At 33.7% G+C, this 115343-nt stretch carries 97 protein-coding genes and 1 tRNA gene; 29 read left to right on the forward strand and 69 right to left on the reverse strand.

Going from position 1 to position 115343, the window contains the following annotated elements:
* The first annotated feature begins 192 nt into the window (after window positions 1–192).
* Window positions 193–2097: a S9 family peptidase gene (locus IEV15_RS04665; protein ID WP_188361352.1), complete on the forward strand. Its 1905-nt coding sequence runs from the start codon at window positions 193–195 to the stop codon at window positions 2095–2097.
* Between the two features lie 82 nt (window positions 2098–2179).
* Window positions 2180–4594 (forward strand): hybrid sensor histidine kinase/response regulator, encoded by a 2415-nt coding sequence (locus IEV15_RS04670; protein ID WP_188361353.1) that lies wholly within the window; start codon window positions 2180–2182, stop codon window positions 4592–4594.
* Here IEV15_RS04670 and IEV15_RS04675 read toward each other — a convergent pair.
* The 8 genes from IEV15_RS04675 to pdxA form a co-directional block, all read right to left on the reverse strand.
* Window positions 4583–5917, reverse strand: a complete 1335-nt coding sequence (locus tag IEV15_RS04675) for a sigma-54-dependent transcriptional regulator (RefSeq protein ID WP_188361354.1) — start codon at window positions 5915–5917, stop codon at window positions 4583–4585. The genes IEV15_RS04670 and IEV15_RS04675 overlap by 12 nt on opposite strands.
* Window positions 5918–6125: 208 nt before the next feature.
* A complete protein-coding gene (locus IEV15_RS04680) occupies window positions 6126–7628 on the reverse strand; it encodes a glycosyltransferase family 2 protein (protein ID WP_188361355.1) in 1503 nt (500 codons plus the stop codon).
* Window positions 7629–7932: 304 nt separating this feature from the next.
* Complete coding sequence (accC, locus tag IEV15_RS04685) at window positions 7933–9279, reverse strand: acetyl-CoA carboxylase biotin carboxylase subunit (RefSeq protein ID WP_188361356.1); 1347 nt, start codon at window positions 9277–9279, stop codon at window positions 7933–7935.
* 98 nt (window positions 9280–9377) lie between these two features.
* Entirely contained in the window at window positions 9378–9869 is a 492-nt protein-coding gene (accB, locus tag IEV15_RS04690; RefSeq protein WP_188361357.1) for an acetyl-CoA carboxylase biotin carboxyl carrier protein, read from the reverse strand.
* 26 nt (window positions 9870–9895) lie between these two features.
* On the reverse strand, window positions 9896–10894 hold the full coding sequence (locus tag IEV15_RS04695; protein WP_188361358.1) for a beta-ketoacyl-ACP synthase III: 999 nt from the start codon (window positions 10892–10894) through the stop codon (window positions 9896–9898).
* A gap of 162 nt (window positions 10895–11056) precedes the next feature.
* On the reverse strand, window positions 11057–11251 hold the full coding sequence (gene rpmF / locus IEV15_RS04700; protein WP_008465217.1) for a 50S ribosomal protein L32: 195 nt from the start codon (window positions 11249–11251) through the stop codon (window positions 11057–11059).
* A gap of 9 nt (window positions 11252–11260) precedes the next feature.
* Window positions 11261–11800, reverse strand: a complete 540-nt coding sequence (locus IEV15_RS04705; RefSeq protein ID WP_188361359.1) for a YceD family protein — start codon at window positions 11798–11800, stop codon at window positions 11261–11263.
* Between the two features lie 84 nt (window positions 11801–11884).
* Entirely contained in the window at window positions 11885–12931 is a 1047-nt protein-coding gene (pdxA, locus tag IEV15_RS04710) for a 4-hydroxythreonine-4-phosphate dehydrogenase PdxA (protein WP_188361360.1), read from the reverse strand.
* 61 nt (window positions 12932–12992) lie between these two features.
* Between pdxA and IEV15_RS04715 the strand changes: the two genes are divergently transcribed.
* Window positions 12993–13580, forward strand: a complete 588-nt coding sequence (locus IEV15_RS04715; RefSeq protein WP_188361361.1) for a riboflavin synthase — start codon at window positions 12993–12995, stop codon at window positions 13578–13580.
* Window positions 13581–13595: 15 nt separating this feature from the next.
* Here the strand turns inward: IEV15_RS04715 and IEV15_RS04720 are convergent, their stop codons facing one another.
* The 3 genes from IEV15_RS04720 to mce form a co-directional block, all read right to left on the reverse strand.
* Complete coding sequence (locus IEV15_RS04720) at window positions 13596–13811, reverse strand: Fjoh_0651 family PID-CTERM protein (RefSeq protein WP_505661208.1); 216 nt, start codon at window positions 13809–13811, stop codon at window positions 13596–13598.
* Window positions 13812–14051: 240 nt separating this feature from the next.
* A tRNA-Ile gene (locus IEV15_RS04725) sits at window positions 14052–14125 on the reverse strand.
* Between the two features lie 49 nt (window positions 14126–14174).
* Window positions 14175–14576, reverse strand: a complete 402-nt coding sequence (gene mce / locus IEV15_RS04730) for a methylmalonyl-CoA epimerase (protein ID WP_188361362.1) — start codon at window positions 14574–14576, stop codon at window positions 14175–14177.
* A 93-nt stretch (window positions 14577–14669) separates the two neighbouring features.
* Here mce and rbfA point away from each other — a divergent pair, with 93 nt between their 5' ends.
* From rbfA to IEV15_RS04745, 3 genes are all read left to right on the forward strand, one after another.
* Window positions 14670–15062 carry a 30S ribosome-binding factor RbfA gene (gene rbfA, locus IEV15_RS04735; protein WP_188361363.1) on the forward strand — a complete coding sequence of 131 codons (393 nt, stop codon included), beginning with the start codon at window positions 14670–14672 and terminating at the stop codon, window positions 15060–15062.
* Between the two features lies 1 nt (window position 15063).
* Complete coding sequence (locus IEV15_RS04740; protein WP_188361364.1) at window positions 15064–16263, forward strand: ABC transporter permease; 1200 nt, start codon at window positions 15064–15066, stop codon at window positions 16261–16263.
* Between the two features lie 157 nt (window positions 16264–16420).
* Window positions 16421–17848, forward strand: a complete 1428-nt coding sequence (locus IEV15_RS04745) for an MATE family efflux transporter (protein WP_188361365.1) — start codon at window positions 16421–16423, stop codon at window positions 17846–17848.
* 59 nt (window positions 17849–17907) lie between these two features.
* Here the strand turns inward: IEV15_RS04745 and IEV15_RS04750 are convergent, their stop codons facing one another.
* Both IEV15_RS04750 and dusB read right to left on the reverse strand, forming a co-directional pair.
* The gene (locus IEV15_RS04750; RefSeq protein ID WP_308418831.1) at window positions 17908–18414 is read right to left on the reverse strand and encodes an STM3941 family protein; all 507 of its coding nucleotides are present in this window, start codon (window positions 18412–18414) and stop codon (window positions 17908–17910) included.
* Between the two features lie 90 nt (window positions 18415–18504).
* Window positions 18505–19497: a tRNA dihydrouridine synthase DusB gene (gene dusB, locus IEV15_RS04755; protein ID WP_188361367.1), complete on the reverse strand. Its 993-nt coding sequence runs from the start codon at window positions 19495–19497 to the stop codon at window positions 18505–18507.
* Between the two features lie 229 nt (window positions 19498–19726).
* Between dusB and lepA the strand changes: the two genes are divergently transcribed.
* Both lepA and IEV15_RS04765 read left to right on the forward strand, forming a co-directional pair.
* Complete coding sequence (gene lepA / locus IEV15_RS04760; protein WP_188361368.1) at window positions 19727–21523, forward strand: translation elongation factor 4; 1797 nt, start codon at window positions 19727–19729, stop codon at window positions 21521–21523.
* Between the two features lie 141 nt (window positions 21524–21664).
* On the forward strand, window positions 21665–22630 hold the full coding sequence (locus tag IEV15_RS04765) for a helix-turn-helix transcriptional regulator (RefSeq protein ID WP_188361369.1): 966 nt from the start codon (window positions 21665–21667) through the stop codon (window positions 22628–22630).
* Between the two features lie 84 nt (window positions 22631–22714).
* On the opposite strand, the gene IEV15_RS04770 is transcribed toward IEV15_RS04765, so the two are convergent.
* Complete coding sequence (locus IEV15_RS04770) at window positions 22715–23191, reverse strand: DinB family protein (protein WP_188361370.1); 477 nt, start codon at window positions 23189–23191, stop codon at window positions 22715–22717.
* 213 nt (window positions 23192–23404) lie between these two features.
* On the opposite strand from IEV15_RS04770, the gene IEV15_RS04775 reads away from it, so the two are divergent.
* Both IEV15_RS04775 and thiL read left to right on the forward strand, forming a co-directional pair.
* Window positions 23405–27472: a T9SS type B sorting domain-containing protein gene (locus IEV15_RS04775; protein WP_188361371.1), complete on the forward strand. Its 4068-nt coding sequence runs from the start codon at window positions 23405–23407 to the stop codon at window positions 27470–27472.
* Between the two features lie 39 nt (window positions 27473–27511).
* Window positions 27512–28558: a thiamine-phosphate kinase gene (gene thiL / locus IEV15_RS04780; protein WP_188361372.1), complete on the forward strand. Its 1047-nt coding sequence runs from the start codon at window positions 27512–27514 to the stop codon at window positions 28556–28558.
* 544 nt (window positions 28559–29102) lie between these two features.
* On the opposite strand, the gene IEV15_RS04785 is transcribed toward thiL, so the two are convergent.
* From IEV15_RS04785 to IEV15_RS04835, 11 genes are all read right to left on the reverse strand, one after another.
* Window positions 29103–29768 (reverse strand): response regulator, encoded by a 666-nt coding sequence (locus tag IEV15_RS04785; protein ID WP_188361373.1) that lies wholly within the window; start codon window positions 29766–29768, stop codon window positions 29103–29105.
* 318 nt (window positions 29769–30086) lie between these two features.
* Window positions 30087–30596, reverse strand: coding sequence for a protease complex subunit PrcB family protein (locus IEV15_RS04790; protein ID WP_188361374.1), 510 nt, complete (start codon window positions 30594–30596; stop codon window positions 30087–30089).
* A 55-nt stretch (window positions 30597–30651) separates the two neighbouring features.
* Window positions 30652–31140 (reverse strand): hypothetical protein, encoded by a 489-nt coding sequence (locus IEV15_RS04795; RefSeq protein ID WP_188361375.1) that lies wholly within the window; start codon window positions 31138–31140, stop codon window positions 30652–30654.
* Window positions 31141–31177: 37 nt separating this feature from the next.
* On the reverse strand, window positions 31178–31681 hold the full coding sequence (locus IEV15_RS04800; protein WP_188361376.1) for a protease complex subunit PrcB family protein: 504 nt from the start codon (window positions 31679–31681) through the stop codon (window positions 31178–31180).
* Between the two features lie 25 nt (window positions 31682–31706).
* A complete protein-coding gene (locus IEV15_RS04805; RefSeq protein ID WP_188361377.1) occupies window positions 31707–33758 on the reverse strand; it encodes a tetratricopeptide repeat-containing sensor histidine kinase in 2052 nt (683 codons plus the stop codon).
* 94 nt (window positions 33759–33852) lie between these two features.
* Entirely contained in the window at window positions 33853–34011 is a 159-nt protein-coding gene (locus IEV15_RS04810) for a hypothetical protein (protein ID WP_188361378.1), read from the reverse strand.
* A gap of 217 nt (window positions 34012–34228) precedes the next feature.
* Window positions 34229–35299 carry a LytR/AlgR family response regulator transcription factor gene (locus IEV15_RS04815; RefSeq protein ID WP_262891221.1) on the reverse strand — a complete coding sequence of 357 codons (1071 nt, stop codon included), beginning with the start codon at window positions 35297–35299 and terminating at the stop codon, window positions 34229–34231.
* 333 nt (window positions 35300–35632) lie between these two features.
* The gene (locus IEV15_RS04820; protein WP_188361380.1) at window positions 35633–37906 is read right to left on the reverse strand and encodes a cation:proton antiporter; all 2274 of its coding nucleotides are present in this window, start codon (window positions 37904–37906) and stop codon (window positions 35633–35635) included.
* A 109-nt stretch (window positions 37907–38015) separates the two neighbouring features.
* Window positions 38016–38732: a LytR/AlgR family response regulator transcription factor gene (locus tag IEV15_RS04825; RefSeq protein WP_188361381.1), complete on the reverse strand. Its 717-nt coding sequence runs from the start codon at window positions 38730–38732 to the stop codon at window positions 38016–38018.
* On the reverse strand, window positions 38695–39462 hold the full coding sequence (locus tag IEV15_RS04830) for a sensor histidine kinase (protein ID WP_188361382.1): 768 nt from the start codon (window positions 39460–39462) through the stop codon (window positions 38695–38697). The genes IEV15_RS04825 and IEV15_RS04830 overlap by 38 nt, the downstream gene beginning before the upstream one ends.
* Window positions 39463–39540: 78 nt before the next feature.
* Window positions 39541–41082, reverse strand: a complete 1542-nt coding sequence (locus tag IEV15_RS04835; protein WP_188361383.1) for a glycine--tRNA ligase — start codon at window positions 41080–41082, stop codon at window positions 39541–39543.
* A 156-nt stretch (window positions 41083–41238) separates the two neighbouring features.
* On the opposite strand from IEV15_RS04835, the gene IEV15_RS04840 reads away from it, so the two are divergent.
* The gene (locus IEV15_RS04840) at window positions 41239–41922 is read left to right on the forward strand and encodes a ComF family protein (RefSeq protein ID WP_188361384.1); all 684 of its coding nucleotides are present in this window, start codon (window positions 41239–41241) and stop codon (window positions 41920–41922) included.
* Window positions 41923–41994: 72 nt separating this feature from the next.
* Complete coding sequence (locus tag IEV15_RS04845) at window positions 41995–43581, forward strand: Ig-like domain-containing domain (protein ID WP_188361385.1); 1587 nt, start codon at window positions 41995–41997, stop codon at window positions 43579–43581.
* A gap of 1 nt (window position 43582) precedes the next feature.
* On the opposite strand, the gene IEV15_RS04850 is transcribed toward IEV15_RS04845, so the two are convergent.
* Complete coding sequence (locus IEV15_RS04850; protein ID WP_188361386.1) at window positions 43583–44347, reverse strand: amidohydrolase; 765 nt, start codon at window positions 44345–44347, stop codon at window positions 43583–43585.
* A gap of 62 nt (window positions 44348–44409) precedes the next feature.
* Between IEV15_RS04850 and IEV15_RS04855 the strand changes: the two genes are divergently transcribed.
* Window positions 44410–44973, forward strand: a complete 564-nt coding sequence (locus IEV15_RS04855) for a hypothetical protein (protein WP_188361387.1) — start codon at window positions 44410–44412, stop codon at window positions 44971–44973.
* Here IEV15_RS04855 and IEV15_RS04860 read toward each other — a convergent pair whose 3' ends face one another.
* The 9 genes from IEV15_RS04860 to IEV15_RS04900 all read right to left on the reverse strand — a co-directional run bounded on the left by IEV15_RS04860 (window position 44974) and on the right by IEV15_RS04900 (window position 59046).
* A complete protein-coding gene (locus IEV15_RS04860; RefSeq protein WP_188361388.1) occupies window positions 44974–46248 on the reverse strand; it encodes a glucose-1-phosphate adenylyltransferase in 1275 nt (424 codons plus the stop codon).
* Between the two features lie 3 nt (window positions 46249–46251).
* The gene (locus IEV15_RS04865; protein WP_188361389.1) at window positions 46252–47667 is read right to left on the reverse strand and encodes a glycogen synthase; all 1416 of its coding nucleotides are present in this window, start codon (window positions 47665–47667) and stop codon (window positions 46252–46254) included.
* 66 nt (window positions 47668–47733) lie between these two features.
* Window positions 47734–50520, reverse strand: coding sequence for a GH92 family glycosyl hydrolase (locus tag IEV15_RS04870; RefSeq protein ID WP_188361390.1), 2787 nt, complete (start codon window positions 50518–50520; stop codon window positions 47734–47736).
* A gap of 77 nt (window positions 50521–50597) precedes the next feature.
* Entirely contained in the window at window positions 50598–51356 is a 759-nt protein-coding gene (locus tag IEV15_RS04875; protein WP_188361391.1) for a succinate dehydrogenase/fumarate reductase iron-sulfur subunit, read from the reverse strand.
* 8 nt (window positions 51357–51364) lie between these two features.
* The gene (locus IEV15_RS04880) at window positions 51365–53374 is read right to left on the reverse strand and encodes a fumarate reductase/succinate dehydrogenase flavoprotein subunit (protein ID WP_188361392.1); all 2010 of its coding nucleotides are present in this window, start codon (window positions 53372–53374) and stop codon (window positions 51365–51367) included.
* A 19-nt stretch (window positions 53375–53393) separates the two neighbouring features.
* Window positions 53394–54251: a succinate dehydrogenase cytochrome b subunit gene (locus IEV15_RS04885; RefSeq protein WP_188361393.1), complete on the reverse strand. Its 858-nt coding sequence runs from the start codon at window positions 54249–54251 to the stop codon at window positions 53394–53396.
* A gap of 169 nt (window positions 54252–54420) precedes the next feature.
* Complete coding sequence (locus IEV15_RS04890; protein ID WP_229734095.1) at window positions 54421–55302, reverse strand: hypothetical protein; 882 nt, start codon at window positions 55300–55302, stop codon at window positions 54421–54423.
* A gap of 2 nt (window positions 55303–55304) precedes the next feature.
* Window positions 55305–56210 carry a ChaN family lipoprotein gene (locus IEV15_RS04895; RefSeq protein WP_373282138.1) on the reverse strand — a complete coding sequence of 302 codons (906 nt, stop codon included), beginning with the start codon at window positions 56208–56210 and terminating at the stop codon, window positions 55305–55307.
* Complete coding sequence (locus IEV15_RS04900; RefSeq protein WP_188361394.1) at window positions 56191–59046, reverse strand: VPS10 domain-containing protein; 2856 nt, start codon at window positions 59044–59046, stop codon at window positions 56191–56193. The genes IEV15_RS04895 and IEV15_RS04900 overlap by 20 nt, the downstream gene beginning before the upstream one ends.
* A gap of 105 nt (window positions 59047–59151) precedes the next feature.
* Here IEV15_RS04900 and IEV15_RS04905 point away from each other — a divergent pair, with 105 nt between their 5' ends.
* The 3 genes from IEV15_RS04905 to IEV15_RS04915 all read left to right on the forward strand — a co-directional run bounded on the left by IEV15_RS04905 (window position 59152) and on the right by IEV15_RS04915 (window position 62723).
* Window positions 59152–60444: an aminopeptidase P family protein gene (locus tag IEV15_RS04905; protein ID WP_188361395.1), complete on the forward strand. Its 1293-nt coding sequence runs from the start codon at window positions 59152–59154 to the stop codon at window positions 60442–60444.
* A gap of 180 nt (window positions 60445–60624) precedes the next feature.
* Window positions 60625–61419 carry an alpha/beta fold hydrolase gene (locus IEV15_RS04910; RefSeq protein WP_188361396.1) on the forward strand — a complete coding sequence of 265 codons (795 nt, stop codon included), beginning with the start codon at window positions 60625–60627 and terminating at the stop codon, window positions 61417–61419.
* Between the two features lie 77 nt (window positions 61420–61496).
* Window positions 61497–62723: a hypothetical protein gene (locus IEV15_RS04915; RefSeq protein WP_188361397.1), complete on the forward strand. Its 1227-nt coding sequence runs from the start codon at window positions 61497–61499 to the stop codon at window positions 62721–62723.
* Here the strand turns inward: IEV15_RS04915 and IEV15_RS04920 are convergent.
* The 4 genes from IEV15_RS04920 to IEV15_RS04935 all read right to left on the reverse strand — a co-directional run bounded on the left by IEV15_RS04920 (window position 62720) and on the right by IEV15_RS04935 (window position 71424).
* On the reverse strand, window positions 62720–65476 hold the full coding sequence (locus IEV15_RS04920) for a PD-(D/E)XK nuclease family protein (RefSeq protein ID WP_188361398.1): 2757 nt from the start codon (window positions 65474–65476) through the stop codon (window positions 62720–62722). The two genes, IEV15_RS04915 and IEV15_RS04920, sit on opposite strands and share 4 nt — an antisense overlap.
* A 62-nt stretch (window positions 65477–65538) precedes the next feature.
* Entirely contained in the window at window positions 65539–66927 is a 1389-nt protein-coding gene (locus IEV15_RS04925) for an OmpA family protein (protein ID WP_188361399.1), read from the reverse strand.
* 112 nt (window positions 66928–67039) lie between these two features.
* The gene (gene kbl / locus IEV15_RS04930; RefSeq protein WP_188361400.1) at window positions 67040–68233 is read right to left on the reverse strand and encodes a glycine C-acetyltransferase; all 1194 of its coding nucleotides are present in this window, start codon (window positions 68231–68233) and stop codon (window positions 67040–67042) included.
* A gap of 20 nt (window positions 68234–68253) precedes the next feature.
* A complete protein-coding gene (locus IEV15_RS04935; protein ID WP_188361401.1) occupies window positions 68254–71424 on the reverse strand; it encodes a UvrD-helicase domain-containing protein in 3171 nt (1056 codons plus the stop codon).
* 109 nt (window positions 71425–71533) lie between these two features.
* Between IEV15_RS04935 and IEV15_RS04940 the strand changes: the two genes are divergently transcribed.
* A complete protein-coding gene (locus IEV15_RS04940; RefSeq protein WP_188361402.1) occupies window positions 71534–72142 on the forward strand; it encodes a superoxide dismutase in 609 nt (202 codons plus the stop codon).
* A 528-nt stretch (window positions 72143–72670) separates the two neighbouring features.
* Here IEV15_RS04940 and IEV15_RS04945 read toward each other — a convergent pair.
* Window positions 72671–74569 carry an amidophosphoribosyltransferase gene (locus IEV15_RS04945; RefSeq protein WP_188361403.1) on the reverse strand — a complete coding sequence of 633 codons (1899 nt, stop codon included), beginning with the start codon at window positions 74567–74569 and terminating at the stop codon, window positions 72671–72673.
* A gap of 266 nt (window positions 74570–74835) precedes the next feature.
* Complete coding sequence (locus IEV15_RS04950; protein ID WP_188361404.1) at window positions 74836–75762, reverse strand: PfkB family carbohydrate kinase; 927 nt, start codon at window positions 75760–75762, stop codon at window positions 74836–74838.
* A 260-nt stretch (window positions 75763–76022) separates the two neighbouring features.
* Between IEV15_RS04950 and IEV15_RS04955 the strand changes: the two genes are divergently transcribed.
* Window positions 76023–76199 carry a hypothetical protein gene (locus IEV15_RS04955; protein WP_188361405.1) on the forward strand — a complete coding sequence of 59 codons (177 nt, stop codon included), beginning with the start codon at window positions 76023–76025 and terminating at the stop codon, window positions 76197–76199.
* A gap of 99 nt (window positions 76200–76298) precedes the next feature.
* Here IEV15_RS04955 and IEV15_RS04960 read toward each other — a convergent pair whose 3' ends face one another.
* The 12 genes from IEV15_RS04960 to IEV15_RS05015 form a co-directional block, all read right to left on the reverse strand.
* A complete protein-coding gene (locus IEV15_RS04960) occupies window positions 76299–76781 on the reverse strand; it encodes a hypothetical protein (protein WP_188361406.1) in 483 nt (160 codons plus the stop codon).
* Between the two features lie 304 nt (window positions 76782–77085).
* Entirely contained in the window at window positions 77086–77487 is a 402-nt protein-coding gene (locus IEV15_RS04965; protein WP_188361407.1) for a carboxypeptidase-like regulatory domain-containing protein, read from the reverse strand.
* A gap of 301 nt (window positions 77488–77788) precedes the next feature.
* Window positions 77789–78706, reverse strand: a complete 918-nt coding sequence (locus tag IEV15_RS04970) for a hypothetical protein (protein WP_188361408.1) — start codon at window positions 78704–78706, stop codon at window positions 77789–77791.
* A 397-nt stretch (window positions 78707–79103) separates the two neighbouring features.
* Window positions 79104–80657 carry a hypothetical protein gene (locus tag IEV15_RS04975; RefSeq protein ID WP_188361409.1) on the reverse strand — a complete coding sequence of 518 codons (1554 nt, stop codon included), beginning with the start codon at window positions 80655–80657 and terminating at the stop codon, window positions 79104–79106.
* Window positions 80658–81009: 352 nt separating this feature from the next.
* A complete protein-coding gene (locus tag IEV15_RS04980; RefSeq protein ID WP_188361410.1) occupies window positions 81010–81447 on the reverse strand; it encodes a hypothetical protein in 438 nt (145 codons plus the stop codon).
* A 133-nt stretch (window positions 81448–81580) separates the two neighbouring features.
* Entirely contained in the window at window positions 81581–82117 is a 537-nt protein-coding gene (locus IEV15_RS04985; RefSeq protein ID WP_188361411.1) for a hypothetical protein, read from the reverse strand.
* Between the two features lie 301 nt (window positions 82118–82418).
* A complete protein-coding gene (locus IEV15_RS04990; RefSeq protein WP_188361412.1) occupies window positions 82419–82901 on the reverse strand; it encodes a hypothetical protein in 483 nt (160 codons plus the stop codon).
* Between the two features lie 130 nt (window positions 82902–83031).
* Entirely contained in the window at window positions 83032–83634 is a 603-nt protein-coding gene (locus IEV15_RS04995) for a hypothetical protein (RefSeq protein ID WP_188361413.1), read from the reverse strand.
* Window positions 83635–83832: 198 nt separating this feature from the next.
* Complete coding sequence (locus IEV15_RS05000; protein WP_188361414.1) at window positions 83833–84195, reverse strand: hypothetical protein; 363 nt, start codon at window positions 84193–84195, stop codon at window positions 83833–83835.
* An 83-nt stretch (window positions 84196–84278) separates the two neighbouring features.
* Window positions 84279–84581, reverse strand: coding sequence for a hypothetical protein (locus tag IEV15_RS05005; protein ID WP_188361415.1), 303 nt, complete (start codon window positions 84579–84581; stop codon window positions 84279–84281).
* Window positions 84582–84895: 314 nt separating this feature from the next.
* A complete protein-coding gene (locus tag IEV15_RS05010) occupies window positions 84896–85318 on the reverse strand; it encodes a hypothetical protein (RefSeq protein WP_188361416.1) in 423 nt (140 codons plus the stop codon).
* Window positions 85319–85329: 11 nt separating this feature from the next.
* Window positions 85330–85725: a hypothetical protein gene (locus IEV15_RS05015; RefSeq protein WP_188361417.1), complete on the reverse strand. Its 396-nt coding sequence runs from the start codon at window positions 85723–85725 to the stop codon at window positions 85330–85332.
* Between the two features lie 974 nt (window positions 85726–86699).
* On the opposite strand from IEV15_RS05015, the gene IEV15_RS05020 reads away from it, so the two are divergent.
* Window positions 86700–87011 (forward strand): hypothetical protein, encoded by a 312-nt coding sequence (locus IEV15_RS05020; protein WP_188361418.1) that lies wholly within the window; start codon window positions 86700–86702, stop codon window positions 87009–87011.
* Between the two features lie 539 nt (window positions 87012–87550).
* Here the strand turns inward: IEV15_RS05020 and rnhA are convergent.
* Together rnhA and purN are read right to left on the reverse strand one after the other, a co-directional pair.
* A complete protein-coding gene (gene rnhA / locus IEV15_RS05025; RefSeq protein WP_188361419.1) occupies window positions 87551–88030 on the reverse strand; it encodes a ribonuclease HI in 480 nt (159 codons plus the stop codon).
* A 23-nt stretch (window positions 88031–88053) separates the two neighbouring features.
* Complete coding sequence (gene purN, locus IEV15_RS05030) at window positions 88054–88623, reverse strand: phosphoribosylglycinamide formyltransferase (RefSeq protein ID WP_188361420.1); 570 nt, start codon at window positions 88621–88623, stop codon at window positions 88054–88056.
* 174 nt (window positions 88624–88797) lie between these two features.
* Here purN and IEV15_RS05035 point away from each other — a divergent pair, with 174 nt between their 5' ends.
* From IEV15_RS05035 to pyk, 5 genes are all read left to right on the forward strand, one after another.
* Window positions 88798–89034 carry an acyl carrier protein gene (locus IEV15_RS05035; protein ID WP_007137004.1) on the forward strand — a complete coding sequence of 79 codons (237 nt, stop codon included), beginning with the start codon at window positions 88798–88800 and terminating at the stop codon, window positions 89032–89034.
* Window positions 89035–89210: 176 nt separating this feature from the next.
* Complete coding sequence (gene fabF, locus IEV15_RS05040; protein ID WP_188361421.1) at window positions 89211–90464, forward strand: beta-ketoacyl-ACP synthase II; 1254 nt, start codon at window positions 89211–89213, stop codon at window positions 90462–90464.
* Between the two features lie 8 nt (window positions 90465–90472).
* Window positions 90473–91216, forward strand: a complete 744-nt coding sequence (gene rnc / locus IEV15_RS05045; RefSeq protein WP_188361422.1) for a ribonuclease III — start codon at window positions 90473–90475, stop codon at window positions 91214–91216.
* Window positions 91217–91315: 99 nt separating this feature from the next.
* Window positions 91316–91801, forward strand: coding sequence for an IPExxxVDY family protein (locus IEV15_RS05050; protein WP_188361423.1), 486 nt, complete (start codon window positions 91316–91318; stop codon window positions 91799–91801).
* Window positions 91802–91807: 6 nt separating this feature from the next.
* Window positions 91808–93238, forward strand: coding sequence for a pyruvate kinase (gene pyk, locus IEV15_RS05055; protein WP_188361424.1), 1431 nt, complete (start codon window positions 91808–91810; stop codon window positions 93236–93238).
* Between the two features lie 54 nt (window positions 93239–93292).
* On the opposite strand, the gene dinB is transcribed toward pyk, so the two are convergent.
* Entirely contained in the window at window positions 93293–94375 is a 1083-nt protein-coding gene (gene dinB, locus IEV15_RS05060) for a DNA polymerase IV (protein ID WP_188361425.1), read from the reverse strand.
* A gap of 42 nt (window positions 94376–94417) precedes the next feature.
* On the opposite strand from dinB, the gene IEV15_RS05065 reads away from it, so the two are divergent.
* The 3 genes from IEV15_RS05065 to IEV15_RS05075 are packed head-to-tail and all read left to right on the forward strand — an operon-like array spanning window position 94418 to window position 95824.
* Entirely contained in the window at window positions 94418–94888 is a 471-nt protein-coding gene (locus IEV15_RS05065) for a CYTH domain-containing protein (protein WP_188361426.1), read from the forward strand.
* A complete protein-coding gene (locus tag IEV15_RS05070; protein ID WP_188361427.1) occupies window positions 94885–95355 on the forward strand; it encodes a gliding motility lipoprotein GldH family protein in 471 nt (156 codons plus the stop codon). The genes IEV15_RS05065 and IEV15_RS05070 overlap by 4 nt, the downstream gene beginning before the upstream one ends.
* Window positions 95356–95368: 13 nt before the next feature.
* A complete protein-coding gene (locus tag IEV15_RS05075; protein ID WP_188361428.1) occupies window positions 95369–95824 on the forward strand; it encodes a YciI family protein in 456 nt (151 codons plus the stop codon).
* Window positions 95825–95826: 2 nt separating this feature from the next.
* Here the strand turns inward: IEV15_RS05075 and IEV15_RS05080 are convergent, their stop codons facing one another.
* From IEV15_RS05080 to uvrC, 10 genes are all read right to left on the reverse strand, one after another.
* Window positions 95827–96339, reverse strand: coding sequence for a septal ring lytic transglycosylase RlpA family protein (locus IEV15_RS05080; protein WP_188361429.1), 513 nt, complete (start codon window positions 96337–96339; stop codon window positions 95827–95829).
* A gap of 80 nt (window positions 96340–96419) precedes the next feature.
* Window positions 96420–96842 carry a hypothetical protein gene (locus tag IEV15_RS05085; protein WP_188361430.1) on the reverse strand — a complete coding sequence of 141 codons (423 nt, stop codon included), beginning with the start codon at window positions 96840–96842 and terminating at the stop codon, window positions 96420–96422.
* Between the two features lie 70 nt (window positions 96843–96912).
* On the reverse strand, window positions 96913–98553 hold the full coding sequence (pgi, locus tag IEV15_RS05090) for a glucose-6-phosphate isomerase (protein WP_188361431.1): 1641 nt from the start codon (window positions 98551–98553) through the stop codon (window positions 96913–96915).
* Between the two features lie 2 nt (window positions 98554–98555).
* The gene (locus IEV15_RS05095) at window positions 98556–99815 is read right to left on the reverse strand and encodes a M23 family metallopeptidase (protein ID WP_188361432.1); all 1260 of its coding nucleotides are present in this window, start codon (window positions 99813–99815) and stop codon (window positions 98556–98558) included.
* Between the two features lie 18 nt (window positions 99816–99833).
* Window positions 99834–100769, reverse strand: a complete 936-nt coding sequence (locus tag IEV15_RS05100; RefSeq protein ID WP_373282139.1) for a tryptophan 2,3-dioxygenase family protein — start codon at window positions 100767–100769, stop codon at window positions 99834–99836.
* Between the two features lie 2 nt (window positions 100770–100771).
* Window positions 100772–101560, reverse strand: coding sequence for a DUF3108 domain-containing protein (locus IEV15_RS05105; protein WP_188361434.1), 789 nt, complete (start codon window positions 101558–101560; stop codon window positions 100772–100774).
* A 373-nt stretch (window positions 101561–101933) separates the two neighbouring features.
* Window positions 101934–103094 (reverse strand): 4-hydroxyphenylpyruvate dioxygenase, encoded by a 1161-nt coding sequence (hppD, locus tag IEV15_RS05110; protein ID WP_188361435.1) that lies wholly within the window; start codon window positions 103092–103094, stop codon window positions 101934–101936.
* A 27-nt stretch (window positions 103095–103121) separates the two neighbouring features.
* Complete coding sequence (locus IEV15_RS05115; protein ID WP_188361436.1) at window positions 103122–104276, reverse strand: homogentisate 1,2-dioxygenase; 1155 nt, start codon at window positions 104274–104276, stop codon at window positions 103122–103124.
* Between the two features lie 295 nt (window positions 104277–104571).
* Entirely contained in the window at window positions 104572–106896 is a 2325-nt protein-coding gene (locus IEV15_RS05120; RefSeq protein ID WP_308418832.1) for a patatin-like phospholipase family protein, read from the reverse strand.
* 6 nt (window positions 106897–106902) lie between these two features.
* The gene (gene uvrC, locus IEV15_RS05125; RefSeq protein ID WP_188361437.1) at window positions 106903–108702 is read right to left on the reverse strand and encodes an excinuclease ABC subunit UvrC; all 1800 of its coding nucleotides are present in this window, start codon (window positions 108700–108702) and stop codon (window positions 106903–106905) included.
* 115 nt (window positions 108703–108817) lie between these two features.
* On the opposite strand from uvrC, the gene IEV15_RS05130 reads away from it, so the two are divergent.
* Entirely contained in the window at window positions 108818–109381 is a 564-nt protein-coding gene (locus IEV15_RS05130; RefSeq protein ID WP_188361438.1) for a 5-formyltetrahydrofolate cyclo-ligase, read from the forward strand.
* On the opposite strand, the gene IEV15_RS05135 is transcribed toward IEV15_RS05130, so the two are convergent.
* Window positions 109378–110010: a lipoprotein signal peptidase gene (locus IEV15_RS05135; protein ID WP_188361439.1), complete on the reverse strand. Its 633-nt coding sequence runs from the start codon at window positions 110008–110010 to the stop codon at window positions 109378–109380. The two genes, IEV15_RS05130 and IEV15_RS05135, sit on opposite strands and share 4 nt — an antisense overlap.
* A gap of 144 nt (window positions 110011–110154) precedes the next feature.
* Between IEV15_RS05135 and IEV15_RS05140 the strand changes: the two genes are divergently transcribed.
* Window positions 110155–111396 (forward strand): LVIVD repeat-containing protein, encoded by a 1242-nt coding sequence (locus IEV15_RS05140; protein WP_188361440.1) that lies wholly within the window; start codon window positions 110155–110157, stop codon window positions 111394–111396.
* A gap of 64 nt (window positions 111397–111460) precedes the next feature.
* Here IEV15_RS05140 and IEV15_RS05145 read toward each other — a convergent pair whose 3' ends face one another.
* Entirely contained in the window at window positions 111461–111841 is a 381-nt protein-coding gene (locus IEV15_RS05145) for a TraR/DksA family transcriptional regulator (protein ID WP_188361441.1), read from the reverse strand.
* A 7-nt stretch (window positions 111842–111848) separates the two neighbouring features.
* Window positions 111849–115250: an isoleucine--tRNA ligase gene (ileS, locus tag IEV15_RS05150; protein WP_188361442.1), complete on the reverse strand. Its 3402-nt coding sequence runs from the start codon at window positions 115248–115250 to the stop codon at window positions 111849–111851.
* Between the last annotated feature and the right edge of the window lie 93 nt (window positions 115251–115343).

The raw sequence follows: 115343 nt of genomic DNA on the forward strand, positions 1-115343 counted from the left end.
GTGGTGAAAATTGTACCGAAGAACAACACGCTGAAAACAGAAGAAGTGAGTTCTTGATTGTAAAGAAATAAATATCAAAACAACTGAATGCTAAAAACAGACTATCATTGATAGTCTGTTTTTTTTTTTTGATTAAAATTCAATTCAAAAAGAGTAGAATTGTATATTTATAGATTCAAAAAAATGAATCAAATGAAAATAGCCATTTTAACTTTAGCAATCTCTATGAGTATTACGTCATTAACTGCTCAAAATGTATTAACCCCTGAAAAATTATGGGAACTAGGGAGAGTCTCTCCTCTAGGAATTTCTAAAGACGGGAAAAGCATACTTTACAAAGTTGCTATACCTTCAGTAACAGAAAACAAATCAAATTCTAAAACATATAGTATTCCTTTAAACGGTGGTGTTCCGACAGAAATTACAGAAACCAAAGCACTTTTAAATGATAAAAATGTTTGCCCTAACGGAAAATATATTCTTTCGCACAAAGAAGTGAAAATTGAAAAAATTCACGGTAAAGATTTTTATCCGGAATTAGACAAATCAGATGTACAAGTATATAACGGATTAAATTATCGTCATTGGGATAGTTGGAATGAAGGAAAACATAACCATGTTGGCTTTTCAGAGGTGAATAAAGACGATTCCTTTTTTGATATCATGAAAGATGAGCCTTATGATTCACCTCAAAGACCTTTTGGTGGCGATGAAGATTATGTGTGGTCAAAAGATGGAAAAAGTATCATTTATGTTAGCAAAAAGAAATCAGGAACTGCTTATGCAATTTCAACAAATACTGATTTATATGAATATAATTTAGAAACAAAAACAACCAAAAATTTAACCGAGAGCAATTTAGGATATGACACACATCCTACCATTTCACCAAACGGTGAACTTTCTTGGTTACAAATGAAACGCGATGGTTTTGAAGCGGATAAAAATGACATTATTGTTCGTTTCAAAGAAATAGATATGAATTTAACGGCCAATTGGGATGGAACCGTAGATAGCTTTACTTGGAGTGCTGATGGAAAGAAAGTCTATTTTTTAGCCCCTGTTGATGGAACCAAACAATTGTTTGAAGTTAATTTTCCCGGATTAACCAGAATTGCAATCACAGTTCGTCAAATTACATCAGGTGATTTTGATGTAACAGACATTGTTGGTATTTCAGGCGATAAAATTATTGTTGGCAGAACAGATATGAATCATGCAAAAGAAATTTTCTCTTATGATTTTAAGAAAAAAACTTGGCTTCAATTGACTAAAGTAAACGATGAAATATATAGCAAATTAGCTTTGCCAACTTTTGAAAAGAGATTTGTAACCACCACAGACGGCAAAAAAATGTTAGTATGGGTAATTCTACCGCCGAACTTTGATAAGACTAAAAAATACCCAACTTTGTTATATTGCCAAGGCGGACCACAAGGAGCTTTATCTCAATTTTATTCCTTTCGATGGAATTTTAGTTTGATGGCCTCACAAGGTTATGTTGTAGTTGCACCAAACCGAAGAGGAATGCCCGGTCACGGAGTAACATGGAACGAACAAATAAGTAAAGATTGGGGCGGGCAAGTTATCGACGATTATCTTTCAGCGATTGATGATGTAGCAAAAGAATCCTATGTTGACAAAACAAGACTAGGTGCCGTTGGAGCAAGTTATGGCGGTTATTCTGTTTTTTACTTGGCGGGAATTCACAACAAACGATTCAAATCGTTCATTTCACATTGTGGTGTCTTCAATTTGGAAAGTATGTATGGAACTACCGAAGAGGTTTTCTTCACCAATTGGGATATTGGTGGAGCTTATTGGGAAAAAGAAAATGCTGCCGCTCAAAAATCGTATAACCAATTTAATCCGATTACAATGGTGAACAAATGGGACACTCCTATTTTAGTTATTCAAGGAGGAAAAGATTACCGCGTGCCAATTGGTCAAGGACAAGAAGCGTTTCAAGCTGCACAATTACAAGGAATCAAAAGCCGATTTATACTTTTCCCAGAAGAAAATCATTGGGTATTGAAACCACAAAATGCCATTGTTTGGCAACGTGAATTTTTTGGTTGGTTGAGAGAAACATTATAACAAAAGTCCCGAAGCAATTCGGGATTTTTCATTTTTAACAAATCCTAAAGAGATAAACATTTCATTATTTTTATCTTTGAGAATGGCTGCAAAATCTAGTTTTATTCCACTTAAAGTTTTAGTAAGTTACTTACTCATTGCTACTTTAGTAATTGCAGTAGGATTTATGTTGTTCAAAGAAAATAAACTTTTTTCAAACTACGAAAATCAATCAGTTGAGGAAAACCAAAAACTCATTCGTTTGGGAACTTTGATATCGAAAATCTATGATGTAGATAATTTAGGCCGTATAGCGATACAAAGCAACCTCGAAAAAGATTTTGAATTATATGGAGAAGAAAATAAACTATTGATTACTGAAATTGATTCGTTTGGACTACAAATGGACAATGAAAAACAGGTTGTTTTATTAGATAGTTTAAAAATAATTCTGCACCAAAAAGTGTCAAACATTGAAGAATTAAAAAAAATTAATAAATCACAAAACACCTATTTCACTATAGATAACGCTTTGAGTGATTTGACCCGAATTGAAGAGTCGATGGGTAAAATTACATTAGAAGGTTTGAATGTTGACCCAACAAAACTCACGACTTATGAACGAAGGGTGTATCAAGAATATGTTGATTATCTGAATGCAAATGTTCCTAAAGAATCAGCAAGCACCTTAACCGATAAAGAAATTGATTCCATTTTAGTTTCCTCCAAAAAAATACTCGAAAATGTTCGTGTGAACAGTCAAGCCAAGACAGCTTCTCAAAAAAATAAAGAAATTGAATTACTCCGCAATGATTTGTTTATTTCTCAAAAGTTGAATGAAATTCTAGTAGAGTTTGAATCGGATGTTATCAAAAAAGCCAATTTGAACAATCTATCCAGAGAAAAAGTACAACAGAAAACTGTTTCAATCTTAACAACCGCAGCAATTATTGGATTGGTGATGACGGGTTTGTTTTTTCTGTTAATTACAAACGACTTTCTTAAAAACCAACGCTATAGAAAACAATTGGAAATTGAAAAAAAGAAAACAGAATCGCTTTTAACCGCAAGAGAACAATTGATTGCAACAGTAAGTCATGATTTAAAAACCCCGTTGAATACGATTCAAGGATTTAGCGAATTAATAAGTATTGGCGGTGTTTCTGAAAAGCAAAATTATTACTTATCAAATATTAAAAGTTCATCGATTTACATCAACCAATTGGTGAATGATTTGTTGGATTTTTCTAAAATTGAAGCCGGCAAAATTGAACTGGAAAACACTTCTTTTGAATTAGATAAATTAATTGTTGAAGTAGCTGAAAGCATACAAACATTACATACATCCAAACCCATTTCGCTACAATTTGAATTGGATTCCATTGCCAATTTATCACTGGAAAGTGATGCTTTGCGAATCAGACAGATTTTAAGTAACCTCATCGGAAACGCCTATAAATTTACCGAAAAAGGATACATTAAAATCAAGGCAATTTACACTGAAAATCAACTAACAATTGTTGTTGAAGATAGCGGAATTGGTATAGAAAGCAGCAAACTCAACTTAATTTTTAACGAGTTTACCCAAGCCGATAAATCGATTGAAAAGAAATATGGCGGCACCGGCTTAGGGTTGACCATTTGCAAAAAATTAGCAGAAATTTTAAGAGGAAATTTAACTGTAGAAAGCGAAGTAAACAAAGGAAGCACCTTCACATTAACTTTACCTGCATTAATGTCCGAAAACAAAAAAGAAATTCAAGTTTTATCAGAAAAAGAAAATAAAAAAATCAACATTGCAGTAGTAGATGATGACAACTCTCTATTACAATTAACCACCGAATTTTTAAAAATTTATAATTTTAGCGTTATCTCTTTTGATGACCCTGAACGACTAATTAATTCTTTAAAAACAAGAGATTACGACGCAATTATCACTGATATTCAAATGCCTAAAATGAGTGGTTTTGAACTGCTTAATCAAATTCCGAAAGAAATTCCGGTTGTTGCGATTACGGGACAAAGAGATATGAACAAAAATATTTACTTAGAAAAAGGGTTTTCGTCTGTTCTACATAAACCGTATCGATCTGAAGAATTATTAGCTGTTTTGAGTACTATTTTAAAAATAAATATCGCTGCTAAACATGATTCTGTTGAAAATTCTGAAATTGTATCAAAAGAATATAATTTGAAAAATTTGAAATCAATGTTAGATAATGATAAAACCGCTATTACAGAAGTTGTAAAAGCTTTCATAGAAAACACTACTTCCAATATTGCTATTATTGAAGAATCGCTCTTAAATTCTGATAAAAAAAATATAGCAGCAATTTCTCATAGAATGCTACCCATGACAAAACAGTTAGAAGCTAAAGAAATCATTCCGTTATTGGAACAATTAGAGGAATGTGAAAAAACAGCTCTGTCAGATGATCAAATGAAAATAATTCTCGATAAGATAAAAGAAAAAGCAATACTATTGGCTGCTCTTCTTCAAAAAGAATTAATCCTCTAACTGGTACAATTTCAATTTATTATAAAGTGTTTTTCTATTGATCTCAAGCATTTTTGCTGCTTCAGACTTATTTCCATTGCACAAATTTAATGCTTTTATAATCATCTCTTTTTCATTTTCAGACTTAGAAAAAACCGACTTAGATTGATTTTCTACTTCAAAAAAATCAGAAGGAATTACTTCTTTTTCAATTAAATTCCCTTGTGTTAAAAGTGTCGAACGACGAATGATGTTTTGTAATTCTCTCAGATTTCCCGGCCAAGAATAGGCTTGAAAAATACGAATTACTTCGGAAGAAAACCCAATTACATTTTTGTTTAACTGCTCATTGGCTTTTTCCAAAAAGAAGTCAGCATACATCAATAAATCTTGCTTTCTATCATTTAGTGTTGGCACATTAATGGAAAACTCATTAAGACGATGGTAAAGATCTTCCCTGAAATTGCCATTTTTTACTGCTTCTTTCAAGTCTTCGTTAGTCGCAGCAATCACACGAATATCTACATTAACCTCGGTACTACTTCCAATTTTTTTAACCTTTCTTTCTTGTAAAGCACGCAACAATTGAATTTGGTTTTCATACGATAAATTTCCAACTTCATCCAAAAACAACGTGCCACCATTGGCTGATTCAAAATGTCCAATTTTATCGGTTACGGCACCGGTAAACGAACCTTTTAAATGTCCGAAAAACTCGCTTGTTGCCAATTCTTTTGGAATAGCACCACAATCTACAGCAATAAAAGGAGCATTTTTTCGCTGGCTTAAATTATGTATTTCTTTTGCTACAACTTCTTTTCCTGTTCCACTATCACCAATTATTAAAACGGATAAATTGGTTGGACTTACCAACTGAATATGATTGTTCATTGCCTTTGAAACAGCACTGATTCCACTAACAAAATTGCTTTTTGGAACTGTTGATTTTGGAGTTGACACCAACTTTGAATTTGTTTTCTCCTCCTTTTTAGAAAGGGCATTCGATAGAACCAACAAAACTTCTTCCGGGACAAAAGGTTTTGAAATATAATCAAAAGCTCCTTTTTTCATAGCCTTTACCGCAGTAGTGACATCAGCATAACCGGTCATTAAAACCACAGGGACATTTGGTTTTTTTGATTTTAATTCAACCATAAGATCAATACCGTCACTGTCGGGCAGACGTAAATCACACATAATTAAATCAAAATCAGAGGCATTGGCAAGGGTTTTGGCTTCGCTTGCAGAAAAGGCGGTTGAAACGACATAGTCATTTTTAGATAGAAAATTACTCACCATTTTACAAAAAGCAACGTCATCTTCTATCAATAAAATCTTCTTCATTAGTTAAACTTTGGTTTTAGCTAAAATAAGTGATTCTATTGAAAATTCTCTTAAAAAATAATTAAATAAAAAAAGAGGTCACCCCGAGACCTCTTTTTTAATGTAGCTAAGTTTTTAGGGAACTTAGTACTACATAAGTAACAAAACCAATTTTATTCAACTAAATTTTTTGTTTTTTTTGATATTTAAAAAACAATTGTGATGTCTATTAATTAGCCGGTAATTCTCTTGTCAACCAACCGCTTTTAGCTGCTGTAGCTATTGCATAAGGCGTTATCCAAAATAAACCAAAAGTGTACAAAATACTATAGGTATAGGCCCAAATAGATTCCGATAAATTATATCTTTTTGCGTAAAATAATACAGGAAAAGAGGATATAATCAATATACTAGCCAATGTAGAACTTAAAAATAACAGCGGATGTGTTACAATAAAAAACAACATGAACAGTAAAAACGGATAGGTCATGATGATGTTTAACGATTGATTAAAGAATAGTAACCGTGATCCTGCTTTTGAACCTTCTCTAAAATTTGTAAAAACATATTTTGCCATCATGATGTTTTCGCGAACATTACTTCTACCCCATCGAATAAACATTTTATACAACCCTTTGTATTGTTCAGGTACATTGGTCAACACGTGTGCATTTCTTTGAAATAAAACATGATGTCCTTGTTTCAAAATCATGTTGGTCATAGCTCGGTCTTCGCCAATATCTGAAGGCTGTCCCATAAATGTTTGGTTTATCCATTCAGGAAGACAATTGAAAACCGCATCTCTTCTGTAGGCCGCTAAAGCTCCAGGAGTACATAGTACCGACCCTAACATGCTTTCTGCAGCACGAACAAACTCGAAACTCATTACAAAACTAACGTTTAGCATTTTTGGCAACATGGCTTTTTCATTGTTTAGCACTCTGACATTACCTGCCACAGCACCACAATTTTCATTGGTAACAAACGGACTCACTAAATTTCTTAACGTATCCGTTTTTACAATTGAATCACTGTCTATTGTCACAAAAACATCACCTGTACCAAGATTAAAACCACGGTAAAGAGCATGCCTTTTACCTTTATTTTCAGGCTGCTGAAAAATAGTTACACGATCACCTAATTGCAACTTAGCTTGTTGCATCCAATACCATGTGTCGTCTTTACTTCCATCATCAATTGCCAAAATTTGTAATTTTTCTTTCGGGTAATCACTGTTAGCAATACTTTTTAAGGTTTCCCAAACTAGTTTCCCTTCATTGTATGCAGGAACAATAATCGTACAAGTAGGTAATTCTTCGTCAGAAACCGATTTAATTGATTTGTATCGGAGATATAAGTATATTTTGAATAGAAAAAAACATGCCTTGTAAGCCAACAAAGTAATTGATAACACCAAAAAAGTCATTCCAAAAGTGGAATTCATTCGATCTAAATTAAATTGTTCAAAACTAGGCTGTAATTGATATACCAAAAAAGCCGCACCTATCATAACTAGAAAAGTGCTGATTAACACCACTCCATTTAGCGAACCAACTTTTGATTGATTTTTGTTAGTGAAATAATCTTGAATTCTATAATATCCAATCGTCAAAACTTGGTGTAATGATTTACTGTAAACAGGTAAAATAAAACTATATAAATTTTGTTCATTTGCTCTATTCTCCTTTTTTAAAGAGTAGGATTTTGTTGAATTTAGATTTTTATTCTCCATCAATAGTAATTTTTTTGTAAGTTGACTTTTCTTTATCTTTTAAATTCTCCTAATTTGAATGTTTATAATTCAGAAAATGAATTTTATAGAGAATTTACATTTATGTCTAAGCAAGTCACATGCCTATATTATAACTATCTGAAAAATAATACTATATAAAAATTTATAACTATTAAAATTGAGTAAAATTTACCCAAATCATTATTTTTTACACACTTAAAATGATATACCATTGAAAAATAGATAAAAAAAAATGAGCCCGATTAGTAAATCGAGCTCATTGTAATAAAATTAATTTTCTTATTTATTCCGGATCATTCATTTTAAAACTCTCCATAAATTTTGTGGTATAATTTCCGGCTACATAATCCGGTTCATCCATTAATTGACGGTGAAACGGAATGGTAGTTTTAATTCCTTCAATATAAAATTCATCCAAGGCACGTTTCATTTTGTTGATAGCTTCTTCTCTTGTTTGAGCTGTTGTAATCAACTTAGCAATCATGGAATCGTAATTTGGCGGAATCGTATAACCCGCATACACGTGAGTATCTAAACGAACTCCATGACCTCCGGGTGCGTGTAATACCGTAATTTTCCCTGGTGATGGTCTAAATTCGTTATAAGGATCTTCCGCATTAATACGACATTCTATAGAATGAAGTTGAGGAAAATAATTTTTACCTGAAATTGGCACACCGGCAGCTACAAGAATTTGCTCTCTAATCAAATCATAATCCACCACTTGTTCCGTAATTGGGTGTTCTACTTGAATACGCGTATTCATTTCCATAAAATAGAAATTTCTATGCTTATCAACTAAAAACTCAACAGTTCCGGCACCTTCATATTTGATAAACTCAGCAGCTTTTACAGCGGCTTCTCCCATTTTATTTCGTAATTCGTCAGTCATAAAAGGAGAAGGCGTTTCTTCTGTTAATTTTTGATGACGACGTTGCACAGAACAATCTCTTTCTGAAAGGTGACAAGCTTTTCCGTAAGCATCGCCTACAACTTGAATTTCAATATGACGTGGTTCTTCGATTAACTTTTCCATGTACATGCCATCGTTCCCAAAAGCAGCCGCGGATTCTTGACGAGCACTCTCCCAAGCTTTTTGAAGTTCATCAGCTTTCCATACAGCACGCATTCCTTTTCCACCACCACCGGCTGTTGCTTTTAACATTACAGGGTAGCCCATGTCCTTGGCAATTTTGGCCGCTTCTTCAAATGATTCTAACAATCCTTCAGAACCTGGAACACATGGAACTCCGGCAGCTTTCATAGTTGCTTTAGCCGAAGCTTTATCTCCCATTCTGTCAATCATTTCGGGAGAAGCACCAATAAATTTTATACCGTGTTCTTGGCAAATTTTTGAGAATTTAGCATTCTCAGATAAAAAACCATATCCGGGATGTATCGCATCTGCATTTGTAATTTCTGCGGCAGCGATAATATTTGACATTTTTAAGTAAGACAAGTTACTAGGAGGCGGACCAATGCAAACGGCTTCGTCTGCAAACTTAACATGGAGACTTTCTGCATCTGCTGTTGAATAAACCGCAACAGTTTTAATTCCCATTTCCTTGCAAGTTCTAATTACACGAAGTGCAATTTCTCCTCTGTTGGCAATTAATATTTTTTTAAACATCTTTTTTAAATTTAGATTATTACATAGTTGGATTGTTGGATTTTCAGACTTTTAGAAATTTATTTAATTCTAATTATCCGAAATCTAAAAATCTAAAATTAAGATGGATCTACTAAAAATAAAGGTTGATCAAATTCCACTGGTGAAGTATCATCAACAAGTACTTTGACAATTTTTCCTGAAACCTCTGATTCAATTTCATTGAATAACTTCATTGCTTCAATTACACAAACGGTATCCCCTTTAGAAATAGTTGCACCTACTTCTACAAAAGGAGCTTTGTCAGGAGAAGGTTTTCTGTATAAAGTACCAATCATTGGTGATTTGATTACAATATATTTTGAATTTTCATCAACTGCCGGTGCTGCCGGTACCGCTGGAGCACTAGCTACAGGAGCTGGAGCAACTTGCTGAGGAGCCATTTGTTGCATAGGTTGAGATGATGGATAATGCTGGAAATAAGAAGCTTCTGCTGCTCCGGCTTCCGTTGTTTTTATGGTGATTTTGAAATCATCCATTTCTAATTTAACTTCAGTAGCTCCTGATTTTGCTACAAACTTGATTAGGTTTTGAATTTCTCTAATATCCATGATATTTTGGTTTAGTTTAGTTTAGTTTAATTTTTATTGTAAGCCCATTTAAGGTAAATTGATCCCCATGTAAATCCGCCACCAAATGCGGCAAATATTAAGTTGTCCCCTTTTTTTAATTTACTTTCAAAATCACTCAAAAGCAAAGGAAGTGTTGCAGAAGTTGTATTGCCATACCGTTCAATATTTACCAACACCTTGTTCTCATCTAATCCCATTCTGTTTGCCGTAGCATCAATGATTCTTTTGTTGGCTTGGTGAGCAATTAACCAGTTAACATCGTCATGAGTTAAATTGTTTCGTTGCATAATCTTTTCGCTAACATCTGCCATTCCTGAAACAGCATATTTAAATACGGTTTTACCATCTTGAAAAACAAAGTGTTGTTTGTTGTCAATGGTGCTTTGTGAAGGAGGAAGAATTGAACCTCCGGCTTCTATTTTTAAAAATTCTCTTCCAATTCCATCGCTTCGTAAAATTTCATCTTGTAAGCCCAAACCTTCTTCGTTAGGTTCAAAAAGAACAGCACCTGCACCATCTCCAAAGATAATGCAGGTTGCTCTGTCTGTGTAATCTATAATGGAAGACATCTTATCTGCTCCAATTAGTAATACTTTTTTATATTTTCCGGATTGAATATAAGCTGATGCTATTGACATGCCGTAAAGAAAACTTGAGCATGCCGCTTGTAAATCAAAAGCAAAAGCATTTGTAGCTCCTATTTCTGTAGCAACGTAAACCCCTGTAGCAGCAACTGGCAAATCAGGAGTTGCAGTCGCCATTATAACTAAATCTATCTCTTTAGCGTCAAGACCTCTTTTTTCTAATAAATTTTGTGCGGCTTTTATTGCCATGAAAGAAGTTCCTTTTCCTTCTTCTTTTAACAAGCGTCTTTCTTTGATGCCGGTTCTTGAAGTAATCCATTCATCGTTTGTGTCGACCATGGTTTCCAATACTTGATTTGACAATACAAAATCAGGCACATAAGAACCAACTGCAGTTATGGCGGCTGTTATTTTACTCATAAATGATGTTTGTTTATCTTTTCTAAAAAACACAAGAAAAGAGGTGGAAATTACAAAAAAAAATCTAATCTATACTGTTAAAGCGTGTATTTTTACTTAAAAAATAGACATAACAAAAAACTCTCACATAGTGAGAGTTTGTCTTATTTTTATAAGAAAGTATTATGCAACAGCTTCTGATTTATCAATCACAACTTGTCCTCTGTAATACATTTTCCCTTCATGCCAATATGCTCTGTGGTATAAATGAGCTTCACCTGTAATTGGGCAAGTTGCAATTTGAGCAACAGTTGCTTTATAGTGAGTTCTTCTTTTGTCTCTTCTTGTTTTCGAGGTTTTTCTCTTTGGATGTGCCATTTTACTATATTATTTATCCGTTAATAGTTTTTTTAATTGATCCCAACGTGGATCTGTCTCTTCTGTAATATTTTCTTCTTGTACGCCTTTGACTGCCAATTCTTCTAATTTCTCAATAGCTTCAGATTGCAATGTTCCATCTTTGACTCCCGGATGAACACGCTTTAATGGAACTGACAATACAATCATTTCATAAATGTATTGCGAAATGTCAATTTGGTGTTCGCCATGAGGCAAAATCAACAACTCTTCATTTTCATCATTAAAAGCATCTCCAAATTGAACAACCAATTTTATTTTACCTTTAATTGGCAAGTCAAATGGTTCTCCGGTAACATCACAAGGAACGTTTACTGTTCCTTTGTGTTTGAATTGCAACTCCAACATGGTTGATTTTTTATCTAAAACAACCGATGTTTGTATGGCACAATTTTCAAACTCATCATATTCGAAGCGATCAAAGAACGTCTTATCTATTTGATAGTCAAATTGGTGTTTTCCTTGCTTTAATCCGATAAACGGAATTAAAAATTCATTAGATACTTTCATCTCAACATCAATTTGTCCCAAAAATTCGGTTTGCAAAGATATAAAATTATCGTAAATCCAATACAGTTATAAACATTTTTTTGTTTAAAACTGTTTTTCTTTTGTTTTTAGCGGTTTTTCAGTGATTTGAGCATATTCAAATCTTGATTTATAGATGTCAATTGCTAAATAAACAGCTTCTTTAAACGAATTGTGATCAGCTTGATTTTTTCCGGCTATTTCAAATGCAGTTCCATGATCGGGCGATGTTCTGACTTTATTTAAACCGGCTGTATAATTTACCCCATTTCCGAAAGACAATGTTTTGAAAGGAATCAGACCTTGATCATGATAACATGCAATAACTGCATCATATTTTTCATGTGAATTAGTTCCAAAAAAACTATCTGCAGCATAAGGTCCAAACACAAAAGTACCTTCATCAAACATTTTACGGATTGTTGGTCTTAAAACAGCATCATCTTCTTTTCCAATTACGCCTTGATCACCACAATGTGGATTAAGCCCTAAAACAGCAATCTTAGGTTTTCTAATTTTAAAATCTTGAATTAAGGATTGTTTTATTGTTGAAATTTTTTGACGAATTAACTTTTCTGTTATGTGTTTTGAAACATCTGTAACCGGAATATGATCTGTTAGCAAACCAATTCTCAAAGAATCACTCACCATTAGCATTAGTGCATCACCATCTAATTCCTGATTTAAATAATCGGTATGACCAGGAAAATTAAAATCTTCTGTTTGAATGTTGTATTTATTAATTGGAGCAGTAACCAAAACATCAACCACACCTTCTTTTAGAGCCTTTGTTGCCGCAACAAAAGACTTTATTGCATAACTTCCCACAACATCATTTGCTACGCCATATTCTAGATTAAAACTGTCTTTCCACAGATTATAAACATTAATTTTTCCGGGAACAATTTGGTCTAGTTTATCTATTCCATGTAAAAACGCAGTAGATTCATGACTTTTTCTTAAAAAAGATAACATTTTAACATTAGCAAAAATAATCGGAGTACAGAACTCTAACATTCTGGGATCTTCGAATGTTTTAAGCACAACTTCACTTCCAATTCCGTTTAAATCTCCAATTGAAATTCCTACCAGTATATTTTCTGCTTTGTTCATAATTGTCTTAAGGATAATAATTGCTACTTTTGAAGTGCAAATTTAAGAAAATAAAACGCAAATGTTTACAGGAATAATAGAAACTCTTGGATTAATTCAAGAGGTCAATTACGAAAAAGAAAATATTCACCTTTCTGTTTCTTCAGATATAACTTCAGAACTCAAAATTGACCAAAGTGTGGCACATAATGGTATTTGCTTGACTGTAGTTTCAATTAGTGAAACTGCTTATACTGTTACTGCCATAAAGGAAACTATTGAAAAAACTAATTTAGGAAGTTGGAAAAAAGGCGATTTAATTAACCTTGAAAGAGCCATGAAGTTAGGCGATCGCCTCGACGGTCACATTGTTCAGGGCCATGTAGATCAAATTGGAATTTGTAAATCAATAAAAGAAACGGAAGGAAGTTGGTTGTTCACGTTTGAATATCAACCAACATTTAACAACATAACTATTGAAAAAGGATCAATAACTGTTAACGGAGTCAGCCTGACTGTTGTAAATTCGAAAGCTAATGAATTCAGTGTTGCTATCATTCCCTATACTTATAAACATACTAACTTTAAAAATTTTGAAGTTGGATGTCAAGTTAACTTAGAGTTTGATGTAATTGGAAAATATGTGGCGAGGCTTCATTCGCTTTCTTAATAAAAAAATCTCCATTTATAGTGGAGATTTTTTGTTTATTTTAGATAAATTCAATTTATAGAATGCAAAGAGAATCGCAATTACAACTAATACAAGTAAGTATGTATCAATTGGCGAACCGGGTGGAGGCGGTGGACTTGGTGGAGGCGGACCTGAACCATCTACTGCAAATACCGACAAACTCACAAATGTGAATAGCAGCACAATTAAACATTTAGGGTCAATTCTCATAAGGTACAAAACTAAACAAATTTCCTCTTCAACAAAATTTTTTCACAAATAAAGTGAAAATCCTGAAAAAAAAGGAACAACCACAACAAAATTGGTTCAATTATACACTTTATCCGTTAAAAAGCTCAAAAGTAAAATTAAATTCCAAATGATTTAATGAATGAACATTATTTTAATGTAAACATTTTCTTCGTCTTTCGACAAAAAAAACCCTTTCTAAATTTGAAAGGGTTTCTTTTGTGGTCCCACCTGGGCTCGAACCAGGGACCACCTGATTATGAGTCAGGTGCTCTAACCAACTGAGCTATAGGACCGGTTTTGAGGTTGCAATATTACCACTATTTTTGATTTACTCCAAAATTATTATTGTATTTCTTGACATAATTCTATTAATACACCATTTGTAGATTTTGGATGTAAAAAAACAACCAATTTATTATCCGCTCCTTTCTTTGGAATTTCATTCAATACTACAAAACCTTCGTTTTTAAGTCGCTCAGTTTCACTAACAATATCTTCAACATCAAAAGCTATATGATGAATTCCTTCTCCTTTTTTTTCAATAAACTTTGCAATCGGACTCTCGGAATGAGTGGCCTCCAACAATTCAATTTTATTTGGTCCGTTAAGAAAAAAAGAAGTTTTTACTCCTTCACTAGCAACTTCTTCTTCTTTATAGGGTGGATTTCCAAAAAGCTTTTCAAATAATTGGTTTGACTTTTCTAAATCTTTTACAGCAATACCAATATGTTCTATTTTTCTCATTATTTAAAATTGTAAATTCAAATTTCAACTGATGTAACACTTGAAAAGACAAAGATATATATTTTGAAAGTTAAAATGTTGTATTTTTGCCCAATGGAAACGAATAGACAAAAAAAAATAGGAAGTGTTTTACAGAAGGACCTTGTGGACATTCTGCAAGGAGAAATCAGAAAAAATGGCATTACAAACTTGGTGATTTCTGTGTCAAAAGTAAGTGTGACTACTGATTTATCTGTTGCAAAAGTTTATTTGAGCATCTTCCCTCCGGAAAAAGGCAAAGAATTATTGGAAAGCATCAAATCCAATACGCCATTAATTAAACACGATTTATCACAACGTGTTAAACTGCAACTTAGAAAAGTTCCCAATTTGACTTTTTTTATCGATGATTCGCTTGAATACATTGAAAAAATTGACCAAGCACTTTCGATGAAAGAAAATCCAGTTATGAACCGAGATTTATTAGAAAAAAGAAAAAAATCATAACTTGAAATTTCCTTTTTACATAGCTAAAAGATATTTATTTAGTGCTAGTAAAAACAATGCTATCAATATTATTACCGCAATTTCTTCTCTTGGAATAATTGCCGGAACTATGGCAATGTTTGTAGTTCTCTCAGTTTTTAGTGGATTGAAAGACTTCAGCTTGTCATTTACAAATGATTTTGATCCGCAACTGAAAGTGGAAAGTAATATGGGGAAAACATTTTTTCTCTCGGAAGAACAGGAGAAAAAACTATCCGAAATAAAAGGTGTCCAAAATTACAGTAAAATTATTGAAGAAAAAGCCTTGTTTACTTTTAATGGCAAGGATCAATTAGCTTTTATTAAAGGTGTAGATTCTAATTTTGTAAAAGTTACAAGTATTGAAAACACCATTTTTCAAGGCGAATGGTTAGACCATGATTCCTATCAAGTAGTTATTGGTTCTGGAATTGCTCAAAAATTATCAGTTGGATTGTTCGATTTTAATAATGTATTTGAAGCTTTTGTAGTAAGACCGGGAAAAGGGGCTTTTGAAAATCCTGATAACGCTTTTAACAAAATTCAATTAAACCCAATTGGTTTTTATTTTTTAAATGAAGATTTGAATCAAAAATATGTTTTTTGTGACCTTGAAGTTGCACAGGAATTATTAGAACTCAAATCCAATCAAATTACAAACATTGAATTTAAACTCTCTGAAAAACACAATGAATCTGAAATTAGAGAAAATTTAAAAACTATTTTAGGTGCTGATATTGTCATAAAAAACAGAGGCCAACTCAATGAATCCTTATATCGCATGCTAAATACAGAAAATTTGATTTTGTATTTGATCCTAACTTTGGTTTTAATTGTCACTTTGTTTACCTTAATTGGTGCTTTAATTATGATGATAATTGACAAAAAAACCAACTTAAAAACACTTTTCAATTTAGGTACTTCAATTCAAAACCTACGCTTTATTTTTCTGACACAAGGTTTTTTAATTTGCATAATTGGTGGGTTACTTGGTATTTTCTTAGGGTCAATTGTTATACTTCTTCAGTTAAAGTATGAGCTTTTCATGATTACGCCAAGTTTAGCATATCCTGTAGTTTTTTCTCTTAAAAACATTTTACTGACTCTGGGAACCATCTCACTTTTAGGACTATTGTCCTCCTGGATAGCCAGCAGTAGGGTAAACAAAAAACTATTGGAATAATTTCCTTCTATCAAAAATAAATTTACATTTGTAGTTCACTTCAAGAAATATGATAGTATTTTTTTGTCCTTATTTCGTATAAAGACGTATTTCTCGCTTTAATTTAATCTGAAAGTTCTATCAGATAAATTTTTATTCACTTAATCTTTATCAAAAAATGACAGAAAATAAACTATCAAAAGGTATGTTTTCACGTATCTTTTCTACTATAAAAATGGCTTTAAAAGGCGAAGCCGATTTTGATTATACTTCCGGAAAAATAAAAACAGCCGTCATTCTACTCGCCATTCCGATGGTGTTAGAAATGATGATGGAATCGGTTTTTGCTTTAGTCGATTTGTACTTTGTTGGTCACTTAGAGAACAGCAGTTTTGCCGTTCAAACCGTTGGATTAACCGAATCGGTTCTCACTATAATTTATTCATTAGCCATCGGAATCAGTATGGCAGCCACAGCGGTTGTTGCCCGAAGAATTGGAGAAAAAGATCCGGTTGCTGCGGCAAAAGCTGGTATGCAGGCGATACTAATTGCTGTTGCTGTAAATACCATTCTCAGCATTTTCGGAATCATTTATGCGACGGATATTTTAATTTGGATGGGTTCTTCGCAAGAATCAGCTGTTTACGGAACTTCGTTTGTTCAAATTATGATGGGAGGAAGCGTTTCCATTATGTTGCTTTTCCTAATCAACGGAATTTTCCGTGGTGCAGGAAATGCCGCCATTGCAATGAAAAGTTTGATGTTGGCAAATGGTTGTAACATTATTTTAGATCCAATTTTGATTAACGGTTGGGGACCAATTCCCGCCTATGGATTAACCGGAGCTGCGATTGCGACAACCATCGGAAGAAGTATTGGTGTAATCTATCAAATGTATCATCTCTTCAACGGAAAAGGCGTGATCAAAATGATGGTGGCTTACATAACTCCCGATTTTGATCAGATAAAAGCCTTAGTTAAAATTGCTGCTCCTGGCGTTTTACAATTTGTGATTGCTTCGTGCAGTTGGATTTTTATGGCAAACCTTGTCGCAACTACCGGAGGAGATATTGGTTCTGCGGGTTATCAAACCGCACTTAGAATTATGATGTTTTTCATTCTTCCAGCTTGGGGACTGAGTAGTGCGGCCGCCACATTGGTGGGTCAGAATTTAGGAGCAAAACAAATTGAACGTGCCGAAAAATCGGTGATGGTTACCGCAAAGTACAATGTGATTTTTATGGCTATCATTATGATTGTTACGTTAACCGCTGCCCGACCAATTATCACTTTATTTACAAATGACAAAGCGGTTTTAGACATTGCCGTGGAAGCGATTCAGATTATGAGCTTAGGCTATGTTTTCTACGGTATTGGAATGGTACTCATCAATGCATTTAACGGAGCAGGAGATACGTGGACACCGACAAAAATTAACTTCTTCGGGTTTTGGTTGTTTCAAATCCCGTTAGCTTATTTTTTAGCGAAGTTTTTAAAAATGGGTCCAACCGGCGTTTTTATGGCGGTTCCGATAGCAGAAACGTGCATTACCATTGCAGGTTATATTTTGTATAAAAAAGGGAAATGGAAGAAAATGGTGGTGTAACTAAATTAATAACCATATAAGTCATTTAAGTTTTTCTTATATGACTTATATGGTAAAATTTATTTTTGCAATCTATCATTTAAAATTTCCAACAATTCATTATGATTTATTTTGATTAAGTCTGCCTGAATACCATATTGTGAATTAGCTAGTCTTAAACTGAATATTCTTGTAATTCTATAATAAACTGAGTTCTTAAATCTTTGAGAAGGCTCTTTGAGTTCAATGAAAATTTTTCTGTTTGTTGGAATCCCTTTATGATGAGAAGTAACCAAATAAAATGACTTTATCTCATCAAATCTTAAAGATATGGGTTTTCTAAAAATAGTATAAATAACCAATTCATTTGTACTAATGGTAAGTAAAGGCTTCTTACGAAATAATAGTTTTATAGAAATAATAATTCCAGATAAAAACAACAATAATGCTAATAGCAAAAATGTACTTCTTAAAGGTTTTGATTCGAAATTAAATATACTTTCATAAAAAACAAATCCAAAAAACACAAAAACTGAAGAAATCAAAAATAAAAAAAACGCGGTAAGTTTACTCGAATAAAAGTGCAAATCTTTATTTAGATTTAGTTGTGGTTGTATCTGACACGCTTTTATTTTGAAGTAAATATTTAAAAAATGATTTTAACTTATATGGTAAATTTAAACCGTCTGATAATTAGCATAAACTTCAGCAATCTCTTCAAAAAGTGCCATTAACGGCATTGCTCCGTCGGTTGTAACTAATTTTTGTTTGTATTCTTTAAATCCGTGAATGCCTTTAAAATAATTGGTGTAATGGCGACGCATTTCAAAAATTCCTACTCGTTCGCCTTTCCATTCCATTGACCAAATTAGGTGATTTCGGGCGGCTTCGATGCGGTCTTTCATCGTAGGTTCGGGTAAATGTTCTCCTGTTCTGAAATAATGTTTGATTTCATTAAAAATCCAAGGATAACCAATGGCAGCACGACCAATCATCATGCCATCCAGACCATATTTATTTTTATACTCCAATGCTTTTTCGGGCGAATCGATGTCACCATTCCCAAAAATAGGCATCGTAATTCTCGGATTGTTTTTTACACGAGCAATGTGCGACCAATCAGAATGACCTTTATACATTTGTGCACGCGTTCGGGCGTGAACGGTTAAGGCTTGCACACCAATGTCTTGCAAACGTTCAGCGACTTCATCAATGTTGATGGAATTTTCATCCCAACCTAAACGGGTTTTTACTGTTACGGGAAGATTGGTTCCTTTTATAACGGCTTTGGTTAATCGAACCATTAAATCAACATCTTTTAAAACTCCTGCACCGGCTCCTTTGCAAACGACTTTTTTAACCGGGCAACCAAAATTAATATCAACTAAATCGGGTTGAACTGTGTCTACAATTTTGGCAGACATTTCCATCGCTTCCTCATCGCCACCAAAAATTTGGATTCCAACCGGACGTTCGTAATCAAAAATATCGAGTTTCATTTTGCTTTTCATTGCATCACGAATTAATCCTTCGGACGAAATAAATTCAGAATACATCAAATCGGCTCCGTGCAATTTGCATAAGCGACGAAACGGCGGATCGCTCACATCTTCCATTGGTGCAAGAAGTAAGGGAAAGTCGGGTAAGATGATGTTTCCGATTGTTGGCATTGGAACTAAATTTTTTGCAAAAATACTAATTTTTGTTGGTTTCAGGTTTAAGGTTTCAAGTTTCAAACCTAAAAATGAAAACTTTGCTTTATATTTGCACACAATTCGCTAAGGAGCAGGGTTTGCGTTAGGGATGGGAGCGGCATCCTTTTGTGGAGCTTGCGGAACAAAAGATATAGCGGACAGCCCGACCCTTGGGGAACGCCCAAAAAATTTGAATTAAACGAAGATGAAGAACATACGAAATTTTTGCATTATTGCTCACATTGACCACGGAAAAAGTACGCTGGCCGACCGATTATTGGGGGCTACGCAAACTGTGACGGCTCGTGAGGAAAAGGCTCAGTTGCTGGATAATATGGATCTAGAGCGTGAACGTGGGATTACGATTAAGAGTCACGCGATTCAAATGGAATATACGTACAAAGGCGAAAAATATATTTTGAATTTGATTGATACGCCGGGACACGTTGATTTTTCGTATGAAGTTTCGCGATCTATAGCCGCTTGTGAAGGGGCTTTGTTGATTGTGGATGCGGCACAAAGTATTCAGGCTCAGACGATTTCCAATTTATATTTGGCTTTAGAAAACGACTTGGAAATTATTCCGGTGTTGAATAAAGTGGATTTGCCAAGTGCCAATCCGGAGGAAGTGAGCGACGATATTATTGATTTATTAGGATGCAAATTAGAAGATATTATTCACGCTTCAGGTAAAACCGGTTTTGGTGTAGAAAATATTTTGGCTGCGATTATTGAAAAAATTCCTGCACCCAAAGGGAATGTTGATGAACCGTTGCAGGCGTTGATTTTTGACTCACATTACAATCCGTTTCGTGGTATTGAAGTAATTTTCCGTGTGAAAAACGGGGAAATTAAAAAAGGTCAGAAGATTAAATTCATGGCAACCGGAAATGAATATTTTGCCGATGAAGTAGGGACATTAAAGTTGAATCAAGTTCCGAAAAACGTGATTTCGACGGGTGATGTAGGCTATTTAATTTCGGGCATCAAAGAAGCAAAAGAAGTAAAAGTAGGTGATACATTGACCGATGCTAAAAACCCTACCACCAATATGATTACAGGCTTTGAGGATGTAAAACCAATGGTTTTTGCCGGAATTTATCCTGTTGACACAGAAGATTATGAGGATTTGAGAGCTTCGATGGAAAAACTACAACTAAACGATGCGTCGTTGGTTTTTGTTCCTGAAAGTTCTGCTGCTTTAGGATTTGGTTTCCGATGTGGATTTTTAGGAATGTTGCATTTAGAAATCATTCAAGAACGTTTGGAACGTGAATATGATATGACTGTGATTACAACAGTTCCGAACGTTTCGTATCATGCTTTTACCAAAAAAGAACCGGATACGATTTTGATTGTAAACAATCCATCCGATTTACCGGAACCATCAAAATTGGATCGTGTAGAAGAACCGTATATTAAAGCAACTATCATTACGAAATCGGAATTTGTGGGGAACGTGATGAGTTTGTGTATTGAAAAACGCGGTGTAATTACCAATCAAACCTATTTAACTACTGAAAGAGTTGAATTGAATTTTGATATGCCGTTGGCAGAAATTGTATTTGATTTTTATGACCGTTTGAAAACGGTTTCCAAAGGATATGCTTCGTTTGATTATTCGCCTATTGGGATGCGTACATCGAAATTAGTAAAATTAGATGTGTTATTAAACGCTCAATCGGTCGATGCTTTGTCTGCGTTGATTCACGAAGACAATGCGTATAATATTGGTAAAAAAATGTGTGAAAAACTGCGTGAATTGATTCCGAGACAACAGTTTGACATTCCAATTCAAGCGGCAATTGGTGCAAAAATCATTGCTCGTGAAACGATAAAAGCGTTACGAAAAGACGTAACCGCCAAATGTTACGGTGGAGATATTTCCCGTAAACGAAAATTGTTGGAAAAACAGAAAAAAGGTAAAAAGAGAATGCGTCAGGTTGGTAATGTAGAAATTCCACAAGAGGCGTTTATGGCGGTGTTGAAGTTGAATGATTAGAAGAGACGCTGAGTGGCTGAGAAAATATAGGAGAACCCAATGACGAGAGTTGTTGGGTTTTTTGTTAGCCCACGTTTTCAACCTTTGGTTAAATTTCAAATCCATTAAAATAAAAATTCTATATTTGACAAACGCCTTTTTATGCACGACGAAACCCCAAAACGCTTTGACCGCATTGTCGCCATTTTAATTCAGTTACAATCCAAAAAGATTGTGAAAGCACACGAATTGGCTACTCGTTTTGAGGTGAGTTTGCGAACCATTTACCGAGATATTCGAACGTTGGAAGCTTCGGGAGTTCCCATTTACAGCGAAGCCGGTTTGGGTTATTCTTTGTTAGAAGGTTATCGATTGCCTCCAGTTATGTTTACTCGAGAAGAAGCCGAAAGTTTCATAGCTGCCGAAAAACTGATGGAGAAATTTTCCGATAAATCAATTGGCGATCAGTATGCATCAGCGATGTTTAAGTTGAAAGCTGTGTTGAAAAGTGCCGACAAAGATTGGGTTTCTACCATCGAATCCAATGTCGTGATGCAACCGTTGGAAAAAACTTTTCCAAAACAAGTTCCGCATGCCTTGGCTTTTATTTTCAGAAGTATTGCAGACAAAACGCAATTGATTTTGGATTACCAAGCTTTTGAAGCCGATGAAAATACTGCACGAACTATCGAACCGGTGGGTGTTTTTCACGACCATAACAATTGGTATGTGTTGGGTTATTGCCATTTGCGGAAAGATTACCGTCAGTTTAGAACGGACCGCATTCACAACATCCTAAAAACAGAAATCGCTTTCACGAAAGAGCACGAAGCATTGGAATATTACTTGAATAAAGACAAAGAAGAATTTCCCACCACAAAAGTCGTTATTTCTATTGAAAAGAAAATGGCAAAATACCTTTCCGGCGAACGGAAATACCACGGATTTGTCTCTGAGAAAGTAGTTGGAAATAACGTAGAAATGACTTTTTTATGCAAAGACATTGAAGATGGTTTCCCCAGATTTTTTCTAATGTTTGGCGACTTTGCTACGATTCTTGAACCGGAACGATTGAAAGTAAGGGTTTTGGAGTTGATGGAAACTATTAAAAGGAAGATTTTGAAATGACTTTTTTTTGAACCATTAAGACATTAAGAAAACAACTTAATGATTCTTAACACCTTAATGATTCAAAATTTTAATGTTAGAAAACTATCTCTCCCAGAAAAAAGGCGGTTCAATTCCTAAAGCTCTCAAATACACATATCCTTGTCCACGATGATGAATTTCGTTATCAATAAAATAAAGGATATTATGGATAATCGGAAATTCATATTGTCCAAAAAGATTAAAAGTCTTATCGAAATCTTCTAGCGGTAACAAACTCCAATAGTGATTAATTTCTTCGGTGGCTTTGTCCCATTTTGCTAAGTATTCTGCTTTGGTTTTCCCGTTATCGGTGTTTTCGTCATACGGTTTTACTTCCCGGTTCACGATGCCTTTCATGGCCGGAGCTCCAATGGCTAACAATTCGGAAGTCAATTCGGCAAACGTTCGCATACCGCCAACAGAAAATTCAAAAAAATCTTTTTCAGGAAAGGCTTCAATCACTCTTCGGGTTAGCGAACGGTGACCTTGCCAGTGTTTTAACAAATCTTCTTTACTAATTACTTGGGCTGTTGTTGTCATAATTTATTATTTAATGATTAATGAAGCAAAGCTAAAAGCACCAAGTGACAACAGTTTGTCAGTAGGATTGTATTTTAACACATAAAAATCAGATCTAATTATACGTTTTATTTTAAAAAATCAATCCTATTTTGTTAGAATACGTTTTTAAACGTTAAAAACACGGTCACCTATTCAAGTTTTTTTTACATTAGCTAAGGTTTTATTAAAAAAATGAAGATATACATTTCGAGTATTTTGCTGTTTTTTACAGTTGCTGTTTTTTCACAGGGAATAGTTGTTGATACAACCACCTATACTATTCCTAATTTGGTGAGAAATGTATTGATGCAAAATTCTTGTTCAAACGAAACAAATTTTCAATTTTCTTCCAGAAGAAGCATAGGAGCTTTTACTAGTTCAAATCCAAATTTTCCTATTCAACAAGGGGTGATTATTAGAAATGGTATTGCTAAATATTCTCAAGGCACTTATTCCGGAGCTAATCTGAGTAGTCAAATTAATACAAACGGAGATGTTGATTTACAAAACATCAGTAATTCTTCCGGCCAAACAACCGGCATCACAGATGTTGCCTTTTTGCAGTTTGATTTTACTCCAATTTCAACCAATTTTAGTTTTGATTTTTTATTTGCATCAAATGAATATGGCGAATACCAATGTGGATTTAGTGATGTTTTTGCCTTTTTATTAACCAATTTAACAACCGGAGAAACCACAAATTTGGGGGTTATTCCAAGCACTACAACACCTGTTTCAGTTAAAAATATACGAAACACTCAGTTTAACACCTCATGTTTATCGCAAAATCCTAATTTTTTCAGTAGATATAATGTAACAAATCCTGCAACCTCAGCCATGAATATGAGAGGAGAAACGGTTTTAATGACTGCCTATTCAGAAGTTATTCCAAATCAAAATTATAGGATTAAGATTGTAATTGGTGATTATAACGATAGTGGTTATGATTCAGCTGTTTTGATTGCTGGCGGAAATTTCAGCACTTCAGCTGCTTTAGGACCTGACATTACTGTATGTGAAGGCCAATCGGTTGTTTTAAACCCAAATTTAGGAGCTGGTTTTAACTATACTTGGATGTTGAACGGTGAAGTCATCCCGAATGCTATCGGCCCTAGTTACACGGCCACGCAACCAGGAACGTATTCATTTAATGCTACATTTCCAAATAGCACTTGTTCCATTTCAGATGAAATTATGTTAAATGAGTTACAATACAATCCTTTGAACTCTTTGTATGTTTGTAATACCGGTCAGGCTACTTATCCTTTTAATTTAGCTTCAAATTCCTTAACAACATTAGGATTAGATCCTACCGTTTATTCCTTATTATATTTTGCTAATTTAGAAAATGCAAATGCAAATGGTCCATCTATCCCGACGAATCAGTTAAACGCCTATATGAGTGCCGGAAATCAGACAATATATTGTAAAATAGTAACTCTTTCTTCAGGTTTTATCTGTAGCAACTTAATTCCTTTTGAATTGGTTGTGTCGCCTGAAATTGTTGCTAATACACCTAACGATGTCTTAATTTGTACGGTTGGTTCAGGTAATGTGATTAGAAATTTAAACAACTATATCCCAACGGTTCTTAACGGGCAAAATCAAGATGATTTTGTAGTTACTTTTTTTAATTCTGAAGCCAATGCAATGGCAAATCAAAACCCTATTCAGAATACATCTGGGTTTCCTATGAGTAACACACAATCACCTTATACAATTTGGGTAAGAATGCAAGATGCTACTAATCCGCTTTGTTTTGATGTCATAAATTTCAAAATTAGAATTGAATTCAGACCTCCAGTTGATACAAGAGACCAAGTTGTGGTTTGTAGCAGTTATATTTTACCTCCTTTAACACACGGCAATTATTATACAGAAACCGGAGGAAATGGCACCTTATTAAGTGCAGGAGACATTATTGAAGACACAAGTGTAATTTATATTTATAGTGGACCAACTGACGAAAACCCTTGTGATAATGAAAGTTTTTTTGCAGTAATCATAATTGAAGATGTTGAAATAGAAGAAATTGGTTGCGGCGTTTTCATAGTTCCGGGATTGCCTGCCGGAGAATTTTATACGCAACCCAATGCAGGTGGTGATTTAATTCCTGCCGGAACGCAACTCAATACTGATCAAACCATTTATTATCATGCGGTTATTGATGATGTCTTTTGTACAGAAAAAGTTGTGAATGTGGTTATATATCCATTACCACCTGTGGATGAATTACCAGATGTTGTCACTTGTGATTTTTATACTTTACCTATTCCTGTTAACGGAACCAATTATCTTGACACTGCAACGGGTGATCTTTATGGTCCGGGACAAACGATTACTGAAAGCATGGTTTTAATTTTAACCAATATTGGTGAATTTTGTGCCAGTCAACATGTGTTTTCTGTAGATATTATTTATACTCCGGACTTTGATGATGAAATAACGGCTTGTGGAAGCTATACTTTGCCGGAATTAAATGTTGGTAATTATTTCACACAACCCTTTGGTGGCGGCTCTCAAATTCCATCAGGGACCGTGATTACAAATTCACAGACCATTTATTTTTATGCTCCAACTACCACTTCTCCCAATTGCACGGATAATTTAAGTATTGATATTATTATCAATTCGTCTCCTCCAATTAACACCCCTTCAAATGTAGTGGCATGTGGTGCATACAGTTTACCTCCTTTAACAATTGGTGGTACTTATTATCAATTAGCTGACGGAGAAGGTTTTTCATTACAACCCGGTCACATAATCACAAACACGCAAACTGTTTATATTTATGCCGCAATAGGAGATTGTATAAGTCAATATAGTTTTTTAGTTCAAGTAAATCCGCCTCCGCCGGTTGACAGTTTTACTGATGTGTTTATTTGTGAAGCCACTTTTGTTTTACCGCCCTTAACTAATGGCAGTTATTACACCGCAAATGGCGGACCGAATGGTGGTGGAATTAATTTGCAACCAGGCACAGTTTTGACCAATTCTCAAACTATTTACATATATAATCCTCTGAGTTATATGCCTTCTTGTTATAGTGAAAGTTTATTTAGTGTTTCTTTAAATAATTTAGAATTAGGTGATTTACCCAACATCAACGCTTGTGACAATTATGTTTTGCCTTCATTAACATTAGGCAATTATTTTACAGCACCTAATGGCTCGGGAACACAACTAACTCCCGGAACCGTTATAAATACAAATCAAACCATCTATGTGTATGCTCAAGTAGGTGATCGTTTAAATTGCTCAGCTGAAAAATCATTTACTGTTACTATTTCTACAACTCCTGTTTTAGATGCATTTACAAATGTTCAAAAATGCGGTAGTTATGTATTACCGGCTTTAACTCAAGGTAATTATTTCACCGGCCCTAATGGAACAGGGAGCTTATTGACAGTAGGAAGTTCAATTACAACCTCTCAAACCGTATATGTTTTTGCTACAGCTTCAGATAACACTGCTTGCTTTGATCAAAAATCATTTGTTGTAACAATTAATCCTTTAAATAACCTACAAATTCCTGAAGGGGTAATTTGTGTTGATTTTGAATCAGGTGACTTAATTACACCTCACCTATTTCAAACCGGCTTGAGTGCTTCAAATTATACTATTGAATGGTTTTTAAACCAAACTTTAATGGGAATTGGCACTAATTATTTGGCTACACAAGAAGGAACTTATGATGTGATAATTACCAACAACTTCCCGGATAATGGCACAAATTGTGGTTATAGTAATACAACAGCCGTTGTCACAAAATCTAGTAAAGCAAAAGCCTATTTAACCGTTATTGACGACTTTTTAGATTCCATTTCAATTTATGTAACAGTAACAAGTGGTTTTGGTAACTATGTATTTCAATTGGACGACAACCCAATTCAACCAAGTCCGGACTTTCACAATGTAGCCTCCGGTCAACATATCATAAAAATAATTGATACCAAAGGAGATTGTGGCTTCATAGAATTAATTGCCAATGTATTAAAATACCCTAAGTTTTTTACACCTAATGATGATGGTTACAATGATTATTGGAATATAACCGACCTGTTTTATCAAAATGAAGCCATTATCTTCATTTATGACAGATATGGTAAATTGCTGAAACAAATTAGTCCTTCAGGTCTTGGATGGGACGGCAGATACAACAACAATCAAATGCCGGCAACCGATTATTGGTTTGAAGTTCGTTATACAAAAGACGAAAAACCAACTGTTTTTAAATCCCATTTTAGTATCAAACGATAACCCTGATATTTTGTACCTTTGCCTTCTAAATGAAATAGCATGTTAGAAGATAAAAATCCTCAAAAAACGAGTATTGACCAATTGGGAGAATTTGGTTTAATTGACCATTTAACTAAAAACTTTCAAATAAAACACGCCTCAACTATAAAAGGAATTGGGGACGATGCGGCGGTTTTAAATTTTGGAACCAACAAAATGGTGGTTTCTACTGATTTTTTAATTGAAGGTGTTCATTTTGATTTGGCTTATATGCCACTCAAACATCTGGGTTACAAAGCAGTAACAGTAAATCTGTCTGACATTTGTGCGATGAATGCAAAACCAACACAAATTACCGTATCTATTGCTGTTTCAAATCGATTCCCGCTGGAGGCTATTGAAGAATTGTATGAAGGAATTGCATTAGCTGCAGAAATTTATAAAATCGACATCATTGGAGGAGACACCACCTCATCACAAAAAGGTTTATTACTATCCATTACAGCAATTGGTGAAGCAAAAGAAGAAGAAATCGTTTATAGAAATGGTGCAAAAGCAACCGATTTACTGGTGGTAAGCGGCGACATTGGTTCAGCCTACATGGGATTACAAGTTTTGGAACGAGAGAAACAAGTATTTCAAGTAAACCCAAACAACCAACCGGATTTAGAAAACTATACTTACCTTATAGAAAGACAACTTAAACCCGAAGCTCGAACAGATATAAAAGAACTTTTAGAAAAACTGGAAGTAAAACCAACGGCTATGATTGATATTTCAGATGGTTTGTCCTCAGAAATTATCCATTTGTGTAAGCAATCTGAGGTTGGCTGCAATCTATATGAAGAAAAACTACCGTTAGACCCACAACTCATAACCGTTTGTGAAGAATTCAAAATAGATAGCACCACCATTGCAATAAATGGAGGCGAAGATTATGAATTATTATTTACCATTCCAATTGATGATTTTTCTAAAATAAAAGGCAATCCTAACCTAACCGTAATTGGTCACATGGTAAACAAAAAAGAAGGCATTCATTTGATTACAAGAGCCAATGAGGCTATCGAATTAAAATCATTAGGGTGGAATTCATTTACAAAATAACATAGTGATTAAACATAAAAAAAAGCAATACTTTGGTGAGTATTGCTTTTTTTAGTAATCGAGTAGTCGTTTTTGGTTAAATCTCCTTAAAGTTGGGGCAAAAAGGGTGGCATTTCGATCGTTTAACTACTCAATCTCGTTCGTAGGTTTTGTTATAATTACATGAAAAAAATTACTTCTTTTAACTGATGTAAAAATAGAAAGCATACAGCTACTAATTGTTACGGTTTCCCGTAAAAAATGATGCGGTTTTCCGCGTATTTTAAATCAAATAAAAAAAGCAACAGTTTGGGGACTATTGCTTTTTTCAATTTTCATACTTAGAAGTGGGTCAATCTTAGTAGGTATCTATTTTTGGAACAGAAAGGATGAAACATTTTTTTTATTGACCATAACTCCTAATTTCTCTTTTCAGAGAAAACCAATAACAACTAAACAAATAAATTACAGGGTAAAAGTACACAGTACCAACTCGTTACTTATTACGGTTTCCCCTAAATTTTTTACGGTTTCCCACAAAATTTTATATAAAAAAAGCTTGATTCTAAATCAAGCCCTTCTTTTTTGCTTCGGAGATCAACTCTACATCACTGCCGCCCTTTAAGTGCAACAACTCCTTTAAGCTAAGTTTTCTTTTTTCAACTGCACTTAATGAAAGTGGCACGTAAGTGGGAATATCTTTGGTTTTTATACCTTTTGAAAGGTGAAAAAGTATTTGTTTATCAAACTCATCAATATGAATACTTTCATGTTGCGATTGACTGACAAACTTGATAACCGTTTGACTGTAATAATTTTCATTATTTAAAATTTTATCAAAGGCTAACAACAATTCGTCAAAAGTTAAATCGTTTTTAATCACCAAACCATTAGGGTTAATATCTTTAATAATGTTGTTTATTTTAATTAACTCCGTATGCATGGTTAACAAGATTACCTTACAATCGGGTAATATTTTTCGAATCATTTTAGCCAAATCTTCTCCCGAATGAAGGTTTTTCTCTTCATAAGCCGGCATACTAATGTCTAAAAAAGCAATATCAAAATGATTTTGATTTCCGGTTAAAATTTCATAAGCCGATTTGCAGTTATTGGCTTGACTTACGGTATATTGAAAACCTTCAGCACTGTAACTCTTTAATGCATTTTTGTAGGCTTCAATAATAAAAGGATGATCGTCAACAATTAAAATTTGGTAGTGGTTTAGCATTTTATAGTTGTTTGTGGTTTTCTGTCATTTAAAATAACAGTCAAATATAAAAAAGAAAAAACACTTTTGAACGATTCGAAGGTGTTTGTTAAAAAAAAGTACTTATTTCTCTATCCTTTTTCACAGGTAAAATTCGCAGTGTAAAAGTGGCTTGAATTGTTATTACAAGATAACAGTGATTAAACGGTTACAGAAATTATAATCAAATTTTTACTACCAAGTAAAATACTTTTTGTTTTGTTTTCTTGAAATTTTGTTTTCATGACTTATATTTATTAATTACAAGCAGTGCAAAAGTTACCGACAGTTCAAATGTAGTTACTCAAATAGTATTGGTTTGTTTGTAATTGGAATTCTCACAATTTGGTAGGGTTGTCGCATTGCACTTTGGATGCTCCCGGGATTTAAATTAATAACATCTATTACAACATTATTCTCATTTTCGATAATACTCGCAATTTCTATTAACCATCCTGGATTTCCACGTAATTCATCAAATACTGCGATAACAATGTGTGTTTGAAAATTAATGTTTGTTGTTGTAAATTCATTCGTAGTATTTGAATCGAAAGAATTCATTTTATTTAAGAGTTCAAGCCAATCAACTTGACTATTAATAACATAATTACCTGGTAATATGTCCTCTGACCCAGCACCCCTGAGCATACCTATACCTATTAATTCATACTCAATATTTACAGGAGTAAATGGCTCATCATCATTGTTGCTACAAGATAAAAATGAAAAAATAGCTGCAAAAATTAGAATCAAATTTTTACTACCAAGTAAAATACTTTTTGTTTTGTTTTCTTGAAATCTTGTTTTCATGACTTATATTTATTAATTACAAGCAATGCAAAAGTTACCGACAGTTCAAATGCAGTTACTCAAATAGTATTGGTTTGTTTGTAATTGGAATTCTCACAATTTGGTAGGGTTGTCGCATTGCACTTTGGATGCTCCCAGGGTTTAAATTAATAACATCTATTACAATATTATTCTCATTTTCGATAATACTCTCGATTTCTATTAACCATCCCGGATTTCCACGTAATTCATCAAATACAGCGATAATGACGTGTGTTTGAAAATTAATGTTTGTTGTTGTAAATGATGAAGTTGTGTCAGAATTAACGGAATTCATTTTATTTAATAATTCTATCCAATCACTTTCGTTGTTCATAACATAATTACCAGGTGATATGTCAACTGATACAGGTGCTACAAGATTACCAGAACCAATTACATCAAATTCAATATTTATAGGAATAAATGGTTTATCATCATTGTTGCTACATGATACAAATGAAAAAACAGCTACAAAAATTAAAACTATTTTTCTTAAAAAAAATATGTTAATTTGAGTTTTCATAACTTTGAGTTGAATTAGTAGTGTTTTTTTAGCTTAACTACTCAAAAACTATTGGTTTGTTAGTAATTGGTATTCTCACAATTTGATAAGGTTGTGTAATTACACTTTGAATACTACCAGGATTTGATTGAATAACATCAACAGTCAAATTATTTTGATTTTCAACAATATTTGCAACAGAAATTAAAAATCCGTTATTCATTCTAATTTCATCAAATACGGCAATGATTAAATGTGTTTGGAAATCAATGGTTGTTGTTGTAAAAGAATTCGTTGTATCTGAATTTATTGAATTCATATTGTTAATTAATATATTCCAGTCATTTTGATTGTTTATTACGATATTACCGGGTGTTATTTCTTCCATACTTGTAAGATTACCAGAACCAATCACTTCAAATTCAATATTTATAGGAGTAAAAGGCTCATCATCATTGTTACTACAAGATAAAAATGAAAAAATAGCTGCAAAAATTAGAATCAAATTTTTACTACCAAGTAAAATACTTTTTGTTTTGTTTTCTTGAAATTTTGTTTTCATGATTTACATTATTAAAGTTAATAACTTATAGTTGGTTATTCTTAACTGGTATTTCATATGGCATCATGATTTCTATAGTGGCTCCAGCTCCTTTTGCTGATTTTATCATAATGGTACCACCACAGGAATTGACTCTTGATTCTAAATTCTGAAGCCCGATTCCTTTGCTTTTCTTTGAAACATCAAAACCTTGGCCGTCATCTTGAATGGTTAAGTTCATCACATCGTTGTCTCGTAACAAATTTACAATAATAGTTTTTGCATTGGCATATTTGTTAATATTTTGTAGCGACTCCTGAACGATGCGATATAAATTAATCTTTACGGTATTATCAACCTTTGTCCAATTTATGGTAGTATCGATTTTTGTTTGTAAAACAGCTTCTGAAATTGTTTTTTGCTCTTCAAATAAGTTATTTAAGATCGAAACGAAGTTATTAACTAACGCGAACTTCTCTCTATTTAATTCATGTGAAATTTCTCGAATATCTTGTTCTATATTTTTTAACTCCGATATATAGTGATCTCTGTTTTGAATGGCTTTCTCGTCATTTTTTTTATTTAAACTATCCAAATTTAATCGCGTGCCAAACAAACGCCCTAAAACACCATCATGCAACTCTTGTGCAATGCGTTGTTTTTCTTTGATAACTACATCATCCAACTTTTTTTGTTGGCTCAACATTAAGTTATAAATTTCTTCATTGGCTCGCTGTTGGGCTTCTCGAAGTCGCAATTGTGCATTTCTATTTCTTTGATCGCGTATAATATAAAGTAATCCAACTATAAAAAGCGAAAGCAAGGAAAAGAAAATAATATTTCTGTTTTGAATGGCCAATTGCTCTTTTTGCCGCATGATTTCATCGGTTTCAAATTCAATGCGGGCAAATTTTTCGCTTACCTTCCGTTCTGCTGCCAACAAACTGTCTGATAATTTTATGTATTCTTTAGAATAAGCATTTTCATTTTCAGGTTCAACATTACTTAATTGATCAATAGCTAGCAATTGTAAATTTAAAATATTGGAATTTTTTGCAATTTTGTAGGCTTCACGAGCATAATACTTGGCACTGTCTGCTTGACCTGTTTTTTCGTAATATTCGGAAAGGTTAATTTTGCTGCTTACAACTTCAGGAATTAATTGGAATCCATTTTTAATATGTAAAGCTTTATGAAAAGCTTTAGGTAAATTACTAAAATCCCCCATTTTAAACTCTGACTTTGCTTTGTTATCAAGAATAATTGCATATAAAGACGGATGTTCTTGAAACAAATCTGGTTCAACAATTGCCTGATTGAAAAAGTAAAGTGCTTCTCTAAAATTATTTGTTTTAAAATTTACAAGTCCTAAGTTATTCAATGAGATTGCTTTGGTTTGATATTGCCCTAAAGTGTTTAATTCCACTTCAGTTGCAATCTTAAGTGACTTTTCAAAATATTCTTTCGCTTTATCAAAGTCTTTAATCTCAATACAAGTAATCCCTAATAAATTATTTGCTTCATATTCTAATAATTTATTGTTTTCTAAACGAATATAAGTTAATGCCGCAACAGCTGATTTTTCACTACCTAAGTAATCTCTTACTTTATATTTTGATAATGACATTTTAACTTGCATCCGTCCAACACCCAAATTGTCTTTTAATTTAAAAAAGATTTTTTCTGCCTGTTGAAAATTCATAACCGCACTATCCATGACCATTCTACCTGAATAGTACTCGCCAATATAAGAATAAGCCCTAGCTAAATTTACAGAATCGTTTTCTTTAGTAGCTTCCTCGACAACTTCAAGCATTATATTTTTAAACTGATCACTTTTGCCTACATTGTCATAAATGAAAGCAACATAAAACTTATTTATAAAGTAAATAGAATCTCGTTCTTGTGATTTGATAAAAGAACTGGCCTTGTCCAAATATGCTACAACTTCATCATCTGACTTTGTAAAATCATTGGCCTTACCAATATAAAGTTGGATACTGTCTTGAAGAGCATCACTGTTGTGGGGTCTATTTGAAAATTCCTTGCAGGAATAAACAAATAACAGAAGAATGGAAATAAAAAAAAATCTTTTCAATATTTCTGATGTTTGAATCAAAAATATTAAAAAGATTTGTTATTTGTATAATAAATTTTTCTTATTTGAAAAATCTACTTATTATATCTTGTAATTATTGAATTACTAATACTCTTTTCCCTCCACCTGCTGCTGCATCACCATTCTCAGTTAAAACTGGTTGGTCATTGTTAGCAGTAGTGTTTACAGATAAATCAGTTGAAGAAACTGAAGCAAACATGAAAAGTCCGAATAATGCAAATAATGTTTTCATAATATTTTCTTTTAATAAGTTGTTGTTGGTTTTTGGTGCAATACTATAATAGATATAAAATCGATTTCAAAGTAAACATCAACAAACGTGGTTGACGATTTGATGATGTAAAAGTATGTGAGATGTTTCCTAGTACCAACAAAATCAGGCTCTGAATGGTAGAATGCATTCAAAGAATGGTGAAATGATTAAAAATAAGGGTGAATTGTTGGATTGTTTAATTTTCCCTGAATTCTGAGCCTGCTAAGTCGGATAAAATGAGGTCTAAATTATCCTTGAATCCCTTTGAATACGGGATTTGATGCTTGGTGTTCTTGATATAGCAAATGCTATTTCCGGTATGAATTCGGGAGATATAATCCTTATTTACGATATAACTGTTGTGAATTCTGTAAAAATTACCGGGTAAGTTTTCTTCAAAATATTTCAGCGTTTTAAACGCCGTTAATTGCTCACCGTTTTTAAGTGTGATGTCGGTGGAATTATTATCCGCTTGTAAAAAAGCGATATCATCCAATTCTAGAAAACGATAATCGCCATAGGATTTGATACATATCAAATTTCGTTTGTTTTTTTCAGTTCCTTCGGGAGAGAAGGCTGATTGACTGAAATTTTGAAGTTGATCTAAAATAGGCGACCAATCCATTTCATTAGCAACCGAAGGTTGGTCCTTTAAGGAAGTAGCTACTTTAGAAATTATTTCATCCAAATCTAATTTTGAAGCTGTGCCGGATTCTTTTATAAATTGTTTTAGCGTTTGCTTTAATTCGGCTAATTCATTTTGAATCGATTCAGAAAATACTTCGTTGGAAACAGCTTCTTCAGTAGTTGAAATTAAATCAGTAGCTTCTACTTCAACTTTATTCTTATTTTCTGAGTTAATTAGTTTAAATTCCCCTAATTCAAAACTTTCTGAATTTTTTTCAAACCTCAAAAAGGTCTTTTTAATTTCTAAAGGAGCAATGGGTTTAATGAGATAATCTAAAACATTGTGTTTTATTGCTTCAAAGGCCTCGCTTTGATCATGAGAAACAATTATAATGTGAGGTAGCTTTTTTAAGTAACGGTGAAGTTCACTAACCAGTTGTAATGATAATTTTGATTCTTTGTCTTGCGGATTTACCTCAAGCAATACAAAATCAGGAGTTTTATCTAAAATTAAATCCAAACCGGCACCATAAGAGGTTGCAGTTCCTAAAAGCTCAAAATTTGAAAACATTTCCATGACAGATTGTGTTTTCAACATGCTTTTAGAGTCATCATCAACTATGACATAACTGTAACTCATTGGCCTACATAAACTAAATTAGAGTAAACTGCTAAAAACGAATATCGTTTTGCAGTAAAAAATCACATTATGTAGGTTAATTATGTAATTCTCAGGGGCTTAAAAATCACATAACAATTTTAACAATAAATAGGCGGATAATCACAAGGTTAAACACATACTTATTAACAAACATAAGTTAAAAAACAGATATATTTATTCGATTTTTGAGCTATTCGATATACTGTAAATTTTTCCGACAAAAAACTGTTCATCTTCGTTTAGAATCAAAAAAAAATCCCAAACTTTAGTTGAGTTTGAGATTTTTTATTTTTTACAAATCAATAGATTTGTTTATTTCTGAATTATTAGTGTTGAAGGTGTGTTGCTCAACCAAATTCCTCTAGTTTCAACCAATTTTTTCCAGCTGTTGAGACTAATCAACATCAAATCCTGCTTGAGCAAAAATTCTTTTTCTATTTTTTGTTCGTTTAGAAGCGTAATGTGATTAGGTGCTTTCTGTTCAATGGAACGAATCATTTCTTTCATTTCCGGATTGTTTTTAATTAATCCTTTGGAATCTAAAATCGTAACTTGAGATTCATTATTGTGGATGAGTTTTTGAGCATACGATATCAAATAAGCATCACTCTTATCAAAAATTGGAACAAAAACAATATCTGCTTTGGTGAATTTTTTGTCCACTAAAATACCAACCGGAACTTCACTTTTCATTAAAATTTGACGGGTTCTATCATCAAAAATAGATTCTTCAAAAATATTATCCTTCCCGGTTATTGTATTTAAAATACGATCTGGTGTGATAATTCTGGTGGTAAAACCTAAAATTTTACCTAAAAAACTTCCTTCAAACATTGATTGTCCCAAACCAATTAGCAGCAAATCAAAATCCCCTTGATTCGCTGTTTTAGAAATATCTGAATCTATATCGTTAGATGCTTTAAAAAAAGTAGAAACCGGTTGATTCATATTTTTTGCTTCGTTCAAAACGGGGTCAAAACTTTCCCTTTCATACTCTTCAATATTAATTTGATTGATTTCGCTGGTAGGTGTCAAGTGCATGGCTGTAATCAACGCATTTTCACCTTGTTTTTTAGTAAAAAAATGTCCCAAACGCAACAATGCTTTACCACTCTGACTATCTCCAAACGAAAACAATAATTTATATTTTCCGGCATCAATAACTTCAGCCGGAATGGTTTCATCAGTTGGTTTTTTGAAAATTAGGTCAATTAAATTTAATGCCGGACCGGTCATAAATGTGGTTACTAACGCCATGATGACCATCATCGCAAAAACTTCGGGCGTGAGCACTCCTAAATCAAACCCAATGTTTAAAACGACCAATTCCATTAAACCTCTGGTGTTCATTAATGCACCAATGGTTAAACTGTCACGCCAATTCTGACCCACAAATTTGGCAGCTAAAGCACTTCCAACAAATTTTCCAACAACTGCCACTAAAATGATTAAACCCGTCACTTTCCACAAATAAGGATCATTTAAAAGTCCGATTTCGGTACGCAAACCCGTAAAAACAAAAAACAAGGGTAAAAGCAACACGATGGAAACATCTTCTACTTTTTCGATAAAAAGAGTTCTGAATCGCATATTATCCGGCATAATTGCACCTGCCATAAACGCACCAAACAAGGCGTGAATACCAATAATTTCAGTAGCATACGAAGAAACAATCAGCGTTACAAAAAAGATAGCTACAACCGGTTTACTCAATTTTTCTTTCGTTGCATACAAATCGCCAACTCTTTTTAGGAACGGTCGAACCAATTTTAGCATCAACAACACATAAATAGCCGCTAAAGCAATGATATAAAGCGAACTCACAAATGAACCTGCTTTAACAATGGCAATAACCGCTGCAAGCAAACACCATGCAGTAATATCATCTGCCGCCGCACAAGTGATGACCATTGTTCCCAAGCGGGTTTTGTGCAAGCCCCTTTCTTGAACAATTCGTGCTAAAACGGGAAAAGCTGTAATGCTCATCGCAATTCCCAAAAACAATCCAAAAGAGGCAAATTGAACTCCTTCGGGAGCAAACGATTCATAAATGTAATAAGCCAATCCCATCCCTAAAGCAAACGGAATAATGATACTGGCATGACTCACTACAACTGCGTCATGAGCTTTATTTTGAAGCACTTTGAGGTCTAACTCCATTCCGATTACAAACATGAATAAAATAAGCCCTATTTGGCTAAGAAATTGTAAGTTTCCTAATGATTCAGCAGGAAAAAGATTGGCTGAAAATTCAGGAAAATACATGCCGAATAACGAAGGTCCTAGAACAATTCCGGCAATAATTTCACCAATAACCGAAGGTTGACCGATTTTTTTGCAAATCCAACCAAACATCCTTGCCACTAAAATGATTGTAACAATTTGAGCTAAAAGTATCGCTAACGGATGATGAATGTTGTGCGTAATTGATTCTAAAAACGAATCCCATTGTGATAAATTGGTAGAAACGACTTCAATATTTCTATTGTATTCCAGTTTTTCGCCTTGAACGGAAATCCAATACATCAAAGCAGAAAATCCACCAATAATTAGAATGTAGAAGAATGAGTTTTTAAAGTTTTTCATCGGAAATTCATTTAATTTCCTCAAAATTCTATCATTTGAAAGTAGCAAAATCTGCTACTGAAATAGAACATTTCATTTTTGTAATGAAAGGGCAAAAAAATGTAACAACTTATAAAGTGAGTTTTGACAAAAAATCCTTTTTGAATGAATTTCCTAACGTAAGCTCAAGGTTTTTCTCTCTTAAAGTACAATTTGTAGTAATCAAATCAACTGAAAAAAACTGAACAATACTAAGTTTGATGATTTCGTGTTTGTTAATTCGGCAAAAATCTGAAGTTGGCAATAATTCCAGTAATTTTTCGAAAGAAATATTTTTTAAAATAACGGTTGAGCCATCATCCAGCAAAACTTCTTTGTCTCTGCTGTCAATGGAAGCAGTTTTGATATAATTGATTTTGTCGAAATATAATAGTATTTTACCCTTATCTGCTTGTAGTTGAGTAAATTTCTTGATTGGAATTTCCTGCTGAATTCTTTTCAACGCCTTTTGAACAGCCATTTGCAATCGCTCTTTTTTGATGGGTTTTTGCAGATAATCCACTGCATCCAATTCAAAAGCATCCAAAGCAAATTCTTTGTAAGCTGTAGCAAAAATGATAAGTTTTCCTTGTAATAGATTTGCCACTTCAATGCCCGAAATCATTGGCATTTCGATGTCTAAAATGCATAAATCGAAATCTAATTCGGGGATTTCACTTAAAAACACATCGGGGTTGTTAAATGCTTTGACCACTTCCAATTCAGGAATTTGTTCGCAAAGCATTTTCAAATATGTTAATCCGGGCAACTCATCGTCGAGCAGCAAGCATTTCAGCTTTGTGTTCAAGTAAATTAATTTTTAAGTGAGCAATATAAACGTCTTTTTCTACAAATCGATCTAGTTTAAAATGGTCTTTGTAGATGATTTTTAATCTTTGTTCTAGAGTTTGTGTTCCAAAACCTCCTTTTTCTTTCTCTAATTTTGATTTTCGGGAAATTTTATTGGAAACGGTTAAACTGAAAACACTTTCTTTAAATTCAAATACGATAGAAATAAAAGCATCAGCACTTTGTAAATCAGCATGTTTAAAAGCATTTTCAATTAAATCGATAGAAATCATCGGAGCTATTAATTTTTGATTGTAAAGTAATTCTTCTTCCTTCACCTTCATTTTTACTTTTAATTCAAAAAGCGGACTGACTTTTATTTTATTGATTTCTATTAAGTTACAAGCAAATTCAATTTCATCTTTTGGTGTGACGAATTTTTTTCGACTTTCGTATAAAATATAATCCAACACATTAGCCAATTTATCTAACGCAAAATAAGTTTGATAAGCGTGCGATTGGATTGAATTCAATATGTTTTTAAACAAATGTGGATTGAGTTTTGCCTCCAACGTTTCCAATTGCAAATTGCTGACTTTATCTTCTAATTGTTGAAATTGAGATTCGATAGCTTCTTTTCTTTTCAAGGATTTAAACAATTTATATCCCAAAAAAAGAGCTATTCCCACCACTAAAACAAGTGCAGCAACTAAAAAATAAAAGTAATTTTGAAAATCATTCGATTCCATACTCTAAAAATATCTTGCAAATTTAAACAAATAAGGCTTCCCGATTGGAAAGCCTTATTACATATTATTGAATGGTTATTACATTTTCATCAACCAATTTCGCATCGAAACATCATTCGCGATGATATCTCTTAATTCAGAAATTTTCACACGATCTTGTTGCATCGAATCGCGGTGACGAATGGTAACCGTTTCATCTTCAATTGTTTGATGATCTACTGTGATACAAAACGGTGTTCCCAATGCATCTTGTCTTCTGTAACGACGTCCTACAGCATCTTTTTCATCATACGCCACATTGAAATCCCATTTTAATTCTTCTACAATTTTTCTTGAAATTTCAGGTAAACCGTCTTTCTTTACCAAAGGTAAGATAGCTGCTTTGGTTGGTGCTAAAACTGAAGGTAAGCGTAAAACTGTTCGAGTTGAACCATCTTCTAATGTTTCTTCTGTTAATGAATTGGCGAAAACAGCCAAAAACATTCGATCTAAACCAACTGAAGTTTCCACTACGTATGGAACATAGTTTTTGTTTTCCTCCGTATCAAAATATTGTAATTTTTTTCCTGAAAATTGTTCGTGAGCTTTTAAATCAAAGTCGGTTCTAGAGTGAATTCCTTCCAATTCTTTGAATCCGAATGGGAAATTAAATTCGATATCCGCTGCAGCATTAGCATAATGAGCTAATTTTTCATGGTCGTGGAAACGGTAATTTTCTCTACCTAAACCAAGCGATAAATGCCATTTTAAACGGGTTTCTTTCCAGTAGTCATACCATTTCATCTCTTCGCCCGGTTTCACGAAAAATTGCATCTCCATTTGTTCAAATTCACGCATACGGAAGATGAATTGACGAGCAACAATCTCGTTTCTAAACGCTTTTCCGGTTTGAGCAATTCCGAACGGAATTTTCATACGACCCGATTTTTGTACGTTTAAGAAATTCACAAAAATTCCCTGAGCGGTTTCCGGACGCAAATATAAATCCATCGCAGAATCGGCAGAAGCTCCTAATTTGGTGCCGAACATCAAGTTAAACTGACGCACTTCGGTCCAATTTCGGGAACCGGATTCCGGACAAGCGATTTCTAATTCTTCAATTAAAGCCTTTACATCAGCCAAATCTTCATTACCCAACGAACGAGCCATTCTTTCCAAAATTTCGCGTTGTTTGGCTTTGTATTCCATCACACGAGGATTAGTGGTCACATATTGGGCCTCATCAAAAGCGTCACCAAAACGTTCTCTGGCTTTGTCAATTTCTTTTTGTGCTTTTTGGTTTAATTTTTCGGCATAATCTTCAATTAACACATCAGCACGGTATCTTTTTTTAGAATCTTTGTTGTCAATCAACGGATCATTAAACGCATCCACGTGACCCGAAGCTTTCCAAGTGGTGGGATGCATAAAAATCGCAGCATCAATCCCTACTATGTTTTCGTGCATTTGCACCATCGATTTCCACCAATATTCTCTAATGTTTTTCTTTAATTCTGCTCCGTTTTGAGCATAATCGTAAACGGCACTCAGACCGTCATAAATTTCACTGGACGGAAAAATAAATCCGTACTCTTTTGCGTGTGAAATTACATTCTTAAAATTATCTTCTTGTTTTGCCATAATGGTGCAAAAATATAAAAAAGATTAGATTGGACGGGATTTATCTCAAAAAAGCTAATTAATTGTATTTTCTTATAGTAAAACGTTTTAAGAATAAAATTAACCTCACTTTCAAACAAAAATTTGATAAATTTGTAAAACAAACCACACAAATTAATGCTAAAAAGTTTATTCAATCTCTTCTATCCAAAAGTTTGCCTATCATGCAAAGAATTGTTGCTTAAAAATGAAGCGATTATTTGTGCGATTTGTAGGCATGAACTTCCTATAACCCGACATATTGAATTGGATAGCAATGAGATTAGTAAAAAATTTTATGGTAGGTTAGACTTGGTTCATGGCTCCGCGTTGTTTTATTTTCATAAAAAAGGAATCACACAAGAGTTAATACATAATCTAAAATATAAAAACCACCAAGAAATAGGCACTTTTTTAGGCGAATGGTATGGAGAAGATTTAAAACCATTACACGAAAAAATAAAATTTGATGCAATTATTCCGGTTCCACTACATAAAAAAAGACTGAAAGAACGAGGTTATAATCAATTGACAACTTTTGGTCATTCACTCTCAAAATCATTGAACATACCCTATAATGAGCACATTTTACATCGAGACGTATATGCCGTTACTCAAACCAAAAAATCATTTTTTGAACGAACTGATGATAAAAAAACAGCTTTTGGTGCCGACTTTACTTCGGTAGATCACGGCAAACATTTTCTGTTGATTGATGATGTAATAACTACCGGTGCTACTTTGGAAGCTTGTGGAAAATTACTGGCAGCCATTCCAAATTCAAAAATTAGTATTGTTACACTGGCTTATTCGCATTCGTAAACAAAAACATAAAAGATTTCATTTCCACTAAATATAATTGTTATTTTGTGGTTTAAAATTATATAGCTACAAATGAGACTATTTCTTTTTGTTTTTCTTGCTGTTTTATTTACCGGCTGTGCCAAACGAGGCTTTATTTCGGGTGGTTTTAAAGATACCATTCCACCGGTTTTAAAAATCAGTGAACCAAAAAACTATTCAACCAATTTTGATTCAAAAGAAATCAAGCTTTATTTTGATGAATACATAAAATTAAAAGATGTCAACAAACAATTGATTGTATCTCCATTGATGAAAAATGCACCAACCATTAGTCCGTCATCAGCAAGTAAAACAATCATTATTAAAATAAATGATACGTTAATACCTAACACCACCTACAGTTTAAATTTTGGTAAAAGTATTCAAGACAATAACGAAGGCAATCCGTATCAGCAATTCAAATATGTATTTTCAACCGGTTCTTATATCGATTCCTTAACCGTTGTGGGTAGTATAAAAGACGCATTCAACCCAAAACCCGACAATTTTGTTTCGGTTCAACTATATGAGTACAATGAAAAATTTTATGATTCTATAATTTATAAAGAAAATCCGAGGTATGTAACCAATACGCTAGATTCAGCATCCAATTTTACATTAGAAAATTTAAAAGCAGGTAAATATATTTTAGTAGCCCTAAAAGACAACAACAGCAATTATAAATTTGATCCTAAAAATGATAAAATTGGGTTTTTTAGCGAACCAATAACGGTCCCGGACAATACTTTTTATGAAATGGAATTGTTTCAAGAAGAAATCCCCTTTAAAGCGGTTCGGGCAACGCAAGCATCAGGCAATAAAATTATTATCGGACACGAAGGAAAACCAAAAAATGTTGCTGTAAAATTATTTAATGGCACTTCAGAAATCCAAACCAAAATAACGCCTGTTCAAGGAAAAGATTCATTAAATGTTTGGTTCCCAATGCAAAAAGTGGATTCTCTTAAATTAGAAGTTACCTCAGCAAATTATGAGAAAGACTTTGTGGTTAAATTAAAAAACATGAAGGTGGATACATTATCCATTGGATTATCTCCAACCGGAAACCTACATTTTAGAGATACCCTTGCCCTAAAAACCAGTACCCCTCTATCAAAATGGGATAGTACTAAAATGCAACTTCGAAAAAAAGACTCGCTTGATGTTCCATTCACTACAAATTATAATGCAGAGAAAAATTTACTCCATATTCTTTTTACCAAAGAAGAGCGAGAAAATTATAGTTTTAATTTAGTTCCGGAAGCACTAACGGATATGTTTGAAAAATCTAATGATTCTCTAGCTTTTAAATTTAGTACCCGAAGTCAATCCGACTATGGAAATTTAACTTTAAAAATAAACGGAGTTAAATCATATCCCATAATTATACAACTCACTGATAACAAAGGAAAAACACTAGCACAATCTTATGCTGTAAATGCTGATGCGGTAACTTTTGAGTCGTTACAACCCAATCAATTTACCGTCAGAATAATTTATGACGACAACAAAAACGGTATTTGGGACACGGGAAGTTATCTTGAAAAAAGACAAACCGAAGAGGTTTTCTATTATTCCACCCCTATTGAAGTTAGATCCAATTGGGATGTAGAACAAACCATAAATGTAGGTGGCTAAATTAACGCAGTTGAAAGACATCTCTGTCGTTTAAAAACCCCAGTTTGTTGCGTGTTTCAATCATTTTTTGATGGGATAATGTTGCCGTAAAAACACTTTCGTTTTCATCAGGTGCAACCAAATAATTCCCCAGTTCATCAATAATTTGCGTATGACCAACATAGGGATGTCCATTGCCGTCTTCTCCAATTCGATTTACGCCAATAACATAACACATGTTTTCTATTGCTCTGGCTTTTAATAACGCATCCCAGGCTGCAATTCGTGGTTTTGGCCAATTGGCAACATAGATAATTGCATCATAATCTTCTGTATTTCTGACAAAAACCGGAAAACGCAAATCATAACATATTTGAAGACAAATGTTCCAATTGAGATATGAAATTATAACTTTTTCATTTCCTGAGGTATACGACTTGTCTTCGCCTGCCAAAGTAAACAAATGTTTTTTGTCATAATACCTAATTTCTCCGTTTGGAAAAACAAAAAGCATCCGATTAAAAAAAAGATTGTTTTCAGAAATAACCATACTACCCGTAATCGCTACATTTTTGCGAATTGCCATATTTTTAAGCCATAGTACTGTTTCTCCACTCATTTCCTCAGCCACAACACTCGGATTCATGGTAAAACCGGAAGTAAACATTTCAGGAAGTACAATTAAGTCAACCTCTTCTTGGATAGAATTGATTTTCTCTTCAAAATAATTTCGGTTGGCTGAAGCATCTTCCCAAAATAATGACCCTTGAATACAACTAACTTTCATGTTTGAATATTTTTATAAAATTACATTAAATATTATTTCTTATCTTGACAAAAATTCATCTCATGAAAAATTATATACTCACAGTATCGCTTTTTGCAACACTAAGCCTTTTTGCACAAGAAAAATCAGGTGCTCAACAATTTTGGGAAACCTTAAAAACACATTGTGGCAAATCCTTTGAAGGTGAAATTACCGAAGGCCCGGCAAACGATGATTTTCGCGGCAAACGATTAGTAATGCATGTTCGCAGTTGTGAAGAAAACCGCATTCGAATTCCGTTTTTTGTGGGTGATGACAAATCAAGAACTTGGGTTTTGACCTTTGAAAACGATAGAATCACACTCAAACATGATCATAGACATGAAGATGGCTCTGAAGATAAAGTAACGCAATATGGCGGAACTACATCCAATTCAGGCTTACCTAAAATTCAATTTTTTCCGGCAGATCAAGAAACAAGTGATTTAATTGGCTATGCTTCTACTAATGTTTGGTGGATAACCGTTGATGAAACTTCTTTTACCTATAATTTAAGACGTATTGGTTCAGACCGTGTTTTTTCAGTAAAATTTGATTTGACAAAATCAGTTGAAAACCCTTCAGCTCCTTGGGGTTGGAAAGACTAATTATCCAACCGAAAAGCCATCAGGTAAAACAACCCCTTTTTTCACTACAATAATGCCATCTCTAACGGTGTACCATTTTGTATTGACGTCTTCAAGATGCTTACCGCCGTTTAGTTTGACATCATTTCCAATTCTACAGTTTTTATCCACTATAGTATTGTTAATTTGGCAACGCTCTCCAATTCCAATATTGATAATATGTTGGCTTTGATTGGTGCTGATTTCTTCCAAATTTTGATAAAAATCATTACCCATTAAATACGAATTAGTAATTACGGAATTCGTTCCTATTCTGCTTCTAATTCCAATCACCGAATGATTGATTTGTGCTGCATTAATGATACAACCTTCTGCCATTATCGTTTTTTCAATAGTAGTTTTACCGGAAATCTTGGTAGGTGGTAATGTTCTGGCTCGTGTATAGATTCTTTTAGAGTTGTCAAACAAATTGAATTTTGGTATATCTTCTGTCAATTCTAAATTGGCTTCAAAAAAGGAGTCAATATTTCCAATATCCGTCCAATAGCCTTCATATTGATAACTCAATACTTTGTGCTTCCCAATGGCTTGCGGAATAATTTCTTTTCCAAAGTCTTTCGTGTCGGGGTTTGACATTAACTCTACCAATAAATCACGGTTGAAAATATAAATACCCATAGACGCCAAATAATGCCTTCCTTCGCTTTTCATCTCGTCACTTACTTCAGAAGTCCATTCAGGTAATAATGCTGCTTTAGGTTTTTCAATGAATGATGTGATAAAACTCTCATCGTTTGTTTTTAAAATTCCGAATTCAGGGGCTTCTTTTGAAGAAACAGGTAATGTTGCTATTGAAATAGCGGCTCCACTTTTTTCATGAGCCGTAATCATTTCGTTAAAATTCATTTGATACAATTGATCTCCGGATAAAATCAAAGCATAATCAAATTCATGATTCATGAAATGTTGCATGCATTGTCTTACGGCATCGGCAGTTCCTTGAAACCAAGTGGGATTATCAGGTGTTTGTTCTGCAGCCAAAATATCCACAAAAGCGGTGCTGAAATGACTGAAATGGTATGTATTTTTTATATGTTGATTTAAAGATGCCGAATTGAATTGTGTCAAAACAAACATGCGTTTAATATCAGAATTGATACAATTTGAAATAGGAATATCCACCAACCTGTATTTTCCGGCAATCGGAACCGCCGGCTTTGAACGACTTTCAGTTAATGGAGCTAATCGAGATCCTTGTCCGCCACCTAAGATAATGGCTAATGCACTTTTGTTCATATTCTATTGTATTAACGATTGGTAAACAGTACTATATTCTTCTGCAACTTTATCCCATGAATGGTCAATTTGCATACAGGTTTTTCTAACCGCATCAAATGATTTGGCATCTTCATATAAAACAATGGCCCGATACATGGAATGCGTAACATCAAAAACACTGGTTTGATTGTGACAAATTCCAAAACCACCATCACCAATATCTATAACGGTGTCTTTTAAACCGCCGGTTCTTCGAACAATGGGAATCGTGCCATAACGCAACGCATACATTTGATTCAATCCACAAGGTTCCACTCGTGAAGGCATTAACAGAAAATCAGCTCCGGCATAAATGATGTGAGCCAATTTTTCATTATATCCGATATAGGCATTATAATTTCCGTGATAGAAATTTTGAAGGCTTTGCAAACCTCGTTCAACATTGGGGTCTCCGGAGCCTAAAATCAAAATATTTAATTTTTGATGAAATTCATTTAAAGCTACACTACAAATTTGAGGTAGCAAATCAGCTCCTTTTTCTCCAACCAAACGACCAATAAAGGTAAATAAAGGTAATTTTGGATCTAAATTAAACTGTTCACATAAAAAGGCTTTGTTGGCTTCTTTGCCTTTTTTAAAACCTTTAATCGTATAATTGGTTTGAAGCATTTCATCCGTTTGGGTATTCCAAACATCAGTGTCAATGCCGTTTAAAATTCCAAGTGATTTATAACGTTCAAAACGCAGTAAATGTTCCAAACCATTGGCGTTTTCACTAATTTCATCCAAATAACTTGGCGAAACAGTGGTGACTTTCCAAGCACATTTAATGCCCGAAGCCAAAGGATTGATAATGCCTCCCCATTCTAAAAATCCCATTTTTCCTCTTTCAAAATCAGGGATATAATGTATTCTGTCAAATCCAAACCAACCTTGATATTGACCATTATGAATCGTTAAAACCGTTGGAGTATGTTTTAAATGTTGGTAATTGAAACAAAACTGAACCATAAACGGAATTAATCCCGTATGATGATCATGACAATGAATAACATCCGGTTTCTGATCTGTTTCGGTGAGCCAATTTAAAAAAGCGATTTGAAAAGCGGTAAACCGTTCCGTATCATCTTCATACGAATAAACATTAGGTCGGTCAAAAAGTTCCGGAATGGCAATAACATACAATTGAAAGCCTAATTTATTGGTTTTTTCCCTCAGAATAGTATACGAAAACTGAAACCACCCTAATTTCAATAAACCTTTATGTACAGTGTCAAATTCGTTTTCATTGGTGAATTTGTTGTCATAGCCCGGCACCACAACTTTGGCAGTATGACCGAGTTTATTGAGATATTTTGGCAAGGCACCCACAACGTCAGCCAAACCGCCAACCTTTGCAACAGGATAACATTCTGCACTTATATGAAAAATTTCCATGGATATAAACTAATTCAGTAGTTCATAAAGATAAGAAATTATTTCAAACGTTGTAGTGGCTGTAATTTATTTTATTGTTATTTCATCAATAAATATAAAAGCATCAGCATCAAACGGAAAACCTTGGTGCCATTCAGGAAGTTTGCCAAAGTTGGCAGCCTTAACTTTTACATAACGGGCTTTTACGGTTGATTTACGGCTTTCAAATCCTTTGATGATGGAATTGTAATCTTTCGGGTCAATGGTGTTGTTTTGTGTGTCGAAAAGCGTAAAATTCACATTATCATCTGAAATATAGTAGTCCACTTTGGTGGGCATCAAAATCCACGAACGGGTATCTTGAAGAAAATTGGCGGTAATTTGATTGATTTCACGGGTGGATTGCATATCAATCACCGCTTCAAAATCTTGCGATTGATAGCCTTGCCAATCGCCTTTTCGCCAGTTTTCGGTGCCAAAAATACCGTCAATCAAACCTTCCGGACCTCCGGCGTGGTATTGCGGATTGTATGTTGATTTGATGTCAATGGTGAAATTGTTTGGTTTTTTGAAGAAGGTGGCTGAGATGGTATTGCTTTTTTGACCATAACCATCTTCTGTATAAAGTTTAACTTCTGTTGTTTTATCAAGAGTTAAAGTTGTAGTATCAGCCATTTTAAAAGGACTTCCGTTCAAACTGTAAAAAAATTCAACTTCTTTATTTTGAGAAATAAATGAAATTACTGTTTTATCTAGGAAAGCCTTACTGTCAGCCTCAATAACCGGAATCACAGATAGATTCCTAACAAAATAATCTTTGTCTGGCATTTCTTTTAAATTCAATCCAAACATATCATCTTTGGTTAATTTATCAATACTTCTAGAAGTCCCATCCTCAAAATTTACTTTCATTTTATCAAAATACGGTTCAGTAGTCGTCCAAAAAGGTTGTCCCGGTGTTACATTATAAATTCCCATCGCACTCAACACATACCACGCACTCATTTGTCCGCAATCTTCATTGCCAATTAAACCGTCGGGGTCGTTTTTATAGAAATTCTCTAAAATGAAATGTACTTTTTCTTTCGTTTTTTCAGGCTTCCCAACATAATTATACAAATACGCCACATGATGACTTGGTTCATTTCCGTGAGCATACTGACCGATTAAACCGGTAATATCCACTTGATGACGACCGGATGTTTCACTGACAGAATTAAACATTTCGTCTAATTTGGCTTCAAATTTTTCATGTCCGCCCATGGCTTCTATCATTCCCGGAATATCTTGCGGCACAAAAAAAGTATATTGCCATCCGTTGGCTTCGGTGTAATTGTTGTTCACTTCTTTGGGGTCAAAAGGTTTATCCCAACCACCATTTTTCTTGGGTTGGATGAATCCGGTTTCCCAATTAAAGAGATTTTTCCAATTTTGAGAACGAAGCATAAAATATTGGTAGTCTTCTTTTTTGTCTAATAATTGAGCCATTTGAGCGATGCACCAATCGTCATACGCATATTCTAACGTTTTGGAAACACTTTCGTGTTCATCATCAATCAAAATAAAACCTTGTTTTTTGTAGGCATCCAATCCTAAATGATCGAGCATAGCGGAATGTTTGGCGGCTTCATAGGCTTTTTCATAATCAAAACCTTGGATGCCTTTCACCATCGCATCAGCAATCACAGAAACAGAATGATAGCCAATCATACAATCGGTTTCGTTGGAAGCGAGTTCCCAAACAGGCAAACGACCGCCTTGTTCATATTGTTTGATAAAGGTGTTGATGTAATCTGAGGTTCGTTTTTTATCAATTAAGGTATACAGCGGATGAGCAGCTCGAAAGGTGTCCCAAAGGGAAAAAACGGTGTAATAATCAAATCCTTCAGCTTGGTGAATTTTATTATCGCGGCCTCGGTATTTTCCGTCTAAATCTTGAGCGATGTTGGGTTGCATCATGGTGTGATACAAAGCGGTGTAGAAAATGGTCAGTTTGTTTTTATCATTAGAAGTGACTTCTATTTTGGAGAGTTCTTTGTTCCACATTTCTTCTGCCGCTTTTTTAACTTTATTGAAGTCCCAATGTGGAATTTCGGTGCTGTTGAGTTGTGCACCACTATGTCCTGTAGGTGAAAGAGCAACTTTTACGAGTAGTTTTTCTCCTTTTTTTACTTTTTTGGAGAAACTAATCGCTAATTCTGTTCCGTGATAATCACCTTTTATCCCTTTAAAAATGGTTTTTTCTTTGTTGATTTTTAAAGGAACATTAAACTCAATTCTGGCATAAACATATTGATTTTGAGCCCATGCTTCACTTCTTCGCAATACTTCGATGGTTTTGTCATCAATAACTCGAACATAGCCTTCCAACAATTTATCCCGATGATTTAAGTCTAAAATGATGTTGGCTTGACCGCTTTCATTGAAGGTATATTCATGAAAACCAACTCGGGTTGATGTAGTTAATCGAACATCGATGTTATGTTTATCTAATTTGACGGAATAAAATCCGGCAGAAGCTTTTTCATTTTTATGTGAAAAAGTGGAGGAATAGATTTTGTTGTCAAACGAAGGTTCACCCATTGTGGGCATTAATAAAATATCGCCATAATCAGAAACGCCTGTTCCGTTGAGATGAGTATGTGAGAAGCCATAAATGCGATTATCGGAATAATGATAACCGGAACAGCCTTCCCAACTACCGTCGATTCGGGTGTCTGGGGAAAGTTGCACCATTCCATAAGGCACAGTGGCTCCAGGGAATGTATGTCCGGTTCCGCCGGTTCCGATAAAGGGGTTAACGTATTGTTGGTAGTTTTGACCAAATGTTATTTGAGAAATAAATAAGACAAAAATTATTTTATAGAATTTCATTAGAATCGTTTTATCAAATATAAAAAAAAGCATTCAACTAGTGCTGAATGCTTTTATTATTTAAAAAAACGTAAATTTTACAAACTCGCTTTTAAATATTCTCTGTTCATACGGGCAATATTTTCTAACGAAATCCCCTTTGGACATTCGATTTCGCAGGCACCTGTATTAGTACAGTTTCCGAAACCTTCTTCGTCCATTTGACGAACCATGTTTAGAACACGCTCGGTTGCTTCTACTTTTCCTTGTGGTAACAACGCATACTGTGATACTTTCGCTCCAACAAACAACATGGCTGAACCGTTTTTACAAGTCGCTACACAAGCTCCGCAACCAATACAAGCCGCCGCCATAAAAGCTTTGTCTGCATCGTCTTTTGGCACAGGAAGTGAGTTGGCATCGATGGTATTTCCGGAAGTATTTACAGACACGAAACCTCCTGCTTGTTGAATACGGTCAAAAGCGGTTCTGTCTACCACTAAATCTTTGATTACCGGAAAAGCTTTACTTCTCCATGGTTCAACATAAATGGTGTCACCGTCGTTGAACATTCGCATGTGCAACTGACAAGTGGTGATGCCGGTATCGGGTCCGTGAGCACGTCCGTTGATGTATAACGAACAGCTTCCGCAGATTCCTTCACGACAGTCGTGATCAAACGCAACAGGTTCTTTTCTGTCATTGACTAATTGCTCGTTCAATTGGTCTAACATTTCCAAAAACGAACTCGCCGTTGAAACGTTGTCTAATTTATATGTTTCGATTCCACCTTTTGTTTTAGTGTTTTTTTGACGCCAAATTTTTAGAGTGATATTTATATTTTTTGCTGTTGACATAATACTAATTATTTATAATTACGGGCTGCAATTTTGATTTCTTCGTACTTCAATTCTTCCTTATGCAATTCAGATTTAGAAATGTCTGAACCTTTGTATTCCCAAGCTCCCACAAATTTAAAGTTTTCGTCGTCACGTAAGGTTTCACCTTCGGCATCTTGGTATTCTTCGCGGAAATGACCGCCACATGATTCGTTTCGTTGCAAGGCATCCATCGCCATTAATTGTCCGAGTTCGATAAAATCGGCCACACGAAGGGCTTTTTCTAACTCAGGATTTAATTCGTCTGAAGTTCCCGGAACATATACATCGCTGTAGAATTCTTCTTTTAGTTGAGCAATTTCGGAAATAGCTTGTTTTAAACCTTGTTCGTTTCTTCCCATTCCTACTTTATTCCACATGATTAAACCTAAACGTTTGTGGAAATGGTCAACAGTTTTAGAACCGTTATTGTTTAAAAATTTATCGATCTGCGATTTTACATTGGATTCGGCTTCAGCAAATTCCGGCAAATCAGTCGAAATTTTTCCGGTTCTGATTTCATCGGCTAAATAATTTGAAACCGTGTAAGGTAAAACGAAATATCCATCGGCCAAACCTTGCATTAAAGCAGAAGCTCCTAATCGGTTTGCTCCGTGATCTGAGAAATTAGCTTCTCCTGCCACAAAACAACCTGGAATGGTCGACATCAAATTGTAATCTACCCAAACACCACCCATGGTGTAGTGAACCGCTGGATAGATTTTCATTGGCGTTTCGTATGGATTCTCATCGGTAATTTTTTGGTACATGGTAAATAAGTTACCATATTTTTCTTCCAACCATTTTTTACCTAATTTAATGATTTCTTCTTCAGAAGGATTGTGATTTCCTTGAGCATAAGCGGCTTGTTTTCCTTTGTTTTTAATTTCTGTAGAGAAATCAAGGTAAACCCCTTCGTTGGTATCGTTTGCTTCAATTCCGTAACCCGCATCACAACGCTCTTTGGCAGCTCTGGAAGCTACGTCACGAGGCACTAAGTTTCCGAACGCAGGATATCTTCTTTCTAAGAAATAATCTCTGTCTTCTTCAGCAATTTGTGTTGGTTTTAAATTTCCTGAACGAATGGCTTCCGCATCTTCTTTCTTTTTTGGCACCCAAATTCGACCGGAATTACGCAATGATTCTGACATCAACGTTAATTTTGATTGATTGGTTCCGTGAACAGGAATACACGTTGGGTGAATTTGCACATAACAAGGATTAGCGAATAACGCTCCTTGTTTGTGGATTTTCCAACCTGCGGTTACGTTACTTCCCATGGCATTGGTTGAAAGGAAATAGACGTTTCCGTAACCTCCTGATGCTATAATAACAGCGTGAGCTGAATGTCTTTCTAATTCTCCTGTGATTAGGTTTCGGGCAATAATTCCGCGAGCTTTTCCGTCTACTTTTACCAATTCTAACATTTCGTGACGGTTGTACATTTTCACACGACCTAATCCAATTTGTCTTGATAAAGCTGAATAAGCACCTAATAATAATTGTTGTCCTGTTTGACCAGCTGCATAAAACGTACGTTGTACTTGAGTTCCTCCAAAGGAACGGTTGTCTAACATTCCGCCGTATTCACGTGCAAAAGGAACACCTTGAGCTACACATTGGTCGATGATGCTTCCTGAAACCTCGGCTAAACGATGCACGTTTGCTTCACGAGCACGGTAATCGCCTCCTTTTATGGTATCATAAAAAAGACGGTAAACACTATCACCATCATTTTGATAATTTTTAGCAGCGTTAATTCCACCTTGAGCGGCAATGGAGTGAGCTCTTCTTGGTGAATCTTGAAAACAAAAAGCACTTACATTGTAACCCATCTCACCAAAAGAGGCAGCAGCAGAAGCTCCTGCTAAACCTGTTCCAACGACAATAATATCAATTTTTGGACGGTTATTTGGTGCAACTAATTTTAAATGGTTTTTATGGTTTGTCCACTTTTGAGCAACTGGACCTTCCGGTATTTTTGAATCTAACTTCATAATATAGTTCTGATGTTGATTATTTAGTAAAATGTATGTATAAAGGAATAATAGCAAATAAAAACGGAACTAAAACCGCAAATGCCTTTCCAATAAAATGAATGGTTGGCGTCCATTTTGGACTATTTAATCCTAACGATTGAAACGCACTTTGGAACCCGTGCCATAAATGAAAGCCTAAAACGGCCATTGATAACACATAGAAAATGGTAAAAAACAAACCTTCGTTTGGAATCACTCCAAAAAGCTTTTCTTTACTTCTGAAAAAATCCATGGTGATTTTGTGTAAGTCTTTATAACCTTCAGCAAATTGAACTTTGATGGGTTTGGTATAATAAAAACCATTACCCTCAATAATCAAATTTTCACCATCCACTTGGTTTACATTAATAAATCGATCTTGTCCCCAACCTGAGGTAATGTAAAAACTTGAAACTTGACCACCATTGTCAATAGTTATGGTTTGAAGCGGCATGGTGGTAAAGTGCATTTTTGCCCAAAAATTGGTCATGTGGGTGGCAATAAAAATTAACACTAAAGTGCCCAAAACAGCCATGTTTCTGGACGAGAAACTACTATTTGCTCCGGGATTTGTTTTTGCATAACCAACCGGTCGTGCTTTTCTGTTTTGAATGGTGAGAAGAAATCCATCAACTACGTGAAAAAGGATGGAAATGTAGGTAACATAAGATAAAATTTTTACTGCAGGATTAGTAGTCATGAACAATGCATATTCATTGAATTGCAAAGGTGTTCCGAAAATAAGTTGAAGATTTCCGGCCAAATGACCTACTAAAAACAAGCATAAAAATAAACCCGTAAGAGCCATCCAATACTTTTTTGCAATGGAAGACTTCAAAAGTGCCGATTTTGCCATAATGTTTGTGTAAAATAAATTTTTAAAAATTTCACACAAATTTACAGCTATTTGGAAACAACTACAACCTTTTCGTTCTAATTTAAAGTGATTTTAAAGAAGGATTAACAAGTGTTTAGTTGAAAGATAAGGTGTTGCCCAAAAAATAGTAAAAAAAATAAACAAATATTTAGTTCACAAAACTTGGAATTAAACCCCTCAACCCCATGTCAACAACATTTTCTCCTATAGCTGGTTCAAATTTACCGTCATTATTTACTTCAGTCCATTCAAAACTGTTATTAATTGATAACGATAACGTCATAACAATATCTCGGGTTTCATTTCCTGTGATTATAAAATTATTTGCAAATTTTCCGGTGACAACACAAGATCCTTGTGGAATTGGAGAGGTTTGAAATAATGGATTGGGAACCGTTGTTGCCCCTTCCGGAGCTTGACCCGATGTTGCAAATGGAAAATCATTCAACGCAAAAGCCCAATATCCTTGTGTTCTATTGCCGTTTACCGGAAATAGATTGTTGCCAATGGAATGTGTGCCGATAAAAGTGTTATAACCCACAAAACTATCTAAAGTTCCTGCATAGGTTACCCCGTCTTGAAACACTTGAATTACACCACTTTGATACGCCAAAGAAACTCGAATCCATTCATAACTACCAATCATTTCTGGAGTTATCGGGATTTTTAAAAAAACTTCGTCCGCTCCAACTACTAGGGCCTGACTAAAATCAATTGCCATTGATCCTCCTAGATTTGTCTCTGGTGCATGATAGAGAATCTTTCCTTGACCCAATAAAGTAGTTGCTGAAGGTGCCAACTCCAAGTAATGAGCACTAATTTTTTTCATATCAGGAGATTGAGCTGCATTTCCATCAGGAATAATTGATGGTTGTCCAATATTATTCAACCGAAGTTGATTCGCATCAAATTTGAATTTGATGATTAAACTGGGTTCTTCTGATAAAGCATCGTCTGAGCTACAAGAAAAAAAACCGAAAATACTAACTAAAAGTAATAGTATTCCGGTGGTTTGGCAATTTTTAGTCATGTTTAGTAGGTTTTGGTCACATCTTCATCAATAACGAGAATAAAGTCCGCTTTATTGTAGTTTTCTTTTTCCAATTTTGAAATATCTTTTTGAGTAACCGTTGAAATTGTCACAAGTTGCAAGCTTGGTTTTTCTCGTTTTAAATACCAATAGATGCCTTCAAAATTATCACTGTGATACGTACCATGATAATGAATAAAAAGGGAATTGTTTTTTAAATTTTGCAGGATAAAATGAGCCATAGTAGCATCTTTTATGGCTTGTGCTTTTGGCATTTTTTCTCCGGCATGACCACCCATCATTTCCAACATGTTTTGATAACCCGGCAAACTGATGTCAAATGCAATAGGCAAAGGAGCTATCCAGGTTTTCTCTTCTTCGGTCAATGGGTCTAGAGCTGCAAAATCATTCTTAAAAACCATACTGGCATAACGTCTGGGAATGTTAGTTGCTACAAACGGTATTTTTTGCTCCTTAGCAAAATCAACCAAAGGTTTGTAATCTGTTTTATAATTGGACCAAAGTCGGGCCAAAGTATCAAATGCTTTTTGATTTATATCGCCTTGCAAATACTGATTCAACTGTATTTGATTATCAGCTTCTATCATTTCGGCACCTAAAACCAGGGGTTTCTTTTCCGACAAGTCTTTGGTAATTTCCAATTGAAGCCAATGCACTATCGAATTATCATGGTATTCGCCAAACAACAAAACCTCTGTCTTTGTAGCTGCTTTTAATAACTTTTCATAGGTGGTCTTTTTGCCGTTTTTATCAAATAATTGATACGGCATTTTGTTTTGACCAATTGCATTAGTAAAACAACTTAGGGTTAAAAATAAAAGTACTATCCTGAGTCCGTTATAGCTTTTCATGTGTTGTAGGTTGTAATTATCTTGGTGTTCGTTCATTTTTTTTAACTTCAAAAGGAATGGTTTGTGAAACGGTACCTTGTGTCATTTTAATGGTATAATTTCCGGGAATCAAATAAATAGCATCGTTTTTGGCTGCTTTAAGTTTTACCTCTTTTGCTTTTTTCTGCCATTTTTCTTTTCCGGTTGTCGAAACGGTAGCTTGATAATTCCATGTATTCAAGCCTTCATGAGCTTGAATTTTTTCTTCATAAACAGGAATTCCTAAGTCATTTAAAACAGCAACAACAACTTCTCCTTTGCTTTTGGCATAGTAATCAACTTTTACGTTAGGCACATTTCCGGGAAACCATTTTGTCCAACTGCTCCCCCAATTTTCTGAATGTCTTATAGATGCTGTTTCAAACACTTTTAAATCTTGATTTAGGATGTCATCGTTTAGTTGTTGAATGCTTTTCAAATTGGTTTTATAAATGGAACGTCCATGGGTGCCAACAATTAAATCTTTTGTTTCTTTTTGTATCACGGCATCATGCACGGCAACATTGGGCAATCCATTCATAAAAAGTTGCCATGAAGCACCTTGATTGAATGAAATATAAAATCCGTTGTCTGTTCCCAAATAAATGATTTTTGGATTGTCAGAATCTTCCAAAATAACATTTACAGGTGAAGAAGGAATTCCGTTGGCAATTGATTTCCAAGTTTGACCATAATCCTCAGAACTGTATACATAGGAAGTAAAATCATCCCATCTGTAACCGTTTAAGGTAACATAAACGCGTTCTTTTTGATGAGCAGAGGCAACCACTCTTGAAACCCAAAGGTCTTTTGGAAAGCTGTCTGAAATTTTTGACCAAGTGGCTCCGGCATCTTTGGAAACATGTACCAATCCGTCATCGCTTCCCACATAAAGTAATCCAAATTGAAACGGACTTTCGCTAAAGGTTGTAATGGTTCCATAAGCCACATTTCCTTCTTTTCCGCCTTGTGTTAAATCGGGTGAAATGGCCGTCCAATCATCACCTTGGTTAAAAGAACGATGCAAAAACTGCGACCCCATGTATAAAATATCTTGGTTGTGACTTGACAATAAAATTGGGGTTTGCCAATTATATCGCAATGGCTTTTCGTCTTTTTTAGCTCTTGGAGAGATGTATTTTTGGTTTTTGGTTGCTCTGTCAATTCTGTAATAATTTCCAAATTGAAAACCGGTAAAAACAAGATTTGGATTGCGTCTGTCAATCTGTGTTTGCATACCGTCACCTCCCATTATGCTTTCATATGGATATTTTCCTTCCTGATGCCATTCTGAACTGTAGCTGTAATTGCTTGGTCCAACCCAAACGCCATTGTCTTGCATACCGCCATAAATGTTATAAGGTGTTTGGTAATCTACATTGACACTGTAAAATTGACTCACATTGTGTGAATTACACTTGATCCAATTTTTACCATCATCATAAGAAATATTCAAACCGCCATCGTTTCCATTAATCAAATGTCCCGATTTATTAGGGTTTACCCATAAAGCATGGTGATCGGCATGTACATTTTCTCTGTTGATAGAAACAAAGGTTTTTCCGCCATCGTCAGATTTAATGATGGGAACACCGCCTATATAGATTTTATCTGAATTAGATGGGTCAACAGTAATTTTTGCAAAATAATAACCATACGAATAAAAGAAATCATCAATAAAATCCTGATGGGTTCTTTTCCATGTTTTTCCGCCGTCGGTTGATTTGAAAACTTCGGCTCCTATAACTTCGGTTTCAAACAAGGCTTTGTTGGCATCCAACAAAAAGCTTTTGGCTTCAGCCGGTTTCATATAATTATTGGAAACCAAATGTTTGATATTTTCTGCTCTGTATTTTTCTGAATAGCCAAATGTTTTTAGATAATTATTAATTTCTTTGGATGGAATGGCTTCAAACACATCGCCGGGAACACTAAACATTTCAGGCAAAGTTGACTTTGCAGCCGCTGTTGCAGGTCGTTTGAATTGGTTGTCGTGAACCGCATAAACCACATCGTTGTCAAATGCCGCTAAACCAATTCTGCCCACTCCTTCTCCATTTGGAAATCCACTTTCAGGAGTAGAAACCAATGTCCAAGTGGAACCGGCATCTTCACTTTTATAAACGCCTGAAGTGGCTCCGTTTCCTAAAAAATTCCACGCTTTACGGTCTCTGTTCCAAGTCGAAGCATATTGAATGGCAAAGTTTTTTGGCGATACGGAAACGGAAATAACACCGGTTGCATCATCAATAAACAATGTTTTTTTCCATGTTTTTCCGCCATCTGTTGTTTTAAAAACGCCTCTTTCGTCATTTTTAGAATACAAATGCCCAATAACTCCGATTATCACTTCATCCGGATTTGACGGGTTTATTACAATCTTACCAATGTGATGACTGTCGTGCAATCCTACATTTTCCCAAGTTTTTCCTTGGTCTTTTGATTTTAAAATTCCGATTCCGGCATACGAAGAACGAGAAGAATTGTTTTCTCCGGTACCAACCCAAATAGTGCCGCTTTTCCAATCTACAGCAGTGTCTCCAATGTTTTGAGTTGGAGCAGTATCCATTATCGGTGTAAAACTCATTCCGTTATTATTAGTATACCAAACGCCGCCTGAAGCATAACCCACATAAAATTCAGTAGGGTTTTCAGGATTCACTTCTACATCAACCACTCTGCCGCTCATTATCGTTGGTCCAACACTTTGAAAAGCTATATTTTTTACTAATGATTTTTCAGATAAAGCACTTTTTTGAAGTAAGGCTTCTGCAATTACTTGAGGCAAAGTTGCATCTTGCGACCATCCTATTTGGACGGTCATAAACAGAACTAGGAAATACTTTTTTTTCATTTTAAAAAAGTTATAGGAGTTGGAAAATTAAATTTATCCTGCAATTTACATTTAAATTTTTTTTAATCTTAGTACTTTTGAGAATTATTCTAAAATTGGAAGACAATGAAATACCATCCTATTGATAAAAATTTATACATAAAAAACAGGGCAAAGTTTGCTTCTCAAATGAAACCAAACAGTGTTGCCGTTTTCAATTCTAACGATATGTATCCGGTAAGTGCAGACACTACTTTGCCATTTGCACAACATCGTGACATTTTATATTTGAGTGGTGTGGATCAAGAAGAAAGTATTTTACTATTGTTTCCGGATGCTCCTTACCAACATTTAAAAGAAGTGTTGTTTTTAAGAGAAACTAACGAACACATCGCCGTTTGGGAAGGTGAAAAGTTAACCAAAGAGCGAGCTTTTGAGGTTTCCGGAATAAAAACGGTCTATTGGCTAACCGATTTTCATAAAATTTTAAAAGAAGTAATGTCGTATGCCGATACGATGTATATCAACACCAACGAACATTATCGTGCGTCAGTAGAAACAGAAACTCGCGAAGCCCGATTTATCAAATGGTGGAAAGAAAATTATCCGGCTCACAAAGTAGAAAAAAGCAATCCGATTTTACAACGGCTGCGTTCGATTAAAGAAAGTGAAGAAATTGATTTGTTGCAAAAAGCGTGTGATTTAACCGAAAAAGGTTTCCGCAGAGTACTGTCTTTTGTGAAACCCAACGTAATGGAATATGAAATTGAAGCCGAATTTGCTCATGAATTCATTAGAAACCGTTCAAAAGGTTTTGCCTATACGCCAATTATTGCTTCAGGAAATAATGCGAATGTGTTGCATTACATCGAGAACAACCAACAATGCAAAGAAGGCGATTTGATTTTGTTAGATGTAGGTGCCGAATATGCCAATTATTCGAGTGATATGACTCGAACAATTCCTGTTTCTGGAAAGTTTTCTCCACGACAAAAAGAAGTGTACAATGCGGTGTTGCGAGTGAAAAATGAAGCTACTAAACTATTGGTTCCCGGAACACTTTGGAAAGAATACCATCTGGAAGTAGGCAAAATCATGACTTCGGAATTGTTGGGCTTAGGCCTGATTGATACTGCCGATGTGCAAAATGAAAATCCGGAATGGCCGGCTTATAAAAAATATTTCATGCATGGCACTTCACATCATTTGGGATTAGACACACACGATTACGGATTGTTGCACGAACCCATGCAAGCCAATATGGTTTTTACGGTGGAACCCGGAATTTATATCCCAAAAGAAGGTTTTGGCATTCGATTGGAAGACGATGTAGTGATTCAAAAAAGTGGCGAACCGTTTAATTTAATGCGAAATATTCCGATTGAAATTGAAGAAATTGAATCGATAATGAATGCTTAAATTGGTTTAAGAGTTTAAAGGTTTATAGGTTTAAAAGGGGCTCGCAGGGATGTGGGTCGTTTTTTTTTAACTCAGATTTGAAAAATTCTAGAAATTATTAAAATTATTAAAATCTGTGTTCCCATTGGATTTTAATTTAGTTATAATTTACTTTGCCAAACCAACTTTTCAACCCGAAACTTGAAACCTGAAACCAAAAACATACTATACAAAAACACCAAAATCAACTACACCGACATTGGAAAAGGAACAGCCGTTGTGCTATTACACGGCTTTTTAGAAAACCTTTCGATGTGGAATGCTTTTATGGCCGATTTTTCTAAAAAAAACAGAGTAATTGCTATCGACTTATTAGGTCATGGTGACACAGAATGTCTGGGTTACATTCACACCATGGAAGATCAAGCCGATATGGTTCATCAAGTGTTGCGTGAACTCAAAATCAGAAAAGCAGTGTTTATGGGTCATTCCATGGGTGGTTATGTGGCATTGGCTTTTGCAGAATTGTATCCGGATGCTGTAAAAGGATTGGCTTTATTGAATTCTACTTCAAGAGCTGATAGTAAAGAACGAAAACAAAACCGGGATCGAGCCATAGTTGCCGTAAAACAAAATCATACCGCTTTTGTGAGAATGTCTATTGCCAATTTATTTAGTGAAGACAATCGGGAACGACTGAGCGATGTTATTGAAAAGGTGAAAAAAGAAGCTCTAAAAACACCGCTTCAAGGTATTGTTGCCGCTTTAGAAGGTATGAAAATACGAATTGACCGAGAGGTGTTGTTTCATTTTTCTTCCTATCCTATTGTGTTGATTTTAGGTAAAAAAGATGGTGTTTTAAACTATGAAGACAGTCTGGAACAAATAGAAAAAACCAAAGTAGAATTGGTTACATTTCCCGATGGACACATGAGTCATATTGAAAATGAAACCGAGTTAAAAACGGTTTTACTTGGGTTCTTGAAGAAAATTTAACAGAAAATTAAACTATAAACACTGTAAAATAGTAGGAAAAATTAATATTTTTTCTATTTTTGAGAAAATTATTTCAAATGAAAAACTATATACTTTTTACTTTTTTGCTGGTATCATTAAGTTTATTCTCTCAAAATACATGGGAGAATGGTAAAATTGAATTCGAAAATGGAACCAGTTTGGACTGTCAAATAAAAAATGAAAACTGGTCTGATAATCCGGAAAGTATAAAATTTTTAAATCAAAGTAATACCGAAATTATAGTTGATTTAAAAGACTTGAAGTCATTTGAAATTTTCAATAAGTTGAAGTATATCAAAGCTTCAGTAGATTTTGAAACTTCGTCTTCAAAATTAGATGAGTTAACAGCAACAAGAGAAGCTGTTTTTGAAAAAAAAGTGTTATTATTAAAAATGCTTATCGACGCAAAAGCAGACTTGTTTGTTTATGAAACCAATGGAAAAACAAGATATTTCTACAGAGTGGATGAAAACCCTATAAAACCTTTAATTTTTAAATCCTACTTGCACAACAACACCCATGTGATGACTAACAAAGATTTTGTGTATCAATTAAACACCGATGTTAGTTGTGGCGATTCTAAGCTAGCTGTAAACAGCATTAATTATCGTGAAAAGGAACTAATAAAATATTTTGAAAAATACAATACCTGCTCAAACAGTACGATAGTTAAGTATACTCAAAAGAATAAATCAAAATTGAATATTAATTTATTCGCAGGACTTAGTTTGATAAAATCAACATTTGAATCCGGTTCAGATTTTTATATAAATAATTCAAGTTCAAATGTTTCTACGTTCAGAGCAGGAAGTCAATTTGAACTCATATTGCCTTTACAAAAGAGAAACATCAGTGCTTTTGCAGAATTATCATATCTAAGTCTTAGCACTTCTTATGTAGAAACGGCAGCTCCAAATTTCACATCAAATACCTCCTTAGATATCAATAAAATAGATTTTCTGTTAGGGCTAAAATATTATTTTTTCATTAATGAAAAATCCAGTATCTATTTGGAAGGGTATTACAGTATTACCTCATTAAATGCAGGTAAAAATGAATTAGTAAGTGTTTTAACTACTGAAAGCGATCCGGATCCAATAAGAACTTTAATTTTGGACGCCAGAAACGAAGGTTATGCGGGTTTTGGTGTAGGTTTCAAATATGATAAAAAATACAGCTTGGGCCTTAGGATAAATGCGGCTCAGAATAGTATCAATTACATCTACGATTGGAATCAAGTAAACTCAGAAATCAGTATAATTGCCGCTTATACTATTTTCTAAATTTTCTCCTCAAAAGGTATTTCTTGATTCAAAATTTCAAGCAACAAATCAAGTAATTCCGTTTTGAAATTTTCCAAAATAGAATCGTCAATTTCGTTGGTTATCACATCCCTTCCTTCTTTAATTTGAAAAGGCATGAATCCTGCTTTCAAATTTTTAAAAGAAATAATGCCTACTTCCATCGCTACATTGGGAAAGGTTGACTGCACCATAAAGGCATAACACAACAACTGAATGATTTTGTCATTTTTGATAGCAAGAGTTAAACCTTCAAATGTCTCAATGGCTAAGCTTCGTTGTTCCACTTTACCGGTTTTGTAGTCGATAATCCGAAGTGTATCGTTTCGTAATTCTATTCTATCCACATTTCCTTTAATAGTTACCGGAAAAGGCAATCGATCATCAATCAATACTTGTTGAAAGTTGTGCTCGAGATACAAAACCGTAACGATATCGCCGGCTTCTAGTAGTTTCTTTTCATAGTGCAAAAAGTTGTAAATATTTCGTTTGGCCACTTCATAAGCCAATAGGTTTTTACCTTTGGTAATCTCGCCTTCTTTATAAACCATTTTGAATTGTTGCAACACTACTTGATCTGCTGATTCCAACATTTTATCAATAATGGAAACCGTCAACAGCGAATTCAAATAAGGCTTGTATAATGCTTCCAAAGATTCGTGAATAATAGTTCCTAAGGTGTTGATGGCAATGTTTTCCTCCACCTCATCCACTTCAGAGATTCGCAATATTTTTTGAAAATAAAACTGAATAGGGTTTCGAATATAAGTAGTAATTGATGAAGGCGACAGCGAGGTTGAAAAAAGGGCTTCCAAGCGTTCCATCACACTTGTTGATTTTTCTATAACTACCGTTTCGTTTGCTTTTTCGGGCAATACGGCATTGTATAATTCGTGTGTTATGGAATGATTCGTGTGTTTTTCAAATTCCAATTGCGTAATAAATCGGCTTTTTTCACCGGCATCAACTCCCTCTGATTCTGTATTATATAAAAGATATACATTTTTGGCTCGTTGCAGCAAATGATAAAAGTGATAGGTATAAATAGCGTCTTTTTCTTTAAATGTCGGCAAACCCAGTTCGCGTTTTACATCAAAAGGGATAAACGAATTTTGAGATTTTCCCGCCGGAAAAGTGCCTTCATTCATTGAAGTAATAATAACCGTGTCAAAATCTAAAACCCTACTTTCCAAAACACCCATTATCTGCAACCCTTGAAGTGGTTCGCCTTCAAAAGAAACTTCATCTAAATCAATTATTTGTTTATAAATAGAATACAAAACAGTAAGGTTCTGAACGGCCTCATGATTCGAACAATAAGTAGTAAGCTTTGTTATGACTTTATAAACAGAATACAAAAAAGCTTTTGCAATTTTATTGCTCTCAGAATCGTTTGAAAGTTGGTTTTTAATTTCAATTAAAATTGCTGAAATAGTTTCCAAAACAACAGTTGGTGAAGCATCCCATTTTTCAAATAGAAGCGAAAACAAAGAATTGGGCTCTTTTTGAATTTCAAAAAGCTTGTCTCTGGTTATAAATGTATAATTGTTAGAATTGATAACTGTTACTAATTTTTTGGCAGCTACAAAAGGTTCAATTAAAGCATTGTTTAAAACATCTAAAACGTCTTTATAATAATAAACATAACTGCTCTTGCTTCTGTTTACCGCATTTTGATGCATTTTAAACAATTTATTCACTACCAATTGAGCCGGATTGTTTTTTCCGGAATAACCCATCGTAATATTGAGCTCTGTAACATCAGCCGGCAACGAATACAATAGCGGAATTAATATCGTTTCATCGCCTAAAATTACAGCCACATTTTTAAGCGGTGTTTCTTTAGCGATGTCATGCAAAATAGCACCGGCTAATTTGGCTTGTCCAATCATTTTTGGAGTACCAAGTATTTGAATGTTTTTAGGCTCATTAAAATGATTAAAAATCCATTCATAGGGGTTTGTTTTATAATGTCGCCAAGTACTCTTAATTTTTCTGGCAAACAATCCGGCATCATGATACGGATCATTTAGAAAAGTAGCCTCTGCATCCCAGAAAATGGTAGCAATATTGAGGGAGAGCAGTTCTTGAATAATTTTTTCTTCAGCTTGATTAAGAGCATTAAATCCCGCAAAAAGATATTTTTTATTGCCAATAGCAGTACTAAAATGGTTTAAGTTGGCAACAGCCTCGCGATAAAGCAATCCTTGATAACCTACTCCTTTTTTTAGTAATTCATTATAAAGCTCTGTATAATAAACTGGCATGTTGTGCCAGAACTTTAGGTAATTATCTATTAATTCCGTTTTGTTTTGTGGCTCTAAATCCCATCTTTTGATGGCTTCAATATCTTTTAAATAAGAAAACACATGATCGGGTTCTAACAAATACCTGTCTATTTCATTAAAGTCTTGCAGTAACGTTTTGGCCCAATTTGAAAAAAGTTCAAAAGTTTGAATTTCCTCTTTTACCGTTATGGAGCAATAAATAGTGTAAAATTCAAAAAGCACTTCAATAGAATCAACAGAACGAAGTCCGGAAACTTCTTCAATAAAGGTCTCAATACTTATAATTGTAGGTGCAAAAAAAGTGTGTTGGCTCTCTTCCTTTAAAGCTTCTAACAGAAATATTTTTGCCCTATTGTTTGGCAAAACAACAATAAGATTCGAAAAATCACTTCCATATTTTTCGAAGATGGTTTTAGAAAGCTTTTGTAAAAAGGTGTTTTCAGGCATTGTATAAAAATAAAAAAAACGCCCCGAATAACGGAGCGTTTTTAAACTTATTTAAAAAGAAATTATTTTATAACAACAACTTCAGTTCTTCTGTTTTGTGCTCTACCTGCTACAGTTTTGTTATCTGCAACTGGACGAGATGGCCCAAATCCTTCAGACTCTAATCTTGAAGCATCAACACCGTTAGCGATTAAGTAATCTTTAACAGCAGCTGCTCTTTCTTTAGAAAGTCTTTCGTTTAATGCTAATGAACCTGTACTATCTGTATGTCCTTCAATTCTGAATCTAGCATATGGATATTCATTCATTACATTTTTGATTGAAGCCAATGTTCCGAAAGAAACTTGTTTAATTGTAGATTTACCTGTATCAAATAAGATTGATTTAGCGAAATCATTCAATTGTTTAACAACTTCTTCAGATACTTCAGGACAACCGTTGTTAGCTACAGTTCCTTTAACATCAGGACATTTGTCATCTTTGTCAAGAACACCATCACCATCTCTATCTGGCCATGGACATCCGTTGTTTTCTCTTGGACCGGCAACATCCGGACATTTATCATCTTTATCAGCAATACCATCACCGTCAGTATCAGGACAACCTCTTAAAGAAGCTAAACCGGCTACTTCAGGACAATCGTCTTCTTTATCCATGATTCCGTCTCCATCTGTATCAGGACAACCATTGAATTGTGCAATACCAAATGTATCAGGACAATCATCTTTATGATCAGGAATTCCATCTAAATCTGTATCTGGACATCCGTTGAATTCAGCAAGACCGAAAACTTCAGGACACTCATCGTCTCTGTCATAAATTCCGTCACCGTCAGTATCTTTACCTCCGAATTTGAAAGTAAGACCTGCCATGTGCTGCATGTGAGTTGGAACTTCTAATCTTTCTTCAGCAAATGAATGCTTGTAAGTAGAACGTAATGAAAGTCCAATAGTTTCAGTAAACCAAAAGTTTACTCCTAAACCACCATTTACATTACCTGCACTGTAATCACCTAAAAAAGTATAACCTCCACCAACATGAGCAACAGGCTCAATGAAGTTTAAGAAGGTTCCAATGCTGTAGTTGATAGCACCATCTACTGCATAGTACATTAAATCACCCGGATCCACAACTGTAAAATCTGCCGGTTTTTCTCGTGGTAATACGAATTTAGTAATTTTGTTAACCGAACCTGTTACTCCAAAAGAGAAGTTTCCGCCAACATGTTTTGTTACTCCAACAGTAGACACAAAAGGAGCAACACTCCAAAAGTCTCTTAAGTTAAAGAACTCAGAAAATTGATTAGTAAAACTTTCCGACGCACTTACCCTTGCTCCATCGACAGCATTTGTTCCAATAGTTATTGCCCATGGATTATTGCTATCCTGTGCATTAGCTCCTAAGCCAATGAATAATAGGCAAGCAATAAATAATTTGTTAAGATGTTTCATACTTGATTTGTTTTGTTTACAAAAGATTGTTAATTGATGCAAAAATATAGTGTTTTGTTGTAATTACAAAACGAAACGTTAACTATTTTTAATAAGAATTATAAACGACATGTTAAATTACACCTAAATCCTTACCAACAGAAACAAATGCATCTATAGCTTTGTCTAAATGTTCTTGTGTATGTGCCGCTGATAATTGCACTCTTATTCTCGCTTTTTCTTTTGGTACAACCGGGTAAAAGAAGCCTATAACATAAATACCTTTTTTCAATAATTCATTGGCCATTGCCTGAGCTAATTTTGCATCATATAACATCACAGGAACAATAGCAGAGTCGCCATCTATGATATCAAAACCTGCTTTTTTCATGCCGTTTTTAAAATAGTTGGTGTTGGCTTCAAGGGTATCTCTAAGCGAAGTGTCTTTTTCCAATAATTCGAAAACTTTAATGGATGCTCCAACAATTGATGGGGCTAAGGAATTCGAAAACAAATAAGGTCGCGAACGTTGTCTTAAAATTTCGATGATTTCTTTTTTAGCTGTGGTATAACCTCCCATAGCTCCACCTAATGCTTTTCCCAAAGTTCCGGTGATAATATCTACGCGTCCCATGACTCCTTTAGCTTCCAAGGTGCCTTTTCCGGTAGCTCCGATAAATCCGGCAGCATGACATTCATCAACCATGACCATGGCGTCATAGGTGTCTGCCAAATCACAAATTTTATCAAGCGGTGCAACCAAACCGTCCATTGAAAAAACACCATCAGTTACAATGAGTTTAAACCTTCTTCCTTCGGCATTGGCTTTAATCAATTGTTGCTCTAAGTCAGCCATATTATTGTTTGCATAACGATAACGTGCTGCTTTACATAATCGAACCCCATCAATAATGGAAGCATGATTCAAGCTATCAGAAATAATAGCGTCTTCTTCTCCTAATAAAGGTTCAAAAACACCGCCGTTGGCGTCAAAAGCTGCCGCATATAAAATAGTGTCTTCTGTTCCGTAAAATTCAGCGATTTTTTTCTCTAATGTTTTATGAATATCCTGAGTTCCACAAATAAATCGAACGGATGACATTCCGAAACCATGCGTATCTAAAGCGTCTTTTGCAGCTTGTACTACTTCAGGGTGTGACGACAACCCAAGGTAGTTGTTTGCACAAAAATTTAAAACTTTTTCTCCGGAGGCAATCGTAATTTCTGCTCCTTGCGGCGAAGTGATAACGCGTTCTGTTTTAAACAATCCATTTGTTTCAATGGTTTCTAATTCGCTTTGTAAATGTTGTTGTATTTTGCCGTACATAATAATTAGGTGTTGTTTTTTTACAAATGTACTATTTCCATTTTTTCTCCAATATAAACCAATGCTTTTTTTGTTACATTATAATGCATGCTTTCTAAAGCTTGACAGTAAGTGGCCACTTGTGTAACATGACTTGATTTGGGCAATCCGGTTTTGTAATCAAGTAGTCCGGCTTCATTTGCCGAAAAAAGTACAATTCTATCGGGTTTTAAAATGGGCCCGCTTTTTTGAATTATAGTTTGCTCATTGAGTACTTGATTGTTTTTATGATAGAAAACGGCTAATTCCGGATGAGATAGAATTTGTTGCAGCGTTTCTGCTATTATTGCTTTTTGTTCTTTGTGAATGATGCCGCTTTCAATCGCAATTTGTATCGCTATTTCAACATCAGCTGTTGATTTTACATGAGATAAAATTTCGTGAATGCAATTTCCGAATGCTATAGCCGATTGTTGCTTGGTGTTCCACATCAAACTTTCGCGATGTGCAATCTTAATCGAATCAAAATCAAAAATCGCATTAAGTTGCGGTATCTTTTTTAATGTAGATACATCGGATGACGCTGAAGAAAGTTTTTCTTCACTTCCAAAAGTATAGTCCGATTGATTTAAATCAAATAAATTTTGACTTTTCAGATAGTTGATAAAAAAAGAGGACATGTTATTTTTGGCTGCCTCACCATCTTTTAAAAGATTCATTTTAGAGATTATATAAAGTTGTTCTTCCGCACGAGTCAATGCTACATACAACAAGTTCACATTGTCAAGTAGTTCTTCTTGTTTTTTAATTGTATATAACGATGCGGCTTCCTCGCCAAAACCTTCAACAGAGGAATTATTGTCAATCAAGGCTTTGGGCAATCCAAAATTACCTTCATCAACCGCTATCCACAATTTGTCTTTTGGCGAACGACTATAGTCTTCTTCTGCAAAAGGAAAAATAACCACCGGAAATTCCAAACCTTTCGATTTGTGAATTGTCATCAATCGAACGGCGTTATTTCCTTCAGGAGAGGGAATACTGAATTTATGACAATTGGTTTCCCAATAATTTAAAAACTCAAGTGTTCCGGTTTGATTTCTAAATTCAAATTCTAAAACCCGATCTAAGAAATCCTGAATGTAAGCATCTGTTTTTTCTGTATGCGAAATGGTTTGCAGTAAAACTTCAACGGCTTCATACAACGACTTTTTCCGAATGGATTGGAAGGATAAAAACAAATCAAACGTTTCGAGCCACGATTCAAATGCGACTTCTTTTTCAATTTTCAAACCTTGGTCTATAAAATCATGCACCGACAATTTATGTTGACAATATCTCGCCAAATAATACAAAAACTTGGCTTTCGCCTCTTTATTGGATTCGTTGGATAAATAATAGAGAAACTGAATTATAGCCTGAACTTCTTTGCTGTTGGCAATCAAAAGCGTTTCTGAAGACACAATAGGAATGGAATGTTCCGTTAAAAAAGCCGCAATTTTTACGCCGGGATCTCTCTTTCTCGTAATCACTACAATATCTTTATATGAAAATCCTTTGGCTAGCACTTTTTCTATAGTTTCTAACGTTTTTTGAAGATAACTATCCGAATCGGTCCAATCGTCTTCCGCAGATTCTCCTTCACTTTTTTCTGATTTTGGAATAAAACGTATCGAAACAAAACCACCTTTTTTAGCATTGCTTTTTTGCCAACTGTACTTTTCATACAATTCTTTATAATCTTGATTTTCAAAATTATTGGCCATAAAGTTGAAAAAACGGTTGTTGAAGTCAATAATCTCAGTGTAACTTCTCCAGTTGGTGTCCAACGGAAACTGCTGTTTATTTGGATTGGAAAAGGGGTTTTCCGTTTTAAACAATTCGATAAATTGTTCAGCTTTGCCGCCACGCCATCGGTAAATGGCTTGTTTCGGATCGCCAACAATCATTAGCGTTCCTTGTTCACCGGTCAAATCTTCGCTCGATAAGGCATTGTCTATCAGCGGAATCAAGTTCTGCCACTGCATAACAGAAGTGTCTTGAAACTCATCAATAAAGAAATGCTTGTAGCGTTCGCCCATCCGTTCATAAATAAACGGAGCCGGTTGATTTTGAATTTTTTCGTGAATAATACTATTAAATTCCGAAATGGAAAGGATGTTTTTTTCCTCTTGAATTTTCAATAACTCGATACTAACTTGGTTTAATAGCGATAACGGATTCAGATTTTTTAAAAAAGCGGTGAGCAATAACAGTCTGTTGGCATTGGCGTTAAATGAAGTATAAAACTCCAACAAACGGGGCATTAGTAAATCTACAGCATCTTTTTGATGTTGAGGTAACGCTTTCGAATAGCGACTGCCTTCTTCAAAATAATTCAGTAGCGAATTGGCTTTACTATCAAATTCTCCTTTTGAATTTTTTAAAAAAAACTTATAAACCATCCCTCTGTTAAATGATTTTTCATCCAATTGATGGTCTTGAATCAATTGAAAAGCAGCAGTTGAAAGTGTGATGCATTCTTGCTTGCCACTTTTGATTTTTTGGAGCAAATCACTTTTTATAGCAACAAATTCTAAAATTGATTTTTCTCTGAAGGCTTCAATTTCATGGCGGTGATTTTCATTAGACAACAATTTTCCGATTTCTTTTATATCTCGGGTAACGTCCCATGATTTGTCGTCATCTGTTTTTTCAATGGCAAAATCGACTAAAAGCTTGGTTAAAACAGCATCGGTCCCCGCTTGAGAGATCAAAGCATCAATGGCTTCTTGAAGTAAATTTTCGGTTTCTGTGGAAATTTCAAACGTGCTCGGCAAATTCAAATCGTGTGCAAACGTTCGAATAACAGTGGAAGTAAACTTATCAATGGTAGAAATAGAAAACGAAGCATAATTATGAATCAAATGCTTTAAAATGATTCTGGCTTTTTGCTTGATTTCAAGTGGCGTCATTTGCAACTCTTCCGCAATTTTGTGCAACATAGCCATGGCTTTATCTGACGGTTGCTCTTGTGCAAATTGCGAAAGGTTTTCAACCACCCTCGATTTCATTTCGCCCACTGCTTTGTTTGTAAAAGTAATGGCCAAAATAGTCTTATAAGCATCTTGTTTGGGTGATGCCAAAATTATTTTCAAGTATTCTTTTACTAAGGCAAATGTCTTGCCCGAACCGGCTGAGGCGTTGTAAATTGAAAAAGCTGCTCTACTCAATTGGAATAATTCTTTATATTAATACAACTATAATGAAATAGTATTTCCTTTTCCAAAGTTAATTGTTTAAATTTGATGCAACTATTGTAAAACATAAAAAATAACGACCATGGCTTTTGAATTACCACAATTACCTTATGCATACAATGCATTAGAACCTTATATTGATGCAAGAACAATGGAAATCCACCATTCAAAACATCATGCTGCCTATACCAATAACTTAAATGCGGCAATTGAAGGAACAGATCTTGATGGTTTGACCATTGAAAACATACTAATCAACTTAGATAAAACGAATGCTGCTGTTAGAAATAATGGTGGTGGTTTTTACAATCACAACTTATTTTGGACGGTAATGACTCCTAATGGTGGAGGCGAACCAACAGGAGAATTAGCAGATGCAATTGAAAGAGATTTTGGTTCTTTTGAAGAATTCAAAGCAAAATTTTCGAAAGCGGGTGCTACGCAATTTGGTTCAGGTTGGGCATGGTTATGTGTTCAAGAAGGTGGCAAATTAGATGTTTGTGGCACGCCAAACCAAGACAATCCATTAATGCCTGGTGTTGGCTGTGGCGGTACTCCTATTTTAGGAATGGATGTTTGGGAACATGCCTATTACTTACATTATCAAAACAGAAGACCTGACTATATTGAAGCTTTCTTTAAAGTTGTAAATTGGGCTGAAGTATCAAGACGATTTGCTATTGAGAAATAAACAAGTCTAACATACAGTTTTAAAAAACGACTCTCTAAACGGAGTCGTTTTTTTATAAAATAAAAAAGGTGGAATTGCTTCCACCCTTTTTGCCCCAAATCTACCATAAACTTAACCGTGCGTACTATGGTAAGTACAAATGTAGGTCAATAAATCAATAAAAACACTTAAAAATAGGTTGTAATATGTGGTTTTTGTAGATTTGATTGTAATCTATTACAGAATTAAGGTAATAATACTAGTTTAAAAGGTGGTTTTTGTTAAAAAACAAAGCAACAATTGAAGTTTTTGGGATAAATAAAAGGGTTCTTTTAAAACGAAAATGGAGAAAAAAAAGGGGTGAAGTTACTTGATGCAGACTTTATAAAATAAAAAAGGTGGAATTGCTTCCACCCTTTTTGCCCCAAATCTACCATAAACTTAACCTACTAATGCTATGGTAAGTTCAAATGTACAGTTATGCTAAAGCATTTAACAAATAAATTAGATGAAATGCAATAAAAGTCGTTAAAAAGTAGCAAATGCCTTTTAATAAGCTCTTGCATCTTTTCCTTCATAGAAATTCATGAAGGCTCGGTTCACTACTCGGTTACCTCCGGCTGTAGGATAATCCCCTGTAAAATACCAGTCTCCCAAATGATTCGGACAAGCTATATGCAAATTTTCTACCGTTTGAAATATGATCTTTACATCGGCTTTGATATCCGAAGAACTTAGCATTTCTGCAATCTTATCCGAAATTTGTTGGTCCGTAAACGGTGCATAGATTTCATTAACATAATTAACAATTTCTGCGTCTTTTAATTTCTCTTGTTGTTTGCACTTTTTATAGACTTCATCAACAATGTGATATTGGTTGGTTTCTTTTAACAACGCCAATGCCGCTCTAAAAGCTACCAATCCTTCTAATTTTGCCATGTCAATGCCGTAGCAATCCGGATAACGAATTTGTGGAGCCGATGAAACCACAACAATTCGTTTCGGATTCAAACGGTCCATCATTCGGATGATGCTTTTCTTAAGCGTGGTGCCACGAACAATACTATCGTCAATAATAACCAAATTGTCTGTCGGTTTAATAACCCCGTAGGTTACATCATAAACGTGAGCCACCAAATCATCCCTACTGCTGTCTTCTGTAATAAAAGTGCGTAGTTTGGCATCTTTAATCGCTACTTTTTCTGTTCTGATTTTAACCGATAAGATTTCTTCTAGTTTTTCTTTCGTTAATGTTTTTCGGTTATTTAAGATGTATTTGTTTTTTCGTTGGTTCAAAAAATCTTGAGCCGCTTCCACCATTCCGTAAAAAGAAGTCTCAGCCGTATTGGGAATATAAGAAAAAACAGAGTTGTCGGTATCGTTTTCAATTACATCTAAAACCGCAGGAAGAATTAACCTTCCCAATTGTTTACGTTCTTGATAAATTTCGGCATCGCTTCCTCTGGAAAAATAAATGCGTTCAAACGAACAGGCTTTCTTTGTCAAAGGTTCCAAAATTTGTTCCATGGAAAAAGAACCATTCTTTTTTATAATCAATGCTTTTCCCGGATCTAATTCTTGCACTTTTTCGAAAGGCACATTGAAAACCGTTTGAATTACCGGCCTTTCAGAGGCAACCACCACGATTTCGTCATCTTCATAAAAAAACGCAGGACGGATTCCGGCGGGATCGCGAAACACAAATGCATCGCCATGACCTAAAAGTCCGGCCATCGCAAAGCCACCATCCCAATTCTTTGATGCTTTGGTTAAAATTTTTGCTATATCTAATTTTTCTGCAATAACAGGCGAAGCTTCTCTTTTGGAAAGGCCATTGTTTTTGCATTCTTGATAGAGCTCAATCACTTCATCATCTAAAAAATGACCTATTTTTTCCATAATAGTAACCGTGTCGGCCATTTCTTTTGGATGTTGTCCCAACTCAACCAGGTTTTCAAACAACTCCTTAACATTAGTCATGTTGAAATTTCCCGCTACAATCAAGTTTCGATGCATCCAATTGTTTTGACGCAAAAACGGATGCACACTTTCAATGCTGTTTTTACCAAAAGTACCGTAACGAACATGCCCTAAAAACAACTCGCCGATATACGGTAAATTTTCTTTTTGCCAAGCTACATCATCAATAAACTGCGGTTTTTCAGTAAGCTCCTCATTGATGCGTTCGTTTATTTGTGTAAAAATATCCTGAATAGGTTGGGCGTGATTGGATCTAACGCGACTGATATAACGCTGTCCGGGCTCCATATCAAATTTGATACTCGCAAAACCTGCCCCATCTTGACCACGGTTGTGCTGCTTTTCCATCAAAAGATACATTTTTTGTATCCCATAAAAAGCCGTTCCGTATTTGTCTTTATAAAATTGCAACGGTTTTTTTAATCGTAAAAGGGCAATGCCGCATTCGTGTTTTAAGTTGTCACTCATTGTGTTGTGTTGTTTAAACTGAATATATTTCAGTTCTTATTGTAGGTTGTTCTTAAATTTTACTAATTAGTTTCGCTTATTTTATTTTACCACATAGATACATAGGTTTTACAAAATTACTAAAGACGTTTCACTCTATTAAAGTAAAACATAGCTTTGTGAATCAGGAACTGATCTATCTAACTCTTTTACTATGTATCTATTTGGTTCAACGGCTTATAAACTATTTCTATAAAAAATGCCCCGAAATTTCGAGGCACACTTTTTTATTCTAATTCTATATCAAATTGAGTCAAAGCTCTAAATTGTTTTAATCTGTCATAAACTTCTTCTTTTTCCAAAACAAGCATTCGCTCTGTTCCAAATTTCTCTACACAAAAAGAAGCTAAATTAGAGCCATGAATAATGGCGTTTTTCATATTGCCAAACGAAATGTTTTCGCTTTGAGCGATAAATCCTGAAAAACCACCGGCAAACGTATCGCCTGCTCCGGTTGGATCAAACACTTCTTCTAACGGTAAAGCCGGAGCAAAGAAAATTTCTTTCCCTTGAAACAACAAGGCTCCGTGTTCGCCTTTTTTAATTACTACATATTTCGGACCCATCGTATGGATTTTTGCAGCCGCTTTCACTAATGAATATTCGCCGGAAAGTTGACGGGCTTCTTCATCGTTAATCGTAATCACGTCTACTCTTTTCATCACTTGGTGTAATTCCGGTAAGGCACAATCCATCCAAAAATTCATCGTGTCCAATACAACCAACTTTGGTTTTTCAGTCATTTGATCTAAAACACTGATTTGCACCATCGGATGTAAATTGCCCAACATCACCACATCTGCATCTTGATAACCTACCGGTACTTTCGGTTGAAAATCAGCCAATACATTTAGTTCTGTTACTAAAGTATCTCTTGAGTTCAAATCATTATGGTATCTGCCACTCCAAAAGAACGTTTTGCCGCCTTTTACAATTTCAATTCCCGAAATATCGATGCCTCTATCTGATAATAAATCCAAATACTCTTGCGGAAAATCTTCGCCAACAACCGAAACAATGGCCGAATCGACATCAAAAAACGAAGCAGATAAACCAATGAAAGTAGCGGCTCCACCTAGTATTTTGTCTGTTTTACCAAAAGGGGTTTCAATAGCATCAAAAGCAACGGTCCCAACGATAAGCAATTTGTTCATTTTTTATGATTTGAAATGAGGTGCAAAGATAGTGGATAGGAAACAAAGTTACAACTGTTTAAACAGCCAAAGTTTATATAAAAAAATGGCGGTTTTTAACCGGAGCGAGTTAATAGGATTTTTGTGAAATTAAGATAGCACTGAGTCTGAAATGTTTTTATATCAGCCAATTTGATTAGTATCCCAAAAAGGAAACAAATAGGCTGTCAAACATTTACAAAGACAAAAAGAAAAACGGCTATAAAAACACATCCCGTAAAATGTTTACCGTTAAAGTTCAAATAATGACCGATGTTATCAAATACCTCAACTCGGTTAATATAAATGTTTTATACGTTTACGATGCGTTACTATGCGAAGAAAAGGACAAACCTTTGGTAGTGGAAACAATGAACCGCATCATTTTAGAGCATGGAGTTAAAACCAGTGTAAAATAAAAAAGGCAAACTAATAAGCTTGCCTTGGGTTTTTAAATTTAATTATTGATTTACAAATAGTTAATTTGTAAATTTTTGTTCATCACTAATTATGCAACATTACCTATTTTGTATACTATCAAAGTAAACTTTCGATGACGGAACATTATTAACATCAAAATAGTCTTTAATATCTCTTTCGGCTGCTTTATAATTTAATTCATATGATTTTAACAAATAATAAATTGACATTTCTTTTGATTTTTTTCGGTTAAATTGATTGATATAATCAGATGAAAACATCATAATATCATATAAATCATAAAATGCTTTAGCAGAATTATGCTCATTTGCCATCATAAATGAGTAAATATAAAATTCAGACGCTCTATTAGAAGATAAAAAGTTTCTTGAAATTTTTTTGTATGCAATAGAATCACCATTATTAATAGCTCTTTTTAATAAACTATCTTTCTCAATTTTTTCAATTTGTAAATCACTTGTATATAAGAAATCAGTCAATTCTTTAGTCTTATTATTATCTTTTTTATTACAAGAAATAATCAATAATGATATTAAAACGATTAAACTATGTGTTTTCATAAAAATAGATATTTTACTTATGTTTTTTTACTTTTAACCCCACCGCTGCCGCACGAATCCGTTCGTGTGGCTTTACAATAAATAAAGTCCTTCAGCATTATAAAATTTATAGTTTCTCTCCTACTTTTGCTTTAATTCAAAAATAGTAAAAATTTTCTTTAATAGAACCACACGAAGGGATTCGTGCGGGAGCGGGGGCAAAATAAAAGGCAAACCTTACGCTTGCCTTTTAGGGTTTAATTTGTATTTATAAATTTCAAATGGATAAATTATTATTTTTTCGTTCATCACTAGTTATAGAACATTACCTTATCTCAAATGTTCCCAAGTAAAAGTTAATCTGTATCTGTTCTTTCGGTTTTATTTTTATAGTTCTGGTTTTTAAATCGTTATTACCAACACTTGATACTTTAATTTGGATATTACCTGGAACTACTTCAAGTGCAAAATAGCCTTTCTCATCCGTTACAACACCAATAACATTATTACAATCAATTGACACATTTGCAGAAGAAAGAATATTTCCAGTTTTTTTGTCTTTTACAAACCCAATAATACTGGCACTTTCCACTTCCCTTTTACCCAACAAGGTATAAGAACCTTTTGTAACGGTTTGTTGAGTTAGTTTATTATTCGCACAGGAATACACAAGAACACAAATCAAAAATAAAATTAATACCTTGTTTATTCTACTTAACTTTTCCATTTATAAATTTATTAGGCTTATTCCCCGTCTCATTAATATGTCCTTTGGCCTGTTTCGAGCGTCACGCTCGTACCCACAATCTAATTCAAATCAATCGCTAAAACATTTTCGTCTTGATTTCCGTAATTTCTTGCACTGCTATATTTCCAATTAAGTGGATATGAAAGAAACTCAGGTTGCTTTTCAAAGATAAAAAAATTTAATTCTCTTTGTGGGTACGAGCGAGACGCTCGCACTAGCTGAGGGGTAAGGATACCATAATCCGAATAACACAAAGCATTATAACACCAGTTTATCAAACTCAGTAATTTTGGAAATTACCAATATCACCCAAAATTTCAAAATATTGATTTAGTAAATAAGAATGACTAGCCAAGTAAACATCTAATAATTTCAAATTAATTTGATTATTTTCGATATTCTTTGTTATATGAAATGATAAAGAAGACGATGGGAAAAAAAGTTCTAAAGGATATTCAATAGTATTAAAAACTAAAAAAACAGATTTTGAGTTTATTAGATGTATATGAATTCTTCCGAGTTTTAATTCTTTAAAAAAAGATTTTTTATCAATTTTAATAATAAAATCTACTTTATCACTAAGTTTTTTTAAAACTATTACTTCCTTTTTCTTTACTACAACCATATTCTCAAAATGAATTTTCATTAAATGGAGAAATACTACATACCATTTTTCTTGATCTTCTGAATCTAAAATTTCAAAACGTGAAGAAATTTTTCTTGTAAATGTTGGTGTTGTTATAAACTCTTTTTGAATACTATCAAAATTAAGAGAATTTAATTTAGCTGATTCAATCCTAATTTTATGAATAAACTCAGGTGTTGATATATGATTTTGACCTGAAACTTCTATCAAATCATAAATAAATATTCTATTTACAGTTTTAGGTGACTTATACAAAACTGAAAAACCACCATTTTCATCATACTTTTTAACTACTATAGATTTTGTAGAACTGTCAATAATCTCAAACCAGTTTTCATGATTTAGAATAGAATTTAAAACCAATTGTGCATTTTCTGAATCAAAATACTTATCCTGATACCAGGAAAAGTAATCAGCATAAAAGACATATGCTCGATAGTCCAAATAATTTGTTTCAAATTCTGCAAACAACATTTTATAAAGATTGGATACTTTAACTTCTGTGTGTTTTGAAATAGCTTCAACATGTTTTTCTAGAATATTATTTTTCATAATTATTTAAAAAATATCTTGGACTTTTACTAACTTCTAGAGGCTCTTCCCCCGGCTGGTACTAGCGTCTCGCTCGTACTAGCATTCTAATTCAAATCAATCGCTAAAACAGGTTGGTCATCAATTACAAAATTTCTTTCACTGCTATATTTCCAATTAAGTGGACATGAAAGAAACTCAGGTTGCTTTTCAAAGATAAAAAAATTTAATTCTCTATATGGGTAAGAGCGAGACGATCGCACGAGCTGGTGTTAAAACCTAGGTAAAATAAAAAGGCAAACCATTACGCTTGCCATTTTAGGTTCAAATTTTATTTAAGCATTGATTTACTTTGGTTAATTTATGAATTATAGTTCACTATTAATTTTGGAACATTATCTCGTTCATGCTCAAATCCTCATTTCTTTACTCTTATAGCATTAATATAGGCTATATGAACAAAATTGATATTTTGTTTAACATCTTTAATTTCCTTCGTGTTAGAAATTAAGATTTCAGCAGCTTTTTGAGAATTATTTGCTGTAGATTCAAAATCTGATATAATTTCTTCGGCTTCATCTTCGGGTAATTTTTCTAATTCTCTTATAGCCCATTCTCTGTCTTTTTGTCCTATTAATATTATTTTGTAACGTAAATATTCCAGTTTTGTAGCTCCATCTAAAGGATATTTAAGTAATTTATCGAACTCTTTTACCATTTCATTTAGACTAAAGACAGGCTTTTTGGAATTATTATTCACTATATATCGGTATAATATTCTCTGGAAAATTGCGGCATGAAAATTATTATACGTAAATACCTTCTGCATGAAGTCGTCAACCAATCTATAATTTGAATTTTCTTTACCTAATTCATTTTCTATTCGTATCATGAAATCAAGATCAGTTAAATTTTGATCCATTAAATAAGGTTTGCATTCTTTTAGAATTGCTCTTGCTTTATCAATGTCTTTTGGGGCATACAACAAACTTTGGTAAAGTTTAAACCTAATCTTATAATCATCTCGTTTTTCAAAATAGGCTATCGCTTGACTAACCAATCTTTCTCTGGTTTTATAATCTTCTATTTTTCTTAAAGACATTGAATATGAGCTAAAAGCATCGATGCTTACACTACCGGCACTAATGATTTTCTCAAACTCAGCATCTTTTAACTCCATCGCTTGTTCTAAAGCTTCTATAGCCAAACGTTCCTCGCCTTTGTAGCTATAAAATAATGCAACTATCGGAAACAAATGCTTATAATTATTGACATCTAGTTTTTTTACATAGTCAATCAACTTTCCCGCTATCACAAAATCACTATTGTAGACGGCAGATTGTATCAATACATAGTAAACGGGCATACTCAATTCTGATGAAAAAATAGTCGCTTCATAATCTTTAATAATTGTTGGTATAATATTTTCCTCAGTAATTACAACCAAATGATCAAACAAATTATCTCTAACTACCATTTGCCCATAAAACTCATAACTTTTCGATAATGAAGTTTTAGCATATTTTATAAATTCTTCATGATTGTCTATCCCTAAATAATACGCTGTTAAATACAACTCTTTTGTTTCTTTATCCACAATTAGAGGAATTATTCTATGATATAATCCATTAAAATCAATATTTAAAAAATAAGCACAAGCACAAACATCAACTAAGATTGGTTGAAAAGTTGATAAATAACTATCATCTAAACGACCGCAATAGTCCTTCATGAATTTAATATCTTTAACGTTAAACTTTGCTCTCAGTAATGATTGCACCAAACTTGGATGATAGGGTACTTTTTCCAAAGCCATTTCAATTTCTTTGATAAATTCATCTACAGGAGCATTACTGTATTCGAATTTTTCATAAAATTCATCAACAAATTGGTACTGTTCTTGAGTAAAATTTGTGTTTTGTGACCATCCAAAAAACGAGAATAGAATAAGTATGAAGACTATTTTTTTCATTTTATTAAAATTCATTACTAAATCTTTTAATTAAATCTGCTGTAGCTCTTAAGCTTAATGAGCTAAAGATATTGGGCATTGTTAATGTTACATTTTGTCTAGCTGACGGATTATACTTACTTGAAATATTGGTATATGTAGATCCCCCCATGGTGCGAGCGTCTCTCTCGTACCCTCAATCTAATTCAAATCAATCGCTAAAACATTTTGGTCTTTATTTCCGTAATTTCTTGCACTGCAATATTTCAAATTAACTGGATAGGAAACAAACTCAGGTTGCTTTTCAAAGATAAAAAAATTTAATTCTCTTGTGGGTACGAGCGAGACGCTCGCACGAGCCTGGGAATTTCATCTAATCTAATAAGTCGAATTTTTTAAATTCACATTTTCTTATTGTTTTTTCATTTATAATTTCATAAATCACGTCATTCATGTAAACGCCTGATATTGAGGCATGATCACTATACTTTATTAAAGCTTCACAATTTTTGTTTTCAATACTTGCAAATATAAATTTATAATATTTTGAATGTAAATTATAAGTAATACTATCAATTTTAAAAACTTCTTCATTATCAGAATTACTAATATGATAGTACTTTTTGTTCTGAACATCTTGTAATGTAATGTATACTTCTTTGGAATCCCAACCCATACCATAACTTACAATATAAATCATGTGCTTACTTTTATTAAGTTCTGAATTCAGCTTTCTTACATCTTTATAATACAGCGGCTTTGAACAAGAGAGTAATAAAAAAAGAAAAAAAAGTAAGTACAAAAATTTCATGATTTTTAAATTAAATGATGTGTTATAATTACCCGCCGCCTTTACTCATCATCTAGTCTTAACTGGAGGCGAAAGAAAGGCAGGAAGAGGTATTTTGATTGAATACTAATTGCAGAACATTACAACTTTTAGTTTATTTCCATATTTCGCCATCATCATTCAAAACTAGATTTTTAATTACAAATGCTTCTTTTGATAAAGAATCAAATAAATAATACTCTGAACCAATTTCAGATGAACCAAAAGCAGGAGATAAAGCAATTAAAGCAGCTATATTTTTTTCTAAATAATAATTTAAAATTAATTTTTGTTCTTTAAATTTTATGGTATTATCATCGATGTATATCGATTTAGTGTTTTCTAATGTATTAAAAACATAAAATGTTCTTCTAGATTTTCTGTCATAAATTAAACATCTAAAATGATTTGTCCCGGCCATGGGTAAATAATTAACCCAAGAAAATATATAAATAAAATCATCACTTATATTATTCAATTTCCTAAAAACTTTTTTTGATGGGTTGAAGTTTTTAGATTTCAGAATAATTTTAGAATTTTCTTTTCCAGTATTATGATCCCTTTTTATATTTTCTATGTATTGATAATTTTTATTAGCACAGCTATTTAAAGTTAGCATAAAAAGTATCAAGTAAAATAACGATTTTTTCATATTATTTTTTATTGTTAAGAATCTCCCCTCGCGCGAGCGTCCCGCTCGTGCCCAGAATCTAATTCAAATCAATCGCTAAAATAGTTTGAGCATCAATTACAAAATTTCTTTCACTGTATATTTCCAATTAAGTGGACATGAAAGAAACTCAGGTTGCTTTTCAAAGATAAAAAAATTTAATTCTCTATATGGGTAAGAGCGAGACGATCGCACGAGCTGGCGTTACTAGGTAATATAAAAAGCAAACTATTACGCTTGTCATTTGATTTTAAGTTTTATTTAAGCATTGCTTTACAGATGGTTAATTTGTTGATTTTGGTTCACCACTAATTTGGAACTCTACAGGATAATGTTTATTACAATAAACTAACACACCATTTGATGGGTTAAAATTTTTTATATTTTCAATACAAGTTTTTCCATTAAAGTCATATAACCAAATTTTTAAAGAATTTTGCAAATCAATTATATCAAGTCGGTTTAAAGGTCTCATTTCATATCCTACACTTGACATTTGTTGCTCAATGGTGTTTGGATAATAACTAACGAATAAATATCTCTTATCATAGATCATAAAATGTATAATGTCATTAGTACGGTTTTCATATAAAATTTTGTTTTCATATTCAAATGTTTTAAAATCAGTTTTATAAACTTTTCCTTTAATTTTAAAATATTCATACTTGTTATCATTCTCAACTTTTTTGAATTTATGTATCCCTGACAATTGACAAATTCCCTCTACAGAGAAAAATAATATCAAATAAAGTAATTTGAATTTCATTTGTTAGATTTTAATTTATATCATCTTTTTTTATAATATTGACTCCCTTGTCCAATAGAGGTCGGGTTACCATATCCAATAAAGTCTGGCTCACCAAAGGATTACCGCCAACTAACAGTACCAAAACAGCTTATATCTTTTTAAATTTTTTGCTTTTTAGTAACACCAAATTTTTGTTAAACCTAGCTTCATCATCCAGATAAATAAAAGTATAATTTTTTCTATATACTTTAATTTTAACAACATAAGATTCAAATTCATTTAAAACCTTATAATCAAATTCTCTGCTTAGGTGAATATGACTAATTTTTAGTACATCATTTTGATTTAAATTAAGATTAGTAATTTCACCGTTAAAATTTGATTCGTACCAATTATCGTTTAGATTTAAAATTACATTGGGCAAAATAGCATCATTTTCATCTGTGAATAAAATAGAATTGCGACCCTCTTTAGCTTCTAATTCTTCAATAATAACGTAATCATTTTTGTAAGAATCATAACTTTTTAAATAGATCCTGTTTTTATACATATACCATTTACCGCTACTCTCATATTCCATTAAAGGAATATTTGATTTTAAATAAAAAGTACTGTCTTCATAAACTTCAAAATATTCAGTGCCTATTTTGTTTTGGTGCTTGTAAACACCTATTATATTCTGCTTTTTTGATGAGCAACTAAAAAACAAAATTAAAGCCCCTAATAATGAAAATTTAGAAAATAAAGTCATCGAAACCTAAATTTGAATTGCTTGAAAACACTTTAATACGATTGTTTAAATCCTTTTGTGTGGATTTATCAAAGCTACTAATTTATTAAACACTACATCCAATCGAGTCTTGAAGTCTTATAAGTGTATAATTAAAAGGTATTATGCCACAAAAAAGGGTTCAACAACTGGTATAAGTTATAATTCGCCCCTTATTAATTATTTAAATTGAATGTTATTACATTTATTTTCTTCATACCACTTCAACCAACCTTCTCTGTCTTTTTCATATACTCCAAATGGATAACTACCATCATAACTAGACATCATGTCATTAGATACATAAGCATATTTGGAAATAAACTGAAGTGATAATTTATAGGTTTTATGCCTTTCCTCTGTTAGTAGGAGTTCATATTCAGCAAAATTAGACACTTTCATACTGTCAATAAAATAGTCTTCAATTATTTTAATATTTTTTAAAAACTCCTTTTTAAATACTACATTCTCATTACAAACCGGACTTTTCTTTAAAGTTGAGCATGAAAAAAGAGATAGAAGTAATACGATGTAGATTTTCATAACTTATTGTTCTTTTCTTTAATTACTCCCACATGAGGTGTTTTTTCATTTCTAATTTAATACATTACCCAAATTCTTTCCATTTAATCTTGGTAAACTTCCGGAACTACTAATGTATTTTTTAATTGAATATTGTTACATTTATTTTCTTCATACCATTCTAAAATTTTTAAACGGTCTTTTTCAAATACACCCAATGGATATGTTCTTGAATAATTCAAGATTTGATTTAGTGAAACAGGTACGTAATTTGAAATAAAAATCACGGATTCTCTAAATTTTAAATCTTGTGAAACGGCTATGTTATTTTTAATATTATCAACATGGTTAAAAAAAGTTTCTCTAAATTCAATATTTTCATGACAATCATTTTTATTGTATTTCAAAGTGTCTCGTCCTAAAATAAGTTTACATATTTAAACTTAATCCTAAAAAGATTTACAGCCCGATATCCGAAGTCTTCCTAATTGCACAAAGCTCTGCTAATTTTGGCAATAAACACTTTGGGGAGCAGAGATTACACAAATTGAATTTTTAATTTGAAATTGAATGATTTCTCTCTTGTTTTTATCTTCTAATCTTATAATGTTTTCTGAATTGTCTTGAACACATCAAAATAAATCCTGAATATAATTTAGAAAACTAAGCCTCTAATTTTCATTTTCCGATTAAAAATTGTTTGTTCACAGCAAAAAACCAATTAAAACGTAAACATAAAATCAACTTTATCAAAAGTTTGAAAATAAAATAAAAGTGTATCTGTATTTTTTACTACTTGAAATACATTTGTTTTTTCTGTTTTCGATAATTCATAAGGAGCCTCTATTTCAGAGATTTCAATAGAATAAATATAGTCATATAAAAACTTCTCTTTTTTTGTTTTATCAAACAGCCATTTTGGATGATAGTTTTCATAAATCAACTCACTAAAATTATACAATACTACAGAATCATTTAAAACTAAAGCTTTACTGTGATTAGATATTTTTGTTACTTTTATTGTCAGACTGTCTTTGAAGTTTAAATAATAAAAATTATTTTCATCATACTTTTTCCCGTTGCAATTGACAAAAAAAGATGCTAAAAATAATAAAACTAAAAAAGTGCTAATTTTTTTCTTCATAAATTTCCAATCTAAAATGCTGTGAACCTTAATGTGTCATTGTTTTTAACTAAATACAAAATATTTGAATTTGCTTTTTTATAAATTCTATAAGGGGGTTTTATGTTGTGAATTACAGTATATAATTCACCCTCATCACTATAATAGGCAACTACATTATTTATCATTTCTTCTTTATGAAAAAGCCATTCTGGAACTTCATCATTATTCCTTTGTAATAAATCACCTCCACCATAGAAATATTCATTGTTTATTATAAGGCCGTTTTTTGATTCCACAGAATGCACATATATATCTATCTCTGAATTATTGATCAACTTATACTTATATCGATGATCAAAAAATTCACATGAAGCAACAAGTAAAAGGCATCCTACAAATATGTATTTATAATATTTAAATTTCATTTCATTCTCTTTGTTTCTGTCCTGTAAATACCAGCGTCTGGCCCAGGAGTTCAAACCCCCGCTAGCGCGAGCGTCCCGCTTGTGCCCACAATCTAATTCAAATCAATCTCTAAACATTTTGGTCTTCATTTCCGTAATTTCTTGCACTGCAATATTTTAAATTAACTGCATAGGAAACAAACTCTGGTCGCTTTTCAAAGATAGAAAAATTTAATTCTCTTGTGGGTAGTAGCAAAACACTCTCACAATGGGATACACTCGCATCGTGTTCAGTTTCACCTATCCCGCTATTCGAAGTATGCACGTTGCTCTGCATTCTATGTCTCTGACTTCGCAGCAAAACAATTCCATCAAATATAAAAAAATTTTACATCTCTTATAAAACCTAGCCCATCCTTTCTTGTCCTTTTTTTCCATATTTCTTACAACAATCAATGAAAAAACTAAAAGAATCAAAGAATTAAAAAAACGCAAAAAACGAGCACACCCGATTCTCGAAATCTCGCCTCAGCCAATTTTAAATTATTTAGGCTTTCTTCGACTCTTGTTCGGGTTTTGTTCGGGGTTGTGGTACCCTTTGTTGATAACTTACTCTAATCTATTTTCCAAAAACACACCCTTTTCCGAACGAATCCGAACGTTAACTGCACGTTATAGTAGCAAATAGTTCAACCTACTTGCCACACTGAACCTTGAAGTATCCTATTTTGTATAACTATAATAGGATTTATTTAATAATAGTATAGTTATTTTAGGACGGGTCATTCTATTCTCTATTCTCTATTTTCTATTTTCTATTTTCTACTCCGACAACACTCCGACGATAGTGCGACTTTAATGCGACGAAAAAGTTTCGTAAATTAAATAATAAAGACTTTCTAAAAGAACTTTAACAAACTTCATAACACCCAACCTCACAAAATTGGCTGTTTCATCCATCCCTTTTATTTTTCGTATTTTTGTAAAAAATAAAATTGAACAATCTTTCGCTCATAAAATGCAAATCCTGTGGCACATTCAATCGCAATTTGGACCATTGTTCCAATTGTGGCGAATTGATTAATCCAATACTGATTCGAAAGCTAAGCATTGAAAAAAGAAAGAAGAAAATAAAAGACCAACTAAAAGAAGAACAGGTTACTACTGAAAATTCTTTCTTTTACAAATTACAAAACCATCGCTTTTGGCTCGTTCGCATTTTCGCTGCTGTTTTACATTCCGTTTGGGTCATCATTATGGCAATCGGAAGTTTTTTGGCTTGGTTAGCCGCAATGATTTCCGCCTGATGCAAAGAAAAAAACACTATTCCTTTTTGCTTTTTCTGCTCTTACTTTCGAGCTCTACTGCTATTTATCTTCTGCAACAAACAGAGTATCATGTACCAAGAATCATAAATAATTATTACAACGACTTGACAGCTTTGCCCTTGGTCTTAAGTGTTTGTTTGTGGTCAGTAAGAAAAATCAAAGCCAACCCAAAACTACAACTCACTTTTTTTCAATGTACTGCCATGGCGTTACTCTTTGGATGGTTTTTTGAAATCTATCTGCCTGAAAGAAACCCACGCTACATAGCAGATATAGTAGATGGGATTTTATATCTGATTGGTGCTTTTCTTTTTTATGGGTGGCAAAGGATGAATAAGTAACACAACTATGGTTTTTTATAGAAGATTTAAAAGCATATTTAGTACGGGACAAAGTAAGGGATAAAGAAGGGATACTTAAGGGGTAAAGAAGGGTTGTGGTACCCTAATCAAAACTGAAAACCAAATTATACAATTTACAAGTAAGAATAAATTATAAAAACAAAATAACCAAATACATCAAAACAACTTCTCATCCTCCTTTTCATAAAATGCATCCACCGATAATTTCTCCTGTTGGGAGGCCATGACAGCCAATGCATCACATCGCTCGTTTTGCGGATGACTGTTATGCCCTTTTACCCATTTGAAATCTACTTTGTGTTTGCGATAGATTTTTAGAAACCGCATCCATAAATCAGGGTTTTTCTTTCCGGCATAGCCTTTTTTTTCCCATTGAAAAACCCATCTTTTTTCTACAGCATCCACTACATACTTAGAATCTGAAGTAACCAAAACGGTTGTGTTTGGTTTCTTTATCTTTTCCAAACCAACAATCACAGCCAATAATTCCATACGGTTGTTAGTAGTATGTCGAAATCCTTCGTAAAATTCTTTTTGATACGGCGTTCCCACCAATTCCATCACCACCCCATATCCTCCGGGTCCGGGATTTCCCTTGGCAGCTCCGTCAGTATAAATATGAATTTCGTGAGTCATTTAATTGGTTGCGGGTTTAAAAGTTACGGGTTACGAGTTAAAAGTTGGTCGACAATTTGTGGGAAATACTCTTGCTCCAATTGCTGTACTTTCTTTGAAACTTCTTCAAAAGTAGAACAATCCAGAATGGAAACAGATTTTTGAAAGATTATTCCTCCTTCGTCATAGTGTTCATTTACATAATGAATAGTGATTCCGGTTTCAGTTTCTTGGTTGTTCAAAACGGCTTGATGCACGTGGTTGCCATACATTCCTTTTCCTCCATATTTTGGTAACAAAGCAGGGTGAATATTGATGATTTTATTGGGAAATGCTGCAATAATAGGCTCTGGAAACTTCAATAAAAACCCGGCTAATACAATTAAATCAGGATTCAATTCCTTTAATTTAGAAAGCACAAAATCGCCGTAAAGCTCGTCTTTGTTGAATGTAACCGTTTGAACATCAAGTTTTTTTGCTTTTTCAATCACTTTGGCATTAGAATTGTTTGAAAACACACCGACTACCGATTTTGAGGTATTATTTTTGAAATAATGAATGATGTTTTCAGCATTGGAACCCGTTCCTGAGGCAAAAATCACGATGTTCTTCATGTTTCCTGTAATTTTTATTACGCAAAAAAACAAAAAAGAAACGAGAATTTATAGGGTTTAAGCTTCTATTGTGAAATAAATTTTTTAAATTCGTAGTCACATTTATTAACTAAAATGTTGTTTTAAAATAAAGTTTTTTATTTTTGCCAACAATTAAACTAAAATTTAAAGATTATGTCAGACATTGCATCAAGAGTTAAAGCGATTATCGTGGACAAATTAGGAGTTGACGAAAACGAAGTTGTAACAGAGGCTAGCTTCACAAACGATTTAGGAGCTGATTCATTAGACACTGTTGAGCTAATTATGGAATTCGAAAAAGAATTTGACATTCAAATTCCGGATGACCAAGCTGAAAACATTGCTACAGTAGGTCAAGCGATTTCGTATATCGAAGAGGCTAAAAAATAATAACAAAAAAACATCCCGCTATTCTCACCGTTTAGCGGGTGTTATTATTTTAATTAAAATTATATCCTGATTGTCATACAATCTAATACATATACAATTTAACCCCTGTTTTTTAATTATTCAATAAAAATCAGGGTTTTTTTGTTTATATTCGTACCAATAAAATTCAGTTAAAAATGGAATTAAAACGAGTAGTTGTTACCGGTTTAGGTGCTTTAACCCCCATTGGAAATAATATTCAAGAATACTGGAATAGTTTAGTGAATGGAGTTAGTGGAGCGGCACCAATTACTTATTACGATACAGAAAAACACAAAACCAAGTTCGCTTGCGAAGTAAAGAACTTCAATGTGGAAGATTTTATTGACCGCAAAGAAGCTCGAAGAATGGATAAATTTGCTCAATATGCTTTGGTTGCCAGTGATGAAGCTATCTTAGATGCCGGAATTACTGCAGACAACGTAGATAAACATAGAGTTGGTGTCATTTGGGGAGCCGGAATTGGCGGATTAGAAACTTTTCAAGAAGAAGTTTTATACTATGCCAAAGGCGACGGAACGCCAAAATTCAACCCTTTCTTTATCCCTAAGATGATTGCCGATATTGCACCGGCTCACATTTCTATGAAAAACGGATTTATGGGTCCAAATTATACTACCGTTTCTGCTTGTGCTTCTTCGGCAAATGCAATGATTGATGCCTTTAACTATATCCGATTAGGATTGTGTGATGTCATTATTTCAGGTGGCTCAGAAGCTGCCGTTACTATTGCAGGAATGGGCGGATTCAATTCGATGCACGCCTTATCAACACGCAATGAAAGTCCGGAAACAGCCTCAAGACCTTTTGATGCTACCCGCGACGGATTTGTTTTAGGCGAAGGAGCAGGTGCATTGGTTTTAGAAGAATACGAACACGCAAAAGCTCGAGGAGCTAAAATATATTGTGAAATTGGCGGAGGCGGTATGTCATCTGATGCCTATCACTTAACTGCACCACATCCGGAAGGACTGGGTGTAATTGCCGTAATGAAAAACTGTTTGCGTGACGCACGAATGAATCCTGAAGATATTGACCATATCAATACTCACGGAACCTCAACACCTCTGGGTGATGTTGCTGAACTAAAAGCAATTAGTGCTGTTTTTGGCGACCATGCTAAAAACATCAATATAAATTCAACTAAGTCAATGACCGGTCACCTTCTTGGAGCTGCCGGTGGAATTGAAGCCATTGCCTCAATTTTAGCAATCAAACATGGAATTATTCCTCCAACAATTAATCATACGGTAGTTGATGAAAACATCAATCCTGATCTTAATTTGACGTTAAACAAAGCTCAAAAAAGAGATATCAAAGTGGCAATGAGCAACACTTTTGGTTTTGGAGGTCATAATGCTTGTGTATTGTTTAAAAAAATAGACGCTTAGTTCATAAGATGAGTTTATTTAAAAAAATATTATCAAATTCCCGTTCTGATGAGGACGGGATTTTTTTTACTGAAATTCAAAAAATACTGGGGTTTAAACCAAATTCCATAGATATTTACAAAAAAGCCTTCACGCATCGTTCCTTCAATAAATTGGACGCAAAAGGAAATCCGATCAGTTATGAACGTTTAGAATTTCTTGGAGACGCAATGTTGAGTGCCGTTATTGCCGGACATCTTTTTAATGAAGTACCTCATGGTGATGAAGGTTATTTGACTAAAATGCGTTCAAAGGTAGTAAGCAGAGAACACCTCAACGAACTAGGAAGAGATTTAAACCTTATCCGGTTTGTAAGCAGTAATGTTCCCACTAAACATTTTGGAGACAACATTCACGGCAATATTTTTGAAGCTTTAATTGGAGCCATTTTCTTAGATAAAGGATATACTTATTGTGAAAAATTCATCAACAAACGAGTAATCATTCCTTATGTGGATATAGCTAAACTGGAAGGAAAAGTCATCAGCTATAAAAGCATGGTCATTGAATGGTGTCAAAAAGAAAAAAAGAGTTTTCATTTTGATATTTATGATGATAATGGTATTGATGGTCAACGCTTTTTTGGCGTTAAATTGATGATTGATTCTAAAATAATTGCAAAATCCAGAGCCACTTCAAAAAAGAAGGCAGAGGAAATTGCTGCCAAAAGAGCGTATTATGCACTTCAGGAAAAAATGATTATAAAGCACTAAAAACTATATCGTTTTCGTTAATAAATTTTCGTTAAGTTGCATGCCTAACATACTTTTTAGCCATTTAAATAGTATATTTACAACTTAATTTGGTTTTAAATGGCAGTCCACAAATTAGTAATCGACGATTTTGAAGAAGCTGATTTTCAACTAATCGCTATTCATACCACATTAGAAGATTATCGATTGGCTTATTTTATAAACCAGAATCTGCCCATCTTATTGAGTCGTAGTAAAAAAGAAATACAAACTTCATTTCAAACCATAAAAACCGGATTTACCCGATTTGTGTTTGAGGATCCCGACAATCAAATTGCTTGGAATTTAATTGAAAATAAAAAAGAAATTGCGATTTCTCAAAAAAACAAAGGACAAACTCTTTTTGAAAATACAGAAGAATTCACCAACACTCTATATTTAGTTCCTGAATACAAAAAAGTAGATTTTTTTTTCAAAATTGATGCTGAAAAATCACAAATAAATATTGCCGGATTAATGGAAAAAATAAAAAATATTCCATCTTTAACAACACTTTATCAAGTAGATAAATCAAAAATTAAATCAAAAAATAATCTAATTTTCTAAAAAGAAATGCCAACAAATAAAAAAACAAAAATTGTAGCCACCTTAGGTCCTGCATGTAGTACTAAAGAAGTCATTAAAAAAATGATTGATGCCGGAGTTAATGTTTTTAGAATTAATTTTTCTCATGCAGATTATGCTGATGTCAGCGAAAGAATAAAAATTATTCGCGAATTAAACGACGAATTTGGTTATACCACAGCCATTTTAGCCGATTTACAAGGTCCAAAACTTCGTGTAGGGGTTATGAAAGAAGATGTTGTGGTAAACAAAGGTGACATCATCACTTTTCAAACTGCAGAAGACATCCCCGGAACAGCCGAACGCGTTTATATGAATTATAAAGAATTTCCAAGAGATGTAAATCCGGGTGAAAAAATTCTTTTAGATGACGGTAAATTAATGTTTGAAGCCATTGAAACAAACGGAACCACAGAAGTAGTTTGTAGAGTTATTCAAGGTGGTCCGTTAAAATCAAAAAAAGGAGTAAACTTACCAAACACCAAAGTTTCTCTTCCGGCTTTGACTAAAAAAGACATAAAAGATGCCTTATTTGCTATAGAAAACAATGTAGATTGGATTGCACTATCGTTTGTGAGAACTTCAAAAGATTTAGAAGAGTTACAAGATTTAATTGCTAAACATTCCGATCATAAAATTCCGATTATTGCAAAAATTGAAAAACCGGAAGGTGTAGAAAATATTGATAAAATTGTTGCTTTTTGTGATGGATTAATGGTAGCTCGAGGTGATTTAGGAGTGGAAGTTCCCGCTGAAGAAGTGCCTTTAATTCAAAAGAAATTAATTCATAGAGCTAAAACTGCTCGAATTCCGGTAATTGTTGCCACACAAATGATGGAAACAATGATTACTAGCCTAACCCCAACAAGAGCAGAAGTAAACGACGTCGCTAATTCTGTAATGGATGGTGCTGATGCTGTGATGTTATCAGGTGAAACTTCTGTGGGTAGTTATCCGGTTGAAGTTATTGAAACCATGACTAAAATTATTACTTCTGTAGAAGACAGTCCGCTGATTCAAGTGCCACAAAACCCACCTCATGTTAGAACAAAACGATTTATAACCAAATCTATTTGTTATCATGCTGCGATTATGGCAAATGAAATCAAATCAAAAGCCATTTCAACACTTACCAACAGCGGTTATACTGCCTTTCAAATTTCAGCTTGGCGTCCGAGTGCTCATATATTAGTATTTACTTCAAACAAACGTATTTTAACACAGCTTAACTTGTTATGGGGTGTTCGTTCTTTTTACTATGACAAATTTGCCAGTACTGATGATACGGTTGAAGATGTGAACAGCATTGCCAAAGAAAAAGGTTTTGTTTTTAAAGGCGATATGGTTATAAATTTAGCTGCAATGCCAATTGCAGAAAAAGGAATGGTAAACACCTTACGTGTTTCTGAAATAGAGTAACATACATCATAAAAATAACTAACTCCAATTGAGATTTCTTAATTGGAGTTTTTTTTAAAACTCAAATTTTAATTGCACGACTACCGTTTTTTTTATTTCAGAATTCAAGTTGCTTATAGAAATCCCCAACAAACGAACGGATTCTTTTAATTTTTCTTGGTATAACAATTCCTTGGCCGTTTCTAAAAGAATGGATTTATCCGATATAAAATAGGGCAAGGTTTTACTACGAGTTTGCAATGAAAAATCAGAATATTTTATTTTTAAGGTTACCGTCTTTCCGGCTATTTTGTGTTTTTGCAAACGTCTGTCTAATTCTTTTGCAATATTTTCCAACCGTTCTTCCATAAATACTTCAGAAGACAAATTTTCGTTGAAAGTACGTTCCGCTCCAACTGATTTTGATATCCGATTGGGTTTCACCGGACTATTGTGAATGCCGCGAACAATGTAGTAATAATGCACGCCGCTTTTACCAAAGTGTTGTTCCAGAAAATCCAAACTTCGAAGTTTTAAATCCATACCGGTATAAATACCAAATTGATACATTCGTTCTGCTGTAACCTTTCCGATACCATAAAATTTTCGAATGTCTAAAGCTTCCAAAAATGTTGTTACCTCATCGGGATTAACGGTTTTTTGTCCGTTTGGTTTGTTGTAATCTGAAGCAATTTTAGCAACAAATTTATTTACAGAAATACCCGCAGAAGCGGTAAGACCAGTTTCATCAAAAATGCGTTTTCTAATTTCTTGAGCCAATAAAGTAGCACTAGGATTTCCTTTTTTATTTTGAGTTACGTCAAGATAAGCTTCGTCTAACGAAAGAGGCTCCACCAAATCAGTGTATTCATAAAATATCTTTCTGATTTTTTTTGATAGTTCGGTGTAACGTTCAAATCGAGGTCGTACAAAAACCAATTCGGGACACAATTTCTTTGCCTGAACGCCACTCATGGCACTTCTAACGCCAAATTTTCGGGCTTCATAACTGGCGGCAGAAATCACACCTCTTATTTCACTACCGCCAACAGCAAGTGGTTTCCCTTTTAATTCAGGAAAATCTTTTTGTTCCACAGAAGCATAAAAAGCATCCATGTCAATATGTATGATTTTTCTATTTAGAATTGGCAATTCCATTTCACAAATTTATAGTATCTTTCGCTTAGATTTTCAAACCACATGTTAGAAATAGAAAGAAAATTTTTGGTTACTTCTGAACAATTTAAAACAGAAGCTTTTCAGCAAAATAGAATTGTGCAAGGCTATTTAAGCTCCGTTCCTGAGCGAACAGTTCGGGTTAGAATAAAAGGACGAAACGGTTTTTTAACCATTAAAGGAAAAGGAAACGAATCCGGTATGAGTCGACTGGAATGGGAAAAAGAAATCTCACTTACAGAAGCAGAAGAACTATTACAACTTTGCGAAAAAGGGGTAATTGACAAGTTGCGTTATGAAATAAAAAAAGGCAATCACGTGTTTGAAGTTGATGTTTTTTCGGGTGATAACGAAGGACTAATCCTTGCAGAAATTGAATTAAAGTCTGAAACTGAATCATTTGAAAAACCCAATTGGTTAGGCGAAGAGGTAACCAATGACGAACGTTATTACAATGCTTATTTGAGTAAAAACCCTTATAAAAATTGGAAATGATGAAACTAATAAAACCTATTCTGATTATTGCTATACTACTGCTAGTATCTTGTGATAAAACCAATGTTTATGCCACTATTGACAACGACTTTAAGGATAATCGCTGGTTTAAATCATCAATAAGAACACTTAAACTTGAAGTTAAAAAAGAAGCATCATCCTATGATCTTTTCTTTGATTTTAGACATGTTCATGATTTTCAATTTTCTGAAATTCCGATTCAGTTTAGAATAGAAGATCCAAACGGAAAAGTAAGTGTTGAAAAAATCATGCTATCGATAAAAGATGAAAAAGGCAAAGACAGAGGTGAATGTATGGGAGACATTTGCGATTTAAGACAAGTTATTTTTAGTGAAAAAGAATTAATAAAAGGAGATTATACTATTAGCATTTCTCATCAATTTCAAGGTGAGTATCTTCCAAATGTGATTAGCATTGGATTGAGTTTAAAGGAAATTTTTAAATAAAAAATCAGAAAAAATGAATAAAATTCTACTTTTACTTTCGTCCCTTTTGCTGGTCTCTTGTATTAACGTAAAAATACAAAACACCAAAACCGACAGTCCAAAAAAGAAAGAAGTTGTAAAAACCAATCACGAAACCTTTTCTTATCAAGAAGGAGATTCAACTTATGTGATGCAGAAGTACTTTTTGGTTCTGTTGAAAAAAGGAAAAAACAGAAACCATTCAAAGGAAGAAGCTGCCGAAATTCAGAAACAACACATGGCTCACATTTCATGGTTAAATAAAATTGGAAAAATCAGTATAGCCGGACCATCTGAAAATCATGAAACCGTATCTGGATTTTTGCTTTTTAATACTGAAACTTTGAAAGAAGCAGATAGTTTAGCAAATCTAGATCCAGCAGTAAAAGCAGGCCGATTGGAAGTTGAAACGCTACCATGGTGGGCAGCAAAAGGCAGTAAATTGAAATAAGTTTATTCGTCGTCTGTAATAATTTCTTCTACAACTTCAATGGTAACTTTCATGGAACCATAACCATGATGTCTGGCAATTTCCCTAAACGCTTTTTTAGAAAGATCTATTTCTCTGCCTTTAGTAAACGGACCTCTGTCGTTTATAGTAACTAAAATAGATTTTCCGTTGGCTTCGTTTGTAACGCGAATTAAGGTCCCAAATGGAAGAGTTTTATGAGCGGCAGTATTTTTTTTGTTGTCAAAAATTTCTCCGTTTGCAGTTTTTCTTCCATTAAATTTGTCAGCATAATAGGATGCGTGAGCATTCTTTTTATACAATTTATAAAGTATGTTGCTTTCAATTTTGATACTGTCAATTGCTATTGAGTCATTTTTAATAGAATCTTTTTTAATAGAATCTATAGCGACTGAAAATGGAAAATAAGTTCCATTAAACTGATCTTGTTTTTTAAAACTACTTAATAGAATTACAAAGAAAATTCCAACACAAACAATTTGATAAATCTTATTCATAATAAACAATTAGAATTGGTTTTGATTTACAAAAGTTGTTCCAAAAACAAAAAAACCACGTAAAAACGTGGTTTAATGTATTATGCTAACCATGTGCTCCATGGAATTCTACTCAAAATTAGTAAAAGTCCCACACCATAGAAAAACAAAATTTTTCTGAATTTTGCAGTGCCTTCCATTTTCTTGTGTTTTGACCATCCTATTGTAATTAAAACAATTGCAATGATATTAATTAGCGGATGTTCGAGTGATGTTAAACGCAATGCTGCATTTTTCATTTCACCCAAAGCCGAAAAACCAAGAGGTGACACAAAATAAACCGCTAAACCTAATAACAATTGTATATGAGTAAAAATTAATGCAAACAAAGAGATTCGCAAATCTTTTGCTTCAAATTGCTTTTTACTGCTATATCCAATAAATGCATTGATAACTGCTATAAGTAGGACTGCAATTGCTAAATAAGCCCACCAAGAATGTAATTTTTGTAAAAGTTCGTACATATTTTTAAATTTATTTGAATAACAAATATAATGAAATAAAAATCCTCATCTATTCAAAGACTATTGGTTTTTATTTTTTAAGATAGAAATTCAATAAAAAATTTGTAGAAGAATCATGAGGTTTTACATTCCCCGAATTAATTTCATCCAAAATAGAATTAGCCAATTGTTTTCCTAATTCAACACCCCACTGATCATAGCTGAATATATTCCAAATTACACCTTGAACAAATATTTTGTGTTCATAAAGAGCAATTAATGCTCCTAAACTTTCAGGAGTGAGTTTTTGAATTAAAATAGTATTGGTTGGTCTGTTTCCTGAAAACACTTTGAAAGGCAATAAAAAGGCAGCTTTTTCTTCGGAAACGCCTTGTTTTGTAAATTCGGCTGAAACTTGTTCGGCAGATTTTCCGTTCAATAACGCTTCGGTTTGAGCAAAAAAGTTTGACATCAATTTGTCATGATGGTCTTTGTTGCCATGTAAAGAATGTACAAAACCTATGAAATCTGTTGGAATTAACTTTGTTCCTTGATGAATTAATTGAAAAAAAGCATGTTGTGAGTTGGTTCCAGGTTCTCCCCAAATAATAGTTCCGGTTTGATAATTTACAGGATTTCCATCTCTATCAATGCTTTTTCCATTGCTTTCCATTATCCCTTGTTGCAAATAAGAAGCAAACTTTTCAAGATATTGTGTGTAAGGAATCAAAGCTTCACTTTCTGCTCCAAAAAAATTATTATACCAAACACTCAATAATGCTAAAACTACCGGAATATTTTTATCAAAAGGTGTCGTTTTAAAATGGTCATCCATTTGATTGGCTCCTTTTAATAATTTTTGAAAATTATCAAATCCAACCGCTAAACTAATGGTTAAACCAACGGCACTCCATAACGAAAATCGTCCACCAACCCAATCCCACATTGGAAATATATTGTCCGGATGAATTCCAAATTCAGTAACTTTTTGAACATTAGTAGAAACGGCCACAAAGTGTTTAGCTACATCTTCTAATTTTGCTGATTGCAAAAACCAATTTCTAATGGTTTCAGAATTTGACAATGTTTCCTGCGTAGTAAATGTTTTAGAAACAATTACAAAAAGAGTAGTTTCGGGGTTTAATTTTTTTAATACTTCATTTACATGGTCGCCATCAACATTGGAAACAAAATGGACGTTTAAATGATTTTTATAATATTGAAGAGCTTCTACAACCATTACAGGTCCTAAATCAGAACCGCCAATTCCAATATTTACAATATCAGTAAACGGTTTACCTGAAAAGCCTGTTTTTTTACCCGTAACAATTTCATCTGTAAACAACTTCATTTTGTTTTTTACTGCTGAAATTTCGGGTAGAATATTTTTGCCGTCAACTTTAATTTCCTCATTACTATCTGCTCTCAAAGCAGTATGTAAAACGGCTCTATTTTCTGTTTGATTAATGATGTCGCCTGCAAAATATTTAGCAATAGCATCTTTTAAATTCACTTCTTCAGCTAATGCAAGTAAATGGTTTAATGTTTCCTGATTGATGTTGTTTTTTGAATAATCAACCAAAAAGTCATTCCATTGAATGTGAAATTTTTCGGCTCTTGAAGCATCTTCAGCAAACATGTCTTGCATGGAAGCATACTGCATTTCTTCAAAATGAGTTCTTAAATTTTGCCAAGCAACAGTTCCTGATGGATTCAAACTTTCTAGTGCCATAATTATTCTGAAGTTGAGTTAGTTGTAATTCTAATGTTTCTAAATCGCACATAAGCCACGCTATCCAGTTCTTTTTTCATAGGTGCCATCATGCTCATAAATCGAGGTTTGTGCTTGTCAGGCATCGGCTCTGTATTTGGTAATTTTTGTGAAAGTGGATCTACTTGTTCGCCATTTTTCCAAAAACGATAACAAACATGCGGGCCGGTTGCTAAACCTGTGCTACCAACTTTTCCTATTACTTCCCCTTGATTAACACGTTGACCTTTTCTGACAAGAATTTTTGACATGTGTAAATATTGTGTAGAATAGGTGCTGTTGTGCTTTACCTTAACATAATTTCCATTTCCGGCCGTGAATCCGGTTCGTTCCACGACTCCCGACGCAGTTGTCTTTATTGGAGTTCCGTGAGGAGCGGCATAATCAGTTCCTTTATGAGCTTTCCATTTCATTTGCACGGGATGAAAACGTTTAGGAGAAAACTTTGAGGATATTCTAAAATAATCTAACGGTGCTTTCAAAAACATGGTTTTTAATGCTTTTGCCTCATGATCATAATATTCAACTTTTTTGGCTAACGTATCTGTTTTAAAAGGAAAAGCATAAATCTGTTTTCCTTTATGTTCAAAAAACGAAGCTTCCATTTTTTCTACTCCAGCATAAATAGTATCATTTATAAACTTTTCATAAAAGGTAACAGCAAATTTATCTCCTTTTTGAATTTTAAAGAAATCGACAGAATAGGCATAAACTTCAGCTAAATTATGGGCTAATGATGGATCAACTCCTTCTCTGTTTAGTGTTTCAGAAAGTGACCCAATTATTTCTGAAGCAAAAGTTCTTCTTATAATTGTAACCGGTTTTTTATCTTTGAATGTTTTAATTCCGTTTCTTAAATCAACCACTTGATAATTGATGTTATCTTGTTGATAAACAAAAACTTGTAGTTGATGCGGTGGTGTTTTAGATTTTAAAAGCGTGATTGGTCTTCCAACACGAATGTTTTTAAGATTAAAAGAATCTTTTACTTTTTCCACTATTTCAAACGGACTAATTTCTCCAAGATGGTGTTTTTCAAGAATTTTACCAAACAAATCACCCGTTCTAATGGTGTCCTGTTCAACAAGAAAATCATTGTAAGTAAAGCCGAATTCAACAATAATTTTTTCCTTTATTTCGGGTTCAATTATCTTTGATTCTTCTTTTTTATTACATGAAATCAATAAAAATAAAACTACTATACTGCTAAAAAAATACTTCAATTTGATTGGTTTACAACATTAAACACTTTCTTTCTCTCCCCAGTTTTTCAACTCTTCTTCACTCCACAATTCTGGAAAAAAAATTCTTTTTTGGTATTTGGGTAACATGTATTTTTTCCAATCGCTTCCTCCTGTTGCTTCACCTGAGCCATAACCGCTATCAATGTATTTTTTTGCTGCATTAAAATGACCCATGACCCAAGTAATGTTTACGGTGTAATCAAAATGACGCATGGCATTTCTTAATTCTGTATTCTTTTGATCTTCAATAGGTAATTGTTTGAATTTTCGCCATAGGTTTATTGTATTGTATTCTTCCATAAAAGAAAGAAATTCCTTTTTATATTTTCGCTCAAATTCTTGAATTAAAAACGTTTTTCCTCCGGTTTGATAATCTTTACCGGCGGCTTGCCAATATAAATGTTCAAATGCATGTTCATAAGGCGTATTTCTATCGATTGAGCCTCTATAACGAGCGTCAATAAGGTTTATTAAATCTGTTGAAGCAAATTCAATTAATCGATATTGAGCACTTTGAAAACCACTTGCGGGAGTTAATGTGTTTCTGAATTTCATGTATTGTTCTACATCCATTCCTTCTTTCATAATATCGAAAGATGTAGTTAGCATATCAAAATAACGACTGATACGCATTAGTTTTTCTGTAAAAAGTGGTGTTGTTAATTCTTTAGCTTTAGAAATTTGTTCAATTTCCCACAAAATCATTTTAAAAATCAACTCATTAACCTGATGATACATGATAAATACCATTTCATCAGGCAATGTTGTTCGCTGTATTTGAAGGTTTAACAAAGCATCTGTTTGAACATAATCCCAATAAGTTATTGGTTTTGACCACAAAAGACCCTCTAAATGAGTTTCTGTTTTTTGGTTTATGGCTTGATATTTTTTTTCAATTTTATCAAGTAGTTCATCAGTGCTTGTTGTATTCATCATTATTTTGGTTTAATGGTAAAAGAGTGTTTCAACCCTCTAAACTTTTCTATATCTGCCTTTAAAGATCCAACAGCTAAATTAGCTTTGATTCTTATTGGTAATTTGTTCTCGTCATCAGAAATCCAAACTGTTAAACTTTCTTGTTCCTTAAAAACACGCCCTGCTTGAACATAAGGTCTGAAAACCATTGTTGGAACAACTCCAAATTTAGTTTTTATATCTTCTCGCCCGACAAATTTTAACTTAAACTTTGTTGTTTCATCATCAAAAAACATATCAATGTTTATTGACTCTCCCACTTTTAACTTATTAATGTTGGGATGATTTCTTAAATAATAAAACGAAGACAATATATCTTGTGTTTTGTCAGGTACTGAATATGTATTTTCTGTTTTCTTTTTGTGATCTTTAACTAATACTGTTTTATCACTATGATTAAAATAGCCTTCTTGGTTTTTTGTATAACCTCCCTCATCAATTTTTCTAATAAAATGGAACGGAACACCAGTAGCTTTATCAAAAAAACTTTGATAATCATCTTCTACTTTAAAAAACAATTTTGTCATGCCTGTGGTATATCCATAACCTTTGGCATGATATACTTTTTTGTTGTTTCTCACAACTTCTTTCACCTCCAACTCAGCATAGCCGGCATTGATCAAACCATAATGTATTCGAAATTGAAACCACTCTCCTGATTGAAACGCTTCTTTTGTTGCAATCGGAGCCTCTTGTTTAGTAAAACTTACAGTTACTAAAAACAAAATAATGAGAATACCCTTTTTCATTGTTAAGTTATTTTTTTAACTGTAATTACAATTTCTGTTCCAAAAGTAGTAAAAGTTGAAGGGAAGACAAAAACTAAGCTTTAAATATTGATTAAATCTACACATTTATAACATTAAAAGATGTTACAAGCCAAAAAAAACACAAACCCCAATCAATTTGACTGGGGTTTGTGCTATTAACTAACCAAAAAACTATAAATTATGAAAAAATATTTTCATAGCTAAATAAGGAAACCACCCCTTTGTTTTAGCGAGTGCAAAAGTAGCTATAAAATTGATTTATTTCAACAAAAAATCAACTTTAACTAATTATTTACATTTTAAAGCTTATTTGAGAAGTAAAAATTACATTATATTCAATAAATATATTGTTTTACAACGTTCCTCGCAAAGCTTGTTCTCTTTCGATTGACTCAAATAAGGCTTTAAAGTTACCTGCTCCAAATCCTCTGGCTCCCATTCGCTGAATAATTTCAAAGAAAAGCGTTGGTCTGTCTTCAACCGGTTTGGTAAAAATCTGTAACAAATAGCCTTCTTCGTCTGCATCAATCATGATTCCTAATTTTTGAAGTTCGTTGATATCTTCTTTAAATTTAGACATGTGGTCTTTTAAACGTTCCGGAATAGCGTCATAATAAGCTTGTGGTGGTGTACTTAAAAACTCTATACCTCTTTTTCGCATTTCGGCTACAGTTGTCAAAATATCATCGGTAGCTACGGCAATATGTTGCACACCCGGACCTTCATAAAAATCTAAATATTCTTCAATTTGTGATCTCTTTTTGCCTTCTGCCGGTTCATTTATTGGAAATTTGATTCTCCCGTTTCCATTACTCATCACTTTACTCATTAAAGCAGAATATTCGGTAGTAATTTGTTTGTCATCAAACGAAAGGAAATTTACAAATCCCATGACATCTTCATACCATTTTACCCAAACGTTCATTTCGTTCCAACCTACATTTCCTACCATGTGATCAACAAATTTCAATCCAACAGCAGTAGGGTTGTAATCTGATTTCCATTCTTTGTACCCGGGTAGAAAAATACCTTTATAATTTTTGCGTTCAACAAACATGTGAACGGTTTCGCCATAAGTATAAATTCCGGCACGTATTACTTCACCAAACTCATCTGTTTCAACTGTTGGTTCCATAAAAACTCTGGCTCCTCTTTTGGTTGTTTCCTCAAAAGATTTTCGGGCATCTTCTACCCACAGAGCAACAACTTTCACACCATCGCCATGTTTTTTCACATGTTCTCCAATTGGTGAATCGCTTTTTAATGCAGTTGTCAAAACCAATCTAATTTTATCTTGTTTCAATACATAAGAAGCTCTGTCTTTAACTCCGGTTTCTAACCCGGCATAAGCCAATGATTGAAAACCGAAAGCAGTTTTATAAAAATGAGCGGCTTGTTTGGCATTACCAACATAAAATTCAACATAATCTGTACCTAGCAAAGGAAGAAAATCCTGAGCTCCTTCAAATATTTTTTCCAGTCCGTATTCTACTGATTTTATCTCTTGTGACATACTTTTAATTTTTTAAATAGTTATAAATTATAACCAAGATTGATAATATTTTTCATCAGCGATTTTCATCGCTTCTTCTGTCACCATCAATGGTTTGAATGTATCAACCATAACGGCCAACTCTTTTGTTTCTGTTTTTCCAATACTTCTTTCATATGCTCCCGGGTGTGGTCCGTGAGGAATTCCGGCAGGATGTAATGAAATTTGCCCGGGTTTAACGTCATTTCTACTCATAAAATCACCATCTACATAATACAACACCTCATCACTATCAATATTACTGTGGTTGTATGGTGCGGGAATTGAAAGCGGATGATAATCATATAATCGCGGCACAAAAGAACAAACTACAAATGCATCTGTTTCAAAAGTTTGATGTACCGGCGGCGGTTGATGAATTCGTCCCGTAATGGGTTCAAAGTCGTGAATGGAGAACGCATACGGATAATTGTAACCATCATATCCCACAACATCAAAAGGATGCGAAGCATATACCATTTCAATTATTTCATCGCGTTTTTTTACTTTAATTATAAACTCACCTGTTTCATCATGAGTTTCTAATTTTTCGGGGCGTCGTAAATCGCGTTCACAAAAAGGAGAATGTTCTAACAACTGTCCGAACCAGTTTCGATATCTTTTTGGGGTATAAATTGGTCTTCTCGATTCCACAATAAACAACCTGTTGTCTTCAGTATCAAAATCTATTTTATAAATAATTCCTCTTGGCACAACAATATAATCGCCATATTTGAAATCTAAGTTTCCTAACAATGTTCGCAAAGTTCCTGATCCTTTATGAATGAAAATCATTTCGTCAGAATCGGTATTTTTATAAAAATAATCTTGTGTTTTATTTTGAGGAGAAGCTAATGTGATGTGACAATCGGTATTGGTCAAAACAATTTTTCGGCTCTCTAAATAATCTTTTTCAGGAGCCACATCAAAACCATACAAACGGTAAGATTGCATGTTATTTGGTTTCACCACTTTTGGAGCAACACTATATTGTCTTTTGATTTCTTTTACTTGCGTTGGACGATGAACATGATACATGTTAGAATACATTCCGTCAAACCCAACGGTTCCAAACAGTTGTTCGTAATATAATTCTCCGTTTGGTTTTCTGAATTGTATATGACGTTTAGGAGGTATATTCCCTAATTTATGATAAAAAGGCATAGTTTTAAATGAATTAATTAAACAATTATTAAATGCATTTGTTTAAAAAAAACAAACACATTACAGCAATATAAAGTTTATTTACTCATTCCGGATTTCTCTTGATGAGGAAATGAAGATGTTCTAATAAGCCTTGCCAAAAAACAGTCATACCAGCAATTGTTATTTATTATTGAGGTTTTTGCCAACGATGATTCCTATTCCGAAAGCGAGTAATAAACCTAAAATAATTACCATTAGAATTTTTTTTAAAATCTATACAAATATCGGAAAAAATATTGACTTGTTTGTAAAATTAAAACCAAAAGCCAAGACTAACCCATGTATAATGGTTTTTGGTTTCAGGAGACCAACTGTGTTTTAATTCGATTGGTCCAAAAATAGTTTCTAAACCATAACCAAAAGCATAGCCTGAATATCTTGGTTGTTTGTGCCAAATGTCTGTTTCAAATATATTTGTTCCCAAGTTAGCATAGTTTGCGGTAAAATTTACATGGTTTTTTTTGTAAATGTTATAATTCAAAGTAAATGCTGATTTTACATAACTATTCCCTTCTAAACTTAAAAAATCATAACCATAAAAATGTCTGAAATTGTTAATCATATAAAACCCATAACCGCCTAGAACAAAATTAAAAAACGGAACAGAACTTTCACCAACAGCAAAACCTCCTTCGGTTTGAATGCGAAGTGTAAAATCTTCATAGAAGGTTCTTGCAATTGCAACATCCGCTTTTACTATTGAAAATCTGTTAAATTGATTGGTGTAATCTGATGAATATAAAAAGGATTGAATGTCGCCACTAAAATACCAACCGCTTTTTGGAAAAAATTTATTGTCAAAAGAATCATATTTCATATTTCCAAAAACACTAAAATAATTACTTTTTTCAAGCAATGGAGTTGTGTTTTGTAATGTTTCAGATTCTATTCGTAATGATTTGTATTCAACACCACCAATAGCTAAAAATTTTTGAACAAAAACAGTTTGCACATAAAATTGATGAGTAAAATCTGAAAAATCTACATTAAAAGAATTTATTCCTAATTCATCCAACAACAAACCACTACTAAAATCGGACTTAATATTTCTATTAAACTGATTGAACCTTGATTTAAAACCGTAACTCAGGTAAAAACCATTATCAATATAATAATCTAAATAATATCGTATGTTATCCCCTAAAACTACATCTGCTGAAAAGACATCGTTTTTTAACAACAATTTTTTGTGTGTATAATTTATTAAAACACCGCTTTTATAGAGTTGATCATAATGTATTCCAAACTTCAAAAACGTTTTTTGTTTGTTTTCATTTAAATTAAGATTTAACTTATTACCTTCTTCGCTTTGATCAATAGTATACGAAATTGAATTGAAGTTTTGAGTTGCATTCAAGTTCTCAATTCCTTGTTTCAAATCGGCATAAGTAATTTTTGTGTTTGGTTTAAACCTTAATTTTCCAATTAAATAAGAACGTGTATAGTTTTCGAGTTTTTCTGTATTTATTGAGCTTATATATAAACTATCCGATTCTCGAACCGTTACAACAGAAGGCAGCCTTTTAGAATTGGTTCCTAATGCTTTTAATTTTTCATAAACAGAGAACCCGGCTTCCTCTCCTTTTTTAATAATCTTATCACTTTGGTCAAATGAAATAACAGAAAAGTCACTCACCTCCGGCTTTATATAAATGTCTGTCATCTCACGATTCTTGTTCATCCTTTGAATCATTTGAAGGTTTGATATTTGTACCAATATTCGGGAAGCATCTTGCAATTGTTCCCTATCTTTTAAGTCATCTTGAACATCAACGCCAATGATAATATCGGCACCCATTTTTTTTAAATCTTCTATCGGATAGTTGTTAACAACTCCGCCATCAATTAAATATTTTCCATCAATTTCAATTGGCGAATACAACGTAGGAAATGCTCCACTTGCTAAAACAGCTTGTGATAAAAACCCTTTATTTAATAGCACTTCCTCTCCTGTTTCTACGTCAGTTGCAATACATAAAAAAGGAATTGGTAATTCATTAAAATCTCTAACATTATAAACATGATTCGTTAAACGAGTTATCATATTATAATTATACAATCCTTTTGACAAAGCCGCAGGAACGCCCAACTTGAAGTTTGAAAAAGGTAACATCACAGCATACCGTTCGTCATTTCCTTTTTCATAAAAATTCTTTGATTTTCTTGGAATAAAGTCTTGAATTATAGCATCATAATCGGAACTTTTAAAAATACTATCCAATTGATTTGCTGTATATCCTGAAGCATACAACCCTCCAACAATTGCTCCCATACTGGTTCCACCAATGTAGTCAATTTTAATTCCGGCTTCTTCAATTACTTTTAAAACGCCAATATGAGCCAATCCTTTTGCTCCACCACCACTCAACACCAATCCAATTTTTGGTTGTTGAATTGTATCTTGGGAAAATGAGGAAATTGGTAAAAGGTAAAAGGTAAAAGGTAAAAGGTAAAAGGCAAATGCTAATGGACGAAAAGAGGTATAAGAAACCGATTGAAAAAGCGTCATTTTATTCCATTTCAATTGAAACAAAATTGCCGCTATAAAATTCGAAAAGGCAGTTTCAATTCTTCCCAAAATAGTTTATTTATTTGTTGAGTTGTAAAATTCGTAAATTTTTTTGGCTTTTGATATACCTACAACCGAAGAAATTTCATTTTCTGTTGCTTGAGCTAATCTTTTAACACTCTTAAAATGTTTTAATAACATAATCATGGTTTTTTCGCCAATTCCAGGAATAGTTTCAAGCGTGGTTTGCAGTGCAGCTTTACTTCTTTTATCCCGGTGGTGCGAAATTCCAAATCGGTGGGCTTCATTTCGCAATTGCTGAATAATTTTAAGTGTTTCTGATTTTTTATCCAAATATAACGGCACAGAATCTCCGGGATAGAACAATTCTTCCAAACGTTTTGCAATACCGATTATTGCAATTTTACCTCTCAAGTTTAATTCGTCCAAACTTTTTAAAGCTGATGAAAGTTGACCTTTCCCTCCGTCAATTATGATGAGTTGTGGCAAGGGTTGGTTTTCTTTCACCAAGCGTTTGTAGCGGCGATAAACCACTTCTTCCATAGAAGCAAAATCATCAGGTCCCACAACGGTTTTTATATTAAAATGTCGGTAGTCTTTTTTGCTGGGTTTTCCATCTTTAAAAACAACGCAAGCCGCTACAGGATTCGTACCTTGAATGTTAGAATTATCAAAACACTCAATATGTCTCGGCTCAACAGAAAGGCGTAAATCTTTTTGCATTTGTGCCATAATTCGATTGGTATGACGTTCCGGATCTACAATCTGAATTTGTTTCAATTGCTCCAATCGATGGTATTTGGCGTTTCGTTGTGACAATTCAAGTATGTGCTTTTTATCGCCCAACTGCGGCACCGTAATTTTTATTTTATCGCCAAAATCCAATTCAAAAGGTAAAATTAGTTCTTTGGAAGTAAGATGAAACCTTTCGCGAAGTTCAACAACAGCCAATTCTAATAATTCCTCATCGCTTTCGTCTAATTTCTTTTTCATTTCCAACGTATGCGAACGAATAATTGCCCCATGTGAAATTTGAAGAAAATTAACATAGGCCATTGTTTCATCTGAAACAATAGAAAACACATCAATGTTGGATATTTTAGGATTTAAAATGGTTGATTTGGCTTGATAATTTTCTAAAACATCTATTTTTTCTTTGATTTTTTGGGCTTCTTCAAATTCCATATTTTGAGCAAAAGCATTCATTTTTTGTTTGAACGTTCGTAAGCTTTCTTTAAAATTTCCTTTCAAAATTTCTCTGATGGCGTCCACTTGAGTTTGATAATTTTCTAACGTTTCCAAACCTTCACAAGGTCCTTTGCAATTGCCAATGTGATATTCTAAACAAACTTTATATTTATGATTTTTGATGTTGTTTTCATTCAAATCATAATTACAAGTTCGCAACGGATACAATTCTTTAATCAAATCCAGTAACGTGTTTACAGTTTTAAAATTGGTATAAGGGCCAAAATATTCTGAGCCGTCTTTAATCATTTTTCGAGTGGGAAAAATGCGTGAAAACGGTTCTTTTTTGATACAAATCCACGGATAGGTTTTGTCATCTTTAAGGTTGATGTTGTATCGAGGTTGTAATTTTTTTATCAGATTGTTCTCCAGCAACAATGCATCTTGTTCGCTAACCACAACAATATGTCTAATTTCTACAATCTTTTTTACTAAAACAGCGGTTTTATAATTATCATGCGATTTGGTAAAATAGGATAAAACCCGTTTTTTTAAATTCTTGGCTTTTCCAACATATAAAATTTTGCCTTCTTTATCATAATACTGATAAACTCCCGGATTGTCAGGTAGCGTTTGAAGTTGAAGTTCTAAAGTTGGGCTATTCATTTTACGGTTTCGCAGCAATTCAAAAAGTTAATCTGCTGAATTTTCAAAACAAATTTAACTTTAAAAAAGACACCAAACAAACATTGGTTTCTTTTAACTTTTTTACATTTACCAAATGAATAAAAAAGAAATACGCAAAAAATATAAAGATTTAAGAAGTCTGATTTCTACTGAAGAATTGGAGGAGAAAAGTTTGGCAATTGCCAATCTACTTCTGAAATTAGCCATTTGGCAAAAAAACTATTATCATTTGTTTCTTTCTATTGAAAAACAAAAAGAAATAAATACAGCGTGTATTCTTCAAATTTTAGCCGGAAAAGACAAAGAAATTGTAATCTCGAAAAGTGATTTTGAAACCGGAAAAATGATTCATTTTTTGTTGACTGACAACACAAAAATAAAACTAAACGACTACGGAATTCCTGAACCTATTGACGGTTTGGAAGTGCCTACTAGTAAGATTGACGTGGTTTTTGTTCCTCTTTTAGCTTTTGATAAAAACGGTCATCGGGTGGGATACGGAAAAGGATTTTATGATCGCTTTTTATCGGAATGCAAGCCTGAAACGATAAAAGTTGGGCTGTCTTTTTTTGCTCCTGAAACAGCAATTGCTGATTTTGATGAGAGAGATATCCGATTAAATTATTGTGTTACTCCTGAAGAAATTTATAGCTTTTAAACTTCAGATGTTTGATTTTCAACCTCTTTTTCAGGTGCAAATGCTTTTTTATTGAATACAATTAAAATTCCAACACCTGTTGAAATGGCCATATCTGCAATGTTAAAAATGGCATTAAAAAAAGTGAAATACTTTCCGCCCCAAATTGGCAACCATTCCGGCAGAATTCCTGACCAAAAAGGGAAATATAACATATCCACCACTTTTCCATGAAACAGCGTTCCATAAGGATTTTCAGAAAATAGCGTAGCCGGTGCGTGAAAACTATCGTTAAAAATCACGCCATAAAAAACACTGTCAATAATGTTACCGAAAGCTCCGGCAAAAATTAATGAAATAGCAACAATTAGATAGTTGGAAGCTTTTGTTTTAACCGAACTCCACAACCAATAAGCAATACCAAAAACGGCAAAGATTCTGAAAATGGTTAGAAAAAGCTTACCATATTCACCGGGAATAACCGTTCCCCAAGCCATTCCTTCGTTTTCAATCAACATAATTCGAAACCATTCAGCTACTTTAATTTCGCCTGCCTCGCCATAAATAAAATTGGTTTTTATATAAATTTTAGAGATTTGATCAACCAATAAAATGATTACGATGAGAAGAGTTGCTTTCTTTAATGACATTGATGAAAATTTATCCTGCAAAAATAGTAATTATATCAAACAAAAAAAGCTTAAGTTCGCAATGTTATGAAACTTTTAATAGTTTAATTTTTAGTAAATTAAATTAAAAAAAGTTGCTACATTTGACTATTAATTTGAAAAGCTATGAAAACAATTCGCTTTTTTTTAAGTTTCCTTTTGTTTCTTCCTTTTTTTGGATGTACTTCAGATGATGGCCCTTCTGAAACTGCGGTGTTTGCTGTTCCGATTGTTAAGTCTTTGGATGCTATTCGTTCGGGAATCACGGTTACCGGAGCACGAGAAACCAATTCTGACGGCAAAATATATGTGAGTCAAAATTACCTTTTTTACATCGCTCAAGAGGAGGGTATTCATATTTTTGACAATCAAAATCCGGCAAGTCCGCAAAATATTGCATTTATTGCTTTAGAAGGAGTTCATGACATTGCCGTAAAAGGAAACCATTTATATGCTGATAATTTTGTTGATTTGGTGACTTTTGATATTTCTTCCATACAAAACATTACAGTAATTAACACTTTGCAAAATGTATTTTCTTTTTATCCCGTTTTCCCTGACGAAGCAGAGTTTTACGATTATACAGTAATGCCAAATGCTAATGAAATCATTGTGGGCTATCATTTAGAAACCAAAAAAAGACCCTACGGCATGGAAATAGATTTTGCGAATGACGCGTTAATTGGGGCACAAGGCCCAGACATTGTGGGTGTTGGTGGATCGTATGCTCGGTTTCAAATAAACAACAATGCGTTATATGTGATTGAACCGTTTCATTTGAATGTGATTAATATTTCAAACCCGCTACAACCCGTTTACGTGAGTCCGATTTATATGACGGAATGGTTTGGTGGTGGTCAATTTGAAACCTTGTTCAAACAAAAAGACTATTTATTTGTTGGAGCCACAAACGGAATGTTTGTTTTTAACGCTACTGATGAATTTAACCCTTATTATGTTTCCGGTTTTTCACATGCTACGGCTTGTGACCCAGTTGTTGTAAATCAAACCACGGCTTATATTACTGTTAGAGGTGGCACAACTTGTGGAGCCATTGAAGATCAAATCAATGTTATTGATATTTCTAACATTTCTAATCCAACATTGCTTTCTACCTATTTAATTGCTGAACCTTATGGCTTGGGATACAGAAGCAACACTTTATATGTGTGTTGTAAAAATGGTGGTTTAAAAGTTTTTGATGCCACAAATGGTTCTGCTCTGAGTTTAGAAAACACTTATGCTGATATAGTAACCGATGTTATTCCTTTGGATTCGCATTTAATTGCTGTGGGAATGAATAAAATAATTCAATACAATTATGGTCCAAACTTCACATTGCAACAATTGAGTGTTGTGAATTTTTAATGTGATTTACATATCAAACATAAAAAAAGCTCCAATTTGGAGCTTTTTTAGTTATGTAAAGTTTTTACCGCTGTAAATTTTTTGCTTCAATACTCATTGTAGCATGCGGCACTAATTTTAAGCGTTCCTTAGAAATTAATTTACCTGTAACCTTACAAACCCCGTAGGTTTTGTTTTCTACTCTGAAAAGTGCATTTTTTAAGTCGCGGATAAATTTTTCCTGACGAATTGCTAATTGAGAGTTAGCTTCTTTAGACATGGTTTCGCTACCTTCTTCAAAAGCTTTGAATGTGGGTGATGTATCATCAGTTCCATTATTCAAATCGTTCATATAGGCACTTTTGATTAATTCTAAATCATTTTGAGCTTTCTCAATTTTTTTTAAGATAATTTCTTTGAACTCAGCCAAGTCGGTGTCAGAGTATCGTACTACTTCATCTGTCATATTCTTATTATTTTGAAATTAATATTTTTGTTATAATAGCATCAAACTCAATTTCTGTACCGTTTTTGATTTCACTTTCAAAAACTAAATCTGATGTTAGTGTTTCTGATTTAATATATTCAATATTCGCCTCAATTGCTGCTTCTAATGTTTCATTGTTTTGCAATTGTACTTTTATCTTATCTGTTACTTCAAATCCGCTGTCTTTACGAAGGTTTTGGATTCTATTTACCAATTCTCTTGCTATTCCTTCTTTTCTTAATTCATCGGTAATTGTAATGTCTAAAGCAACTGTAATTCCGTTAGCATTTGCAACTAATAATCCGGGAATATCTTGAGAGGAAATCTCTACATCATCCAATGCTAAAGTTATACTTTTTCCTGTAATTTCAATATCCAAACTTCCGTTGCGGTCTAATTCATTAATCTGCTCTTGATTAAATTCTTGTATCGCTTTGGAAACCAGACCCATATCTTTTCCAAAACGTGGACCTAAAGCCTTAAAATTAGGCTTAATTTGTTTGACTAAAACCCCAGAAGCATCGTCTAATAATTCAATTTCTTTAACGTTTACTTCGGCTTTTATCAGGTCTGAAACGGCTTCAATTTCAACACGTTGTTTTGCGTCAAGTATAGGAATCATAACCTTTTGCAACGGTTGACGTACTTTAATCATTTCTTTCTTTCGCAACGATAAAACCAACGAAGAAACCGTTTGGGCTTTCATCATTTTGCTCTCCAATGATTTATCAACATATTTTTCAACATACTTTGGAAAATCAGACAAATGTATGCTGTCAAAATTTTCTGAAAGTGTTGCTTGTGTTAAATCTTTGTAAAGCCTGTCCATAAAGAAAGGAGCGATTGGAGCCGCTAATTTTGAAACGGTAACCAAACAGGTGTAAAGTGTTTGATAGGCTGCAATTTTATCTGTCCCATAGTCACCTTTCCAAAAACGTCTTCTGCAAAGACGCACATACCAGTTACTTAAATTCTCTTGTACAAACTCAGAAATATCACGAGCGGCTTTGGTTGGCTCATAATCTTCATAATAACTTTCTACATTTTTTATCAACGTATGTAATTCTGATAAAATCCATCGGTCAATCTCCGGTCGCTCTTCTAAAGGAATATCAGCTTCAGAATAGTTGAACTCATCTATATTGGCATACAACGCAAAGAACGAGTAGGTATTATAAAGTGTTCCAAAGAATTTGCGTCGTACTTCTGCTACTCCTTCAATGTCAAATTTTAAATTGTCCCATGGATTTGCGTTTGCAATCATATACCAACGTGTTGCATCCGGACCATATTCTTCTAATGTCTTAAATGGATCGATGGCGTTGCCCAATCGTTTTGACATTTTTTGTCCGTTTTTGTCTAATACCAATCCGTTGGAAACCACATTTTTATAAGCAATTTTATCAAAAACTAAGGTTCCAATGGCGTGAAGCGTATAAAACCAACCTCTGGTTTGATCAACGCCTTCTGCAATAAAATCTGCCGGGAAAGCTTCGTTGTTGTCAATTAAATTTTTATTTTCAAATGGATAATGCCATTGAGCATATGGCATGGCTCCACTGTCAAACCAAACGTCAATCAAATCGGTTTCTCTTTTCATTGGTTGGCCCGATGGTGAAACCAGTACGATTGCGTCAACAACATTTTTATGTAAATCAACCAAATCATAGTTGGTTTCTTCCATATTTCCAACTTCAAAAGCCTTGAAAGGATGCTCTTTTTGAATTCCCGCAGCAATTGATTTTTCTATTTCACCATAAAGTTCTTCAACAGAACCTATGCAAATTTCTTCTGTTTTATCTTCTGTTCGCCAAATTGGCAACGGAATTCCCCAATATCTTGAACGAGATAAATTCCAATCATTGGCATTTTTTAACCAGTTTCCAAAACGCCCTTCTCCGGTTGCTTTTGGTTTCCAGTTGATGGTGTCGTTTAAGTCGAACATTCGTTCTTTAACGTCAGTAACTTTGATAAACCAAGAATCCAAAGGATAATATAAAATCGGTTTGTCTGTTCGCCAACAATGCGGATAACTGTGAACGTATTTTTCAACTTTAAAGGCTTTGTTTTCTTCTTTCAAACGAATGGCAATATCAACATCAACCGAACGTTCGGGAGCTTCGCCATCGTTATAATATTCGTTCTTCACATATTTCCCTGACATTTCACCCAATCCGTTGATGAATCTACCTTGTAAATCAACTAAAGGTACAGGAGTTCCATTCTCATCTAAAACTAACATAGGTGGTACTTCGGGAATTGCTTCTTTGGCCACTTTAGCATCATCTGCACCAAAAGTTGGAGCTGTGTGAACCACACCTGTTCCGTCTTCTGTTGTTACGAAATCTCCGGTAATTACTCTAAACGCATTTTCAGGATTTTGGTAAGGCAAAGCTAAAGGCAATAATTGCTCATAGCGAATACCTACTAAATCTGCTCCTTTACATTCCGTTATAATTTGATAGGGTATTTTTTTATCGTCAGCTTTATAATTTGTAAAATCCGTTTCGTTTTCTGTAATAAAATATTTTCCGGCAAACTGCTTTCCGACCAAATTTTTAGCTAAAACAACTTGTATTGGTTCAAAGGTATATTGATTAAAAGTTTTTATTAAAACATAATCAATCTTAGACCCAACGGTTAAAGCGGTATTACTTGGCAACGTCCAAGGAGTTGTTGTCCAAGCCAAAATATGAACATCGCCAAATCCTTGTAAAAAATTGGGTAAGGTTTCGGGTTTGGTTTTAAATTGTGCAACTACAGTTGTATCGGTTACATCGCGGTAACTTCCCGGTTGGTTAACTTCATGAGAAGACAATCCCGTTCCGGCTTTTGGTGAATACGGCTGAATTGTGTAGCCTTTATACAACAAATTTTTGTCATAAATCTGTTTTAACAACCACCAAACCGACTCCATATATTTGGATTTATAGGTTACATACGGGTCTTCCATATCTACCCAATAACCCATTTTTTCGGTAAGGTCATTCCAAACGTCTGTATAACGCATCACTGTTCGTTTACAAGCTTCGTTGTATTCTTCAACGCTAATTTTTACACCAATATCTTCTTTTGTGATGCCTAATTCTTTTTCAGTACCCAATTCAACAGGTAATCCGTGCGTATCCCATCCGGCTTTTCGTTTCACTTGAAATCCTTTTTGGGTTTTATATCTACAAAAAATATCTTTAATGGTTCTTGCCATTACGTGGTGAATTCCAGGCAAGCCATTTGCAGATGGCGGTCCTTCGAAAAACACATACGGCGGTTGATTTTCTCGAGTGGTTACACTTTTAGTAAAAACGCCTTCTTTTTTCCAAAAATCAAGGATTTCTGAAGCAACTGTTGGCAGGTCAAGACTCTTATATTCAGTAAATTTTGTACTCATAATAGTGCAGATAAAAAAATCAATTTGCGAAAGTAGTGATTATAAGTAAAAAGGCAAAAGGATTAGCAAAAAGTTAGAAAAGAATCTACTAGC

Source organism: Flavobacterium orientale (assembly GCF_014638005.1).
Taxonomy (GTDB): domain Bacteria; phylum Bacteroidota; class Bacteroidia; order Flavobacteriales; family Flavobacteriaceae; genus Flavobacterium; species Flavobacterium orientale.

Excerpts from the sequence above, each read along its gene's own strand:
- IEV15_RS04665 (WP_188361352.1), top strand. The coding sequence starts at position 193 with ATGAAAATAGCCATTTTAACTTTAGCAATCTCTATGAGTATTACGTCA.
- IEV15_RS04670 (WP_188361353.1), top strand. The coding sequence starts at position 2,180 with ATGGCTGCAAAATCTAGTTTTATTCCACTTAAAGTTTTAGTAAGTTAC.
- IEV15_RS04675 (WP_188361354.1), bottom strand. The coding sequence starts at position 5,917 with ATGAAGAAGATTTTATTGATAGAAGATGACGTTGCTTTTTGTAAAATG.
- IEV15_RS04680 (WP_188361355.1), bottom strand. The coding sequence starts at position 7,628 with ATGGAGAATAAAAATCTAAATTCAACAAAATCCTACTCTTTAAAAAAG.
- accC (WP_188361356.1), bottom strand. The coding sequence starts at position 9,279 with ATGTTTAAAAAAATATTAATTGCCAACAGAGGAGAAATTGCACTTCGT.
- accB (WP_188361357.1), bottom strand. The coding sequence starts at position 9,869 with ATGGATATTAGAGAAATTCAAAACCTAATCAAGTTTGTAGCAAAATCA.
- IEV15_RS04695 (WP_188361358.1), bottom strand. The coding sequence starts at position 10,894 with ATGAGTAAAATAACAGCCGCCATAACTGCAGTTGGTTCTTATGTGCCT.
- rpmF (WP_008465217.1), bottom strand. The coding sequence starts at position 11,251 with ATGGCACATCCAAAGAGAAAAACCTCGAAAACAAGAAGAGACAAAAGA.
- IEV15_RS04705 (WP_188361359.1), bottom strand. The coding sequence starts at position 11,800 with ATGAAAGTATCTAATGAATTTTTAATTCCGTTTATCGGATTAAAGCAA.
- pdxA (WP_188361360.1), bottom strand. The coding sequence starts at position 12,931 with ATGAACAAAGCAGAAAATATACTGGTAGGAATTTCAATTGGAGATTTA.
- IEV15_RS04715 (WP_188361361.1), top strand. The coding sequence starts at position 12,993 with ATGTTTACAGGAATAATAGAAACTCTTGGATTAATTCAAGAGGTCAAT.
- IEV15_RS04720 (WP_505661208.1), bottom strand. The coding sequence starts at position 13,811 with ATGAGAATTGACCCTAAATGTTTAATTGTGCTGCTATTCACATTTGTG.
- mce (WP_188361362.1), bottom strand. The coding sequence starts at position 14,576 with ATGAGAAAAATAGAACATATTGGTATTGCTGTAAAAGATTTAGAAAAG.
- rbfA (WP_188361363.1), top strand. The coding sequence starts at position 14,670 with ATGGAAACGAATAGACAAAAAAAAATAGGAAGTGTTTTACAGAAGGAC.
- IEV15_RS04745 (WP_188361365.1), top strand. The coding sequence starts at position 16,421 with ATGACAGAAAATAAACTATCAAAAGGTATGTTTTCACGTATCTTTTCT.
- dusB (WP_188361367.1), bottom strand. The coding sequence starts at position 19,497 with ATGCCAACAATCGGAAACATCATCTTACCCGACTTTCCCTTACTTCTT.
- lepA (WP_188361368.1), top strand. The coding sequence starts at position 19,727 with ATGAAGAACATACGAAATTTTTGCATTATTGCTCACATTGACCACGGA.
- IEV15_RS04765 (WP_188361369.1), top strand. The coding sequence starts at position 21,665 with ATGCACGACGAAACCCCAAAACGCTTTGACCGCATTGTCGCCATTTTA.
- IEV15_RS04770 (WP_188361370.1), bottom strand. The coding sequence starts at position 23,191 with ATGACAACAACAGCCCAAGTAATTAGTAAAGAAGATTTGTTAAAACAC.
- IEV15_RS04775 (WP_188361371.1), top strand. The coding sequence starts at position 23,405 with ATGAAGATATACATTTCGAGTATTTTGCTGTTTTTTACAGTTGCTGTT.
- thiL (WP_188361372.1), top strand. The coding sequence starts at position 27,512 with ATGTTAGAAGATAAAAATCCTCAAAAAACGAGTATTGACCAATTGGGA.
- IEV15_RS04785 (WP_188361373.1), bottom strand. The coding sequence starts at position 29,768 with ATGCTAAACCACTACCAAATTTTAATTGTTGACGATCATCCTTTTATT.
- IEV15_RS04790 (WP_188361374.1), bottom strand. The coding sequence starts at position 30,596 with ATGAAAACAAGATTTCAAGAAAACAAAACAAAAAGTATTTTACTTGGT.
- IEV15_RS04795 (WP_188361375.1), bottom strand. The coding sequence starts at position 31,140 with ATGAAAACTCAAATTAACATATTTTTTTTAAGAAAAATAGTTTTAATT.
- IEV15_RS04800 (WP_188361376.1), bottom strand. The coding sequence starts at position 31,681 with ATGAAAACAAAATTTCAAGAAAACAAAACAAAAAGTATTTTACTTGGT.
- IEV15_RS04810 (WP_188361378.1), bottom strand. The coding sequence starts at position 34,011 with ATGAAAACATTATTTGCATTATTCGGACTTTTCATGTTTGCTTCAGTT.
- IEV15_RS04815 (WP_262891221.1), bottom strand. The coding sequence starts at position 35,299 with ATGAGTTACAGTTATGTCATAGTTGATGATGACTCTAAAAGCATGTTG.
- IEV15_RS04820 (WP_188361380.1), bottom strand. The coding sequence starts at position 37,906 with ATGAAAAACTTTAAAAACTCATTCTTCTACATTCTAATTATTGGTGGA.
- IEV15_RS04830 (WP_188361382.1), bottom strand. The coding sequence starts at position 39,462 with ATGGAATCGAATGATTTTCAAAATTACTTTTATTTTTTAGTTGCTGCA.
- IEV15_RS04835 (WP_188361383.1), bottom strand. The coding sequence starts at position 41,082 with ATGGCAAAACAAGAAGATAATTTTAAGAATGTAATTTCACACGCAAAA.
- IEV15_RS04840 (WP_188361384.1), top strand. The coding sequence starts at position 41,239 with ATGCTAAAAAGTTTATTCAATCTCTTCTATCCAAAAGTTTGCCTATCA.
- IEV15_RS04845 (WP_188361385.1), top strand. The coding sequence starts at position 41,995 with ATGAGACTATTTCTTTTTGTTTTTCTTGCTGTTTTATTTACCGGCTGT.
- IEV15_RS04850 (WP_188361386.1), bottom strand. The coding sequence starts at position 44,347 with ATGAAAGTTAGTTGTATTCAAGGGTCATTATTTTGGGAAGATGCTTCA.
- IEV15_RS04855 (WP_188361387.1), top strand. The coding sequence starts at position 44,410 with ATGAAAAATTATATACTCACAGTATCGCTTTTTGCAACACTAAGCCTT.
- IEV15_RS04860 (WP_188361388.1), bottom strand. The coding sequence starts at position 46,248 with ATGAACAAAAGTGCATTAGCCATTATCTTAGGTGGCGGACAAGGATCT.
- IEV15_RS04865 (WP_188361389.1), bottom strand. The coding sequence starts at position 47,667 with ATGGAAATTTTTCATATAAGTGCAGAATGTTATCCTGTTGCAAAGGTT.
- IEV15_RS04870 (WP_188361390.1), bottom strand. The coding sequence starts at position 50,520 with ATGAAATTCTATAAAATAATTTTTGTCTTATTTATTTCTCAAATAACA.
- IEV15_RS04875 (WP_188361391.1), bottom strand. The coding sequence starts at position 51,356 with ATGTCAACAGCAAAAAATATAAATATCACTCTAAAAATTTGGCGTCAA.
- IEV15_RS04880 (WP_188361392.1), bottom strand. The coding sequence starts at position 53,374 with ATGAAGTTAGATTCAAAAATACCGGAAGGTCCAGTTGCTCAAAAGTGG.
- IEV15_RS04885 (WP_188361393.1), bottom strand. The coding sequence starts at position 54,251 with ATGGCAAAATCGGCACTTTTGAAGTCTTCCATTGCAAAAAAGTATTGG.
- IEV15_RS04890 (WP_229734095.1), bottom strand. The coding sequence starts at position 55,302 with ATGACTAAAAATTGCCAAACCACCGGAATACTATTACTTTTAGTTAGT.
- IEV15_RS04895 (WP_373282138.1), bottom strand. The coding sequence starts at position 56,210 with ATGAACGAACACCAAGATAATTACAACCTACAACACATGAAAAGCTAT.
- IEV15_RS04900 (WP_188361394.1), bottom strand. The coding sequence starts at position 59,046 with ATGAAAAAAAAGTATTTCCTAGTTCTGTTTATGACCGTCCAAATAGGA.
- IEV15_RS04905 (WP_188361395.1), top strand. The coding sequence starts at position 59,152 with ATGAAATACCATCCTATTGATAAAAATTTATACATAAAAAACAGGGCA.
- IEV15_RS04915 (WP_188361397.1), top strand. The coding sequence starts at position 61,497 with ATGAAAAACTATATACTTTTTACTTTTTTGCTGGTATCATTAAGTTTA.
- IEV15_RS04920 (WP_188361398.1), bottom strand. The coding sequence starts at position 65,476 with ATGCCTGAAAACACCTTTTTACAAAAGCTTTCTAAAACCATCTTCGAA.
- IEV15_RS04925 (WP_188361399.1), bottom strand. The coding sequence starts at position 66,927 with ATGAAACATCTTAACAAATTATTTATTGCTTGCCTATTATTCATTGGC.
- kbl (WP_188361400.1), bottom strand. The coding sequence starts at position 68,233 with ATGTACGGCAAAATACAACAACATTTACAAAGCGAATTAGAAACCATT.
- IEV15_RS04940 (WP_188361402.1), top strand. The coding sequence starts at position 71,534 with ATGGCTTTTGAATTACCACAATTACCTTATGCATACAATGCATTAGAA.
- IEV15_RS04945 (WP_188361403.1), bottom strand. The coding sequence starts at position 74,569 with ATGAGTGACAACTTAAAACACGAATGCGGCATTGCCCTTTTACGATTA.
- IEV15_RS04950 (WP_188361404.1), bottom strand. The coding sequence starts at position 75,762 with ATGAACAAATTGCTTATCGTTGGGACCGTTGCTTTTGATGCTATTGAA.
- IEV15_RS04955 (WP_188361405.1), top strand. The coding sequence starts at position 76,023 with ATGTTTACCGTTAAAGTTCAAATAATGACCGATGTTATCAAATACCTC.
- IEV15_RS04960 (WP_188361406.1), bottom strand. The coding sequence starts at position 76,781 with ATGAAAACACATAGTTTAATCGTTTTAATATCATTATTGATTATTTCT.
- IEV15_RS04965 (WP_188361407.1), bottom strand. The coding sequence starts at position 77,487 with ATGGAAAAGTTAAGTAGAATAAACAAGGTATTAATTTTATTTTTGATT.
- IEV15_RS04970 (WP_188361408.1), bottom strand. The coding sequence starts at position 78,706 with ATGAAAAATAATATTCTAGAAAAACATGTTGAAGCTATTTCAAAACAC.
- IEV15_RS04975 (WP_188361409.1), bottom strand. The coding sequence starts at position 80,657 with ATGAAAAAAATAGTCTTCATACTTATTCTATTCTCGTTTTTTGGATGG.
- IEV15_RS04980 (WP_188361410.1), bottom strand. The coding sequence starts at position 81,447 with ATGAAATTTTTGTACTTACTTTTTTTTCTTTTTTTATTACTCTCTTGT.
- IEV15_RS04985 (WP_188361411.1), bottom strand. The coding sequence starts at position 82,117 with ATGAAAAAATCGTTATTTTACTTGATACTTTTTATGCTAACTTTAAAT.
- IEV15_RS04990 (WP_188361412.1), bottom strand. The coding sequence starts at position 82,901 with ATGAAATTCAAATTACTTTATTTGATATTATTTTTCTCTGTAGAGGGA.
- IEV15_RS04995 (WP_188361413.1), bottom strand. The coding sequence starts at position 83,634 with ATGACTTTATTTTCTAAATTTTCATTATTAGGGGCTTTAATTTTGTTT.
- IEV15_RS05000 (WP_188361414.1), bottom strand. The coding sequence starts at position 84,195 with ATGAAAATCTACATCGTATTACTTCTATCTCTTTTTTCATGCTCAACT.
- IEV15_RS05010 (WP_188361416.1), bottom strand. The coding sequence starts at position 85,318 with ATGAAGAAAAAAATTAGCACTTTTTTAGTTTTATTATTTTTAGCATCT.
- IEV15_RS05015 (WP_188361417.1), bottom strand. The coding sequence starts at position 85,725 with ATGAAATTTAAATATTATAAATACATATTTGTAGGATGCCTTTTACTT.
- rnhA (WP_188361419.1), bottom strand. The coding sequence starts at position 88,030 with ATGACTCACGAAATTCATATTTATACTGACGGAGCTGCCAAGGGAAAT.
- purN (WP_188361420.1), bottom strand. The coding sequence starts at position 88,623 with ATGAAGAACATCGTGATTTTTGCCTCAGGAACGGGTTCCAATGCTGAA.
- IEV15_RS05035 (WP_007137004.1), top strand. The coding sequence starts at position 88,798 with ATGTCAGACATTGCATCAAGAGTTAAAGCGATTATCGTGGACAAATTA.
- fabF (WP_188361421.1), top strand. The coding sequence starts at position 89,211 with ATGGAATTAAAACGAGTAGTTGTTACCGGTTTAGGTGCTTTAACCCCC.
- rnc (WP_188361422.1), top strand. The coding sequence starts at position 90,473 with ATGAGTTTATTTAAAAAAATATTATCAAATTCCCGTTCTGATGAGGAC.
- IEV15_RS05050 (WP_188361423.1), top strand. The coding sequence starts at position 91,316 with ATGGCAGTCCACAAATTAGTAATCGACGATTTTGAAGAAGCTGATTTT.
- pyk (WP_188361424.1), top strand. The coding sequence starts at position 91,808 with ATGCCAACAAATAAAAAAACAAAAATTGTAGCCACCTTAGGTCCTGCA.
- dinB (WP_188361425.1), bottom strand. The coding sequence starts at position 94,375 with ATGGAATTGCCAATTCTAAATAGAAAAATCATACATATTGACATGGAT.
- IEV15_RS05065 (WP_188361426.1), top strand. The coding sequence starts at position 94,418 with ATGTTAGAAATAGAAAGAAAATTTTTGGTTACTTCTGAACAATTTAAA.
- IEV15_RS05070 (WP_188361427.1), top strand. The coding sequence starts at position 94,885 with ATGATGAAACTAATAAAACCTATTCTGATTATTGCTATACTACTGCTA.
- IEV15_RS05075 (WP_188361428.1), top strand. The coding sequence starts at position 95,369 with ATGAATAAAATTCTACTTTTACTTTCGTCCCTTTTGCTGGTCTCTTGT.
- IEV15_RS05080 (WP_188361429.1), bottom strand. The coding sequence starts at position 96,339 with ATGAATAAGATTTATCAAATTGTTTGTGTTGGAATTTTCTTTGTAATT.
- IEV15_RS05085 (WP_188361430.1), bottom strand. The coding sequence starts at position 96,842 with ATGTACGAACTTTTACAAAAATTACATTCTTGGTGGGCTTATTTAGCA.
- pgi (WP_188361431.1), bottom strand. The coding sequence starts at position 98,553 with ATGGCACTAGAAAGTTTGAATCCATCAGGAACTGTTGCTTGGCAAAAT.
- IEV15_RS05100 (WP_373282139.1), bottom strand. The coding sequence starts at position 100,769 with ATGAATACAACAAGCACTGATGAACTACTTGATAAAATTGAAAAAAAA.
- IEV15_RS05105 (WP_188361434.1), bottom strand. The coding sequence starts at position 101,560 with ATGAAAAAGGGTATTCTCATTATTTTGTTTTTAGTAACTGTAAGTTTT.
- hppD (WP_188361435.1), bottom strand. The coding sequence starts at position 103,094 with ATGTCACAAGAGATAAAATCAGTAGAATACGGACTGGAAAAAATATTT.
- IEV15_RS05115 (WP_188361436.1), bottom strand. The coding sequence starts at position 104,276 with ATGCCTTTTTATCATAAATTAGGGAATATACCTCCTAAACGTCATATA.
- uvrC (WP_188361437.1), bottom strand. The coding sequence starts at position 108,702 with ATGAATAGCCCAACTTTAGAACTTCAACTTCAAACGCTACCTGACAAT.
- IEV15_RS05130 (WP_188361438.1), top strand. The coding sequence starts at position 108,818 with ATGAATAAAAAAGAAATACGCAAAAAATATAAAGATTTAAGAAGTCTG.
- IEV15_RS05135 (WP_188361439.1), bottom strand. The coding sequence starts at position 110,010 with ATGTCATTAAAGAAAGCAACTCTTCTCATCGTAATCATTTTATTGGTT.
- IEV15_RS05140 (WP_188361440.1), top strand. The coding sequence starts at position 110,155 with ATGAAAACAATTCGCTTTTTTTTAAGTTTCCTTTTGTTTCTTCCTTTT.
- IEV15_RS05145 (WP_188361441.1), bottom strand. The coding sequence starts at position 111,841 with ATGACAGATGAAGTAGTACGATACTCTGACACCGACTTGGCTGAGTTC.
- ileS (WP_188361442.1), bottom strand. The coding sequence starts at position 115,250 with ATGAGTACAAAATTTACTGAATATAAGAGTCTTGACCTGCCAACAGTT.